The organism is Pseudonocardia sp. ICBG601 (assembly GCF_020496245.1).
This window is the reverse complement of the sequence record NZ_JAHLJA010000148.1, coordinates 3,220,990-3,336,332: the sequence shown is the minus strand read 5'-3', so window position 1 is coordinate 3,336,332 and position 115,343 is coordinate 3,220,990. Positions and strand designations below refer to the sequence as shown.

Here is a 115,343-nt window from a genome sequence, read left to right as displayed (position 1 = left end):
GGATGAGCCCCGTCCAGTCGGCGACGGTCGAGGCGTCGTTGAGCGTCCGCTCCCCCACGTCGCGCGGGTCCCCGATCATCCCGGTCGCCCCACCGGCGAGGATGACCGGACGGTGCCCGGCCTCCTGGAAGCGGCGCAGGGTCAGCATCGGGATCAGGTGCCCGGCGTGCAGGCTCGACGCGGTCGGGTCGAAGCCCGCATAGATCGACACCGGGTCGTCGGCGGCGAGCTCCTTCGCGAGCGCGTCGCGGTCGGTGCTCTGCGCGATCAGGCCGCGCCACTCCAGGTCGTCGAGGATGTCGGTACCCACGGTGCCCATCTTGGTCGGGCCGCCGCGGCCCGTGCACGCGGGTGCCTCAGGCGCTGCGACGACGGCGAGTCCCGGCCCGGTACGGGCTGACCGCCGGTGAGCCGTCGACCCAGTGGCGCCACGGCAGCTCGGCCGCCGCGGCGACGCCCACCCGGGGCCCGGTCCGGACGAGCTCGGGGGCGACCGGGTCACCGGCGCGCAGCCGTACCCGGGAGGCCGGGTCGGTGACGTCGGTCCCGTCGTCCTCACGGCGCAGCCCGAGGAGCGCGGCGAGGCGCGCGGGTCCGCGGGCCAGGTCCGCGTCGCGGCGGGCGGTGGGCCGGCGTTCCCGGGCCACCCCCGGGTCGGTGAGCAGCTCCCCGGCGCGCAGCAGCACCGCCCCCGGCTCGCCGTCGGACAGGCACGAGACGTTCGCGCAGAAGTGCATGCCGTAGACGAAGTAGACGTACAAGTGCCCGGGCGGGCCGAACATCACCGCGTTGCGCGGGGTCCGGCCGCGGTAGCAGTGCGACGCGGGGTCGTCACGGCCCCGGTAGGCCTCCACCTCGACCAGGCGCACCGCGACCGTGCCGTCGGGGGTGTCGGCCTCGAGGACGCAGCCGAGCAGGCGTCGTGCGGCGGGCAGGACGTCGACGGCCAGGGCGGACCGGTCCAGCAGACCGGCGGGGCCCGGCCGGTCGTCCCGGCCGGGCCCCGCCGTGTGGTCGTCCACCGTCAGCGGCGCGCGAGCGCCAGCTGCACGCAGGTCACGACACCGGCCATGGCCTTCTCGACCTCGTCGAGCGGGGGCAGGGTCGGGGCGAGACGGATGGTCGCGTCCTGCGGGTCCTTGCCGTAGGGGTGCGTCGCACCGGCCGGGGTCAGGACGACCCCCGCCTCCTTCGCCAGCCGCACGACCTCCGAGGCGAGGCCGTCCGGGACGGTCAGGCTCACGAAGTAGCCACCCCGGGGCTTGGTCCAGGACACGCCCTCCACGTCGGAGAACGCCTCGCTCAGCAGCCGGTCGACCGCGGCGAACTTCGGCGCGATCAGCTCGCGGTGCGCGGCCATGTGCGCCCGCAGCCCGGCGGCGTCCTTGAGGAACAGGGCGTGCCGCAGGTGGTTGACCTTGTCCGGGCCGATCGTCTTCTTCGACGCCAGCTTCAGCCACCAGTCGACGTTCGCCTGCGAGGCACCGAAGAACGCGACGCCCGCACCGGCGAGGGTGATCTTCGAGGTGGACCCGAAGACGAACGGGCGGTCCGCGTTGCCCGCCTCGGCGGCCAGGGTGAGGATGTCGGCGATCTCGACCTCCTCGGTGGTCAGGTGGTGCACCGCGTAGGCGTTGTCCCACATGATCCGGAAGTCCGGGGCGGCGGTCGGCATGGTCGCCAGCCGGCGCACGACCTCGTCGGAGTAGACGGCCCCGTCGGGGTTCGAGTACTTCGGCACGCACCAGATGCCCTTGATCGACGGGTCGTCGGCGACGAGCCGCTCGACCTCGTCCATGTCGGGGCCGTCCGCGGTCATCGGGACGGTGACGAGGTCGATCCCGAGCCGCTCGCACACGCCGTAGTGGCGGTCGTAGCCGGGGACCGGGGCGATGAACGCGACCCGGCCGGCGTCGACCCAGCGGGTCGGGGCGCCGGGCAGCGCGGTCAGCAGCGCGTGCACGAGCGTGTCGTGCATCAGCTCCAGGCTGGAGTTGTTCGACGCCACCAGCTGCCCGACCGGGACCTGCAGCGACGGCGCGAAGATCTCCCGCAGCTCGGGCAGCCCCTGGCCGCCGCCGTAGTTGCGGGTGTCGGTGCCGTCGGCCGCGCGGAACTGTCCCGCGCCCGGCAGGCCGAGCAGCTCGTGGGACAGGTCCAGCTGCTGCGCGGACGGCTTGCCCCGCGTCAGGTCGAGCTTCAGGCCGGCGGCCTTGAGCTCCTCGTAGGCTGCGGCAGGGTCGGTCATGCGGTTCCTCCGGTGAACTCTCGCGCTGCTGCGACCGCGGTACGCAGGTCGGTGAGCTGCTCGGCGACCCGGTCGCCGGCCGTCCCACCGCGCGCGTTCCGCGACGCGATGGAGCCTTCCACGGTCAGTACGTCGCGGACACTCGGGTCGAGTGCCGGGTGCACGGCGGCCAGCTCGGCGTCGGTCAGGTCCTCCAGCCCGACGCCGCGGGCCTCGGCGGCACGGACGCAGCCGCCCGCGGCCTCGTGCGCCACCCGGAACGGGACGCCCTGCCGGACGAGCCACTCGGCGACGTCGGTGGCGAGGGTGAACCCGGCCGGGGCCAGCTCGGCGAGCCGCCCGGTGTGGAAGGTCAGGGTGGCCACCATCCCGGCGACCGCGGGGAGCAGGAGCTCCAGCTGCGCGACCGAGTCGAACAGCGGCTCCTTGTCCTCCTGCAGGTCCCGGTTGTAGGCCAGCGGGAGCCCCTTGAGGGTGGTCATGAGCCCGGCGAGGTTGCCGACGAGCCGGCCGGACTTGCCGCGGGCCAGCTCGGCGACGTCGGGGTTCTTCTTCTGCGGCATGATCGAGCTGCCGGTGGAGAACGCGTCGTCGAGGGTGACGTAGCCGAACTCGGCCGTCGCCCAGAGGATGATCTCCTCCGACAGCCGCGACAGGTCGACCCCGATCATCGCGAGGACGAACGCGGCCTCGGCGGCGAAGTCCCGCGAGGCGGTCCCGTCGATCGAGTTGGCCGAGGACCCGGTGAAGCCGAGCTCGGCGGCGACGGCCTCCGGGTCGAGCCCGAGCGAGGACCCGGCGAGCGCGCCGGAGCCGTAGGGCGACCAGGCGCTGCGCCGGTCCCAGTCGGCGAGCCGGTCGACGTCGCGCAGCAGGGCCTGGGCGTGCGCGGCCAGCTGGTGGCCGAGCAGCACCGGCTGGGCGTGCTGCAGGTGGGTGCGGCCGGGCATCGGCGCGCCGGGGTGGGCCTGCGCCTGGGCGACGAGGGCGTCGACGACGTCGAGCACGCCGGAGCCGACCCGTCGCGTGGCGTCGCGCAGCCACATCCGGAACTGGGTGGCGACCTGGTCGTTGCGCGAGCGACCGGCCCGCAGCTTGCCGCCCAGGTCGGCGCCGGCCCGCTCGATGAGGCCGCGCTCCAATGCGGTGTGCACGTCCTCGTCGCCCGGGTCGGCGCCGAACGCCCCGGAGGCGACGTCGGCGGCGAGCTCGTCGAGTGCCTTGTGCATCCCCGACAGCTCCTCGTCGGTCAGCAGACCGGCGCGGTGCAGGACCCGGGCGTGCGCCTTCGAGCCGCGGATGTCGTAGGGGGCCAGTGCCCAGTCGAAGTGGGTGGACTTCGACAGCGCCGCGAGCGCGTCGGCCGGACCGGACGCGAACCGGCCACCCCACAGCGCTCCGCCACCGGCGGCCGCGCCCTCTCGGGGGTCCGCGTCGGTCATGTCGGGTCTCCTTCTCGTTCGTCGTGCGTCCCGGCGGCCGCGTGGGCCCTCCGGGGCAGGTCCTGCAGCCGTTCGGCCAGCTCCGCCCCGGTGAGGGGCTCGCGGGCGACGACGATGACCGTGTCGTCGCCGGCGATGGTGCCGACGACGTCGTGCAGTGCGGCCCGGTCGAGTGCGCTCGCGAGGTAGTGCGCCGCGCCCGGCGGGGTCCGCAGGACCGCCAGGTTCCCACTCGCGTCGGCGGACACGAGCAGCTCCCCCAGCAACCGGGCGAGCCGCCCGGTGCCGCCCTCGACCCCGCGCACGGGGCTGCCGTCCTCGGGGATGCGGTAGACGGGCTGCCCGCCGTCCGCGCCGCGGAGCTTCACCGCGCCCAGCTCGTCCAGGTCACGCGAGAGCGTGGCCTGGGTCGTCTCGATGCCGTGCCGCTCGTGGAGCAACCCGATGATCTCCACCTGGCTGCTCAGCTCGTAGTTCCAGACCACGTCGATGACGGCCGCCTGCCGGCTGGCCCGGCTCACCGGGTTCCTGCGGTCGCGGTCCCCCTCACCCATGCCGCAGGAGCCAGGTGAGCAGCGCCTTCTGCGCGTGCAACCGGTTCTCGGCCTCGTCCCAGACGGCGCTGGCGGCGCCGTCGAGGACCTCGTCGGTGATCTCGTCGCCCCGGTGGGCCGGCAGGCAGTGCAGCACGATCGCGTCGGGTGCGGCTCGCTCCAGCAGGGCGGCGTTGACCTGGTACGACCGGAACGGCGCGACCCGGTCCAGCCCGTCCTCCTCCTGGCCCATCGAGGTCCAGGTGTCGGTGACGACGACCTGGGCGCCCTCGACGGCGGCGACCGGGTCCGCGACGAGTGCCACCGAGCCCCCGGTCTGCTCGGCGCGGGCCTTCGCGTCGCGCAGCACGTCGTCGTCGGGGGTGAACCCGGCGGGCGCGGCGATCCGTACGTGCAGCCCGGCGGTGGCCCCGCCGAGCAGCAGCGAGTGGGCGATGTTGTTCGCGCCGTCGCCGAGGTAGGTCAGGGTGAGCCCGGCGAGGCGGCCGAACCGCTCCCGCACGGTCTGCAGGTCCGCCAGGATCTGGCACGGGTGGAACATGTCGGTCAGCGCGTTGACCACCGGAACGGTCGCCGCGGCGGCCATCTCCTCGATCCGCTCCTGGCCGCTGGTGCGCCACACGACCGCGTCGACGTAGCGCGACAGCACCCGGGAGGTGTCGGAGATGGTCTCGCCGCGCCCGAGCTGGCTGGTGGTGCCGTCGAGGATGATCGCGGTGCCGCCGAGCTGGGTGATCCCGGCCTCGAAGGACACCCGGGTGCGGGTGGAGGACTTGTCGAACACGACCCCCACCGCGCGCGGCCCGGCCAGCGGGCGCTCGGCGAACGGGTCGGCCTTGAGCCGGTCGGCGAGGTCGAGGACCTCGGCCTGCTCGGCCGGGGTCAGGTCGTCGTCGCGGAGCAGGTGGCGGACCATCAGTTCCCCTGCCCCTCGTGCTGGGCCGCGGCGGCGTCGAGGACCGCCGGGAAGGCCGTCAGGAACTCCTCCGCCTCGCCGTCGGTCAGGGTCAGGGCCGGGACCAGCCGGAGCCGGTCCGGGGTGGCGTTGTTGACCAGGATCCCGGCGTCGCGGGCGGCCGCGGCGGCCTGCGCGGCGACGGGCGCGGTCAGGCCGATGCCGATGTGCAGGCCGGCGCCGGAGACGTCGCCGACCAGGGGGTGGCCGAGACCCTCGATCCGGCTGCGGATCTCCTTGCCGAGCCGGTCGACGTGGCCGAGCAGCCCCTCGGCCGCGACCGTGTCGAGGACGGCGAGCGCCGCGGCGCACGACACCGGGTTGCCGCCGAAGGTGGTGCCGTGCTGGCCGGGCTCGAGCAGGGCTGCGGCGTCGCCGAACCCGATGCAGGCCCCGATCGGGAGTCCGCCGCCGAGGCCCTTGGCCAGGGTGACGACGTCGGGGACGATGCCGTGCGCCTGGTGGGCGAACCAGTACCCGGTGCGGCCGATCCCGGTCTGCACCTCGTCGAGGACGAGCAGTGCGCCGCGCTCGGCGGTGATCCGCCGGGCCTCGGCCAGGTACCCCTCGGGCGGCACGATCACGCCGGCCTCGCCGAGGATCGGCTCCAGGAACACCGCGGCGGTCCGCTCGGTGACGGCGGCGTCGAGTGCGGCGACGTCACCGAACGGGATGTGGGTGACCCCGGCGGGCATCGGCTCGAACGGGGCCCGCTTGGCGGGCTGCCCGGTCAGCGCGAGCGCGCCCATCGTGCGGCCGTGGAACGCGCCCTCGCAGGCGATGATCTCCGGCCGCCCGGTCCGGCGGGCGATCTTGAAGGCGGCCTCGTTGGCCTCGGTGCCGGAGTTGCAGAGCAGGGTGCGGGCGTCCTCGCGGCCGAGCAGGGCCTGCAGCCGCTCGGCGAGCTGCAGCGCGGGCTCGGTGATGAAGAAGTTCGAGGTGTGGCCCAGGGTGCGGACCTGCTCGGACACCGCCTCGACGACGGCCGGGTGCGCGTGGCCGAGCGCGTTGACCGCGATCCCGGAGTAGAGGTCGAGAAAGCGGCGCCCCTGCGCGTCCCACACCTGGGCGCCCTCGCCGCGGACCAGGGTCAGCGGCGGGGTGCCGTAGTTGTTCATCAGTGCGGCCTGCCACCGCTGCGCGTGCGTGGTCATGTCGTTCCCCCAGCTGTGGCGTCCGGCAGCACCATGGTGCCGACGCCCTCGTGCGTGAACACCTCGAGCAGGACCGAGTGCGGCACCCGCCCGTCGATCACGTGGGCCTGTCCGACGCCCGACCGCACGGCGCGCAGACAGGCCTCCATCTTCGGGGCCATGCCGCTCTCCAGGCGGGGCAGCATCGGCTCGAGCTGGTCCGCGGTCAGCGAGGTGATGATCGACTCCGGGTCGGGGTAGTTCGCGTAGAGCCCCTCGACGTCGGTGAGCACCACGAGCTTCGCGGCGTCCAGCGCGCCGGCGAGCGCCGCGGCGGCGCTGTCGGCGTTGATGTTGTGGACCTGGCCGTCGGCGTCCGGCGCGATCCCGGCGACGACCGGGATGCGGCCCGCGGCGATGATGTCCAGCACCGCGTCCGGGTTGACCTTCGTGACGTCACCGACCAGGCCGATGTCGACGGGCTCGCCGCCGACCAGCGCGGTGCGCTTCTCGGCCGTGAACAGGCCCGCGTCCTCCCCGGACAGACCGACGGCGAGCGGCCCGTGGGCGTTGATCAGCCCGACGAGCTCGCGCCCGACCTGGCCGAACAGCACCATCCGGACGATCTCCATCGTCTCCGGGGTGGTGACGCGCAGGCCTCCGCGGAACTCGCCGGGCATGCCGAGCCGCTTCAGCATCGCCGAGATCTGCGGCCCGCCGCCGTGCACGACGACCGGGTGAATGCCCGCGAGCCGCAGGAACACCATGTCCCGGGCGAAGGCCTGCTTCAGCTCCTCGTCGATCATGGCGTTGCCGCCGTACTTGACGACGACGATCCGGCCGTGGAAGCGCTGCAGCCAGGGCAGCGCCTCGGCGAGCACGCCGGCCTTCTCCCCCGCCCGCTTCAGCCGGGCCGGGGTCTCCGGGGACGGCGCGATCTGCGGCTGCGGCAGCGCGTCCGGGGCGACCGGCTCAGGAGGAGTAGGCACTGTTCTCCTCCACGTAGGCGTGCGACAGGTCGGTGGTCCGGATCTCGGCGGTGTGCCCCTCGGCCCCGCCGGACAGGCCCAGCTCGACCTCGATCAGCACGTCCTTCCCGGACAGGTCGCAGTCGGCCCGGTCCCCGGCGACGACGGCGCCCTTGCACAGCAGCACGCCGTTGATCGTGACGTCGAGGCGCTCGGAGTCGATCTCGGCGTCGGCGTACCCGGCGGAGGCGGCGACCCGGCCCCAGTTGGGGTCGGACCCGAACATCGCGGTCTTGACCAGGGAGTCGCGGGCGATCGTGCGGGCGACGGTGACCGCGTCGTCCTCGGAGGCGGCACCGGTGACCCGCACGGTGATCCGCTTGGTGACGCCCTCGGCGTCGGCCTGCATCTGCTCGGCGAGGTCGCGGCACACGCGGGTGAGCGCGGCGGTGAACACCGCCGGGTCGGCCTCGACGCCGGACGCGCCGGAGGCCAGCACCAGCACGGTGTCGTTGGTGGACATCGAGCCGTCGACGTCGAGCCGGTCGAAGCTGTAGCGGACCGCCTCGCGCAGCGCGGCGTCGAGCGTCGCCCGGTCGAGGACGGCGTCGGTGGTGAGCACGCTGAGCATGGTCGCCATCGACGGGGCGATCATCCCGGCGCCCTTGGTGGTGCCCCCGACGGTCCAGCCCGCCGGGTCGGTGACCGCGGACTCCTTCGGGACGGTGTCGGTCGTCATGATCGCGGCGGCGACGGCGGACCCGGCCTCGGGCCCGGACGCCAGCTCCGCGGCGGCCGACCGGACCCCGGCGAGCACGGTCTCCCGCGGGAGCTGCTCACCGATCAGGCCGGTGGAGCACACGGCGACGTCGATCGCGCCGCAGCCGACCACCTCGGCGACCTGCTCCGCGGTGGCGTGCGCGACCTGGAAGCCCTCGGCGCCGGTGCAGGCGTTCGCCCCGCCGGAGTTGAGGACGACCGCGCGCAGCGAGCCGGTGGTCAGCACCTGCTGGGACCACAGGACGGGGGCGGCCTTGACCTTGTTGCGGGTGAAGACCCCGGCGGCCTCGGTGCGCGGGCCGTCGTTGACGACGAGCGCCAGGTCGGCCTTGCCGGACTTCTTGATCCCGGCGGCGATCCCGGCGGCCCGGAAGCCCTGGGCTGCGGTCACGCTCACGGCGCCACTCCCGTCGTCGGCAGGCCGGTGGTCTCGGGCAGACCGATGGCCAGGTTCATGCACTGGACGGCGCCGCCCGCGGTGCCCTTGGTGAGGTTGTCGATCGCGGAGACGACGACCAGCCGGGCGGCGTCGACGTCGACGGTGACCTGCAGCGCGACCATGTTGGAGCCGAGGGTCTGCGCCGTGGTGGGCCACTGGCCCTCGGGCAGCAGCCGCACGAACGGCTCGTCGGCGTAGGCCTTCTCGTAGACCGCCCGGACCGCCTCGGCGTCGGTCGCCGGGTCGATCAGCGGGGCCGAGCAGGAGGCGAGGATGCCGCGCGGCAGCGGCGCGAGCACCGGGGTGAAGCTCACCGACACGGGCGAGCCGAGCGCGGTGGACAGGTTCTGCGCGATCTCCGGGGTGTGCCGGTGCACGCCGCCGACGCCGTACGCCGACAGCGACCCCATGACCTCCGCGCCCAGCAGGTGCGGCTTGAGCGACTTGCCCGCGCCGGAGGTGCCGGTGACCGCGGTGATCACGACCTCGGGGGCGACAAGGCCGGCGACCAGGGCCGGGACCAGCGCGAGGCTGGTGCCGGTCGGATAGCAGCCCGGCACCGCGACGCGACGGGTGCCGGTCAGCGCGGCCCGGGCGCCGGGCAGCTCGGGCAGCCCGTAGGGCCAGTGCCCGGCGTGCTCGCCGCCGTACCAGCGGTCCCAGGCGGCCGGGTCGGTGAGGCGGTGGTCCGCCCCGCAGTCCACGACGAGCGTGTCCGGCCCCAGCTGCGCCGCCAGCTCGGCGGACTTGCCGTGCGGCAGTGCGAGGAACACCGCGTCGTGTCCGGCGAGGTTCTCCGCCGTGCTCTCGCCCAGGACGCGGTCCGCGAGCGGGGTCAGGTGCGGCTGGTGCTCGCCCAGACGCGTCCCCGCGTTCCCGCCGGCCGTGAGGGCGCCGATCTCCACCTCGGGATGTGCGAGCAGCAGCCGGAGGAGCTCTCCCCCGGCGTAGCCACTGGCTCCCGCCACTGCGATGCGTACCACGTGGATGAGTATGCACGTCCCCGGAAAGCCATGCAATCGGGATTCACGATCGCGACCGGGCGGTGCGGAACCGGGCCCGGCGGCTGCGTGCGACGCCTAGTTTCCCGCGGGTGCGGCGACGGGTGACACGCGGGGTGGGGCCGGGCGCGGGCGCGCCCGCACGGGGACGGTCGGTGGCCGTCACGGCGGCGGTCGCGGCGGTGCTCGCGGGGCTGCTCGGCGGGTGCGCGTCGACCGTGTCGGGGACGCCGTGGCCGACCGGCCAGGGGCCCGCGCTGCCGTCGTCCGGGGCGGCACCGGTGGAGCCCACGCGACGGCCGCCGACGTCGTTCACGGTGCCCGGGCCGCTGTCGAGCGGGCCGCTCGCCGCCCCGACCACCGACGGCCGCCCGACCACGACGGTCCCGCCCGTCCCGGTGCCGCCCTCTTCCGGAACGCCGGTCCCGTCCGGTCCCCCCGACGGCGGGGCCGGTGCGGCGCGCACGGTGCCGCCGGTGCCGGTCGGGGACGGTGCGTCCCGCGTCCCGGACGGGCGGGCCCGGCCCGCCCCGGGAACGGCGCGCGCCACGGCCCGGCCCACCGCACCGGCCGCCCCGGCCCCGCTGACCTCGGACGTCGTGGCCGACGAGTGCCTGCTCGACCACGCCGCGCTGACCGGGCTGCTGGGCGGCCCGCCGGTCGCGCCCGCGACGAACGCCGTGGTCACCCGCACCGACGGCACCCGCACCCGGGCCTGTTTCGCGCTCGCCGACGGCGTGACGGTGTCGGTGAACGTGTACACGACGAACCGGGGCACGCCCGCCGGCTACGTCGCCGGCCCACGGCACGGCAGCACGGTGACCGGCCTCCCGGCGGGGACCTCCGCGGCGGTGCTCGACACCGTCGCCGGGCCGACCCTGCAGCTGGCCACCGCCCGGTACCTCGTGACGGTGGCGGTCGCGGGACGGACGCCGTCCCGCGACCAGTGGCGGGCCGCCGCGGTGGCCGCCGTCGCGGCGGCCCCGCGCTGAGCAGGCCGGGCCCGGCGCGGGCCCGCCACTGGCCGGGGGTCAGCGCAGCGCGGCTCCGTGCCGGGCCGTGGCCTCGGCGACCGCCGCGTCCCGCGCGGCGTTCGCCTCCTCGCTGGTCAGCGTGCGGTCCGCGGCGCGCAGCCGCAGCGAGAACGCCAGCGAGCGGCGGCCCTGTCCGACCTGGTCGCCGGTGTAGACGTCGAACAGCCGCACCGACTCCAGCAGCTCCCCCGCGCCCGCGGTGAGCGCGTCGGCGAGGTCCGCGGCCGGGACCGCCTCGTCGGCGACCAGCGCGACGTCCACCGCGACCGGCGGGAACGCCGACACCCGCGGCACGGGCAGGTTCTCCCGCAACGGGACCGCGTCGAGGTCGATCTCGGCCGCGGCGGTGCGGGCCGGCAGCCCCAGCGCCTCGACGACCTTGGGGTGCAGCTCCCCGGCGTACCCGACGACGGTGTCGGTGCCCGCGACGACGAGCTCCGCGCACCGGCCCGGGTGCCACGGCGCCCGCTCGGCGCGGCGCGCCCGCAGCTCCACACCGGCGGCGGCACCGGTCAGCCGGGCCGCCTCGACCGCGTCCTCCCAGGCCGCGGGACGACCCTTGCCCCACCAGCCGCGCGGCTCGCGGTTCCCGGCCAGGACGACCCCGACGTGCACGGGCTGGTCGGGCAGCGCGGCGCGCAGGGCGGCGTACTCGGCGTCGGACGGGCGGCCGGTGACGGCCGGGTCGGGCATCGCGGGGGTGGTCTCCCTCGGCTGCACGACCTGCGCGATCGCGTACAGCGCGAGGTCCTCCGCGCCACGGGAACGGTTGCGCACCAGCATGTCCAGCAGGCCGGGGAGCAGGGTCGTCGTGAGCCGGGACCGCTCGGCGTCGAGCGGGTTGGTGACGGCGACGGTGCGGCGGCGCTCGTCGTCGGCGGGCAGGCCCAGGTCGTCCCAGACGGCGTCGGAGACGAACGGGAACGGCAGCACCTCGACATGGCCGGCCTCGGCCAGCGCGCGGGACACCGCACGGCGGCGCTGCTGGGCGGCGAACAGGCCGCGTCCGGCCGGGGCGGTGGGCAGCACCGAGGGGATGGCGTCGTAGCCCTCCAGGCGCAGCACCTCCTCCACCAGGTCGGCGGCCATGGTGAGGTCCGGGCGCCAGGTCGGCGGGGTCGCGACGACGACCCCCTCGCCACCGGCACCGGTGTCCAGCGCGACGGCGCAGCCGACCTGGGTCAGGCGGCGCACGGTGGCCCCGCGCGGGTAGTCGACGCCGGCGACGCGGTCGGGCATCGACAGCGGCATCCGCACGCTCGCGACGGCGGGGACCCCGCCCTCGTCGGTGCGGCCGTCGGCGAGGGTCCCGCCGCCGAGCTCGACGAGCAGCTGCGCGGCGCGCTCGGCCGCGACCGGCGGCAGCGCCGGGTCCACGACCCGCTCGAACCGCTTGGACGCCTCGCTGGGCAGCTTGTGCCGGCGCGCGGCGCGCGCGATCACCGGCGGGGAGAAGTGCGCGGCCTCCAGCAGCACGTCGACCCGGGCTCCGTCGGCGAGGTCCTCCGGCGCGGGGATCTCGGTGGACGCGCCGCCCATGACACCGGCGAGCCCGATCGGGCCGGAGTCGTCGGTGATGAGCAGGTCGTCGGTGTCCAGCGCACGGGTGTGGCCGTCGAGGGTCTGCAGCTTCTCCCCCGTCGTCGCGCGGCGGACCTCGATGGCACCGGTCAGGCGGGTCGCGTCGTAGGCGTGCAGCGGCTGGCCGAGGTCGAGCATCACGAAGTTGGTGACGTCGACGATCAGCGAGATCGGCCGCATCCCGGCCGAGAGCAGCGCGCGCTGCATCCACCAGGGGCTGGGAGCGGCCGGGTCGACGCCGTCCACCCGGCGGGCGACGAACCGGGGGCAGGCGTCGGCGTCGGCGAGCCGCACCGGCCACGCGTCGCCGGTGGTGTCCGGGACGGCGACCCGGGTGACCGGGTCGGTGTAGTCGGCGTCGAGCGAGGTCGCGAGCTCGCGGGCGAGACCGCGGACGGCGAAGCAGTAACCCCGGTCCGGGGTGACGGCGAGCTCGACGACGGGCTCGGACAGGCCGAGGACGTCGAGGGCGTCGTCGCCGGGCTCGGCGGTGCCGGGCGGCAGCACGAGGATGCCGCCGCTCTCGGCGCCGAGGCCGAGCTCCTTCGCCGAGGCGATCATGCCGTCGGAGACCTTGCCGTAGGTCGTGCGCTGGGCGATCGCGAAGTCACCGGGCAGCACCGCACCCGGCTCGGTGACGACGACGAGGTCGCCGACCGCGAAGTTCCGGGCGCCGCACACCACGTAGCGGTGGCGCTGCCCCTCGAAGCCCACCCGGCAGTACCGGATCGGCTTCTTGAACTCGGTGAGCTCCTCGATCTCCTCGACCCGGGCGACCGTGACCGGCCCGGTGACCGCGGGGGCCGGGTGGATCTCCTCGACCTCCAGCCCGACGCGGACGAAGGCGTCGCCGATCGCCTCGGGACCGGCGGGCAGCGCCGCCGGGTCGATGTGCCGGGCGAGCCAGGACGCGGACACTCGCACTGCTCAGAACTCCTCGTGTGGAAGCGGGGTGGGCCGGGTCAGACGCCGAACGCGGTCGAGAAGCGCACGTCGCCCTCGACCATGTCCCGCATGTCCGGGATGCCGTTGCGGAACATCAGGGTCCGCTCGATGCCCATGCCGAACGCGAAACCGGAGTAGACGTCGGTGTCGACGCCGCAGGCGCGCAGGACGTTGGGGTTGACCATGCCGCAGCCGCCCCACTCGACCCAGCCGGGGCCGCCCTTCTTCTGCGGGAACCACAGGTCCACCTCGGCCGAGGGCTCGGTGAACGGGAAGTACGACGGCCGCATCCGGGTACCGGCCTCCGGGCCGAACACCGCGCGGGCGAACGCGTCGAGCGTCCCCTTGAGGTGGGCCATGGTCAGCCCGCGGTCGACGGCGAGGCCCTCGACCTGGTGGAACACCGGGGTGTGGGTGGCGTCGAGCTCGTCGGTGCGGAAGGTCCGGCCGGGGCAGGCCACGTAGACCGGCAGCTCGCGCTCCAGCAGCGACCGGACCTGCACCGGCGAGGTGTGCGTGCGCAGCACCGTGCCCGAGTCCTGCCCGCGCTCGGGGTCACCCAGGTAGAAGGTGTCCTGCATGGTGCGGGCCGGGTGGTCCTTGCCGAAGTTGAGCGCGTCGAAGTTCAGCCACGACGCCTCGACCTCGGGACCCTCGGCGACCTCCCAGCCCATCCCGACGAAGATGTCGGCGATCCGCTCGGACAGCTGCGTGATGGGGTGGCGCGCGCCGCGCGGGCGACGGTCCCAGGGCAGCGTGACGTCGACGGCCTCCTCGGCCAGCACCCGGGCGTCGCGCTCGACGAGCAGGACCTCGCGGCGCGCGTCGAAGGCGGCCTGGGCCTCCACGCGGGCGGCGTTGACCCGCTTGCCGGCGTCGGCGCGCTCGGGGCCGGGCAGCTGCCCCAGCGACCGGCGGGCCATCGGGATCGGGGCGCGGTCGCCGAGGTGCGCGGGCTTCGCCGCGGCCAGCGCGTCGAGGTCGCCCGCCTCGTCGAACGCCGTGCGGGCGGCCTCCACCGCGGCCTTCAGTGCATCCGGGTCGAGGGGGCTCGCCGTGTCGTTCTCACTCATGGTGCCCCCGATCGTAGAGGGCGGCCGCGAGCCGGTTTCAGTCGCGCGCCGGGGACAGCTGCGGGGCGACGCCGGCGCGGGCCCCGACCGTCGCGTACAGGCAGATCGCCGCGGCGGTGGCGAGGTTCAGCGACTCGGCCCGGCCGTGGATCGGGACGCGGACCCGGTGGTCCGCGGCGGCGTGCACCGCGGCCGACGGGCCGTGCGCCTCGCTGCCGAGGATCCAGGCGACGGGCCCGGCGAGGGTCGGGGTGACGGCGGGGTCATGGAGGTCGACCTCGCCGTGCCCGTCCGCGACGAGCGTGGTCAGCCCGGCCGCCCGGCACATCTCGACGACGGCGGGCGCGTCCCGGTCGCGGGCCAGCGGCAGGTGGAACACGCTGCCGGTGGAGGCCCGGACGGCCTTGCCGTTGTGCGGGTCGACGGTGTCCCCGGCCAGGAGGACCGCGTCGCAGCCCGCCGCGTCGGCGACCCGGATCACGGTGCCGACGTTGCCGGGGTCGGAGATGCCGTCGCAGACCGTCACGAAGCCGGGGACCCCGGCCAGCGCGGTGGCCACCGGGACGTCGAGCAGGTCGCAGACGGCGACGATCCCCTGCGGGGTGACCGTCTCGGACAGACCCGCGGCGGCCTTGTCCGTCACCGGGGACACCCGGGCGCCGGAACGCTCCGCGGCCTCGACCAGCTCGGGGTGGCGTTCGGCGGCGACGGCGGTGACGAACAGCTCGTGCACCGTCACGGCGGCGAGGGCCTCGCGGACGGCCTGGGCCCCCTCGACGAGGAAACGCCCGGCCCGATCGCGCCCCGCGCGTCGCAGCAGCTTGCGTGCCGCTGCGACGCGGGGAGTGCGTTCGGTACCGGGCGTGGAGTCCGCGGAGCGCTCGCCGGCGCCGCGCGACTCGATGTCGCCTCGGGTCACCTCAGGCCGCGGAGCCCTGCTCGGTGCCGACCGGCAGGTTCTCCTTCGCGACCGCGACGAGCGCGGCGAAGGCGGCCGGGTCGCTCACGGCGATCTCGGCGAGGTTCTTGCGGTCGACCTCGACACCGGCGGCCTTGAGGCCCTGGATGAACCGGTTGTAGGTCATGTCGTTGGCGCGGGCCGCGGCGTTGATGCGAGTGATCCACAGCTGCCGGAAGTCGCCCTTGCGCGCGCGACGGTCCCGGTAGGCGTAGTTCATCGAGTGGAGCATCTGCTCCTTGGCCTTGCGGTACAGCCGCGAGCGCTGCCCGCGGTAGCCGGCGGCCGACTCCAGCGTGGTGCGGCGCTTCTTCTGGGCGTTCACGGAGCGCTTCACGCGTGCCATGGGGTATCTCCTGGGGCTTCTCCGGCACTACCGCGATGGGGGTACGGCGTGCCGGGGTTCGTGAAAGGGGCGGAAGGTCAGTGACCGAGCAGCTTCTTGACGCGCTTCACATCGGCCTTGGCGAGCTCGACGGTGCCCGACAGGTCGCGCTTCTCCTTGCGCGACTTGACCTCGAGACGGTGCCGCAGCCCGGCCTGCTGGCGCATGAGCTTGCCGCCACCGGTGATGCGGACGCGCTTCGCGGTCCCCTTGTGCGTCTTGTTCTTCGGCATGACGTATCCGTTCGATGTCGGCCCCCGAGGTTCCGGGGGTCGGTGCGGGTACTGCGTGTCCCTCCCGTGCCCGGCTGCGGCCGGGCACGGGAGCGGGCTCACGCCTCGGCTTCGGCGGGGGCGTCGGCCGGGGCGTCGGAGCTGGCTGCGGCCGTCGTCTTGCGCGACGCCGGCTTCTTGGTCGGTGCCAGCACCATCGTCATGTTGCGGCCGTCCTGTTTCGGAGCGGCCTCGACGACGGCCATGTCACCGATGTCCTCGGCCAGGCGCTGGAGCAGGCGGTAGCCCAGCTCGGGACGCGACTGCTCGCGACCACGGAACATGATCGTGACCTTGACCTTGTTGCCGCCTTCGAGGAAGCGGATGACGTGACCGCGCTTCGTCTCGTAGTCGTGCTTGTCGATCTTCGGCCGGAGCTTCTGCTCCTTGATCACGGTGAGCTGCTGGTTGCGCCGGGACTCCCGGGCCTTCTGCGCGCTCTCGTACTTGAACTTTCCGTAGTCCATGAGCTTGCAGACCGGCGGGCGGGCCTGGCCGGCGACCTCGACGAGGTCGAGGTCGGCGTCCTGGGCCAGCTTGAGGGCGTCCTCGATACGCACGATCCCGACCTGCTCGCCGTTCGGGCCCACGAGGCGGACCTCGGGCACGCGGATGCGGTCGTTGATGCGGGGCTCTGTGCTGATGGGGTCTCCTGTGTGACTCGCTGTGTCGCTACTACCTGCTGCCGGCGACGACAAGCGAAGACCCGTTGATCGGCCCGCGACAGAATGCTGCCGCGAAGCCGGACCATGGACCCGGACACCGTTACGATCACGGCGCGGGTGGGAGCGGGGCTCCACTTGACGCCCGGAACACACGTGTCAACGCGATCCCGGGTGGTCGCATTCCCGAGGGTAACAGGCCGCCGGTGTGCCGGGAACGCGGGGTCCGGGCCGGGACCTGCGCGGACCCGGCCCGGGGCGGGGCTCAGCCCGCGCTGGTGGCCTTGGCCCGGCTGCGCCGTGCGGTCGTCGGCCGCCCCGCGCCCGCGGTGCCGTTGCCGTTCGACGACGAGGCCCGCCGCCGGACCGGCGTGACCGGGGTGTCGTCCGGGGTGACCAGGTCGCGCAGGAACCGGCCGGTGTGGCTGTCGGGGTGTGCCGCGATCTGCTCCGGCGTCCCCTGGGCCACCACGGTCCCGCCGCCCGAGCCGCCCTCCGGGCCCATGTCGATGACCCAGTCCGAGGTCTTGATGACGTCGAGGTTGTGCTCGATCACGATCACGGTGTTGCCCTTGTCCGCCAGCCCCTGGATGACGGCGAGGAGCTTGCGGATGTCCTCGAAGTGCAGGCCGGTGGTCGGCTCGTCGAGGATGTAGACGGTGCGGCCGTTGCTGCGCTTCTGCAGCTCGCTGGCGAGCTTGACGCGCTGGGCCTCACCGCCGGACAACGTCGGCGCGGGCTGGCCCAGCCGGACGTAGCCGAGGCCGACGTCGACCAGGGTCCGCAGGTAGCGGGCGATCGAGGTGATCGGCTCGAAGAACTCGGCGGCCTCCTCGATCGGCATGTCGAGGACGTCGGCGACGGTCTTGCCCTTGTAGTGGACCTCGAGGGTCTCCCGGTTGTACCGGGCCCCCTTGCAGACCTCACAGGGGACGTAGACGTCCGGCAGGAAGTTCATCTCGATCTTGATCGTGCCGTCGCCGGTGCACGCCTCGCAGCGGCCGCCCTTGACGTTGAAGGAGAAGCGGCCCTCGGCGTAGCCGCGGACCTTCGCCTCGGTGGTCGCGGCGAACAGCTTGCGGACCTTGTCCCACACGCCGGTGTAGGTCGCCGGGTTGGACCGCGGGGTCCGCCCGATCGGCGACTGGTCGACCCGGACGAGCTTGTCGAGCTCGTCGATGCCGTTGATCCGGGTGTGCCGGCCCGGTACCTGGCGGGCGCCGTTGAGCCGGTTCGCGAGCACCGTGGCGAGGATGTCGTTGATCAGCGTCGACTTGCCGGACCCGGACACCCCCGTGATCGACACCAGGCCGCCGAGCGGCACGTCGACGTCGATGCCGCGCAGGTTGTGCTCGCGGGCGCCGACGATGGTAAGCCTGCGGTCGTGGTCGAGCTCGCGGCGCTCGGGCAGCGGGATCGACTTGCGCCCGGACAGGTAGGCGCCGGTCAGCGAGGTGTCGTGCGACTCCAGGTCGGCGATGGTGCCGGAGTGCACGACGCGGCCGCCGTGCTCACCGGCGCCGGGGCCGATGTCGACCGCCCAGTCCGAGGCGCGGATGGTGTCCTCGTCGTGCTCGACGACGATCAGGGTGTTGCCCAGCTCCTTGAGCCGGGTCAGCGTGTCGATCAGGCGCCGGTTGTCGCGCTGGTGCAGCCCGATCGACGGCTCGTCGAGGACGTAGAGGACCCCGACCAGGCCGGAGCCGATCTGGGTGGCCAGCCGGATGCGCTGCGCCTCGCCGCCGGACAGCGTTCCCGCGGCGCGGTCCAGCGACAGGTAGTCCAGCCCGACGTCGAGCAGGAAGCCCAGCCGGGCCTGCACCTCCTTGAGCACCGCGCCGGCGATCATGGCCTGCCGGTCGTCGAGGACCATGCCGTTCAGGAACTGCGAGCACTCGGCGACCGACATGTTCGACACCTGCGCGATCGACCGCTCCCCCAGGTCGCGGTGCGGCAGGGTCACCGACAGCACCTCGGGGCGCAGCCGGGCGCCGTTGCAGGCGGGGCAGGGGATGTCGCGCATGTAGCCCTCGTAGCGCTCCCGCTGCGACTCGGACTCGGTCTGCTCCAGGCGACGCTCGAGGAACGGCATGACGCCCTCGAAGTTCGCGTAGTACGAGCGCTCGCGGCCGTAGCGGTTGCGGTAGCGCACGTGGACCTGGTCGTCACTGCCGTGCAGGACCGCCTTCTGAGCAGCGGCGGGCAGCTTGCGCCAGGGGGTGTCCATCCGGAACCCGACCGCGGTGGCCAGGCCGGACAGCAGCCGGCCGAAGTACTCCGCGTTGTGCCCGGACGACCAGGGCGCGATCGCGCCGTCGCCGAGGGACAGGTCCGGGTCGGGGACGACCAGCTCCGGGTCGACCTCCTTCTTGATGCCGATGCCGGAGCAGGCCGGGCAGGCGCCGTAGGGCGAGTTGAAGGAGAAGGTGCGGGGCTCGAGGTCGTCGACGGCGAGGGTGTGCCCGTTCGGGCAGGCCATCCTCTCGGAGAAGCGGCGCTCGCGCTGCGGGTCGTCGTCGGGCAGGTCCACGAAGTCCAGCACGACCAGGCCGTCGGCCAGCCGCAGCGCGGTCTCCACCGAGTCGGTGAGGCGCTGCTTGGCGGTCGCCTTCACCGAGAGCCGGTCGACGACGACGGAGATGTCGTGCTTCTCCTGCTTCTTCAGCTTCGGGGGGTCCGAGAGCTGGTGGACCGTGCCGTCGACGAGGACGCGGGAGTAGCCCTGGGCCTGCAGGTTCCCGAACAGGTCGACGAACTCGCCCTTGCGGGTGCGCACGACCGGCGCGAGCACCTGGAAGCGGCTGCCCTGCTCCATCTCCAGGACCTGGTCGACGATCTGCTGCGGGGTCTGCTTCTCGATCCGCTCGCCGCAGGTCGGGCAGTGCGGGATGCCGGCGCGGGCGTAGAGCAGCCGCAGGTAGTCGTGGATCTCGGTGATCGTGCCGACCGTCGACCGCGGGTTGCGGTTGGTCGACTTCTGGTCGATCGAGACCGCCGGGGACAGGCCCTCGATGAAGTCGACGTCGGGCTTGTCCATCTGCCCGAGGAACTGGCGCGCGTACGCCGAGAGGGACTCGACGTAGCGCCGCTGGCCCTCGGCGAAGATCGTGTCGAACGCGAGGCTGGACTTGCCGGAGCCGGACAGCCCGGTGAAGACGATCATGCTGTCGCGGGGCAGGTCGATGTCGATGCCCTGCAGGTTGTGTTCGCGCGCGCCACGCACGACCAGCTTCGGCCCTTCCGGGACCGGCGACGCGCCCGGGGACAGGGCGGTGCCGGCGTCGCGGCGGTCGGTGCTGTGGTCGCTCACGTTTCGCGCCTCCTGGGGTGGCGGTGCCGTCCGGGTGATACCCCGTCGTAGCGCCCGCAGGGCTGGGGGACATTCCGCGACCGGGCACCTGTGACCGGTGAGGTTCGTCCCCACGTCCGCCGTCGATGCTAGGTCGACCCACCGACAGCGAGCCCGTCGAGCGGGCCCCGCAGGCGGTCCGGCGCGGTGGATGTACACCGGGACGCGCCGGTCGGTCCGCAGCGCACGGTACTCGCACGTCCGTTCGATCCGTCAGCGGCCCCGTGGGTGCGACCGGCGGGTTCTCCCCACCGCGGGATGTCGGTGCGGGCCGCTACCCTCCCGCTCGTGGACGTCCTGGAGAACTACACCGGTCACACCGACCCGGGCGGCGCGGCCATCCGCCGCGACCTCGAGCGGCTGAGCATCAGCAAGGTCTCGGTCGGCGAGATGGACAACAACGCGTACCTGCTCGTGTGCAAGCAGAGCAACGAGGCGCTGCTGATCGACGCGGCGGCCGAGCCGACCCGCATCGCCGACCTCATCGGCGCCGCCGACGAGCGCCCGGACCTGCGCCACCTGGTCACCACCCACCGCCACGCCGACCACTGGCAGGCGCTCGGCGCGATCGCGGGCATGTTCGAGCCGCGGCTGATCGCCCACCCGCAGGACGCCCCGGAGCTGCCGGCCCCGATGGACGAGTTCGTCGAGCACGGCGACACGATCACCTTCGGCGAGATCGAGCTGGAGGTCATCCACCTGCGCGGGCACACGCCGGGCTCGCTGGCGCTGCTCTACCGCGGGGAGGACCGGCCGCACCTGTTCACCGGGGACAGCCTGTTCCCGGGCGGGCCGGGGAAGACCTGGTCGGCGGAGGACAACGCACAGCTCATCGGCGACCTCGAGGAGCGGGTGTTCGACCGGCTCGACGACGACACCTGGTTCTACCCGGGCCACGGGGACGACTCGACGCTCGGGGCGGAGCGGCCGAGCATCCCGGAGTGGCGCTCGCGGGGCTGGTGACCCTCAGCGCACCGCCGGGCCGCTGCGGGCGTAGCGGCCCGGCGTGACCCCGACCAGCCGCACGAACCGGCGGTGCAGGTGCGCCTGGTCGTGGAACCCCACCGCCGCGGCCGTCGCGGCCGGCGGGGTCCCGTCCAGCAACAGCGACCGCGCCCGTTCGACGCGGCGGGCGTCGAGGTAGCGGTGCGGCGGCAGCCCGAAGCGCCGCGAGAAGGTGCGGACCAGGTGGCCGGGGTGGGCGTGCAGCAGCCGCCCGGCCTCGGCGAGGGTCACCCCGTCGACCAGCCGGGCGTCGAGCAGGTCCCGCAGCCGGCCGGCCAGGTCGTCCGCCGGTGCCGGGCCGGGCCCGGCGGCCGGGTCCAGGTGAAGGGCGAGGCGTTCGGCGACGAGCGCGAGCCTGCTCTCGGCGTGCAACTCCTCCCCCGGCACCACCAGCGCGCGGTGCAGCTCGTCGAGCCTGCGGCGCAGGACGGGGTCGGCCACGCCCGGCCGGTCGACCGCGGGGCCGACCAGACCGCCCGTCCCGGACGCCCCCGGGTCGAGCGCGGCGGGGTCGAGGTAGAGGACCCGCTTGCGGAAGCCGGAGCCGCCCGCCGCGCGTCCGTCGTGCGCGACCCCGGGCGGCAACAGCGTCACCGGGGCCTCCTCGGTCCCGTGCGGACGGCGGTCCAGGTCGTAGCGGACGGCGCCGTCGTCGACGATCAGGACGGTCCACGTGGAGTGCGCGTGCAGCGGGTACCGGTGCCGGACGAAGCGGGCGTGCAGCACCTCGGCGATGCCCGGCACGCGCTGCGGCCGCCAGGCGGTGACGGCCTCGCCCGGCGCCCGCGGCCCGGCCCCGTTCATGTGAGGAACGTACAAGAGTGCGGGGGCCCGGCCGTCGAGGATCGACGACGTGACCATCTCCGCCCCGCTCCCCTCCTCCCCCGCACGCCCCGCCACCAAGATCGCCGTCGTGCTGCGTGACGACCTGCTCGGCTGGCAGGTCGCGAACGTGACCGCGTTCCTCGCCGCCGGGGTCGCGGCCGGTGTCCCCGAGCTGATCGGCGAGCCCTACGCCGACGCCGACGGCACCGCCTACCTGCCGACGCTCGGCCTGCCGGTGCTCGTGCGCGCCGGGGACGCGACGACGCTCGCGGCCTGCCGGGCCCGGGCGGTCGGCCGCGGGCTGCCGGTGGCGGTGTTCACCGCGGCGATGTTCTCCACCGGCAACGACCACGACAACCGTGCGGTGGTCGCCGCGGCCCGGGCCGAGGAGCTCGACCTGGTCGGGGTGGCGCTGCACGGGCCGCGCAACGCCGTCGACAAGATCCTCAAGGGGACGACGACCCATCCGTGACGGCCGGCGGGGCCAGCCCGGCGTCGTCGAACAGCTCCCGCCAGCGCGCCGCCGGGAGCCGGTCCAGCGGGCGGTCCGCGGACGCCCACGCCTCGGCGACGGCGCCGGGCAGCAGGTCCGCGCCGACCAGCCCGGCGTCGGTGAGTTCGGCGAGCAGCTGCGGCAGGCGGTGCCCGCCGACCCGGGCGACGGCGGCGTCCCAGTCGGCCCGGGTGAGCGGGCGGTCGCGGTCGAGCAGCGCGTTGACGGTGATCTCGTAGAGGGCCTGGCTCACGCGGTCAGGATGCCCCCTCAGCCCAGCTCCTCCAGCGCGAGTCCGGTGGAGCGCGGGCCGAGCAGGCCGACGTCGAGGCACAGCAGCACGATGAGCCCCGCCGCGCCGCCGAACACCGCGACCGGTCCGGCCGTGGCCAGCAGCGGGACGGCGATGAACGGGAGGAACGCCGACGTCGCCCGGGACAGCGAGTAGGCGATCCCGCCGGCGGTGGAGCGGATCGTCGTCGGGAAGATCTCGGCCTGGTAGATGTGGAACGCGTTGGAGAACACGTTGCTCACCGCGGTCAGCAGGAACCCGGAGCCGACGATCACCAGCGGTGTCGACCCGGCCGCGAACACGATGCCGAGCACGCCGATCGCGAGCGCCGAGGCGATGATCAGCCACTTCCGCTCGAACCGTTCGACCAGCGGGACCGAGGCGAGCGAGCCCAGCGGGTACCCGGCGAAGCTGAGCGCGGCGTAGCCGAGCGACTCGGTGATGTCGAAGCCCTTGGCCACCAGGACCAGCGGCGCGAGCGTGCCGAAACCGTAGTAGGCGACGGTCTGGAGCACCTGGAAGATCAGGAGCATCACCGTGCGGGTGCGGTAGACCCCGCTGAACGCGGTCCGCAGCACCGCCAGGGTCGAGCCGGCGCGCGGCTCCCCGGAGTCGGCCGTCGACACCTCCCCGTCGACCGGGGCGCCGGCCCGCCGGGCCACGTCCGCCGCGACGGCGGCGGCCTCCTCGCGCCGCCCGTGGGTGACCAGCCAGCGGGGGGACTCGGGCAGCACGCGGCGCAGCACCAGCACGAAGAACGCGCCCAGGCCCCCGGCGACGAGGAGCCAGCGCCAGCCGTCGACGCCCGCGATCGACTGCGCCGCGACGAGCCGGCCGCCGAGCAGCGCGGCCACCGGCACCCCGAGGAAGCCGACGGTGTACGCCCACGCCGTCCAGCGGCCGCGCACCCGCCGGGGCAGGAACTCCGCCAGGTAGGTGTCGACGAGCACCAGCTCGGCGCCCAGCCCGAGGCCGGCGAGGAAGCGCAGGACGAGGAACGTCTCCAGGTTCGGGGAGAACGCCGCCGCCACCGAGAACAGCGAGTAGGTCAGCAGGTTCAGCAGGAACACGGTGCGCCTGCCGAACCGGTCGGCCGCGATCGACAGCAGGACCGCGCCGACGAACATCCCGAGGAAGCCCGACGACACCACCGCCGCCTTGCCGATCGAGCCGAGCGCCCACTGGCGGGCCAGGATCGGGGCGAGCACGCCGCCGAGGAACACCTCGTACAGGTCGAAGAACGACCCGATCCCCACGAGGACGACGAGTCGCCGGTGCCATCCCGACAGCGGCAGCGACTCCAGCACCGCCGCGGGTCCGCTCGTGGCCGTCGTGGGCCGTGCCTCGGTCATCGCCGCCTCCCTCGCCGTCGTTGGCGTTGCTCACCATTGCACATCGCAACGATGTCGTGCGGTGACCGGTACGGGACGGGCGGCGTCCGGCAGGACCGCCGGGAGGGGCGCGACGGACGGTCGTCGTGCACGGACGGTCACCGTTACGAGGCGACCGGCCGCCGTTACTGCTCCGAACGGCCGCTGTCCGGGGGCGGTCGGCCCGCTTAGCGTCCCGGACCGATGAGCGCTCCCCACGCCGACGACCGCACCCCCGCGCGCCCGGAGGGCCGCCGCAACGGGCATCCGACGACGCTGCTGACCGGCGCCGCGCCCACCGACGGCGACCCGGCCCCCGGCACCGCCGCACCCGCGCCCGGCACGCCCGGCCCGGTCCCCGCCCCGCGCGCCGGGGACGGGACCGCCGACCCCGCCGGGACGCCGCCGGAGCCCGCACCGGAGCCCACCGAGCTGACCGGACCGGTGGACGTCCGGAACCGGCCGGGCCCGCGGACCCCGCCGATGCCCTGGCCCGCCGTGCCCGCCGAGGAGCGGCCGGTGGGCGGGGTCCCCGCAAAGCGGACCGGCCCCGGCGGGGCCGGGAGCGACCGGACCGGCGGAACCCCGGGCGGCGGTCGACCGGGCCAAGCCCCGTCCGCGGACCCGACCGGCGCCCCGGCCGGCAGCGGAGAGATGCCGGCCGTCGCACCACACGCGGCTCCCGGCGCCGGACCGCGGGCGGTGCCGGACACGGGCCCGAACCGCGGACGTGCCGCGGGCCCGGGCTCGGCACCGACCGCGGGGGCCTCGGCCGGACAGCACGCGGCGCCGGGCGGGTGGTCCGCCGCGCACCCCGGGGCCCGCCCGGTCGCCGGTCCGCACGCACCGTGGGCCGCGGTGCCGACGCCCGGCCGCGCCCCCTTCCCCACCGCGCCCTGGGCGGCACCGGTGCCGGGCGGTCCGGTCCGGGGCGGCCCGCGCGCCGCCGCGCCCGTGCCGGTCGTGTACCCGCCCGGCCACGCCGCGTCCGGGACCCCCGCCGGCCGCTGGGACGCCCTGCGCGACCGGCTGTCCGCGGCCCGGCTCCCCGACGGCGGGCTGCGTGGCGCCGTCCCGCACCGGGCCGCGGCGATCGCCGTGGCCGCGACGCTCGTGCTGGCCGCGGCGGTGGTCGTCGCCGCCTACGTGGGATCCGAGCGCACCGGCGACCCCGGCGCACCGCAGGGGTCCGGCACCGGTGCCGCACCGGTGGCGGCCCCGGCGGACCTGGTCGCGGGCACCACCGCGGCCGACCCGGCCGCGTTCGGGTCACCCGCGTCGTTCACCTCCCCGACCGGCAACATCTCCTGCCGCATCACCGGCGGCGCCGGGGACGGCGCCGTCCGCTGCGACGTCACCGCCCGCACCTGGTCGGCGGGTGACTGCCCGGACGCGGCGCTGGTCACCGGCGGGCCGGCGGGTGCCCGCACCGAGTGCGGCGGCGCGCCCGTCGGCTCCGGTGCGGCGGTGCTCGACTACGGCACCCACCTCACCGAGGGCGACGTCACCTGCGTGAGCTCCCGGACCGGCGTCGAGTGCCGCGACGCCCGTACCGGCGCCGGGTTCACCGCGGCCCGGGCGGCGTTCCGGCTCTACTGAGCCGCCCGCTAGCGTCACCGGCCGTGAGCACCGCCGACCCGTCCGTTGTCGTCGAGATCTTCACCGACGGTGCCTGCGTCCCGAACCCGGGACCGGGCGGGTGGGGTGCGGTGCTGCGGTACGGCAGCCACGAGCGCGAGCTGCACGGCGGCGAGCCGGAGCGCACGACGAACAACCGGATGGAGCTGACCGCCCCGATCCGCGCGCTGGACGCGCTGACCCGGCGCAGCGTCGTCCACCTGCACACCGACAGCACCTACGTGCGCAACGGCATCACCCAGTGGCTGCCGCGCTGGCAGGCCCGCGGCTGGCGGACCGCCGCCGGGGAGCCGGTCAAGAACGACGACCTGTGGCGCGAGCTCGACGCCGCCGTCCGCCGCCACGACGTCACCTGGTTCTGGGTGAAGGGGCACGCCGGGCACCCGGAGAACGAGCGCGCCGACCGGCTCGCCGCCCGCGGCTGCGAGGAGGCGGGCGGACGCGCGTCCGGGAAGCGGCCGTCCCGCACGCGGTGACGCCGGGGAGATAGCGTCGGCCGCGTGGCCGACTCGTTCCCCCGCCTGCACGCCCGCACCCGCCGCTTCACCCTCGGGGTCCCCCGCGGGTTCACCGTCGCCCCGGACGGGTCGCGGGCGGTGTTCCTGCGCAGCCGGTCCGGCACCGACCCGGTCACCTGCCTGTGGTCGGTCGACGCCGCGACCGGTGCCGAGCGGCTGCTCGTGGACCCGGCGTCGGTGCCCGGGCTGCCCGGCGAGGAGGACCTGCCCGCCGCGGAGCGGGCCCGGCGCGAGCGGGTCCGGGAGCAGGCTGGCGGCGTCGTCGGGTACACCACCGACGCCGCGGTCACCCGCGCCGTGTTCGCGCTGTCCGGGCGGCCGTTCACCGTCGCGCTGACCGGGGAGCCGGACGTGCGCCCGCTCGACGTCGGCGGGATCGAGGCCGTGGTGGACCCGCGGATCGACCCGAACGGGGCCCGGGTGGCCTTCGTCGCCGAGGGCGCGCTGCACCTGCACGACCTCACGACCGGCACGACGACGGCCGTGCTCACCCCCGACGGCGACGACGTCTCCTGGGGCCTTCCCGACTTCGCCGCGGCCGAGGAGATGGACCGCCACCGCGGGTTCTGGTGGTCCCCCGACGGCGGCGCGCTGCTCGTCGCCCGGGTCGACGAGTCGCCGGTCGCGCGCTGGCACATCGCCGACCCGGCGCACCCCGACCGCGTCCCGGCCACGGTCCGCTACCCCGCCGCCGGCACCCCGAACGCCCGGGTGGGGCTGGTCGTCGTCGCGCTCGACGGCAGCCGCACCCCCGTGACCTGGGACGACGAGACCTACGAGTACCTCGCCACCGCGGGCTGGGACGCACACGGCCCGCTGCTGTCGGTCCAGCCGCGCGACCAGCGCGAGGTCCGCACCCTGGCCGTCGACCCCGCGACCGGGGAGACCACCACGCTGCACTCCCAGACCGACCCGGTGTGGGTGGAGAACGTGCCGGGCGTCCCGGCGCGCACCGCGTCCGGGGCCCTGGTGCGCGCCGAGGACTCCGGCGGGGCGCGCCGGCTCGTCGTCGGCGACACCTACCTGACCGGCCCGGAGCTGCAGGTGCGCGGGGTCGTCGGCATCGACGGCGAGACCGTCCTGTTCCGCGCCTCGACGGAGCCGACCTCGGTGGCCGTCTGGTCGGTGACCCCGGGGTCCGAGCCGGTCGCGGTGACGCCGACGACCGGGGTGCACGCCGTCGCCGCGGCGGGGGGCACCACCGTGCGCGTGTCCCAGGACCTCGCGACGGCGCCGCACGCCGTGCTCGTCACCGCCGCCGGGGCCGAGCACCCGGTCGCCGGGCACGCCGTCGACCCCGGATTCGACCCGGCCCCGGTGCTGCACTCCTTCGGTGAGCGGGAGCTGCGCACCGCGGTGTTCCTGCCGTCCGGCCACGTGCCCGGGACCCCGCTGCCGGTGCTGCTCGACCCCTACGGCGGCCCGCACTCCCAGCGGGTGCTGCAGGCCCGCAACGCGCACCTGACCAGCCGCTGGTTCGCCGAGCAGGGTTTCGCCGTGCTGGTCACCGACGGTCGTGGCTCCCCCGGCCGCGGCCCGGAGTTCGACCGCGCGATCCACGGCGACCTGGCGGGCCCGGTGCTGGAGGACCAGGTCGCGGCCCTGCACGCGGCCGCGGAGGCCTACCCCGACCTGGACCTGGGGCGGGTCGGGATCCGCGGCTGGTCGTTCGGCGGGTACCTGTCCGCGCTGGCGGTGCTGCGCCGGCCCGACGTCTTCCACGCGGGCATCGCCGGCGCGCCGGTCACCGACTGGACGCTCTACGACACCCACTACACCGAGCGCTACCTCGGGATGCCGGGCGGCGAGCCCTACACCCGCTCGTCGATCATCGACGACGCCGCGACCCCGCCGACCGCGGACCGGCCGCACCGCCCGCTGATGGTCGTGCACGGTCTCGCCGACGACAACGTCGTCGCCGCGCACACCCTGCGGCTATCCTCGGCGCTGCTCGCGGCCGGGCGTGCCCACCAGGTGCTGCCGCTGTCCGGCGTCACCCACATGACGCCGCAGGAGGTCGTCGCCGAGAACCTGCTGCTCCTGCAGGTCGGGTTCCTCCGGGACGCGCTCGGCGCCTGAGCGCGAACACGTGTTTCACCGATTCCGACGATCACCGGCGCCGGCCGGACCTGATCTCCGGACACCGCGTCGTCGCAGGTGAGGGCGCCACGCGTCCGTCCGTGACCGGACGCGCGGCGGTCCCCGGTGCCCGCGACGGGACTCCGGGCCCGCTTGCGACCCCGCTCACACTGTGGCTCCCTGGGCCGGAGGGACACCTCCGCCGGACCCGGTCACGGGCGACCGGCGGGCGTGGGCGACGACGCCGTGGGGAGCAGCATGACGATGTCCGACCAGGCCACGCGGTCCCTGTGGATCTGCGAGCCGTGCGGCTTCGTCTACGACCCGGAGGAGGGCGACCCGGACGGCGGCATCGAGCCGGGCACCCCCTTCGAGGACATCCCCGACGATTGGATGTGCCCGATCTGCGGCGCCGCCAAGTCGGACTTCCGCCCGTTGGAGCCGGGAGAACAGTTCCCGGGGTGAGGACACCGAGACCATGGTCATGATCGCCGGATACGACCATTTCGTCCAGCTGGCCGAGTCGCTGCAGTGGGACGAGACCGACCTCGACCTGGGCCCGGACCGCGACGCGTGGACCCGGCTCGCGCCGGACGAGGCGGCGACCGTGCGCGGGCTGGTCGCCGGCTTCTGCATCGCCGAGGCCTCGGTCGCCGGGCAGCTCGGCTCGTACCAGGCGGCGGCGCTCGACGACACCATGCAGGCCGCGTTCCGCGCCCAGGCCCGCGACGAGGCGCGGCACGCCCGGTTCTTCGACCTGGTCGCCGCGCAGGTGCTGGGCGTCCCCGGCGACACCCCGGCCGACCGGCTGGACGTGCTGCGACGCGAGGTGAGCTCCGAGCTCGTCGACCTGTTCGAGCACCGGCTGCCGGCGACCGCCCGCGGGCTCGCCGAGGACCACACCGGACTGACCGGGGCGGTCGGGCTCTACCACATGGTCATCGAGGGTGTGGTGCTGCTGGCCGGGCAGCACGCGATGCTCCAGACCCTGGACCGGCTGTCCGTCCCGCTGCCGGGCGTGCACCGCGGGACCGAGCTGGTCCTGCGCGACGAGCGCTGGCACATCGGCTTCGGCTCGCGGGTCGTGCAGAGCGCCGAGCTGGGCGGCGAGGAGGCCGACGCGCTGCTCGAACAGGGCGAGACCGCGTCGAAGGTCTGGGGCGGGCTCATCACCCCCGAGGCCATCGCGCTCGCGGTGAAGCAGCACCGCCGTCGGCTGAAGGCGGCGGGCATCAAGTTCTGGTGACACCCCCACGCCGGTCGTCGCCCTTTCGGGAAACATGTGTTTCATTCCTCCGGGCCGGCCGCGTGACCTGCACGGAATGGGCGCGGACGGTTCCGCGGGCGAGGACCGCGGGTGTCCACACCGGAGCCCGCGGCGCCGTCCCGGGTGCGGCGCCGCACGTCACGGCGGGGACGGCCGCCCCGGCCCCCGCGACGGTGCTTGTCGCCGCACCGACGTCACCGATCTCCGGCGGCCACGATTTCCGGGGCGCCCGCCCGCATTTTCCCAGCATTTTCCCGACGCCCCACGGGGCGGTCCGCAGATTGTTCCCACTGTTTCCGGGCAATCGATTCCGGGCCGCGAGGCCGACACCGCGTAGCCGGTCCTGACCTGCGGGAAGATCGTCCGAGCCGAGCCCGTGACGCTCGTCGGAGATCATTCCGCATTCGAACTCGCGCGTTCATGATCGTCGGCGCAGAATCGGATGGACGCGCGGGGTTGACGCTTACCACCGTGCGATGTGAAGGTGATCACGTACCCACCGACGAATTGCGCTCGGGAGGAAAGTGTCAATGACGACCACCGACAACGAACGCGCCGAACAGCTGGAAGCCGCAGGTCTCGGCGGGCAGAACCGGCTCGCACTCGGCCGGCTGCTCGGCAGCGGGACCATCGGCTACGCCGAGGAGGGACCCGACGGCGTACTCCGCGCGACGATCCGGATCCCCGAGGACGAGATCTGCTACGAGCCCGGGGTCCTCATCCTCCCGCACGGCGGCGACATCGAGCTGACGCTCATCAACGACGACAAGAACACCCACTGCGCGGTGCTGCCCAGCAACGGCGACCCGAAGTTCATCTGGCTGGTGAACCACTCCAAGGGCACCGCCAAGATCAACCTCGACGGGCCGGGAACGTACTACTACGGCTCCGCGAGCGGCAACGACGAGGGCCGCGGTCTCACCGGGTCGATCGTCATCGGGGGCGAGGTACCCGACCACGCCAAGCTCGACCGTCCCCCGCAGCCGCGACCGTAGGAAGGATCCCGAGATGACCGACTACGTCGACGCGGGTGAAGCGATCCCGCACGTGCAGCTGACCAACGTCCGGGGCGAGGCCCCGGCCACGTCCACCGTGGACTACGACCGCATCCGCGGCGCACGCTCCGAGCCGCAGAACTGGCTGACCTACTACGGCACCTACGACGGACAGCGCTACAGCGAGCTCGACCAGATCAACAAGGACTCGATCCGCCGGTTGTCCCCCGCCTGGGTCTTCCAGGCCGGGGCCGTCGGCATGCAGTCCGGTGCGTCCACCTACTCGTTCGAGGCGTCACCGATCATCATCGAGGGCGTCATGTACGTCTCCGGTCCCGACGGCCGCGCCTGGGCGATCGACGCGAAGACCGGCGAGGAGCTGTGGCGGTACAAGCACGCCTCGCCCTACGACGTGTCGCTGTGCTGCGGCAACGTCAACCGCGGCCTCGCCGTCGGGCACGGCAAGGTGTACATGTACACCCTCAACGCGCACATCGTCGCGCTCGACGCGACGACCGGGAAGATGGTGTGGGACACCGTCAACGGTGACGTACGCGCCGGGGAGAGCGGCTCGGTCGCGCCGCTGATCGTCAAGGACCTGGTGATCGTCGGCAGCGCCGGCGGGGAGTTCGGCGTCCGCGGCCACCTCGACGCGTTCGACGCGGAGACCGGTGAGCGGCGCTGGCGCTGCTACACCGTCCCGAAGCCGGGCGAGCCCGGCTCGGAGACCTGGCCCGACGACGGCGAGGCCTGGCAGCGCGGCGGCGCGAACTGCTGGGTGACGCCCACCTACGACCCGGAGCTGGAGCTGCTGTTCCAGGGCACCGGCAACCCGGCGCCGGACTTCGACGGCGACATCCGCCCCGGCGACAACCTCTACACCGACTCGACGATCGCGGTGGACGTCAACACCGGCGAGATCAAGTGGCACTACCAGTTCACCCCGCACGACCTGTGGGACTACGACTCCACGATGGAGAACGTCCTGTTCGACGCGCCGGACGGGCGCAAGCTGCTCGCCCACGCGGACAAGAACGGCTACTTCTTCGTGCTCGACCGGACCAACGGCGAGCTCGTGCGGGTGTTCCCGTTCGTCGACCGGATCACCTGGGGCGAGATCACGCCCGACGGCAAGGTGACGCCGAAGATCTACCCCGACGAGGAGGGCGTCCCGGTGCACTTCTGGCCGGGCCCGGCGGGTGGCAAGGAATGGACACACATGTCCTACAACCCGCAGACCGGGTTGATGTACGTGCCCGTCCAGGAGGTCGGGGCGACCGCCACCCGGCGTCGCCGTGAGTTCAAGGAGTCCATCCCCTACTGGGGCGCCGGCGTCGCCGTCGACATCGAGGACTTCTACGGGTTCGTCGCCGCGATCGACCCGCTCACCGGCGAGGAGAAGTGGCGCTGGAACAACGAGTACCCGATGTGCGCCTCGACGCTGACCACCGCGGGCGGCCTGGTCTTCCAGGGCACCCCGACCGGTGAGTTCGTCGCGCTCGACGCCTCGACCGGGGAGAAGCTCTGGTCGTTCCAGTGCGGCAGCGGGCACCACTCCAGCCCGACCACCTTCGAGGTCGACGGCAGGCAGTTCATCGCCGTGCCGACCGGGTGGGGCGGCTGGGTCGAGGGGTTCCTGCCGGGCCTGCTCGGTGCGGCCGCGGGCGACGCGTTGTTCTGCTTCGCGTTGCCCGAGCAGTAGATCCGGCCGACCCCGGGGACCCGAGACGCTGTGAGAAGGGAGGTGATCGCATGGAGTCGACCACCGAGTGGGAGGCGCCGGAGTTCGAGGAGATCGGCTGCGCGCCCGAGGTGACGATGTACATCGCCCGGACCGAGGCGTGAGGTGACCGACGGCCGGGGGCGCGCGAGCAGCGCGCCCCCGGCCGTCGCCGTGCAACGAGGGGGTGCCATGAGGATCCGGGTCCTCGGATCGGCGGCGGGCGGCGGCTTCCCGCAGTGGAACTGCGGCTGTCCGGGCTGCCGGGCGGTGCGCGACGGGTCGCGACCGGCGACACCGCGCACCCAGTCCTCGATCGCCGTCTCCCCCGACGGGCGGCGGTGGTGGCTGGTCAACGCCTCCCCCGACGTCCGCACCCAGCTCGCCGACGCACCCGCGCTGCACCCGACCGGCGACCGGACGACCCCGCTGCAGGGCGTGCTGCTCACCGACGCCGAGATCGACCACACCCTGGGGCTGGTGCTGCTGCGCGAGGGCCGCGGGGTGTCGCTGCACGCGACCGCGGCGACCGAGCGGACCCTGCGCGAGGGATCCGGGCTGCTGCCCACCCTGGAGCGGTTCTGCCCGGTGACCTGGGCCGAGGTCGTCCCCGGCACCGCCCACGACCTGGGTGGGCTCACCTACCGCGCGTTCGACGCGCCCACCGGCAAGCACGACCGGTTCGGCACCGCCGAGGGCCTGCCCGGCCGCGTCGTCGGGTACCGGTTCACCGACACCGCGTCCGGCCGGTACGCGGTGTACCTGCCCGGCGTGCAGGAGCTGACCCCCGCCGTGCAGGACGAGATCGACGGCGCCGACCTGCTGCTCGTCGACGGCACGACCTGGCACGACGACGAGCTGGTGCGGCTCGGGCTGGCCCGCAAGACCGCGCACGACATGGGACACCTGCACGTCGGCGGCCGCGGTGGCAGCCTGGAGGTGCTCACCGCCCTCGGTGTGCCCCGGATCGTCTACGTGCACGTCAACAACACCAACCCCGTCCTGCTGGAGGACTCCGCCGAACGCGCCGCGGTCGAGGCCGCCGGGGTCGTCGTCGGGTTCGACGGACTGGAACTGGAGGTCTGACATGACCGCTCCGGACACCGCGCTGGTGCGACGGCTGCGGGCGCACGCCGCGCAGTACCACTCGGCGCACCCGTTCCACGTCCGCATGAACGACGGCACCCTCACCCCGGACCAGATCCGCGGCTGGGTCGCGAACCGGTTCGCCTACCAGGAGGCCATCCCGGTCAAGGACGCGGCCATCCTGTCGAACTGCCCCGACGTCGGGGTACGCAGGCGGTGGATCCGCCGGATCCTTGATCATGACGGGGTCCACGACGGGCAGGAACCGGGCAGCGGGAACTCCGGACAGGGGGGCATCGAGGCGTGGCTGCGGCTCGGCGAGGCGTGCGGGCTGAGCCGGTCGGAGATCACCGACCACCGGCACGTCCAGCCCGGGGTGCGGTTCGCCGTCGACGCCTACGTCGGCTTCGCCCGCACGAGGCCGTGGGTCGAGGCAGTCGCGTCGTCGCTGACCGAGCTGTTCGCCCCGGACCTGATGGCCGAGCGGCTGGCGGCGTTCGAGAAGTACTACACCTGGATCGACCCGGACGGGCTCCAGTACTTCCGCAACCGGCTGTTCCAGGCCCCGCGGGACTCCGAGCACGCACTGGAGGTCGTCGTCGCGCACTGCCGCACCCCCGCCGAGCAGGACGCCGCCGAGGCCGCGCTGTCGTTCAAGTGCGACGTGCTCTGGGCGATCATGGATGCGATCGACCATGCCTACGCGTGACGGGTCGACCGCCGCCGGCGCCGCGCGGGTCCCGGCGCCGCGACGCGGTGAGCGGGCCGCCCGCACACCCGCGGTCACCGGGAACTCCCGGCCCCGGCTGGGCCGGCACGTGCGGATGCGACCGGACCGCCCGACCGGCGGCTGGGTGCTGCTCGGGCCGGAGACCGTCGTCGTGCTGAACCGGACCGGGCACGCGGTGCTGCGCCTGTGCGACGGCGAGCGCACCGTCGACGACATCGTCGCCGCGCTGGTCGCGGACTTCGACGAGGCCGACGCGCTGGTCGTCGGCGACCAGGTGCGCGACTACCTGGCCCGGCTCGTCGCCCGGAACCTGGTGGCGCTCGGATGAGCGCCCCGCGCCCGTTCGGGCTGCTCGCCGAGCTCACCTACCGCTGCCCGCTGGCGTGCGCCTACTGCTCGAACCCGATCGAGCTGGCCCACTACGACGACGAGCTGTCCACCGCCGACTGGCAGCGCGTGTTCGGCGAGGCCGCCGCCATGGGCGTGCTGCAGTGCCACCTGTCCGGCGGGGAGCCGCTGCTGCGCCGGGACCTGCCCGAGCTGGTCCGCACCGCCTGCGACCTGGGCATGTACACCAACCTCGTGACCAGCGCGATCGGGCTGTCCCGGCCGCGGGCCGAGGCGCTGCGCGCGGCCGGGCTGGACCACGTGCAGGTCAGCGTGCAGGCCGACGAGCCCGCCACCTCCGACCGGATCGCCGGGATCCGCTCGTTCGACAAGAAGCTGGAGGCGTGCCGGCTGGTCCGTGAGCTGGGCTGGCCGCTGACGGTGAACGTGGTGCTGCACCGGCATAACATCGAGCGGATCGGCGCGATCGTCGACCTCGTGGAGCGCCTCGGCGCCGACCGGGTGGAGCTCGCCAACACCCAGTACTACGGCTGGGCCTGGCGCAACCGGTCGTCGCTGCTCCCGACCCGCGAGCAGCTCGACCGGGCCGAGGGGGTCGTCACCGCCGCCCGGGCACGCCTCGCCGGGTCGATGGAGGTCGTGCACGTGCTGCCCGACTACTACTCCCGCTACCCCAAGCCGTGCATGGGCGGCTGGGCGCAGCGCCAGCTCACCGTCGCCCCGAACGGCGACGCGCTGCCCTGCCCCGCCGCCCAGACCCTGCCGCTGCCGCGGGCCTCGGTCCGCGACACCGGCCTGGACGAGATCTGGACCTCGGCGCCGCTGTTCACCGCCTACCGCGGCGAGGACTGGATGCAGGAGCCGTGCCGGACCTGCGACCGTCGCGAGGTCGACCTGGGCGGGTGCCGCTGCCAGGCGTTCCAGCTCACCGGCGACGCCGCGGCCACCGACCCGGTGTGCCACCTGTCGCCCGAGCACGGGCTCGTCGAGGACGTGGTGTCCGAGGCGAACCGGCCGGCGCGGGTGGACCTGGAGCTGGCGCCCCGGCCGCACCGCTGAGGCCGGAGCGGCAGCGGGCCGCGCCGGGTCAGCGCAGGTGCGTGGCGTCCCAGAAGCGGTAGGGCCGGTCCGAGGGGTCGACGACCGCGTCGTCGACCTCCGGTCCGGCGGCGATCAGCCGGCGCAGGTAGTCCCCCACGCCGGTCCCGACCACGCGGCGCTCGTCCTCGTCCGGACCGGCGACGACGATCTGCCCGACGGCGCCACCGGGCTCCGGGACGGTGTCGACGACCAGGGCGTTCCCGCCGCCGTCGACGGCCAGCGGCCACCAGCCCGCGTCCCAGTAGTGGGCCAGCACCGGGTCGCCGGGGCGCACGGTCACGTGGTCGTGCCCCATGTCGGCGACGACGTCGAGCCAGCCGCGGTACTCCCGCGTCGCCTCGGCCAGGGGCACGAAGCGGTAGGTCGCGGGGAACAGGCTCGTCGCGACCTCCGGGTGCGGGCCGGGGGCGCGCGGGTGGTCGGCCAGCTGGCCGTCGGCGAGCGCGTAGAGCGCCCGCAGCGCGGCCGGGAACTCCCGGCCGAACACCGCCTCGGCCTCGGCCACCGCGCCGGGCTCCGCGGGCGCGCGGAGGTTGGACGAGGCCGGGATCCCGGCCCGTTCCAGCACGTCGAGCCAGCGGGGCCAGTCGGTCGCGACGCCGTCGTCGGGAGCGCCGCCGGAGAGGTCACGGTCACCGGTCACGGTGTGCAGCCTGCCACGACGGGCGGGCCCGGGACGCACCCGCCGGTGGGTTCTGGCAGGGTCGTCGCGCACCCCCGGCCCGCCCCCGCGGGCCGTCCCCGTCCGTGAGGAGCACGTCCGTGTCCGCACCGCAGAAGCCCGCCGTCGAGATCGTCGACGGCCCGCTGCCCACCGACCTCGTGACCGAGGACCTGACCGTCGGCGACGGCCCGGAGGCCAAGCCCGGTGACACCGTCGCCGTGCACTACGTCGGGGTCTCGCAGTCCACCGGCCGCGAGTTCGACAACTCCTACGACCGCGGCCAGCCGCTGCAGTTCGGCCTCGGCGCCGGCCAGGTCATCTCCGGCTGGGACAACGGCGTCGCCGGGATGAAGGTCGGCGGCCGCCGCCGGCTCGTGATCCCGCCGCACCTGGGCTACGGCGCCCGCGGCGCGGGCGGCGTCATCGCCCCGAACGAGACCCTGATCTTCGTCTGCGACCTGGTGGGCGTGCGCTGACCGCGCTCCTGCTGATCTCCGACACCCACCACCCGAGCCGCGGGGCCGCCCACTCCGGTGGGCTCCCCGGGCCGGTGTGGGAGGCCGTCGACGCGGCCGACGTCGTCGTGCACGCCGGTGACTGGTGCTCGGTGGAGCTGCTCGACCGGGTCGAGGGCCGCGCGGCCCGGCTGCTCGCCTGCTGGGGCAACAACGACGGCGACGAGCTGCGCGCCCGGCTGCCGGAGACGGCCCGGGCGACCCTCGACGGGGTCCGGGTCGCGGTGACCCACGAGACCGGCCCGAAGCAGGGCCGCGAACGCCGGGCGCTCGCCGCGCACCCCGGCACCGACCTGCTGGTGTTCGGGCACTCGCACATCCCGTGGGACTCCGCGGCGGACGGGCTGCGTCTGCTCAACCCGGGGTCGCCGACCGACCGGCGCCGGATGCCGACCCACACCTGGATGACGCTGACCCTGCACGACGGCCGGATCGACGACGTCGTGCTGCACCACCTCTGACGCCGGTCAGCCGTCGTCGTCATCGTCGTCGGGCTGCTGTTGCTGCTGGCCCGGCGCCTGGTCCTGCGGGGCCGGGGCGGCCGGGGCCTGCCGGTCGTCGTCGTCCACCCGGGTGGCCGACGGCGGGCCGCCCGCCGGGGCGTCGTCGTCGTCGCGGGCGCCCTCGCCCGTGCCGAACACGAGCACCAGGCCGACCAGCGCGGCCACGACGACGAGCGCCGCGGCCATCCGGTCCTTCGTGAGCATCGGGTCTCCCTGCGGGTGCTCAGTCGTCGACGGGGACGCCGCCGAAGACGGTCAGGCTGATGACGAAGTAGGCGACGTAGAGCGCGAGCAGCACCACGCCGTGCCAGCGGCGGATCCGCCCGGTGCCCAGGAACACCGCGGAGAGCACGGTGAGCCCGAGCAGCACCGGCAGGTGCCAGACCAGGGCCGTCGGGTCGACCACGATCGCCCCGCCGACCAGCAGGATCACGCCGAGCTTGCCGGTCACCGAGAACACGACGCTGCCGAGCACGTTCGCGACGGCGATCTCGGGCGCGCCGCGCCGGGCCGGCTCGACGGTGATCAGGATGTCCTCGAGGGACAGCGCGAGCGTCGCGATGGTGACCCCGAAGACCGTCCCGCTGATCGCCCAGGTCTCGAGGATGCCCTCGGTGCCCTGCCCGGCGATGAGCGCGCCGACGACCAGCCCGATCAGCGCGATGACGGCGAACAGGATGGTCCGCCCGGGCGGCTGGGCGCGGGCCTTGAGGAAGCCGTCGTCGACGCGCAGGTCCTCGGGCAGCCGGAACCCGGGGCTGCCGGCCGCCGCGTCGGTCCGCGGCGGGCCGCTCGGCGCGACCGTCGCCGTCGTGCTCCCGCCCGCGGCGACCCCGGCCTTCTCCAGCTGCTCGTAGACCTCGGCGTTGCGCCAGACGGGCCGCCGGGCGGAGTACTCGCGGTAGGCGATCCAGCCGACGAAGGCGACGAACAGCAGGATCAGCACGACGCCGGTCCCGGCGGTGAGCAGCCCGCCGAGCGCGAGCAGGAACATCACCACCGGGGCGGCGACGTAGAGCGCGAGGTAGTCGCGCGGGACCTCGACCCGGGTCGGCGCGATGATCGCGGCGAGCGCGAGCACGATGCCGGTCAGCGCGATCGTGGTGCCGATGACGGTGCCGAGCGCGACGTCGCTGAGATCCTCCATGTTCAGCACGACCCCGAACGCGAGGTCGTCGAACTCGATCCCGGTGAAGACGACGGCGATCAGGAACAGCGAGATCGCCCAGCGACTCGCCACCCCGACCAGATAGCCGATGAGCTTCTCCGCGCTGTAGACCAGCACGGCGACGCCCAGGACGAACTCGATCACCGGGATCATGCGTCAGCCCCTCGCTACGACGCCAGGATCACCCGATAGTGAACTGGACCACGTGACGAAGCAACACTTGACAATCACCGGGCTGGACGTTTCGCCTGGTCACAGGCGCGGCGCGCCGGGCGGGGCGGATCCGACACGGCCCCCGCCCCGGTGTCCGATGCGGATCCGAGGAGCCGGGGCTCAGTCGCGCGGGGGCGCGCTCACCCGGTGGTCGGCCTGCTCGTCCTGGGCCTCGATCTGCGCGGCCTCTTCCTTGGTGCGGGCCAGCGGCGGCGCGGTGATCCCGCTGCCCTGCTCGGCCAGCTCCGGCTTCATCCGGACCGCGATGAGGCTGACGATCGTGGTGAGCGCGAGGACGCCGACGATGACGCCGAGCGAGAGTCCGATCCCGACCTCGGGGACCGGGACCGGCTGCCCGCCGTTGATGAAAGGCAGCTCGTTCTCGTGCAGGGCGTGCAGAGCGAGCTTGACGCCGATGAAGGCGAGCAGCACCGCGAGGCCGTAGGAGAGGAAGACCAGCTTGTTGAGCAGCCCGCCGAGCAGGAAGTAGAGCTGGCGCAGCCCCATCAGCGCGAACGCGTTCGCGGTGAAGACGAGGTAGGGCTCCTGGGTGAGGCCGAAGATCGCCGGGATCGAGTCCAGGGCGAACATGATGTCGGTGACACCGATGGCGATCATCACGATCAGCATCGGGGTCAGCCAGCGCTTGCCGTCGATCTTCACGGTGGTCTTGGCGCCGTGGTAGTCGTCGGTGACCGGGAAGGCCTTGCGGACCCACTGCAGGACCCGGCCCTCCTTCCACTCCTCGTCGTCGCCGCCGGCGGCCTGCTTGACCAGCGAGACGGCGGTGTAGATGAGGAACGCGGCGAAGAGGAAGAACACCCAGCTGAAGCGGTCGATGACCGCCGCGCCCGCGGCGATGAAGATGCTCCGCATGATCAGCGCGATCACGATGCCGACCAGCAGCACCCGGTGCTGGTGGAGGACCGGCACCTTGAACGCGGACATGATGATGAGGAAGACGAACAGGTTGTCGACCGACAACGAGTACTCGGTCAGGTAGCCGGCGAAGAACTCGCCGGCGTAGGTGCCCCCGGAGAAGAACCAGACCCCGCAGCCGAACGCGACGGCCAGCGCCACGTAGAAGACGACCCAGCGGGTGACCTCGCCCAGGGTCACGGCGTGCGGCTTGTGGTCGTTGAGCCACAGGTCCGCGCCGATCACCAGCACGAATCCGACGATGGTGACCAACCAGACCCACAGGGGTACGTTCACGGAGTTCCTCCAGACCAGGGCAGCAAGAGACAGCCCGAGGTCTCTCCCGCCACGGCAGCCCGTTCCTGCGGCTGCCGAGCGTGGCCGGTGGTGCCGGGTCCGCTCGCGAACCACGCTCGCGACGACACCGTGCTGACGACACCACCGCGGTAGGGATACTCCCCTGCGGTAGGTGAAGTGTCCTCCCCGGTCCGTTGCATGGCGAGTCGGGGTGACCCAGGGCACCCGGTCGGGGCCGGAAGTCGTCCGTTGTGTCCGGTTCAGCGGAGCGCGCGACGGCTGAGCCGGACCATGTCGATCTCCTCGCCGAGGTCGGTGATCGCATGCACGACGAGACGGGAGTCGGTGCCGCCGGAACCGGGGACCACCGAGCAGCGCAGGTAGGCGTAGCCGAGGTAGCGCGTCCGCGACCAGGTGACGGTCTCGGCCTGCTTCTGGTCGTCGGGACCGGCCAGGAAGCTCGTGACCGGCGCCTGCCCGGTCTCGTGGCCGCGGAAGCTGTCGGTCTCGCCGGGCTGCCAGCGGTAGCGGGGCCGTCCGCCGGAGCCGACGCAGACGTAGGTGGTGCCGTCGGTCTCCGGGTGGACGGTGGAGCGGTCCGGCGCCGGGCGGGTGGGGCGGCCGTCGCGGATGGGGTCGGTGCGCTCGTACTGGTGGTTGTGGCCCTGCACGCACAGGTCGACCCGGTAGCGGTCGCACAGCGGCGCCAGCGCCCGTCGCACCCCGGCGTCGGAGGCGTGCGAGCCCGAGGTGGCGAACGCGCAGTGGTGGAAGAACAGCACGATCCACTCGATGTCCGGGTCGGCGCGCCAGCCGGCCAGGGTCCGCTCCAGCCAGGTCAGCTGGGTGCCGCCGGAGTAGCCGGCGTTGGTCGGGATCTCGGTGGAGAGGTCGTTGGCGTCCACGCTGACGACCCCGACGGTGCCGTGGGTGAACGCGTACACCGAGGGGCAGCCGCGGGGGCCGGTCCCGGGCAGCGCGAGCCGGGCGGCGTGACCGGCGTAGCCGTGCGCGGGGCCGTCGGCCCGGTTCAGGTCGTAGAGCGCCTCCATGTCGTGGTTGCCGGTGGCGAACATCCACGGGGTCGACGCAGCCGAGCGTTCGATCGCGGCGAAGTAGGTGCTCCAGACGGTGGGGTCGAAGCTGTCGTGGGCCTCGTCGTCCTGCGGGGCGCCGTTGCGGACGGGCCTGCCGGCGCCGGAGGGGTCGGCGTAGCAGATGTCGCCGGCGAGCAGGTGGAACGCGGGTGCCTCCGCGGCGACGAGCGCGGTCAGCGCCTCCGCGGGCGCCGGGCTGCGGTGGGTGTCGTCGGGCTTGTAGTGGTTCGGCTCCCCACCGGTGCTCACGCCCTGGTCGGCGAAGGCGGTGAAGGTGAACCGGTGCCGGGTGCCGCGGGGTGCGGCCGTGCGGAAGGTGCTGGTGGCGGTGGTCGTCGTGGTGCCGCCGGGGCCCTCGATGCGGAACCGGTAGACGTAGCGGCTGCCGGGGGCGAGGCCGTCGGCGCGGGCGTGGGCGAACCACTGGCGGGTGCCGCGGATGCCGCCGTCGGCCTGCGGGACCAGGCTCTCCAGCGGGCGGACCTGCACCGGGAGGGTGAGCCCGAACCCGGAGTCGGTGCCGACGTCGACGACCATCCGGCCGGGCGGCGGGGCCGCGGTCAGCTCCCCGGAGAACGACATCGAGCGGGCCGGGTCGGGCCCGTAGGCCAGGTGCCGTCCGACGACGGTGACCGGCGCGGGTGCGGCGGCCGCGGCCACCCCGCGCGCCCAGGGCGACCCGGACGCCGCGAGCGTCGCCAGGACGCCGGCGCCGCCGCGCAGCGCGGTGCGCCGGCTGACGGGGTGGCGTCGCAGGAACGCGGCGAGCCAGTCCTGCTGGTCGGCGATCGTCATGTCGACGGCGAGTGCCCGCGGGACACCGACGCCGGGGGTCTCTCCGGTGGGGTTCACACTCACACCCGGTGACGGTGCCGGGCCGCGGCTTCCGGTCGGCGTTGCACGGCGGAACGTCAGGTGAACGCCCGGCGTCACCCGGGGGTCGCGCGCCGTTGGTGCGGCTTTCATCCCGGGTGCCCGGTTCCCGGGGCCGGTGCCGCTTCCCGCGCCGGAACGGTGCCGGGCCGCGGGCGTGGCGGGACGCACCCGCCACCCGGCGACGCGGTCGCGGCGATCTGCGTAGTTTCGATGACGTGCACGTGCTCCCCCGGACCCGGTGGGTCCGTACCCCGATCGTGGCGGCGACGGTCGCCGCCCTGGTGCTGGCGTTCGCCCCGGCCGCGTCGGCCGCACCCGGCGTCCCGGTCGCCGCGCCGGCGCCCGCCGCGGCGGCGGCCGACGACGGCGGCGCGATCGCCGTGACCGAGGAGAAGGTCGCCGTCCCGGCCGGCCCCGGGCAGCCGGGCACGATCGACCTGGACACCTCGCTCTACATCCCCGCCTCGGCGACCGCGGCCTCCCCCGCACCCGCGGTGCTGGTGGCGCACGGCTTCGGCGGCAGCAAGGCCTCGGTCGACTCCGACGCCCGCGAGCTCGCCGCCCGCGGCTACGTGGTGCAGACCTGGACCGCGCGCGGTTTCGGCGCCTCCGGTGGCTCGATCGGGCTGGACGACCCCGACCGCGAGGTCGCCGACGCGTCGCGGCTGGTGGACCGCCTCGCCGCACGCGCCGACGTGCAGCGCGACGCCGACGGCGACCCCCGCGTCGGGGTGACCGGCGGGTCCTACGGCGGTGGCCTCGCCCTGCTGCTGGCCGGGTACGACCGGCGGATCGACGCGATCGCGCCGGTGATCACCTGGAACGACCTGGGCCAGGCGCTGTTCCCGAACAACGCCGTCCCGGCCGGTGCGACGCCGCCGGGCACGCCCGCGGCCGGTGCGGGCGCCGGCGACGGGGTGTTCAAGAGCGGCTGGGCCGGGGTGTTCTTCGGCTCCGGTGGCCGGGTGCCCGCGGGCGGGGACTCCCCGGCGGGGGCCGCCGCCGGCTCCTCCGGGGGCCTCGGCGGCTCCGGTTCCGGCGGCGGGGGCGGGTTCGGCTCGTCCTCGGGCGGCTCGTCCTCCTCCTCCTCCTCCTCCTCCGACGGCACCGGCACCGGAACCGGAACCGGAACCGGAACCGCGGGCGCGTCCGGGCCGGACGGCGCCGGCGGCGCCGCGGGACCGGGCACCGCGGCCGGTCCGGAAGGCGCCACCGCGCCCGGCGCGGCCACCGGCCGGACGCCGGACGCGTCGCGGCCGGCGTCGGACCCGATCTGCGGACGCTTCGCCCGCGACGTCTGCGCCGCCTACGGCGAGGCCGCCCGCACCGGCCGCGTCTCCCCGGAGCTGGCCGAGCTGCTCCGCCGCTCCTCCCCCGCGACCGTCACCGACCGGATCACCGCGCCGACGCTGCTGGTCCAGGGCGAGCAGGACACCCTGTTCGGCCTCGACCAGGCCGACGCGAACGCCCGCCAGATCGCCGCGAACGGCACCCCGGTGTCGGTGCTGTGGTTCGCGGGCGGCCACGACGGCGGCGGCCCCGACTCCGAGGTCCGCGCCCGCATCGCCGACTGGTTCGACCAGCACCTGCGGGGCCTGCCCGCGGCGCAGGGCACCACCGGCGGCCTCGCCGAGGCCCCCTTCGCCTACCAGGTCCGCAGCACCGTCCGCACCCGTGGCGACACCCCCACCGGCCGGACCGTCCTCGCCGACGCCTACCCCGGCCTGACCGCGGGCTCCGGCCCCGCCCCGACGACCGCACTGCCCCTCGAGGGCGGCGAGCAGACCGTCGTCCACCCGCCGGGCGGGAACCCCTCGGCGCTCACGTCGCTGCCCGGCCTCGGCTCGGCGCTCGGGTCGCTGGGCTCGCTCGGCGGCCTGTCCGGCCTGACGACACCGGGCCAGTCCGCCCGGTTCCTCACCGCACCCGTCGCCGACGCGATGCAGCCCTCCGGGGCGCCGCGGGTGACGGTGCGCGTCGCGCGGGTCGCCGGGCAACCCGCCCCGGACACCGCGGTGCTGTTCGCGTCGCTCACCACGCTCACCCCCGACGGTCGCAGCACGCTGCTGGGCAACGCCGTCGCACCGCTGCGGATCGCCGTCCCCGCCGACGGCTCCCCCGCCGAGGCGACGGTGACGCTGCCCGGAGTCGTCGCACCGGTGCAGGCGGGCAGCCGCCTGCTGGTGCAGCTGTCGACGACCGACCAGGGCTACGACTCCGGCGCCGACCCGGCCGTGTGGCGGGTCGGGCTCGCCGGGGACACCGCGCTGTCGGTGCCCCAGGTCCCCGGCCGCACCGAGTCGGCGGGGACCGTTCCGCTGTGGCCGGTGCTCGGGATCGCCGCGGTGCTGGCCGCGGCGCTCCTGGTGTGGCTGGTGGCGCGGCTGCGGTCGCGCCGGACCGAGCCCTCCGACGACGACGTGCCCGACGACGCTCCGCCGCTGGTCGTCGGCGGGCTGGCCAAGACCTACCGCAACGGGTTCGCCGCGGTGTCCGACGTGTCGTTCACCGTGCCGCGCGGCGCGGTGCTCGGCCTGCTCGGCCCGAACGGCGCCGGCAAGACGACCGTCCTGCGCATGCTCATGGGCCTGATCGCGCCCACCGCCGGGACGATGACGGCGTTCGGCCGCCCCATCCGCCCCGGCGCGGCGGTGCTGTCCCGGATCGGCGCGTTCGTCGAGGGCCCGGGGTTCCTGCCGCACCTGTCGGGCGCGGAGAACCTGCGGCTCTACTGGGAGGCCACCGGCCGCCCGCCGGAGCAGGCGCGGATGGAGGAGACGCTGGAGATCGCCGGGCTCGGCGACTCGGTGCACCGCCGCGTCGGCACCTACTCCCAGGGCATGCGGCAGCGCCTCGCGATCGCGCAGGCGATGCTGGGCCTGCCCGAGCTGCTCATCCTCGACGAGCCCACCAACGGGCTCGACCCGCCCCAGATCCACGCGATGCGCGAGCTGCTGCGCCGCTACGCCGCGGGCGGCCGGACCGTGCTCGTGTCCAGCCACCTGCTGTCGGAGGTGGAGCAGACCTGCTCGGAGGTCGTGGTCATGCACCGCGGCACGGTCGTCGCCGCGGGGACGGTCGCCGAGCTGATGGCGGCCGGGGGCGGCTCGTCGTTCACCGTGGACGACACCGGCCGGGCCGAGGCCGTGCTGGCCGCCCTCGACGGCGTCACCGACGTCGTCACCGGGGACCAGCCGGGCGTCGTGCACGCCCACCTCGACGGCACCGCCCGCGCCGACGCCGTCGCCGCGCTGGTGTCCGGCGGGGTCGCGGTCAGCGCGGCCGGGCCGCGCGGACGGCTGGAGGACGCGTTCCTGGAACTGGTGGGCCCCGAGGGGCGCGACGTCGGAGGTACCTCGTGAGTGACGACCGTCAGCTCTCGACCCGCCGCGGGCACGTCGGCGACCTCGTGACCGGCCGGGCCGCGCCGCCCGCCGTCCCGGGACGGACGATGCCGCTGCGCACCGAGCTGGTCCGCCAGCTCCAGCGCCGTCGCACCCAGGTCGCGTTCGCGCTGGTCGTGGCGATGCCGATCATCCTGTGGGCCGCGTTCTCCCTCGGCGACGACGAGCCCGGCGCCCGTGGCCCGAGCCTGGTCGACCTGGCGTCGGGCAGCGCCGCGAACTTCGCGGTGTTCACGCTGTTCGCCTCGGCGAGCTTCCTGCTGGTGGTGCTGGTCGCGCTGTTCTTCGGGGACACGGTGGCCTCGGAGGCGTCGTGGTCGTCGCTGCGCTACCTGCTGGCCGTCCCGGTGCCGCGGGCGCGGCTGCTGCGGCAGAAGGCCGTCGTCGCGGGGGTGCTGTCGATGGCGGCGCTGCTGCTGCTCCCGGTCGCGTCGCTGGTGGTGGGGGCGATCGCCTACGGCACCGGGGACCTGGTCTCGCCGATCGGGGAGTCGCTGCCGTTCTGGAGCGCGGCCGGGCGGGTGATGCTCGGCGCGCTGTACGTGACCGTGCAGCTGAGCTGGGTGGCCGGTCTGGCGCTGCTGCTGTCGGTGAGCACCGACGCCCCGCTGGGCGCGGTCGGCGGCGCGGTGATGGCCTCGATCGTCTCCCAGATCATCGACCAGATCGAAGACCTGGGGATCATCCGGGACTTCCTCCCGACCCACTACGGCGACGCCTGGTCGGCGCTGCTGGCGACCGACGTCGACTGGTCGGACATGACCTACGGGACGTTCTCCGCGGTCTGCTACGCCACCGCGTTCCTGGGGCTCGCGGCGTGGCGGTTCCGCACCAAGGACATCACCAGCTGACCGCGGTGCCGGGCCACCCGCGCGGCCCGGCACCCCGGTGGGCCCTCAGACCATGACCACCCCGCCGTCGATCATGACGGCCTGGCCGGTCATGTAGTCGGAGTCCGGGCCGGCGAGGTAGGAGACGAAGGCGGCGACGTCGTCGGCGGTCTGCACCCGGCCCAGCGGGATCCCGGCCGCGTACTGCTTCAGCGTCTCGCCCTTCCCCGCGCCGCTGCGGGCGCCCATCTGCTCGTCGATCAGGTCCCACATGTCGGTGCCGACGATCCCCGGGCAGTACGCGTTCACGGTGATCCGGTGCGGCGCCAGCTCCTTGGCCGCGGCCTGGGTGAGGGCGCGGACGGCGAACTTGGTCGCCGAGTAGTGCCCGAGGAGGTCGAAGCCCTGGTGCCCGGCGATCGACGCGGCACTGACGATCTTGCCGCCGGTCCCCCGGTCGATCATCACGCGGGCGGCGGCCTGCAGGCAGTAGACGACGCCGAACACGTTGACGTCGAAGATGGTGCGCAGGTCGTCGGGGGTCACCTCGAGCAGCGGCTTGACCTGCGCGATACCGGCGTTCGCGACCATCACGTCCAGACCGCCGAGCTCCTCGGCGACCTGGCCGACCATCGCGGTGACCGCGTCGGGGTCGGTGACGTCGGCCGGGTAGGCCACCGCGGTCCCGCCGGCCGCGCGGATCTCCTCGGCGACGGCGGTGGCGCCGTGGGCGTCCCGGTCGTTGATGGCGACGGCGTGCCCGTCGCGTGACAGGCGCAGGGCGATGCCCCGCCCGATCCCGCGTCCGGCTCCGGTGACCACGGCGACACCCATGTCGGCCTCCCAGTTCGCTCGCGCGGGCCGCCGGGGGCGGCGTCCCTGCCGCGGCGGGACGTTCCCGCGGACCCCAGTCCAGCCGGTGACGCGGGTCACGGACAGCGTTGCAGGCGGGTTGCAGCGGCGGGGGCGCTCAGTCGCGGCGCAGGGCGGCCACGCCCGGCGCGGTCGACTCGCGCACGACTCGGCTGCCCGCCAGCCCCGTCAGGTCCAGCTCGACCTCGGGGGCGATCCGGTAGGGGCGGGCCAGCAGGATCCCGCCCAGGTTCCGGCGCAGCCGCGACATCTCGGCGCGGACGGTGACCAGGTGCGCCCGGTCGCCGTAGAGCCCCTGGGACAGCGTGGCCGCGTCCAGCCCGCTCGCCCCGGCCCGGGCGAGCAGCACCAGGACCTCGGCGTGCCGGGTCGACAACGGGTGCACCCAGCGGGTCGTGCCCTCGATGACGGCCTGCGGCGGACGGCCGTCCAGGTCCAGGCGCAGCCGCATCCGCCTGCTCCCGCCGGATGCCGGGCGCAGCAGCCAGCCGCCGGGCACCGGCTCGGGCAGGCACGGCCCCAGCCCGTGCACGGCGATCAGGCGCTCCGGCACCGGTGCGGCGACCCGTTCGACGCCGGGTAACCCGGACGCGGCGGCGACCCAGCCGTGGTCGTCGACGACCAGGCCCGGCCCGGTGTCGCCGGCGAGCATCGGGGCGCCGATGGTGCGCAGCGCGTCGAGGCGGGCCTCGTGGCGCTGCCACAGCCCGGCCTCGGCGAGCCGCACCGCGGTGTCGACGAGCGCGACGGTCGTCGGGTGGATGGTCTCGGCGGGCCCGGACAGGTCGACGACGCCGAGCAGCTCACCGCTGCGCGGGTCGTGCACGGGGGCCGCGGTGCAGGTCCAGCCGTGGTGGCTGCGCACGAAGTGCTCGGCGGAGAAGATCTGCACCGGCCCGCCCTCGGCGAGCGCGGTCCCGATCGCGTTGGTGCCGACCGACTGCTCGGACCACTCCGCGCCCTCGGTGAACCCGAGCGCGTCGGCGCGGCGGCGGACGGCGGTCGAGCCCTCCCGCCACAGCAGGACCCCGTCGGCGTCGCAGACGACCATCACGTGCCGGGCGTCCTCGGCGACCGAGGTCAGCGCGGCCCGCAGCGCGGGCAGCACCGGGACCAGCGGTGACGTCGCGCGGCGCTGCTCGACGACGGCGGCGTCCAGCGGGCCGGGCGGCTCACCGGCGTCGGGGTCCACGCCCTGGGCCCGGACCCGGTCCCAGGAGCGGGTGACCAGCCGGCGTCCGCGCGCCGTGTCGTCGGGGCGGGCGTCGCCGGACAGCACCGCGTCGTGCAGCCGGGACAGCATGCGGGCGTGCCGACCGAGGTCGGTCCCCGGGCGGACGGCGCACACGCCTGCCCGGTTCCGGTCGTCGTCGACTGGCTCCACCGGCACCTCCGGCTCCCACAGTAGGCGGGTGTCCGTGACGCGCGCCATAGTCGCGGGCGGTCGTGCCCGGGCGGGCCCCGCCGGAGGGTCAGGAGCCGACGCGGTGCCGTTCGGGGTGCGGGGCCCGCGGACCGCCGGGACGGCCCGGGCCCCGGGTGACGTACCAGCAGCCCAGTCCGAGGGTCAGCGCGGCGGGGATGACGTAGCTGGCCCCGAGGAACTGCTCCCAGAGGCTCCACTTCATCTCGACGCCCCACACGTTGGGCATCCAGCGGAACGGCGCGATGTAGAAGATCGCGGCGATCACCGCGCCGACCGCGGCCCACCCGGCGCTGCGGTACCGCAGGGCGTGCGCACCGATCCCGATCAGCGCGGGCACGACCCACACCCAGTGGTGCGACCAGGCGGTCGGGGTCGCCATCAGCACGACGGCGGCCGTCGCCGACATCGCGATCACCGGCTCGGAGCGGCGGATGACCGGCACGGCCAGCGCCAGCAGGACGGCGACGATGCCCAGCCACAGGATGTGGAACCAGGGGTCGGGGACCTCCTGGCGGGCGAGCACGGCCTGCACGGTCTCGTTCGAGAAGAACGTCGAGCCGCTCACCCCGGCCGCCGGTCCCCCGACGAACCAGTACCGCACCGAGGAGTCGAGGTCGACCACGAACCCGAGACCGGTCGCGAGGATGCCGGTGACGACGGCGACGCCCGCCGCCTTCCAGTCCCGCCGCACCAGGAAGTACAGGACGAACCCGCCCGGGGTCAGCTTGATCGCCGCGGCCAGGCCGAGCAGCAGCCCGCGCGGCCACCAGGTCCGCGGGGCGAGCAGGTCGACCAGCACGAGCAGCATCAGCACGAGGTTGATCTGGCCGAAGGCGAAGGTCTGCGCGACCGGCTCCATGAGCAGCACCGCGGCCAGCACCGGCACGCCCAGCACGAACGGGGCCCGCAGCCCGCCCGCGGGCCACGCGACCCGGATGGTCAGCGCGATGCAGACCGCCAGCGACAGCACCGACGCGACGAACTGGGCGGTGAACGCGACGGCGTAGGGCACCACGGTCAGCGGCACCATCGTGATGGCGGCGAAGGTCGGGTAGATGAAGGGCAGCTCGGGCCCGTGCAGGGGCAGCGGGAGCCGCCCGTACATGTCCCCGCCGTCCAGCCAGACCTGCACGCCGATCCGGTAGACGTCGAGGTCGAGCGCGTAGTCGCGCAGCCGGACCCAGGACCAGTACAGCGCCGCGGCCAGCAGCGGCACGGTGACCACGAGCGTCCAGGGCGTGAGCGCCGCCGTCCGCAGCCGTCCGACGAGGACCGGGGCGGCCCCGCCGCGAGCGGCGGGCACGTCGGGGTCGTGCGGGGTGCGGGTGACGGTCACGCGGGCTCCTCCGTGTGCGGCCGGGCCGGACGGGTACGGGCCGCGCGACGGGCGGAGCCCGGCGGCCGCTTGGGGACGACGGTGGACCACGGTAGCGGGGCGCGACCCCGCGCCCCGCCGCGGGACCCGCCTACGACACCCCGGCCGCGTCCATCCCCCGCAGCTCCTTCTTGAGGTCGGCGATCTCGTCGCGGAGCCGGGCCGCCAGCTCGAACTGGAGGTCCCGTGCGGCGGTGAGCATCTGGTCGTTCATCTGCTGGATGAGGTCGGCCAGCTCGGCACGCGGCATGCCCGCCGTGTCCTTCGCCGCCACCCCGGAGCTGCCGGCCGGGGCGGGGGCGCGCCCCTTCTCCCCCGCGGCCCGCTTGCCGCGCGAGGCGTTGCGGCCCGACCCGCCGACCGGGACGGCCTCGGTGTCCTCGGCCTCGCGGTAGACCTGGTCGAGGATGTCGGCGATCCGCTTGCGCAGCGGCTGCGGGTCGATGCCGCGCTCGGTGTTGTAGGCGACCTGCTTGGCGCGGCGGCGGTCGGTCTCGTCGATCGCGTACTGCATCGAGTCGGTGATCCGGTCGGCGTACATGTGCACCTGGCCGGAGACGTTGCGCGCCGCGCGGCCGATGGTCTGGATCAGCGAGGTGCCGGACCGGAGGAAGCCCTCCTTGTCTGCGTCGAGGATCGCCACCAGCGACACCTCGGGCAGGTCGAGGCCCTCACGGAGCAGGTTGATGCCGACCAGCACGTCGTACTCGCCGGACCGCAGCTGGCGCAGCAGCTCCACCCGGCGCAGGGTGTCGACCTCGGAGTGCAGGTACCGGACCTTGATCCCGAGCTCGAGCAGGTAGTCGGTGAGATCCTCGGCCATCTTCTTGGTCAGCGTGGTGACCAGGACCCGCTCGTCCTTGTCGGTCCGCTCCCGGATCTCGGCGACCAGGTCGTCGATCTGGCCCTTGGTCGGCTTCACGACGACCTCGGGGTCGACCAGGCCGGTGGGGCGGATGACCTGCTCGACGAACTCGCCGCCGGTGCGGTTGAGCTCGTAGGGACCCGGGGTCGCGGACAGGTAGACGGTCTGGCCGATCCGGTCCGCGAACTCCTCCCAGGTCAGCGGCCGGTTGTCGACCGCGGAGGGGAGGCGGAAGCCGTACTCGACGAGGTTGCGCTTGCGGGACATGTCGCCCTCGTACATGCCGCCGATCTGCGGCACGGTCACGTGCGACTCGTCGATGACCAGCAGGAAGTCGTCCGGGAAGTAGTCGATCAGGGTGGCCGGTGCCGTGCCGGCGCCGCGGCCGTCGATGTGGCGCGAGTAGTTCTCGATGCCCGAGCAGAACCCGACCTGGCGGATCATCTCGATGTCGTACTGGGTCCGCATCCGCAGCCGCTGGGCCTCCAGCAGCTTGCCCTGGTTCTCCAGCTGCGCGAGGCGCTCCTCCAGCTCGGCCTCGATGGCGCGCACGGCGCGCTCCATCGCCTCCGGGCCCGCGACGTAGTGCGTCGCCGGGAAGACCTTGATCTCGTCGACCTGCTCGACCTCCTCCCCCGTCAGCGGGTTGAGGTAGTAGAGCGCCTCGATCTCGTCGCCGAAGAACTCGATCCGCAGCGCCAGCTCCTGGTAGGCGGGGATGATCTCGACGGTGTCACCGCGGACCCGGAACGTGCCGCGGGTGAAGGACATGTCGTTGCGGGTGTACTGCACGTCGACCAGCAGCCGCAGCAGCCGGTCCCGTTCGACCTCCTCGCCGACCCGCAGCGAGACGGACCGGTCGAGGTAGGACTGCGGGGTACCGAGGCCGTAGATGCACGACACCGAGGCGACCACGACGACGTCGCGCCGGGACAGCAGGTTCATCGTCGCCGAGTGCCGCAGCCGCTCGACGTCGTCGTTGATCGAGCTGTCCTTCTCGATGTAGGTGTCGGTCTGCGCGATGTAGGCCTCGGGCTGGTAGTAGTCGTAGTACGAGACGAAGTACTCGACCGCGTTGTTCGGGAGCATCTCCCGCAGCTCGTTCGCCAGCTGCGCGGCCAGGGTCTTGTTCGGTGCCATCACCAGCGTCGGACGCTGCTGCTGCTCGATCAGCCACGCGGTGGTGGCCGACTTGCCGGTACCGGTGGCGCCCAGCAGGACGACGTCCTCCTCGCCGGCACGCAGCCGCCGGTCCAGCTCGGCGATCGCGGTCGGCTGGTCACCGGCCGGGACGTGCTCGCTGACCACGCGGAACGGGGCCGTGCTGCGCTCGACCGCACCCACCGGGCGGTGCTCGGAGTGCGCGCGCGGGGTGTCCGTCGGGGTGGTGCCCGCGTCCGGGTGTGCAGCGTCCTCCCGGGCACGGGAGTCCGCCGCGCTGCCCGGGACCTCGGTCGCGAATGCCATGACACCAGGGTACGAGCGACCCCCGACACTTTCCCGCCGTGCGCCCCCGCCGGGACGGCCGGACCGGCAGGATGGGCGACCGTGCACCCGCCCAAGACGCAGACCTTCGACCCCGAGCGGGGCGTCCAGGTCGACACCAAGGGGACCCACCGCGAGATCGCCACGCTGCGCGAGGAGACCTGGGGGCTGTACCTGTCCCGGCCCGTCGTCGCCCGGCCGAACGCCTGGTGGATCGAGACCTGGGTGCTCCCGGAGCTGGGCGTGTGCCTGTCGGACTGGCGGTGGCGGCCGGGGCACGAACGCGACCAGGACGTGTACGTCGACGTCGCCGCGATCACCCGCGAGGGCAGGCGGCTGCACATGACCGACCTCTACCTGGACCTCGTGGTCCGCCGCGGCCGCGGGACCGACGTCATCGACGTCGACGAGTTCGTCGCCGCCGTGGCACAGGGGCTGGTCGGGACCGACCTGGCCGAGTACGCCCTGGAGCGGTCGCACGCCGTGCTCGACGGGCTGGTCCGCCACGACCACGACCACGTGGCCTGGCTGGCGTCCCTGGGGATCGACCTGGGGCCGCGGGACCGGCCGGAGGACGCTCCGGACTGACCGGCGCCACCGACCCGCGACGGCGGCCGGTCCGCGCGGCGCGTCCGGGGCACCGACCGGCCGTGGCGGGTGGGTCGGGGCACCGGCCGGCCGTGGCGGGGCCGGCCCGGGTGGGTCAGAGCGCGGAGGACTGCGCCGGGCCGAGGCCGACGGCGCTGGTCGAGGTCTCCGGCGTCGTGGTCCCGGTGGTGGTCGTCGGGTCGGGCGAGGTGGTGGTCGGCGCGGCCGAGTTCGTCGTCGTCGGGACCGGGGAGGTCGTCGTCGGCTCCGGGGTGCCCTCGTCGGTCGGCTTGGGCGTCGAGGTCGGCGGAGTCGTCGTGACCGGCGGAGGCGTGGTCGTCACCGGCGGCTTCGTCGTGGTCGGCGGCGGAGGCGTCGTCGGCTCGGGCGAGCCCTCGTCGGTCGGCTGCGGCTGCGTCGTGTGCGGCGGCGGGGTCGGCTGACCGCCACCGGTGGGCGGCGGCGGGAGCACGGGCGCGCCGGGGGTGCCGGGCGCGGGGGCCGGACCGGGCGCGGGCGCGGCGTGCGAGCCGCCACCACCGGGCAGCGCGCCACCGTGGGTCGCCGCGACGGTCGGGTCGAACGCCGGCGGGAGGCTGCCGTCACCGGTGGCCGCACCGCCCGTGTCACCGGCCTCGACCGGCTCGGGGGTGGGGCCGCTCTCCTGCGGCGCGGCGATGGCGAAGGGCGGCCCGACGAAGCTCCCGTCGGGCGCGGCCGCGGTCGCGACGGCGGTGATCCCGCCCAGCGACCCGACGGTGAGCACCGCCGCGGCCGCGGCCGAGGTGGCCCGGCGCGCACCGGCGGCGCGGGAGATCACGTCGTCGACGGCCGGCAGCGGCACCGCCGCGGCCAGGACGTCGTCGAGCCGGTGGAACTCCCGGTCGATGTCGGCGAACCCGTTCATACCCGTCCCCCCTCGGTGGCGGGTGGGTACCCGCCACGCAGGTCGTACTGCGGCGCCCCGTGACCCGGCGGCGGTCCCCCGACCGCGCCACCCGCCGGTCCGATGATCTCCTCCAGCACCTCGGCCATGCCCTCGGTCACGACCTCGCGACCGCGGACGAGCCGGCGCCGCACCTCGTGCTCGGTGACCCGCTCGAGCTCGGCGACCGCGCCGGTCGACAGGCCGGCCATGTGGTGCAGCACCACGGCCCGGCGGTCGACGGGTGCGAGCCGCCCGAGTGCCTCCAGGAGCGCCCCGGTGCGCGGGTCGGTCTCCTCCGGCGACGGCCTGCGACGGCGGCGCAGGATCCGCCCCCGCATCGACGTGCGGATCGCGACCCGCCGGACCCAGCCGACGGCCGCGTCCTCGTGGTCCGGGCCCGCGGGCTCGGCGCGCAGCGCGGCCCAGCGCCGCCAGGCACGCGAGTAGGCGTCCTGCACCGCGTCGTGCGCGTCGTGCGGGTTGAGCGTGATCGCGTAGAGCTGCGCGACCAGGCGCGGGTAGTGCGTCTCGAGGTGTGCGCCGAAGTCCGCACGGAGCTCACCGTGCGGGAGCGTGCGGTGCTGCTGGACGACGGCGCCGCTGATCGGCGGGGCCTCGTACTCGGCGCCGGTCCACGCGTCGTGGTCGATCGCGCCCTGCTCGGCCGGCTCCGGCGCACCGCCGTACTCGTCCGTGTGGGGGAACGCGGGCGCGCGCTCGGGCTCGGCGAACTCGCCGTCCGCCCCGAAACGCTGGGCCACTGTGCTCAACCCCGTGTCCTCTCGTCGCCGTCACCGGACCCTCCGGTCCGGTGCCGATCACCCCGGTGACCGGCCCGATCGACGGGTACCCGCAGGTACCGCGGCCGATCCGGGCAGGAGCACCCTCTGCCCCGCCTGATCGACCAACGAGCGTGCGGCGTTACAGAAACGGGTCCGGCGCGACCCGATCGTCACGTTCCGCGTGATCTGCGTCCCGACATGCTCAGCCGTTCGGGTCGGATCGCCACTCGGCCGTGTACGCACGGTAGTGACGCGGGTCCGGGTCGTCGGCGTGCCGTTCCGCCGCTGCACGCTTGTGCGCGGCGTAGCCGGCACGGGCGGTCGCGTCGGCGCGCAGCCGGTCCCGCAGCTCGACCGCGTGCCGCCAGGCGGGCGAGCCGTGCACCCGCACGGCCACCACCGCGGCCCGCCCCGGGTCGGCCGAGCGGTGCACCCGCACCGTGCCCGTGGTCTCCTCCGGGGCGGCGGCGTCGACCGGGAACCCGGCCGCGACCAGGGCATCGGTGACCGTGCCGGCGTCGGCGGGCGACTCCACCGCGAGCTGCAGGTCGAGCACGTCGCGGGCCGGGAGCCCCGGGACGGCCGTCGACCCGACGTGGTCCACCCCGCGGCCGGGACCGCCCGCGGCGACCGCGACGCGCTCGGCGAGCCGGTGGGCCTGCGCCGCCCAGTCCGGGTCGTGTTCGACGAGCCGGGGCGGCCCGTCCGCGGCCGGGCGGCCCGTGCGCAGGTTCTCCTCGAACCCGGCGAGCCGCCCGTCCCACAGCGCGTCCACCCGGCGACGGGTGTCGTCCGGGTCCCCCGAGTTGTCCAGCCAGACGTCGGCGACGGCGCGGCGCTGCTCGTCGGTGGCCTGGGCGGCGATCCGGGCCCGGGCGTCCTGCTCGCTCATCCCGCGCGCGGACACCAGCCGCCGGACCCGCTCCTCGGCGTCCACCCCGACCACCACGACCAGCGGGAACGCCGGGGCCATGCCGCCCTCGACGAGCAGCGGGATGTCCTGCACGACGATCGCGTCCGCCGGGGCGGCGGCGATGAGCTCGTCGGACCGGGCCCGCACCAGCGGGTGCACGATGCCGTCGAGGGTGCGCCGTGCCCCGGCGTCGGAGAAGACCACGGCGGCGAGGGCAGGCCGGTCGAGCCGGCCGTCGGCGTCGAGGACGTCCCGGCCGAAGGCCTCGACGATCGCCGCCAGCCCCGCGGTGCCCGGTTCGACGACCTCGCGGGCGATCACGTCGGAGTCGACCAGCACCGCCCCGCGTTCGACCAGTCGTGTCGCGACCGTCGACTTGCCCGCACCGATTCCGCCGGTCAGCCCTGTCCGCAGCACGTGATCACCGTAGCGGGCCGTGCCGGGTCGCCCCGGCCGCGCTCAGGTGGTGCCGCGTGCGTTGCCCGCGACACCGGTGCCGGCCTGCGGGGCGGGCGCCGCCGGCGGTGCGGCGGGCGTCGGCCGCGCGGACGGCGGCTGCGTCGGCGTCAGCGCCGGGATGATGCGCTGGGCCAGGTCGGGCAGGGTCTCGGCCGCGGACCGGGTCTGCCCGGGGGCGGCCACCGGCAGGATGAACGTCAGCGTGTCGACGCCGTAGACCAGGGCCAGGGTGGTCTCGTCCGGCCGCTCGACGAGGACGCCGGGGACCGAGCCCACGGTGATGTCGCGCGAGGCGGTGGCCGAGCCGCGCTCGGCGTTGGTGTTGAGCTGCCACTGCCGGGTCGCGGACGCGGTGTCGCCGTAGCGGCCGATGTTGAGCTGGAACAGCACCGGGCCGGAGTTGCGCGCCCCGCCGAAGGCCTGGGCCTGGCCGCCCGCGCGGTAGGTGCAGGCGGTGCGCTCGGTGCGGTTGACCGACGCCTCGGGGACGCCGCGGACCGACTGGACCGACACCGACCCCAGGACCTGCCCGAACAGCGCTCCGGCCTGCTCGGGGTCCATCAGCTGCACGCAGTCGGTGGGCAGCGCGATCGGGATCGGTCCCCGCCCGGCCTGGGCGGCGCCGGACTGCTCGGCCGGGAACGTCGGGACCGCGATCCCGGTGTCCCCGGACGCCGTGCCGCATCCGGCGAGGACCGCGGTGAGCAGGACGCCCGCGAGTGCGGACCGTCCGCGGCGCAGAAACGTGCGGTCGTGGGACAGGGACTCGCCGGAACGCGTCCGGCGGACGGTACGGCCGGCCATGCACCCAATCTAGGCCGACCCGAAGATCGACTCCGGACCGGTGCGCGCGCCGTGACCAACCGCAGCCGAACCGTGATCTGCACCTGGCGTGTCCGCTCTGACACGCCGAGCGACGTGAACGGGCGTCGACCGGGCCACGTAGGGCCCCCGGAAACGGGCCGGGCCCCGGTGACCGTGACGGTCACCGGGGCCCGGTGTGGTGCTGTCGCCGGTCCGCGCGGGACCGGCCGGGGGCTGTCAGGCCCCGCCGGAGAGCTTCTCGCGCAGTGCGGCGAGCTGCTCGTCGCTGGCGAGCGAGCCACCCGACTCGGCCTGGCCACCGCCACCGCCGGTCGAACGGTCGTCGTCACCGCCGGAGGAGTAGTTCGCCGGCGCGATGTCGTCGCCGCCCTCCGCCTCGGCCTCGGCGGCCTTGCGGATCTGCGCCATGTGCTGGTCGTAGCGGGCCTGCGCCTCGGCGTACTGCTTCTCCCAGGCCGCGCGGGCCTCGTCGAAGCCTTCCTTCCAGTCGCCGGAGTCGACGTCGAAGCCCTCGGGGTAGATGTAGTTCCCCTGGTCGTCGTACTCGGCGGCCATGCCGTAGCGGGTCGGGTCGAACTCGGTGTCGACCGTCATGCCCTCGTTGGCCTGCTTCAGCGACAGCGAGATGCGACGGCGGTCGAGGTCGATGTCGATGACCTTGACCATCGCGTCGTCGCCGACCTGGACGACCTGCTCCGGGATCTCGACGTGGCGCTCGGCCAGCTCGGAGATGTGGACCAGGCCCTCGATGCCCTCCTCGACGCGGACGAACGCGCCGAACGGGACGAGCTTGGTGACCTTGCCCGGCACGATCTGGCCGATCGCGTGGGTCCGGGCGTACAGGCGCCACGGGTCCTCCTGGGTCGCCTTCAGCGACAGGGAGACGCGCTCGCGGTCCAGGTCGACGTCGAGGACCTCGACGGTGACCTCCTGGCCGACCTCGACGACCTCGCTCGGGTGGTCGATGTGCTTCCAGGACAGCTCGGAGACGTGCACCAGGCCGTCGACCCCGCCCAGGTCGACGAACGCACCGAAGTTGACCACCGAGGAGACGACGCCCTTGCGGACCTGACCGCGCTGCAGCTGGTTGAGGAACTCGCTGCGGACCTCGGACTGGGTCTGCTCGAGCCAGGCGCGGCGGGACAGGACCACGTTGTTGCGGTTCTTGTCCAGCTCGATGATCTTGGCCTCGATCTTGCGGCCGACGTACGGCTGCAGGTCGCGCACGCGGCGCATCTCGACCAGCGAGGCCGGGAGGAAGCCGCGGAGCCCGATGTCCAGGATCAGGCCGCCCTTGACGACCTCGATGACGGTGCCCTCGACCGGCTCGTCGGCCTCCTTGAGCGCCTCGATCGTGCCCCAGGCGCGCTCGTACTGCGCGCGCTTCTTGGACAGGATCAGCCGACCCTCCTTGTCCTCCTTCTGGAGGACGAGGGCCTCGACGAACTCGCCGACCTCGACGACCTCGGCGGGGTCGACGTCGTGCTTGATCGACAGCTCGCGCGAGGGGATGACGCCCTCGGTCTTGTAGCCGATGTCGAGCAGGACCTCGTCACGGTCGACCTTGACGATGGTGCCCTCGACGATGTCGCCATCGTTGAAGTACTTGATCGTCTGGTCGATGGCGGCGAGGAAGTCCTCCTCCGACCCGATGTCGTTGATAGCGACCTGCGGCGTGGTCGGGGCGGCGGTGGTGTCGGTGGACATGTAGTGAGGTGCTCCGATGGATTTCTCTGGCATGGTCGGCCCGGTCGGCTCTGCTGCAGCAGCGCGCCCCGGTTCTGGTACGTGTAGCTGTGACGTTGTAACAGTCACCCTCTGGCGTCGATTCCCGTGGTCGGGAACATCGGTGCACGGACACCCGCGAGACCGGCGCTGGAGTGGCGCCGCGCGGTCGGCCGACACGTTGACCACGGTGCGGGAAGAATGCTACGCGGCCCGCAAACCCCCCGGCAATGCGGGTCCGCCATCCGCGGGAGCGCATGCGCTTGCGACGATCGGGTGGTCATGAGCAGCCGCGACGAGTACTTCTCCGCCGAGGACGCCGTGGGCACCACGGGTGTCGCCCGGCGCCGCGTCGGCAGCGCCGAGTCCGAGGCGGCCGGGCGCCGCTGGTGGGACGCCGACGCCGACGACTACCTGGCCGAGCACGGCTCCGACATCGGCGACGAGGCGTTCGTCTGGTGCCCGGAGAACCTGCACGAGGACGAGGCGGGCCTGCTCGGCCCGCCCGCGGACCTGGCCGGGAAGCGGGTGCTGGAGGTGGGTGCCGGCTCCGCCCCGTGCAGCCGGTGGCTGGCCCGCCGCGGGACGCACCCGGTCGCGCTCGACGTCTCCGGCGGGATGCTGCGCCACGCGGCCCGGCTGAACGACGCGCTCGGGCTGCCGGTGCCGCTCGTGCAGGCCGGCGCCGAGCACCTGCCGTTCGCCGACGCCACGTTCGACCACGCCTGCTCGGCGTTCGGGGCGATCCCCTTCGTCGCCGACCCGGGTCGGGTCATGCGCGAGGTGCACCGGGTGCTGCGGCCCGGCGGGCGCTGGGTGTTCGCGGTGAACCACCCGATGCGCTGGGTCTTCCCCGACGACCCCGGCGAGCAGGGGCTCACCGTCGTCCAGTCCTACTTCGACCGGACCCCGTACCTGGAGGTCGACGGCGACGGCCGGGCCACCTACGTCGAGCACCACCGCACGCTCGGCGACCGGGTGCGCGACGTCGTCGCCGCCGGCCTGGTGCTCGACGACCTGGTCGAGCCGGAGTGGCCGGAGGGCCACGAGCGGGTGTGGGGGCAGTGGTCGCCGCTGCGCGGCGCGCTGTTCCCCGGCACCGCGATCCTCGTGACCCACCGGCCGGGCTGAGCCGTCAGACCTCGAGGACCGCGCCGGTCTCCAGGTCGTAGCGGGCACCGATGATCGTGAGGTGGTTGTTGCAGACCGCCCCCGACAGCGACGGGTCGGACGTCAGCTGCGCGACGACCCGGCGGACGTTGGCGTCGACCGCGCCGGCCACGGCGCCCTCGCCCTCCCCCTCGCACACCGGGACGATGTCGCCGACCAGCGCGCCCAGCGTCGCCGGCGCCGGCGCGGGCTGCCCGGCGGCGACCGACACGGCCGCCTTCACCGCGCCGCACTGGGAGTGGCCGAGCACCACCAGCAGCGGGATGCCCAGCGCCCCGGCGCCGAAGGCCAGCGTGCCCAGCACGGCGTCGTCGACGACCTGGCCCGCGGTCCGGACGACGAACAGGTCCCCCAGGCCCAGGTCGAACACGAGCTCGGCGGGCACCCGGGAGTCCGAGCAGGACAGGATCATCGCGGCCGGGGTCTGCCCCGCCACGGCGGCGGCGCGCTCCTCGGCGGACCGGCGCGGGTCCTCGCGCTCGTCGCGCTGCCAGCGGCCGTTGCCCTCCACCATCATCTGCCACGCCTGGGCCGCGGTCGGCCTGCTGTCGTTCGCCATAGGGTCTCCCTCGGTCGGCTTCTCACCGACCAAGATCGGCGAACGGGTCCGCGCGGGCAAGCATGCACGCCGCCGCACCCCTCCCGTGTGACGAGACCCGCACGGCCGGCGGCTCAGAGCGTCTCGAGCCACTCCACCCGGCCGGTGGCCAGGTCGTAGCGGGCACCGGCGACGGCCGGGGCGCCCGGGCCCGCCGCGGCCAGGTCGGGGTCGCGGCGCAGGGCGGCGACCGTGCGCCGCACGTGCGTGTCGACCCCGGCGGCTATCCGCTCGGCCCGGGTCCCGGTGGCGGTCAGCGACGGCCGCAGCGCCGCCACCAGCTGCGCCAGGTGCCCCGGCGCCCGCTCGCCGCTGTCCACCGCGTCGACGGCGGCCGCCACCGCACCGCACGAGGAGTGCCCCAGCACGACGACGAGCGGCACCCCCAGCTCGCCGCGGCCGAACTCGATGCTGCCGCGGACGGCGTCGTCGAGCACCTCGCCCGCCGTGCGCACGGTCAGCAGGTCGCCCAGCCCCTGGTCGAACACCAGCTCGGGCGGGACCCGGGAGTCGACGCAGCTCAGCACGGTCGCGAACGGGTGCTGCCCGCCCACCAGCGAGGTCCGGACCTCGGCGCCCTCGTGCGGGTGGGCGGGGTGGACCTCCTGCCAGCGCCGGTTGCCCTCGCGCAGCCGGACCAGTGCCCCCGCCGCGTCCGGCGGGCCCGGATCCGCCCGCGGGGCCGCCGTGGCGGCCGTGGTGGCAGCAGTGGCGGCCTCCGTCGTCCCCCGCGTACAGGCCCCGGCGCCGAACAGCGCCACCCCGGCACCGACCGCGCCCCGCAGCACCGCGCGCCGCCCCGTCGTCCCCACCCGGCCACCTCGGATCGCCCGTTCGTTGCCAACGCTCACCATTCCGGTACGAAACGTTAGATCCGGTCGAACGGGCGGGCAAGAGCGATGTGGACCACGTGGCACGACGTCGTCCCGGGCCACGGCGCGTCGTAGGGTCGTCGGGTGCCGATCACCCCCGACCAGCTGCCGGAGCTGAGCTCCGAGCACGCCGACGAGCAGCTCACCGACCGGATGGGCATCGAGATCCTCAAGGCCGACCTCGACGAGGTCGTCGGCCGGATGCCGGTCGCGGGCAACCGCCAGCCCTACGGGCTGCTGCACGGCGGCGCCAGCGGCGTCCTCGCCGAGACCCTCGGGTCGACCCTGTCCGCGATGCACGCGCTCCCCGAGCGGTTCCCGGTCGGGCTGGAGCTGGCCTGCACCCACCACCGTTCGGCCACGTCGGGCTGGGTCACCGGGACCGCGCGGCCGATCCACGTCGGGCGGTCCACCTCGACCACCGAGATCGTCCTCGTCGACGACGACGGCCGCCGCGTCTGCACCGCGAAGCTGACCTGCCTGCACCGCGACACGCGTCCGCCCGTCGACGGGGCGACACCCCGGCCGCGGTAACGATTCCGGGCGCGCGGTCGAATCAATTCCTTCTGAGCTCCGCCTTCCATTGTCACGCTTCGGTTAAGAGCGTGACGGAACCGCTTTTCCGGCACGCAACCCGAGGGCTAGCTTTCCGACCGACCTCGCCCGACGGGCGCAGGCGTACGGAGACCGGCTCTTTTCGGGGGGAGCGGTCGAGCAGGAGGGTCGACGTGTTCGGATCACGACTCAAGGGAGCCGGCAGGCGAGGGCGCACCATCGCCGTCGCAGGCGGCGTCGCACTCGCACTCACGCTGTCGGGCTGCGCCGCCGGGCAGGGTGGCGGCCAGCAGGGCGGTGGTGGCGAGCAGCAGGGCAACCGCCCGGACATTCCCGCCGTGAGCACGCTCCCGGTTCCGGCGAACGCCGCGAACCCGGCGGGCAACGGCCAGGCGCAGTGCGCCGCGACCACCACCCTCGCCTACGCCGGTGCGCTGACCGGCAGCAACGCGCAGCTGGGCGTCAACATCGTCAACGGCGTGCAGCTGGCGATCGACCAGCACAACAAGGCGAACCCGAACTGCCAGGTGCAGCTCAAGCGGTTCGACACCGAGGGCACCCCGGACAAGGCGCCGGGCATCGTCACCCAGGTCGCGAGCGAGCAGCCGATCGTCGGCGTCATCGGCCTGCCGTTCTCCGGTGAGTCCAAGGCGACCGGCGGCATCTTCGAGCAGGCCGGCCTGGTCCACCTCACGCCGTCGGCGACCAACCCGGCGCTGACCAAGAACGGCTGGACCACGTTCTTCCGGGCGCTGGCCAACGACAACGTGCAGGGACCGGCCGCGGCGAAGTTCATGGCCGGCAAGCTGGGCGCCAAGAAGGTCTGCGTCATCCAGGACGACTCCGACTACGGCGTCGGCCTGGCCGCGGCGACCAACCAGGCCCTGCAGGCCACCGGCATCGACGCCAGCTGCCAGGACAAGGTCACCACCGGCCAGAAGGACTTCGCGGCCGTCGTCTCGAAGATCGTCTCGGCGCAGCCGCAGGCGGTGTTCTACTCCGGCTACTACGCCGAGGGCGCCCCGCTGGACCAGCAGCTGTCCAACCGCGGCTTCACCGGCGTGTTCCTCGGCCCGGACGGCGTCAAGGACGACCAGTTCATCCAGCTCGCGGGCGACGCGTCCAACAACGCGTTCTTCACCTGTCCCTGCACCCCGGGTGAGCTGATCCCGGAGTTCGCCGACGCCTACAAGACCGTCAGCAACGGCGCCGCGCCCGGCACCTACTCGCTGGAGGGCTACGACTCGGCCACCATCCTGCTGAAGGCGATCGACTCCGGGGCGACCGACCGTGCCGCGGTGAAGAACTACGTCAAGAACTACGACGGCGCCGGCCTGTCCAAGCAGTTCAAGTGGGACTCCACCGGCGAGCTCGCCACCACGGCCGTCTACGGCTACAAGGTGGAGAACGGCAAGATCGTCTACGTGGGAGAGATCGGCAACTGAGCCGGCCCCGACCGGCCGCGGGCCTCGGCCGGACACGCAGTTCCGACCGTGCCCGCCCGCCCCGCCGTCGTCGCCACCGCGACGACCGGGGCGGGCGGGCACGCCCACGCACGTGAGGAACCCCCGTGCTCCTGACCTCCATCGGACCGGTGCTCGCCCAGGGCCCGGACTGGATCAGCTTCGACGTCGGCGCCCTCGCCGACCAGTTCTGGGCCAACACCGTCGACGGCCTGGCCTACGGCGCGATCTACGCGCTCATCGCCATGGGCTACACGATGGTCTACGGCGTCCTGCAACTGATCAACTTCGCGCACTCCGAGGTGTTCATCGTCGGGGCCTACGCCCTGTTCTTCACCCTCGCCGCGCTCGGCTTCGGCCCGTCCTCCCCCGACCTCTCACCGGTCGCCCTGGTCGCGGACCTGATACTCGCGATGCTGGTCGCGATGGTCGCGGCGGGGATCGTGGCGGTGCTGCTCGAACGCATCGCCTACCGGCCGCTACGACGGCGGAACGCGCCCCGGCTCGCGTTCCTCATCACCGCCATCGGCGCGTCCTTCGCGCTGCAGTACCTGATCTTCGCCTGGCGCGGGCCCAACCCGGAGCCCGCACTGATCATGTTCCGGCCCGAGGTCGTCTTCACGATCTTCGGCGCACCGGTGGACAGCCAGCAGATCACCATCTTCGTCGCCGCGATCGCGCTGATGATCATCGTGGACCAGTTCGTGAACCGGACCCGGCTCGGACGCGGCCTGCGCGCCGTCGCCCAGGACCCGGACACCGCGACGCTGATGGGGGTCAACCGCGAGCGCGTCATCGTCCTGACCTTCCTCATCGGCGGCATCCTGGCCGGCGCGGCCGCGCTGTTCTACGTCATGAAGGTGCCCGCGGGCGTCCAGTACAACGGCGGCTTCATCCTCGGCATCAAGGCCTTCGCCGCCGCGGTGCTCGGCGGGATCGGCAACATCCGCGGCGCGCTGCTCGGCGGGCTGCTGCTCGGGGTGATCGGCAACTACGGCCAGACCCTGCTCGGCAACGCGCAGTGGACCGACGTCGTCGCCTTCGTCGTCCTGGTCGGGATCCTCATGATCCGGCCGACCGGCATCCTCGGCGAGTCGCTGGGGAGGGCCCGGGTATGACGACCTCGACCACTCCCCCGGCCGCCCCGGCGCGCACGTCCGGCCTGCGCGGGCTGCGTGACCGCTGGAACGACCTGCCCCGCTGGCAGCAGTGGCTGTGGCTGCTCCCGGTCGTCGCGCTGATCTACGCGCTGCCGGTGCTCAACCCGCCGCTGATCACCACCGAGCCGGGCACCAACTTCCCCATCGCGCTGTTCGACGCCGCCCGCTTCGCGCTGCTGGCGATCGGGCTGAACGTCGTCGTCGGCCAGGCGGGCCTGCTCGACCTGGGCTACGTCGGCTTCTTCGCCGTCGGCGCCTACGTCGCCGCGCTGTTCACCAGCCCCGACTCGGTCGTCTGGCACATCCCGTACCTGTGGACGCTGCCGCTGGCCATGATCGTCACGATGCTCGCGGGCCTGCTGCTCGGCGGACCGACGCTGCGGCTGCGCGGGGACTACCTCGCGATCGTCACCCTCGGGTTCGGGGAGATCATCCGGCTGCTGGCGACGATCGTCGGCCCGCTCAAGGGCCAGGTCGGCTTCCAGGGCGTCGGACGCCCGCCGGGGACCGACTCCGCGGGCCAGCCGCTGTTCTCCAACTCCAACGGCACCAGCTGGTACTGGCTGGTCGTCACGATCACCATCGTGATCCTGGTGCTGGTCGGGAACCTGGAGCGCAGCCGGGTCGGCCGCGCGTGGATCGCGATCCGCGAGGACGAGGACGCCGCGCAGATCATGGGCGTCCCCACCGTGCAGTTCAAGCTGTGGGCCTTCGTCATCGGCGCGGCCATCGGCGGTCTGTCCGGGGCGCTGTTCGCGGGCCAGGTCGGCTTCGTGAACAACCAGAAGTTCGACGTCCCCACCTCGGTGCTGTTCCTCGCCGCGGTGGTGCTCGGCGGGTCCGGCAACAAGGTCGGCGCCGTGGTCGGCGCGTTCATCGTGTCCTACATCCCGAACCGGTTCGTCGAGCTGGCGGGCTACAAGTACCTGATCTTCGGAGTGGCGCTCATCGTGCTCATGGCGTTCCGGCCGCAGGGCCTGCTCGGTGCCCGGCAGCGGCTGCTCACCTACGGCCGCGAGGCCTACCGGCGCCTCGTTGGACGGCCCGACCAGGTCGCCGCCGACGACCCCATGACCGCGGGCACCGCGAGCTCGGGGCCCGTCCGGTGAGCGCCCCCGACCAGGAACCGGTCGAGGGCGGCATCGTCGCCGAGGTCGCCCGGATGACGCCCGAGGAGCGGGCCGAGCACGAGGCGGCGGTCGCCGAGGTCGTCGCCCCGGACCGGGACATCGCCGTCGACGTCGGGGACACGCTGCTGTCGATGGAGGACGTGGGGATGCGCTTCGGCGGCCTCGTCGCCCTCGACGGCGTCTCCTTCGACATCCGGCGCGGCGAGATCCTCGGGCTGATCGGCCCGAACGGCGCGGGCAAGACCACCTGCTTCAACGCCCTCACCGGGGTCTACCGGCCCACCTCGGGCCGGGTGCTGCTGGAGGGCGCCCCGCTCGGGCGTCGCCAGCGGTTCCAGATCACCCGCCTCGGCATCGCCCGCACCTTCCAGAACATCCGTCTCTTCGGCGAGATGACGGCGCTGGAGAACGTCGTCGTCGGCACCGACGCCCGGCACCGGACCAGCGTGCTGGGCGCGCTCGTCCGCTCCCCGCGCCACCTGCGCGAGGAGCGGGAGGCGATCGAGAAGGCGATGGCCCTGCTGGAGTTCGTCGGCATCGCCGACCGCGCCGCGGAGAAGGCCCGCAACCTGCCCTACGGCTACCAGCGACGCCTGGAGATCGCCCGCGCGCTCGCCACCGAGCCGAAGCTGCTCTGTCTGGACGAGCCGGCCGCCGGCTTCAACCCGGCGGAGAAGGACGACCTGATGGGGCTCATCCGCACCATCCGCGACGACGGGTACACCGTCCTGCTCATCGAGCACGACATGCGGCTGGTCATGGGCGTGACCGACCGCATCGTGGTGCTCGAGTTCGGCCGCAAGATCGCCGAGGGGCTGCCCGCCGAGATCCGGGAGAACCCGGCCGTGATCGCCGCCTACCTGGGGGTTCCCGACGATGGCTCTGCTTGAGATGACCGGGGTGGGTGCGCACTACGGGCGCATCCAGGCCCTGCACGAGATCTCGCTGACCGTGAACGAGGGCGAGGTGGTGACCCTGATCGGCGCGAACGGCGCCGGGAAGACCACCACCATGCGCGTCGTGTCCGGGCTGCGCCCGCTCTCGTCGGGCTCGATCACCTTCGACGGCGACGACATCAGCACCCTGCGCGCCGACCTGCGGGTGGTCCGCGGGATCAGCCAGGCACCCGAGGGCCGCGGGATCTTCCCGGGCATGACGGTCCTGGAGAACCTGGACATGGGCGCCTACACGCGCAGGGACCGCAAGGAGCTGCCCGCGGAGCTCGACCGGATCTTCGAGCTCTTCCCGCGGCTCGCCGAGCGCCGCTCCCAGGTCGGCGGGACCCTGTCCGGTGGCGAGCAGCAGATGCTCGCGATCGGCCGGGCGCTGATGGCCAAGCCGCGGCTGCTGCTGCTCGACGAGCCCTCGATGGGCCTGGCCCCGCAGTTCATCGCGCAGATCTTCCGGATCGTCTCCGAGATCAACCGGCAGGGCGTGACCGTGCTGCTGGTCGAGCAGAACGCCCAGCAGGCGCTGTCCCGCGCCCACCGGGCCTACGTGCTGGAGTCCGGGCGGATCGTCCGGTCGGGCACCGGGGCCGACCTGCTGGCCGACCCCGCGATCAAGGACGCCTACCTCGGCGTCGCCTGACCGCCGCCGTGACGACGAGGGGCCCCGCCGGTACCGGCGGGGCCCCTCGTCGTGGTCGCGGGTGGTCGTCGGTCAGGACGACTTCGCCGGGGCGAGCCCCTCGACGACGGCCTCGGCCACCGCCTTCATCGTGGTGCGGCGGTCCATCGCGGTCCGCTGGATCCAGCGGAACGCCTCCGGCTCGGACATCTTCTGCGCGGTCATGAGCAGGCCCTTGGCCCGGTCGACGACCTTGCGGGTCTCGAACCGCTCGTTGAGCGAGGCGACCTCGTCCTCGAGCGCCTTCTTCTCGGCGAACCGGGAGACGGCGAGCTCGATGGCCGGGACCAGCTCGTGCCGGGCGAACGGCTTGACCAGGTAGGCCATGGCGCCGGCGTCGCGGGCGCGCTCGATCAGCTCGCGCTGGCTGAACGCGGTCAGCATGACGACCGGCGCGATCTTCTCCTCGACGATGGTCGACGCCGCCTCGATGCCGTCCTTCTTGGGCATCTTGACGTCCATGATCACCAGGTCGGGCTTCAGCTCGCGGGCCTGGGTGATGGCGGCCTCGCCGTCACCGGCCTCACCGGCGATGCGGTAGCCCTCCTCAGAGAGCATCTCGGCCAGGTCCATGCGGATCAGCGCCTCGTCCTCGACGACCAGCACCCGCCACCCGGGCTGCGGGCCGTCCTCGGCCGGCGTCTCTGCGGGAACGTTGTCGGTCACCGGAGAACTCCTTCATCGGTCAGTGGGGTGTCCGGAGCGCCCAGGCTACCGGCGGTACGGGTGCACAGCCGAACCACTTCGGCCTTTCGTGTGCGGAAACACGCTCCGTCGACCGCATTACCCGTCCGATCGGACAGGGGCGGCGGCGCTCACGCCGTCAGGCCGATCGCCGCGTCCAGCGCGGCGACGGCGTCACCTCGCGCGACCGACGGCGAGGTCGCGCGGCGCCCGCCGGTGCGCGATCCCCGTCCGGTCCGGGGCCGCCTCGGCGAGCCGCACGATGTCATCGGGGGTGGCGCCGAGGAACCGGCGCGGATCGGCGTACCCGCGCACGGAACCGTCGGGCCGGCGGGACCGGACACGGTTCGTGGTGCGACAGCCGTCGGAAGGGAACATTCCGCGCAGGAAACGGTCGGGGTGGGCGTCGACGATGTCGCGCTGCCAGTGCTCGAGCCGGATCCGGCGGGCGTGTCCGACCAGGTTCCCCGGAGGAGACCTGCAGGCCAGGAGGTGGAAGCACCCCGGGACGCGGGGCCCGGAGCCCTGGGCCGACACGTCGGTCGGATCGGAGAATGGTGCCCCCGGTGGGATTCGAACCCACACTGTACGGTGTTTGAGACCGCTTTCTCTGCCAGTTGGAATACGAGGGCGAAAGCAATTCAGTGCATTCTGTTGTGAACCGATCCTAGCGGGTTCCGGGCAACCCGCGGCAGCCGACCCGCCTCACACCGGCCAGCTCAGGAACCGGCTGCGCGGCGGCCCGTCCCCGAGCACGTGCAGCACCCCGCCCGGTGCCGGGACGGGGTCGCTCCCCCCGGTCCCGGGCACGTCCGGCCAGCGCAGGGCGGGCGCCACCGACGGCGCGACGACGAGCGGGTGCCCGGCGACCGTCGTCGCCAGCGGGGTGTGGACGTGCCCGCACACCACCAGCGTCGGGTCGCGGCGCGCGGCGAGCAGGGCCTCGAACACACCGGCCTCGAGCAGCCGCATCCCGTCGAGGACCGGGTGCCCGACCGCGACCGGCGGGTGGTGCAGGGCGACCAGCAGCGGCGCGGGGTCCCGGACGGCCTCGGCGAGCAGGGCGACCGCGGCGTCGGACAGCGCACCGTGCGGTGCCCCGGGGACCAGGGTGTCGAGCAGCGCGACGGTGGTCCCGCCGGTGCGGTGCAGCCGGTCGCCCACCGGGCCGACGGCGTCGGCCATCACGGCGCGGTCGTCGTGGTTGCCGGGCACGTGCAGCGCGCCGAGGCCGTCGAGCAGCCGTGCGGCGGAGGCGTAGGCCTCGGGGGCGCCGTCGTCGGCGAGGTCGCCGGTGACGAGCACGACGTCCGGCGCCGGGTCCAGCGCCCGGACCCCCGCGACGGCGCGGGCGGCCCGGCCGTCGGTGTCCGGGCGGCCGAGGTGCAGGTCCGAGAGCTGGACGACGGTGGTCACCCCGGGGTCCGCTCCAGCAGGGCGGCCGCCTCCATGTGGTGGGTCATCGGGAACGCGTCGAACGCCCGCAGCGCGGCGGTGCGGTACCCGGCGGCGGCGAACAGGGACAGGTCGCGGGCCAGCGCGGCCGGGTCGCAGGCGATGTGCACGATCCGCTGCGGGGCGCGGGCGGCGAGGTCGCGCACCGCGGCCTTCCCGAGCCCGGCCCGCGGCGGGTCGGTGACCACGACGTCGGGGTCGGGGCCGAGCCGGCTGATCTCGCGCTCGGCGCGGCCGCGGACGAACTGGACCTGCGGCAGGTCGGCGAGCGCGGAGGCGCCGTCGGCGACCGCGGACGTGGCGGACTCGACGACCAGCACCGTCCCCGACTCCCCCACCTGGTCGGCGAGGACCGAGCCGAGCAGCCCGACGCCGCCGTAGAGGTCCCAGGCGACGCCACCGGTGGGGGCGTCGGCCCAGTCGCGCACGACGGACGCGAGGGTGTTCGGCAGCGCCGGGTGGACCTGCCAGAACGTGCCGGCCGACAGCTCCCAGGTGCGGTCCGCGGCGTGCACGGTCGCGCCGGAGCCGACCCGGGCGGCGCCGTCGCCGACGACGGTGACGTCGAGCTCGGAGTCGGGCCGGAAGCGGCGCTCCAGCACCGGCGGTAGCGCGCCGGCCGGGACGAGCGGGCAGTCGCCGATCTCGCACACGTCGTGGCTGCGGTGGGCGCGCAGGCCGGGGACGCCGTCGTCGTCGACGGCCAGCCGCACCCGGGTGCGCCAGCCGAGCGGACCGCCGGGGAGCTCCTCGACCTCGACGGCGGCGAGGTCGGCGGTGGCGACGACCGCGGCGCCGGCGCCGAGACGCTCCAGCTGCTCGCGCAGGACGGTCGTCTTCAGGGCGCGCTGGGTGGCGTGGTCGGTGTGCTGGAAGTCACAGCCGCCGCAGCCACCGGGCCCGGCCCACGGGCAGGCGGGCTCGACCCGGTCCGGGGACGCCTCCAGCACGGCGACGGCGTCGGCGCGGCAGAACGCCCCGCCCGGGTCGTCGGTGACCACCGCGCGGACCAGCTCACCGGGCAGTGCGTGCCGGACGAACACGACCCGGCCACCGTCCCCGTCGCGGGCCACGCAGTGGCCGCCGTGCGCGACGGGGCCGACCCGCAGCTCCAGCATGCGGTCGGTCCAGTCGGTCGCCGTGTCGGCGTTCACCGGTTCTCCTTCTTCGTCACCCGGGGTGCGGACGGGGTGCCGCCACCCGTCCCGACGCCCGCGCCGTCGCGGCGTTCGCCGGGCAGCTGCTCCATGCCCGGGTAGCCGCGGCGGGACGCCCCCGGCGCCTGCAGCGGCGACAGCGCCCGCGTGCGCGACGACGACGGCAGCTGCCACGGCACGCTGGTCACCATCACCCCCGGCTGGAACAGCAGCCTCGACTTGAGCCGCAGCGCGCTCTGGTTGTGCAGCACCTGCTCCCACCAGTGCCCGACGACGTACTCCGGGATGTAGACGGTGACGACGTTGCGCGGGGAGTCGCTGCGGATGCGCTTGACGTAGTCCAGCACGGGCCGGGTGATCTCCCGGTAGGGCGACTCGACGACTTTCAGCGGGACCGGCAGGTTCCGCTTGTGCCACTGCTCGACGAGCTTCTTGGTGTCGGAGTCGTCGACGTTGACCGTGACGGCCTCGAGGATGTCCGGGCGGGTCGCTCGGGCGTAGGCCAGCGCCCGCAGGGTCGGCTTGTGCAGCGTCGAGACCAGGACGACGGCGTGGTTGCGCGAGGGCAGCACGTCGTCGGACTCGTCGGCGACGAGTGCGGCCGCGACCCGGTCGTAGTGCAGCTGGATCAGCCGCATGAGCACGAAGAACCCGGCCATCGCGACGATCGCGATCCAGGCGCCGAGGGTGAACTTGGTGATCAGCACCGTGATCAGCACGACGCCGGTCATGCAGGCGCCGAACCCGTTGATCGACTGCGCGCGGCGCATCCGGCGGCGTTCGGACGCCGAGGGGTCCAGCGCGAGCTCCCGGTTCCAGTGCCGGACCATCCCGGCCTGGGACAGCGTGAACGACACGAACACGCCGACGGTGTAGAGCGGGATGAGCCGGGTGACCTCGGCCTGGAAGCCGACGACCAGCAGGATCGCGAACAGCGCGAGCGCGACGATGCCGTTGGAGAACGCGAGCCGGTCGCCGCGGGTGTGCAGCTGGCGGGGCAGGTAGCGGTCCTGGGAGAGGATCGAGCCGAGCACCGGGAAGCCGTTGAACGCGGTGTTCGCGGCGAGGACCAGGATCAGCGCCGTCATGACGATGACGAAGAAGTAGCCCGGCGGGAAGTTGTCGAACACGGCGTCGGCGAGCTGGGCGATCATGGTGTGCTGCTCGTAGCCGGGCGGGGCGTCGGGGAACTGGCGCGCCGGGTCCTCGGCGATCTGGACGTGGGTGAGCTGGGCCAGGGCGATCAGCCCCATGAACAGCGACACCGACATCGCGCCGAGCAGCAGCAGCGTCGACGCCGCGTTCTTCGACTTGGGCTTGCGGAAGGCGGGCACGCCGTTGGAGATGGCCTCGACGCCGGTCAGCGCGGCCGCGCCCTGGGTGAAGCTGCGCAGCACGAGCAGCACGAGCGCCAGGCCGGTGAACGCGTCGCCCTCGGCGACCAGGTGCAGGTCCGCGCTCTCCGCCCGGACGGAGTCGCCGAGGATCAGCACCCGGGTCAGACCCCAGATGATCATCGTCGCGACGCCGATGACGAAGGCGTACACCGGGATCGCGAAGGCGGTGCCGGACTCGCGGATGCCGCGCAGGTTGATCGCGGTGAGCACGGCGATGGCCGACACCGCGAACAGCACCTTGTGCTCGGCGACGAACGGCACCAGCGCACCGATGTTCGCCGCGGCCGCGGAGATCGAGACGGCGACCGTGAGGGTGTAGTCGACCAGCAGGGCGCTGGCGACGGTCAGCCCGGCGTTCTTGCCGAGGTTCACCGTCGCGACCTCGTAGTCACCCCCGCCGGAGGGATAGGCGTGGACGTTCTGCCGGTAGCTGGCGACGACCGTCAGCAGGACGACGACGACGGCGAGACCGATCCACGGCGACATCGCGTAGGAGGCGACCCCGGCGACCGACAGGGTCAGGAAGATCTCCTCGGGGGCGTAGGCGACCGACGACATGGCGTCGGAGGCGAACACGGGGAGGGCGATCCGCTTCGGGAGCAGGGTGCTGGTCAGGCGGTCGCTGCGCTGCGGTCGTCCGACCACGAGCCGCTTGAGAGCGACGGCGAGCTTGGACACGGGGCGCAGCCTATGCCCCCGCTCCGTTGCGCTTCGCGATAGCGTTCACTCCGCGTCGTCGGCGTCCCCGTCGCCGTCCGTACAGAAGGAACGAATCGTACATCCCGGGCTCCCCACCCGGCGGAAGGACCCCTGACGCCATGCACGTCGTGATCATGGGATGTGGCCGCGTCGGCGCGTCCCTGGCCTCGGGCCTGGAGCGGCTCGGCCACGAGGTCGCGGTGATCGACCGCGACCCGCAGGCGTTCCGCAGGCTCGGCCCGGACTTCCGCGGGCGCCAGGTCGTCGGTTTCGGCTTCCACCGCAGCGTCCTCGACGAGGCCGGGCTGGAGTCCGCCGACGCGTTCGCCGCCGTCTCCTCCGGGGACAACTCCAACATCATCGCCGCCCGGGTGGCGCGCGAGAGCTACGGCGTCGGCAAGGTCGTCGCCCGGATCTACGACGCCAAGCGCGCCGCGGTGTACGAGCGTCTGGGCATCCCGACGGTCGCGACCGTCCCGTGGACGACCGACCGGCTGCTGCGCATGCTGCTGCCCGACGGCGTCGCCACCGCCTGGCGCGAGCCCACCGGCACCGTGGCCGTCCTGCCGCTGCCGCTGCACGAGGACTGGGTGGGACGCCCGATCCGCGACCTGGAGCGGGCGACGAGCTCGCGGGTCGCGTTCATCGTGCGGTTCGGCACCGGGGTGCTGCCGACCAAGGACACCACCGTGCAGCACGAGGACACCGTCTACGTGGCGGCGGTCTCGGGCACGGTCAGCGACGTGACGGCGGCCGCCGCGGCGCCGCCCGAGGAGGACTGATGCGGGTCGCGATCGCGGGGGCGGGCGCCGTCGGGCGGTCCATCGCGCTGGAGCTGGTCGAGTCCGACCACCGGGTCATGCTGATCGAGCGCGAGCTGAACCACATCGACCCCAACTCCGTCCCCGAGGCCGAGTGGGTGCACGCCGACGCCTGCGAGCTGTCCTCGCTGGAGGACGCCGGCATCGAGGGCTGCGACGTCGTGATCGCCGCGACCGGCGACGACAAGGTCAACCTGGTGGTCTCGCTGCTGGCGAAGACCGAGTTCGGGGTCCGCCGGGTGGTGGCCCGGGTGAACGACCCGCGCAACGAGTGGCTGTTCGGGGAGAACTGGGGCGTCGACGTCGCGGTGTCGACGCCGCGGCTGCTGGCGGCGCTGGTCGAGGAGGCCGTCGCCGTGGGTGACCTGGTGCGGCTGCTGACGCTGCGCCAGGGGCAGGCGAACCTCGTCGAGGTGACGCTGCCCGAGGACACGCCGCTGGCCGGGCGGCCGGTGCGGGTGCTGGAGCTGCCGACGGACTCGGCGCTGGTGACGATCCTGCGCGGCGGCCGGGTGATCGTGCCCCAGCCCGACGACGCCCTGGAGGGCGGCGACGAGCTGCTGTTCGTGGCGACGACGGCGGTCGAGGAGGACATCCGCGCCGCCCTCATGTGACCCCGCCCGGGACCGGCGCGCGGGTGTCCCGCGCGCCGGTGCGGGTCAGGCGGTCGCGGTGCGGGCGCGCTCGGCGCGGCGCACGATGAGGATCGTGGCCAGGATCGCGACCCCGGTGAGCGGGTAGCCCATCGCGAGCCGCGCGACGCCCAGCCAGGTCTCGGAGTCGGCCAGGTACAGCCCGCCCTGCACGAGGACCTTCGCGAGGAAGGTCGTCGCCCACACCGCGGTGGCCCAGCCGTAGGCGCGGACCAGGTGGGGGTCCCGGCGCCACTCGGTGCCGTGGCCGTTGATGCCGTGCCAGATCACCCCGGCCAGCGGCCAGCGGGCGATGATCGAGACCAGCGCGACGATCCCGAGGGCGCCGCTGTAGAGCAGACCGGGCAGGTAGAAGCCGCGGGCCTCGCCGGTCCGGCTGGCCACGAGCGCGCACACCCCGACGCCGAGCAGGCCGGAGATCGCCGGCATCACCGGGTCGCGCCGGACCAGGCGCCAGACCAGCACCAGCACCCCGGCCCCGATCGCGGCGTACAGCGCGGTCCGCAGGTCGCCGAGGATGTTGGCGACGACGAACACCACGACCGGGATGGTCGAGGCGACGATCCCGGTGACCCCGCCCATCTGCTCGAGCAGGGTGGGGGTCGGAGCCTCGCCGCCCGCGTCCGTGGCCGGTGGCGCCTCGGGCCCGGACCGGTCCGGTTCGGGCCCGGCGGCGTGCGCCGGTGCCGTCACCGGCCGGCCGAGGGGCGCGGTCCGGTCCTGCGGGTCCACGTCGGGGACTCGCGGGATCCGGGTGGTCGGGGCGTCGTGGTGGTGGTCGTTCAAGCCGGTCCGATCCGTCGGCTCAGGAGCAGGCCGCGAGGGTCCCGCGGGTCACTGCGCCTGGCAGATCTCGTAGTACGGGTTGTAGAGCACCTTGCGACCGTCGCGGACCGAGATCCGGCCACGGACCCGCATGGTGCGCCCGGCCTCGATACCGGGGATGCTGCGCCGGCCCATCCAGACCAGGGTGACGCCGTCGGTGCCGTCGAACAGCTCGGCCTTCAGCGTGGCGTCGGCGCTCTGCGGACAGAGGTCGACGCTGCGGATCCGGCCGAGCATCGTGACCTCCTCGCCGCAGGCGCAGTCGCGGGCCGGGCGTGCCCCGGTCTCCTCGACGTCCTCGGCGAGATCGCGCGCGTCGAGCTCGTCGACGTCGCTGGTGAGTTTGCGGAGCATCCGGCGGAACGCTCCGCCATCCGTGCTGCCCATGTCTCTCCTCGGCCCGCATCCGGTACCGGCCCGGGGTCACCGGACCCTCCGGTGACCCGCACTCGCGTGGCGACCCGACAGGGTGTCGTGGTGGCGCCGAGAGCGTAACGCGCGGACGCTCCGGTTTGTGCCCGTGGCGGCCCTGACCTCCCGGTCGCCGCCCCGCCGACCGGTTCCCGGGCCGCGCCCGGTGGTCGGCGGGCGGGCGCGGGCCGGGCGTACCGGACACCCGCGCCCACCGCGCTCCCGCTCAGTCCCGGCGGTGCCGTCCGAGGTCGCGGGGACCGGTGCCGCCCGCGCGCCGACCGGACGACCACTGGCCGGTGAGCCCGGACCCGCCCGCGGCGCGGCCGGCGTCGAGTGCGCCGGGGACGTCGTCGGTGTCGTCGTCCGCGGTGCCGGTGCGGGCCGGGTCCGCGTCCGCGGGGTCCTCGGCGGCGCGGGCCGCGGCCCGTCCGGCGGCGGCCCGGCTGGCCCGGTAGTCGGCCAGGCCGGTGACGCCGCCGTGCCCGTTGGTGCGGTCGGCACCCGGACCGTCGGCGTCGGGTCCGCGGTCGGCCGACGCGCTGCGGAGCAGGTCCTGCAGGGCGCTGCGTGCCTCGTCGGCCGAGGTGGGGCCGCCTCCGTGCCAGGGGCGGCCCGCGTCGCCCGCGGCCCGGAACAGGTCGTCCCCGCCCGGGCCCGGTGCGGCCCGGCCGTTCGTGCCCGGCTCGGCCCGGCCCGGTTCCGACCGGCCCGGTTCCGCCGGGTCGTCCGTTCCCCGGCCGGACGGGCCCGGCGCTGCGGGGCCCGGCAGTGCGGGGTTGGCCGACGCGGGGTTCGGCGCCGCGGGGCCGGGCGATGCAGGGCCGGGCGATGCGGGCGCCGGGTCGGCGCGGTGTCCGGCACCGGTCCCCCGGCCCTCGTCGGCGTCCGCGCCGAGCGGCGCGGAACCGGCGAGCGCGGAACCGGCGGGCGCGGGACCCGCGGTGCCGCTCCCGGAGGCGGGGGCGGCGTCGGGTTCGCGGCGGCGTCCACCGCCCGCGGGGGCGTCGAGGGCGACGGCGGCGAGCAGGTCGGCCACCGAGGTGCCCGCCCCCGCGCCGTGCCGGCCGGAGCGGCGGCTGGCGGCGATCTCGGCGGACAGCCAGCCGTCGTCGTCCGGGGTGGGGTCGGCGGGTGCCGTGTGGCCGGGCGCGTCCGCGGTGGGGCGGGCGCCGCGCCGGCGACGGGTGGGCGCGGGTGCGGTGGGCTCCGGCGGGGCCGGGAGCCGGTCGAGCGTGGCCTCCATCAGCGGCACGTCCGACAGCGGGATGTCCTCGATGGCCCCGGTGGGCTGCGCCGCCGGTGCGGGCGTGGCGGCCGGGGTGTCCCGGGTGCGCCCGGCGAGCAGGTCCGCGGCATCGACGCGGGTGGCGTCGGCGGCGCGGTCGCGCCGGGAGCGGCGGCCCGCCCCACCGGTGCCCGGTGCGGTCCCGCCCGCGACACCGCCGGCGGTGGTCGCACTGCCGAGCGTCTCGCGCCCGTCCGCGGCGTCACCGTCCACGGGGCCGGTACCGGCCCCGATGCCGGTGCCGCCGCCGAGGGCCGGGCCGCCACCGGGAGCCGTGCCGGGGTCGAGAGCCGTACGGCCGTCGAGAGCGGTGCCGGACAGGGAGGCGCCGTCGTCGAGGGCGGAGGCCGGGACGGGGGTGCCGGTGTCCAGGATGTCGCCGGCCGACGCGCCCCGGCCGAAACCGGTGAGCGGGGTCGCGGACCGGTCGTCCTCGGCGCCCGCGAGCAGGTCGGCGACCGACAGCGCGGTCACCGCCGGGTCCCGGCGGGCCGGGGGCTCCACCGGCTCGGGCTCGGGGGCCCGGACCGGGGCGGCCGCGGACGGCGCCGGGTCCGGTGCGTGCAGCGGCGCCGGGGCGTGGATCGACTCGCGGCCGGGCAGCGGGCGCGCGCCGGTGTCGGTCCCGGGCCGGACCGGGCCGGCCGCGGGCGCGACGCCACCCGCGGTCGGGATCGCGCCGGTCGGGGTCGCGCTGCCGGGGATGCCCCCGGCCGGTGTGGCACCGGCCGGGGCGCCGCCGAGCCGGTTCGCGCCGGTCCGGTCGGGCCGGACCGGACGTCCGCGACGGCGGCCGGGCCGCGCCTCGGACCCGGGGGTGACCAGCGGGCCGCCGGTCAGCGCGGTGCGCTCGGCGGGCGACTCGTCGGCGCGGACGGCGGGGGTGAGCTCCGTGCGCTCCGCGGGCACCTCTGCCGGGGCCGCCGCGGCGGGGCGGCGGACCTGCGGCAGCGCGCGGGTGCGCGGGTCGGCGTCCTCGACCGACGGGCGGGGCCCCACCGGCCCCGCGGGGGGCTGCGTGGCCGGGGCCGCGGAGGCGGCGGCGGGCGCGGTGCGGCGCGGACGTGCCGGCCGGGCGGGCTCGACCGGCGTCGCCGGTTCCGCGGAGGCGGCGGCCGGCACCGGGCGGGCGCCGGTCGCCGGGCCGGACGGCACCGGGGTCGCGCCGGTGGTGCCCGACGGCACCGGGGTCGACCCCGTCGCGCCGGTGGGGGCCGGGACGGAGACGGTGATGCTGGGCTTCTGGGGCGCGACCTCGGGCTGCTGCTCGCGCAGGTGCTCGGGCAGCTCCAGCGGCAGGACCGTCCGCGGCGGGTACGGCGACTTCCCGCGGACGACGATGATCCCCCGCAGCACGCGGCGGAGCTCCACGTCGAGGGCCTCGACGGTCTCCAGCGACGCCGTCGCCACGCCGTAGACCATCCAGCGCGGGCCGTCGCAGCCGACGAACACCGAGGCGGCGTTCTCGGTGCGGGCGTGGAGCTCGCGGCCCCAGTCGCCGCGGGCGTTGCGCACCCGGGCGCCGCCCTTGCGCAGGGACTGCTCGATCTCCGCGGACAGGTCCGCCCACAGACCGGACGACCGCGGCGCGGCGAGCGCGCTCACCGCGATCCGGCCCTCGGCGAGCAGTAGGTGCACGGCCTGGGGGCGCTCGGCACCCGCGGGCTCCAGCTTCAGCTCGGCGCCGTAGGGCACCGGGACCTGCAGGGCACCGAGGTCGACGCGGGCGAGCGCGTCGGTCATCGACGGGTCGAGCTCCTCGACGTCGGCCGGGCCCAGCGGGCGGCCGCCGCTGCCGGGCGGCGGGACCGAGAGCGGGGCGTCGCCGACGCCGTACTCGTCCTCGTCGTACTCGTCCTCGTCGTCGACGTCGTCGTCGTAGTCGTCGTCGAGGTCGTCGGAGGGCGGCGCGGACGGGCGCCGGCCCCAGGACGGGTCGTCGGGGTCACCGCCGTCGAAGCCCTGCGGGGTGCGGTCGCGGGCGTAGGCGAGCTCGTCGTCCTCGACCCGGTGCGACAGCAGCGGCGGCTCCTCCTCGTCCCAGCGGCCGTCCGGGGCGACCCGGTCGTCGTGCGCGGCGGGGGCGGGGGCGGGCAGGCGCCCGGAGGCGCCGGTGGCCGGGGGACGGCCGGTGGTGTCGCGGCCGACCGCGCGCACCGCCGTCGTCGCCGCGGCGGGGCCGTCGGGGGCGGGGACGGCAGCGGTCCGCGGGCCGGCCGGGCGGCCGTTCGCCGGTACCGGGCGGGGGCCGGCGGCGGGCACGGAGCCGTTGCGCCCCGGCGCGGGCGGCCTGCCGTTCGGCGCACCGGGTCCGGAGCCGTTGCGCGGGGCCGCGCCGTTCACCGGCGGCGCCCCGCGACGGGCGTCCTGCTCGGCGTAGTGGTCGGCGTAGTCGTCGAAGTCGTCGATGTCGGAGTCGCCGTAGCCGGGATAGCCCGGATAGGCACCCGTCCCGGTGTCCTCGACCCCGTCCTCGGGACGGATGTCGAACATCCGACCGCGTGCGCGTCCCGGCATCTACTGGTCCCCTCCCCCGGCGACGAGCGCGGCGTTCCCGCCGGTCGAGCCGTGACCGGCGGCGCCGCGTACCGACGCGGGCAGCGCGGTGACCTCCACGAACCGGGCCGTCTCGACCCGCTGCACCACCAGCTGCGCGATGCGGTCCCCCCGGTGAAGCTCCACCGGCGTGTCCGGGTCGGTGTTGACCAGGCACACCTTGATCTCGCCGCGGTACCCGGCGTCCACGGTGCCGGGTGCGTTGACGATCGACAGCCCGCAGCGGGCCGCGAGACCGGACCGCGGGTGCACGAACCCGGCGTAGCCCTCGGGCAGCGCGATCGCCACCCCGGTCCCGACGAGCGCCCGGCGCCCGGGCTGGAGGACCACGTCGGTGGTCGTCACGAGGTCGGCCCCGGCGTCCCCGGGCCGCGCGTACGCGGGGTGGGGGACGTCGGGGTCGAGCCGCGTCAGCAGGACGTCGACGGACGCTGCTGCCGGCGGCTGGTCCGGGGGAGCGGGCACGGAACCGGGCACGGCGGGCGACGCTACCCTGGGCCCCGTGAGCGAACGGGTTCCGGAGACCGACTCTGCGACGGCTGGCCCTGCTGCGTTCGACGAGCGGTTGTCCGTCCCGGTGTGGTGGTACCTGCTCGCCGTCGGGCTCGGTGTCCTGATGGGCGCGCAGATCCACATGGGCTACCCCGGCCTGCGGGCGTGGCTGGGCTACCTGACGATGGTGCCGCTGTGCGTCGGCGTCCTGTGGTGGATGGGCCGCAGCCGCACCACGGTCCGCGGCGGCGTGCTGATCTCGAACGGCCGGGAGCTGCCGCTGTCCGCGGCCGGGGTCACCGACACCGTCGCGCGCGCCGACAAGCAGCAGGCGATGGGCCCCGACCTCGACCCGCAGGCCTACGTGCTGCACCGGGCGTGGGTGGGGCCGCTGGTGCGGGTCCAGGCGACCGGCCGTGACGAGCCCTACTGGGTGCTCAGCACACGCCGTCCCGACGCGCTGCGGGCGGCGATCGCCGCGCAGGCGCCGCACCCCCAGCAGAGCTGACCCGGGATGTACGACGGGCCCCGGCGGAACTCCGCCGGGGCCCGTCGTGGTCCTCCCGTCGTGCGGGCCCTGTCAGGCCGCACAGTCGCGGCAGAGGAACTGTCCGCCCGAGGTGCTGGCGAGCCGGCTCCGGTGGTGCACCAGGAAGCAGCTCGCACAGGTGAACTCGTCCGCCTGCTTCGGCAGGACGTTCACCGTCAGTTCCTCGCCCGACAGGTCCGCGCCCGGGAGCTCGTAGCTCTCCGCGGTGTCGGTCTCCTCGACGTCGACGACCGCGGACTGCGCCTCGTTGCGGCGCTGCTTGAGCTCGTCGAGCGAGTCCTCGGCCATCTCGTCGGCCTCATTGCGACGTGGGGCGTCGTAGTCGGTCGCCATCAGGTCTCACCCTTGCCTTACGTCCGTGCTGCTCGATTCGGCCCTCGAGCAGCGGTACTTCGCATCGGTTGGTCGTCGCGTGCCGCTGAGGAACGTCGCGGGGACCGGGTTTGTGCCCGGCTCCGGGAGTGACGCCGGTCTCACCGGGCCCGGTGACCCGGGTGGCTCGTCCGTCGTGTGTCCTGTCGCGGCCGGTCCGTCACCGGCGGCGGGGAGGGTAGCCCAGCGTCCGCCGGGCGTCGCAGCGAGTCCCCCGATCATGCCGGGTGTCGCCCGGGCGCCACCGCCGCCGGGCGCACTAGTGTCGCCCGGTGTGACGACGAGCGCCCGCACGCCCACGCCCGGTGCCGACCCCGCCACCGTCGGCGCGTGGCTGTCCACGGCCCTCGGCGACGAACGGTGGCGCGAGGCGCAGCTCACCTCGATCGGCGCCGGGCGGTCCAACCTGACCTACCGGGTCTCCTCCCCCGCCGGCGCGGTCGTGCTGCGTCGTCCGCCGGTCGGCGAGGTCGCCGCGACCGCCCACGACATGGGCCGCGAGCAGCGCGTGATCTCCGCGCTCGGGCCGAGCGCCGTGCCCGTCCCCGCGGTGCTGGCCGCCGACGACGGCGACGTGCTCGGCGCCCCCTGCTTCGTGATGGAGCTCGTCGACGGCGTCGTGCCGCTCGACGACCTGCCGGAGGGCTGGGCGTCCACCGAGGCGGAGCGCCGCGCCGCGGGCGACGCACTCGTGGACGTCCTCGCCGCGCTGCACGCCGTCGACCCGGCCGCGGCGGGGCTGGGTGACTTCGGCCGTCCGGACGGCTTCATGGAGCGCCAGATCCGGCGCTGGGGCAAGCAGTGGGCCACCGCCCGCGACGGCGACGACCCGGTCCCCGTCGACGCCGACGAGGAGGCCGAGCTCACCCGGCTGTCCGAGCGGCTGGCCGCCGACGTCCCCGCCGCGCAGCGGCACACCGTCGTGCACGGTGACTACCGGCTCGACAACTGCGTGTTCGACGCCGAGGACCCCGGCCGCATCCGCGCGGTGCTGGACTGGGAGATGTCCACCCTCGGCGACCCGCTGGCCGACCTCGGGCTGCTGCTCGTCTACTGGAAGCAGGACGGCGACGACGCCGTCTGGTCCGCGGCCCAGCCGCTGCCGAGCCCGACCGGCCTGCCCGGCTTCCCGACGCGGCGCGAGCTCGTCGAGGGCTACACCGCGCGCACCGGCCTCGACGCCGGTCCGCTGCCCTGGTACGTCGGGTTCGGCGCGTTCAAGCTGGCCGTCGTGCTCGCCGGGATCCTGGCCCGGGTCCGGGCCGGGTCGGTGCCCGAGGAGATGGCCGAGGGCCTCGACGGGTCGGTCGGCCCGCTCGTCGCGCTGGGGCACCACGTCCTGGACGGAGGGTCGTTCTGATGCTTTCCACCCGTACCCGCGGCGACCGCCCCTACGAGCGGCGCCGGACCCGCCCCATCCTGGTCACCACCGCGCTGCTGGCCGTGCTGGCCGTGGCCACGTGGGCGGTCGTGCTGGGCACCGCCTCCGACGGCTCGGCGTCGACGAACTGCCCGGCGCCGTCGTCGGGGACCCTGGCCGGCTCGAAGGTCGACCGCACGGAGCTGGAGTCGGCCGCCCCGACCGCGCCGGACGACGTCCGGTTCCAGGTCCGCAACGCCGGCGGGCAGCGCGGCCAGGCCAACCTCGTGTCGGCCGAGCTGAAGGACCTGCAGTTCGGCGAGGCCGGTACACCGGGCAACGACACCGTGTTCCCCGACGGGGACCTGGACTGCATCGGGCAGCTGCGGTTCGGACCGGACGGTGCGGCGTCCGCGTCGACGCTGGCGCTCGCGCTGCCGTGCGTCGAGCTGATCCGCGACGACCGGCAGGGCGCGGTGGTCGACGTCGTCGTCGGGTCGGCGTTCACCGACGTCGCACCGGGCCGCGCGGCCCGCGACGTGCTGGACCAGCTGTCCGCGCCGGGTACCGAGGGCGGTCCGCGGGCGGACCCGGGCCTGCTGGCCCAGGCCCGCGCCGCGACCTGCTGAGCCGCGGCCGTCCGGACGGCTCAGACGGTGTCGGCGCCGCTGCGGCGGGCCAGCGCGGCCAGCGCGGCGGCGACCCCGGGCGCGGCGGCGAGGGTGACGTCGGCGCCGAGGGCGTCGCCGTCGACGGGACCGCGGACGCCGGGGCTGCCCGCGACGTGCACGACGGCACCGGCCTCGGTCGCGATCAGCGCGCCGGCCGCCCAGTCCCACCAGTTGCAGCCGTGCTCGAGGTAGCCGTCGAGCCAGCCGGCCGCGACCGCGCACAGGTCCAGCGACGCCGCGCCGGCCCGGCGCACGTCGCGGACCTCGGGGAGCATCGCCGCGACCATCCGGGCCTGGCGGGCCCGCCGCTCGGCGCGGTAGGCGAACCCGGTGCCGACCAGGGACTGGCCCAGCTCGGTGGTCGCCGCGGCGCGCAGCGGGCGCCCGTCGAGGGTCGCGCCGAGACCGCGCCCGGCCGACCAGAGCCGCCCGGAGGCGGGCTCGGACACCGCACCGGCGACGCCCTCCCCGTCGAGGACGGCGGCGATCGAGATCCCGTACCAGGGCAGCCCGTAGAGGTAGTTCACGGTGCCGTCGATCGGGTCGACCACCCAGCGCGCGGCGGCGGCGTCGCCCGCACCCTCCTCCCCGTACACCGGCTCGCCGGGGCGCAGCTGCGCGAGCCGGTCCCGGACGAAGCGCTCCACCGAGGCGTCGGAGGCGGTGACGACGTCGGTCGGCGAGGACTTCGTCGTGACGCCGTCGTCGTGCGGTGCGGGCAGGCCGCGCAGGTGCTCCGCGGCCTCGGCCGCGACCTGCTCGGCGACGGCGCGCAGGGTGGCGGGATCGCTGCTCTCGTGCGGGCTCACCACCCCATCCGACCACGTGCGGAGCCACCCGGACGCGCGGGGCGGCGTGAGGTGCGTCCCCCCGGCCGGTACGCAGTTACAATGGAACGCGTACCCCGTCTCCGGGACGCGCGGCGACCACCATCGACGCCGGCGACCGAGGCGGTGGCAGGACAGGACATCCCGGCCGTCGTGGCCTCGTCTCCCCCGACGAGCGCGCCGCGACCGGGCCGCGTAACGACTCCAGCGCACGTAGCGAGAGGGCCCAGGTGGCAGCCGCAGACTCCGCAGCACGCAGCGACTCGACCGTCGAACCGACGTCGGGTACCGCATCCCGCAGCCGCCGTACTTCCGGCACCACGAGCACCGCGTCGGCGACGACCGGCACCGCCAAGAAGCCGGCCGCGCGCACCCGCAAGCCCGCCGCGGCGGGTGGCACGGCGACCAAGGCCGCGCCGAAGACCGGCCCGCGCAAGGCCGCTCCGAAGAAGGCCTCCACCAAGAAGGCCGACGGCGACGAGCCGGACGCCGACGGCGACGAGGTCGTCCTCGAGGACGGCGAGATCGACGCTTCGGACATCGAGGCCGACCTCGCCGAGGCCGCGAAGGAGGAGAACGCCGACGAGTCGTCCGACGACGACGACGACGACGACTCCGACGACGAGACCAACACCGGCAAGAACCGGGTGGCACCGACCACCCGGGCGTCGCAGCAGAAGTCGGCGGACTTCGTCTGGGACGAGGAGGAGTCCGAGGCCCTGCGCCAGGCGCGCAAGGACGCCGAGCTCACCGCCTCGGCCGACTCGGTCCGCGCGTACCTGAAGCAGATCGGCAAGGTCGCGCTCCTCAACGCCGAGGAGGAGGTCGAGCTCGCGAAGCGCATCGAGGCCGGCCTCTACGGCGCCGAGCGCATCCGCAAGGTCTTCGAGTCCAACGAGAAGCTGTCCCCGCAGCTGCGGCGCGACCTGCGCTGGATCGTGCGGGACGGCGAGCGCGCCAAGAACCACCTGCTCGAGGCGAACCTCCGGCTCGTGGTCTCGCTGGCCAAGCGCTACACCGGCCGCGGCATGGCGTTCCTGGACCTGATCCAGGAGGGCAACCTCGGCCTCATCCGTGCGGTCGAGAAGTTCGACTACACCAAGGGCTACAAGTTCTCGACCTACGCCACGTGGTGGATCCGGCAGGCCATCACCCGCGCGATGGCCGACCAGGCCCGCACCATCCGCATCCCGGTGCACATGGTGGAGGTCATCAACAAGCTCGGCCGCATACAGCGTGAGCTGCTCCAGGATCTCGGGCGCGAGCCCACTCCCGAGGAGCTCGCCAAGGAAATGGACATCACCCCGGAGAAGGTGCTGGAGATCCAGCAGTACGCCCGGGAACCCATCTCCCTGGACCAGACCATCGGCGACGAGGGCGACTCGCAGCTCGGTGACTTCATCGAGGACTCCGAGGCCGTCGTCGCGGTCGACGCGGTGAGCTTCACCCTGCTGCAGGACCAGCTGCAGTCGGTGCTGGCGACGCTGTCCGAGCGCGAGGCGGGCGTCGTCCGGCTGCGCTTCGGTCTCACCGACGGCCAGCCGCGCACCCTCGACGAGATCGGCCAGGTCTACGGCGTGACCCGCGAGCGGATCCGCCAGATCGAGTCGAAGACGATGTCGAAGCTGCGGCACCCGTCGCGGTCCCAGGTGCTGCGCGACTACCTGGACTGAGCACCGCCCGTCGCACGACGAGGGCCCCGCCGGACGATCCGGCGGGGCCCTCGTCGTCCGCGGTCAGAACAGGTCCGGCGTCGCGGGTGCGACGTCGTCGAGGAACGCGGTGACGGCCGGTACGAGGGTCGCCGACTCCCCCACCAGCCCGATGTGCGAGGTCGCGGGCAGCACCACCAGGCGCGCGCGGGGGACCTCCTGCAGCATCCCCGTCGCCGCGGCCCGTTCGTCACCGCCGCCGAGCAGGCGGAACATCTCCACCGCGTGCTCGGGGCGCACGCCGTCGGCGTCCCCGACGATCACCATCGACCGGGCCGTGATCGCACGCATCCGGTCGTCGGGGATCTCCTGGTCGCAGGCGTTGAGGACCTTCACCTTCTCCACCCAGGCCGCGAACGCGACGGGGTCCGGCGTGTGTTCCAGGAACGCCGTCTCGACGGGCGAGCCGGCCAGTGTCGTCGCGTCCATCCCCGTGATCGCGGAGTGCACGGCGGGGTACCAGCCGTCGCGGCGGAACGTCGAGGCCATCACGACGAGCTTGCCGACGAGGTCCGGATGCCGGATCGCGAGCTGCAGCGCCACGCCGCCGCCCTGCGAGTAGCCCATCACGTCCGCCCGGTCGACGCCCAGGCCGCGGAGCAACGCCGCGGCGTCGTCGGCGAACTGCTCGTAGGACAGCGCACGGGGCGCGTCCGGTGTCCGGCCCTGGCCCTGCATGTCGGCGACGACCACGGTGCGGTGCTCGGCGAGCCCGGCCGCCCACGCCCCCATCGAGCCGGCGGACATGAACGCGCCCGGCAGCAGGAGCAGCGGTGGCGAGGTCCCGAACTCGCCGTACACCTCGTGGTACAGGTCCAGCCCGTCGACCGGGAGGTGTCCGCTCGAGGTCGGCGACGGGGTGGTGGTGGCTGCTCCGGTCATGGTGTCTCCCGCGGTGGGTCGAGGGTCCGTCCCCCTACCGACCGCGCCGCGGCGCCGGACTCATCGGCCCGGGTCACCGGCGCAGCAGCCGCGCGATGCCGGGGGCGACGTCGCGGTGCGTGCGGACGCGGGCGAGGCGCCCCCGGCCACGGCGCGCGAGGTCGCGGCCCAGCGGTTCGTCGTGCTCGCCGTCGACCTCCAGGAGCACGTGCAGCTCCCCGAAGCGCCGGGCGACGGTGCGCGGGTCCGGTCCCGCGTTGTGCACCGCGTCGCTGAGCAGCAGCGCGATCCGGCGCCGGGCCGGTGACCGGGCCAGCTCGGCGTGCGCCACCGACAGCCCGAACCCGACGTCGGTGAGCCCGCGGGCCGGGATCCGCTGCAGCCGGTCCAGCAGCCGGGCCGGGTCCACCGGCCCACCGAGTGCGGCGAGCACCGCGGCGTCGGACCAGAACGCGACGACGGCGAGCCGGTCCCCCGCCCCGGCCAGGTCCGCCGACAGCGCCGCGACCGTCGCCGCGGCGATCCGGACCTTCTCCCCGCGCATCGACCCCGACACGTCGACGGCGAGCACCACGTCACGCGGGGTGCCGGTGCGCTCGCGCACCACGATGTCGGTGTCCTCGGGGACCGGGCGCTCGGTGAGGACCTCCAGCGTGCGGTCCAGGTCGATGTCGTCGGACCGGTACCGGTAGGGCACCGGTGCCGGGCTGCCGCGGCCCCGCTCCGCCCGCGCGTCCCGGGGTCTGCGCAGCGACAGCCGCCGGGCGATGCGCCGCGCCATGGCGCCCACCTCGGGGTCGGCCGGGCGGTCCTCCAGCAGCTCGTCCAGGGCGCGGCGGCGGGACCGGCGCGACGTGGTCGTCACCCCCTGTCCCCCGGCCGGCCCGGTCACGGTGCCGTCGCGGTCGTCGACGGCCCGCTCGACCACCACCGGAGCCCCGGTGCCGCCGAACAGGGTCGGCGCCCCGGTCAGCTGCTTGGGCCTGCGCCGCAGGGGCGTCCGCTCCCCCGGTGCGGTCAGCTCGACGGCGTTGTCGACGTCGATGCGGTGCGGTCCCGGCGCGGCACGCCGGGCCGCGAGAAAAAACGGTCCTCCCAGATGCGGATGATCACCTCCTCCGGGGTGCCGTCGAACGCGTCGTCGACGGCGATCCGCGCGGACAGCGCCAGCAGCGCGGCGTCGAGCACGATGCGCGGGTGGTCGCCGTCGTGGCTGCCGAGCGCCCGCAGCTCGACGGCGATCGCGGTGAGGTCGATGGCGCCGCGCACGCTGGCCCCGCGCCGCAGGTCGGGGTGGCCGCGGGTGGCCCGGGTGAGCGCGACGGCGTCGGCGACCAGCCCGTCGTCGTCGACGCCGGTGCGGGCGCGCACGATCTGCGCCTCCTCGGTCTCGTCCTGGTAGCCGACGACCAGCCGGCACCAGCGGTCGTAGACCGAGTCGGAGATGCGGGCGGTGCCGACGTCGTCGAACGGGTTCATCGACGCCAGCACCCGGAACGTCGGCCGGGCGGTGACGGTGCCGACCCGGGGCACGGTGAGCTCCCGCTCGGCCATCGCGGCGAGCAGCACGTTGAGGGTGTCCTCGGGGGCCCGGTTGAGCTCCTCGATGTAGAGGAACCCGCCGTCCTGCATGGCGGAGACCAGCGGGCCGGCCACGAAGTTGTCGCTGCTGTAGTCCTCGCGCAGCACCCGGGCCGGGTTGTGGTGGCCGACCAGCCGGGCCGGGGTCAGCTCGGCGTTGCCCTCGACGAGCACGAACGGCACGCCCCAGAGCGCGGTGATCGCGCGGAGCATCGTCGACTTCGAGACGCCGGGCGGCCCCTCCAGCATCACGTCGCGGCCCGCGGTCACCGCCGCGAGCACGAGGTCGAGCTCGCGGCGGCGGCCGACGACCGCCCGCGCGACGGCGGCGCGGCGGTCGCTCACTTCTGCAGGAACCCGGCGTCGACGGGCAGCATCGTCCCGGTCACGTAGCGCCCCTCGTCGGAGGCGAGGTAGACGATCGCGTTCGAGATGTCGACCGGCTCGACCATCTCGACCGGCAGCATGTTCTGCAGGTTCGCCCCGAACGACGGGTCGGCGGCGATGATCCCGCCGATGTAGTCGTTGGTGACCATGGGGGTGTTCACGCCGGTGGGGTGGACGGTGTTGACCCGGATCGAGTGCGGCGCCAGCTCGGTCGCGAGGTTGCGCATGAGCCCGACGACGCCGTGCTTGGCCGCGACGTAGTGCCCGGTGCGGCTCATCCCCTTCACCCCGGCCGTGGAGCTGGTCAGCACGATCGCGCCGCCGTTGCCCGCGGCGATCATGGCCGGGACGGCGGCGCGGACGGTCTTCCAGACCCCGGTGAGGTTGACCCCGATCATCTCGTCCCACTCGTCGTCGGTGAGTGACCAGGTGTTGTCGGCGAACCCGGCGATGCCGGCGTTGCCGCACACGACGTCGAGGCGGCCGAACTCGGCCACGCCCTCGTCGACGACGGCCTGCACCGCCGCGGTGTCGCGGACGTCGGCCTCCCGGGCGACGACGCGGCGGTCGCACTCCTCGACCAGCCGCACGGTCTCCTCCAGGTCCTCCCGGGTGGACAGGGCGTAGTGCACCGTGTCCAGCGGGCGGCAGCGGTCGAACGCGATGACGTCGGCGCCCTCCTGGGCCAGGCGGACCGCGTGCGACCGGCCCTGGCCACGTGCCGCCCCGGAGACCAGCGCGACCTTCCCCTGCAGTCGTCCCGTCATGGCGTCCTCCTCAGGCCGCGTTGCCGGTGTTCATCCCCGCGGCCACGGCGACGGTCTCCCCGGTGATGTACCGGGCGTCGTCGGAGGCGAGGAAGAGCATGGTGTTCGAGATGTCGGAGACCTCGACCCAGGGCACGGGCACGGTGTTCATCGACTGGAACGCCGGGGCCGCGTCGTCGCGGGTGGGGTGCGGGGTGTCGGGCAGGAACAGCTCGTAGGCCGCCGCGTTCTGGATCATGTCGGTGTCCACCGAGGTCGGGCAGACGGCGTTGACGGTGATCCCGTTGCCGCCGACCTCGATGGCGGTCGACTTGACCAGGCCGATCACGCCCCACTTGGCCGCGACGTAGTGGGCGATGTTGCCCATGCCGACCTTGCCCGCCATCGACGAGGTCGCGACGATTCGCCCGTACCCCTGCTCGATCATCGTCGGGAGCACCGCGCGGAACGCGTGGTAGACCCCGGTGAGGTTGACCGCGATCATCTGCTGCCACATGTCCTCGGACATCTCGGCGACCGTGCCGAAGGAGAAGATCCCGGCGTTGGCGAGCAGCACGTCGATGCGGCCCAGCTCGGCGCGGGCCCGCTCGGCGAACTGCTCCACCTGCACGCGGTCGCGCACGTCGGCCCGGACCGCGACGCAGCGCCGGTCCAGCTCCTCGACCAGCTCGACCGTCCGGTCGAGGTCGGTCTGCGCGCTCATCGCGTAGGGCACCGTGTCCAGCTGGTCGGCGATGTCGCAGATCGCGATGTCGGCGCCCTCCCGGGCGAACGCCAGCGCGTGCGACCGGCCCTGCCCTCGGGCCCCTCCGGTCACCAGGACCACCTTGCCGTCGAACCGTCCCATCGCTCCTCCTCGTCGAGAACCGTGCGTCCGTGTCGTGCGTGTGTCGTTCAGCGGGCCAGTGCTCCCCCGTCGACGGCCAGGCAGTGGCCGGTGACGTGCCGGGCGCTGTCGCCCAGCAGCCAGAGCAGTGCGCCGGTGATCTCGTCGGGCGCGATCACCTCGGCGACGAGCTGGTCGTGCAGCCAGCGCTTGTGCACCTGGTCCGGGGCGAGCCCGAGCTCGTCGGCGAGCCCGGTGAGCATCGGGGAGTCCACCGCCCCGGGCAGGATCGCGTTGACGGTGACGCCGGAGCCGGCGAGCTCGATGGCCATCGCCCTGGTCAGCCCGACGACGCCGTGCTTGGCCGCCACGTAGTGCGCGAACTCGGGGACGGCGCGCATCCCGCCGGTCGAGGCGATGTTGACGATGCGGCCGCGCCCGGACCGGCGGACGTGGGGGGCGGCGGCCCGGGCGACCTGCCAGGTCCCGGTGAGGTTGACCCCGACGACGACGTCCCACTCGGCGTCGGTGAGCTCCCAGAAGGGGGCGCTGGTGACGACGCCGGCGTTGTTGACCACGATGTCGAGCCGCCCGTGGGCCCCGACGAGCGCGGCGACCGCCGCCCGAACGGCCGCCGGGTCGCGGACGTCGGCGACCAGCGGCAGCGCCCGCCCGCCGGCGTCGGTGACGGCGGTGACCACCTCGGCCAGCTGCTCCTCGGTGGCGAGCGGGTAGGCGGGGACGGCGAGGTCCCGGCACACGTCGAGCACCCCGACCACCGCCCCGGCCGCGGCGAGGGCGAGGCAGTGCTCCCGGCCCTGCCCGCGGGCACCGCCGGTGACGAGCGCGACCTGCCCGGCCAGATCCGTCACCACCGTGGCCTCCCCGAACCGTGCGGAACCGTCCGGAACCGCACGGTTCCGCCGGGCGTCGTCGTCGACAGACACGGTCTGTGAGGTGTAACACCACGGGTGGGAACCGGACGAATCGTTCCCGGACGGTTCCCGGGGGATCGGGGGGACGCATGCACACGGGTCGTTGGTTCTCGGTCGGCGAGGCCTGCCGGATCCTGGGGGTGAGCCGCACGACGCTGCTCGCCGCGGAGGGCGCGGCGCTGCTGGTCCCGTCCCGCACGCCGGGCGGTCACCGGCGCTACTCCGCCGAGCAGCTGGAGCGCTATCTGGGCGTCGCAGTCCCGGACGTCCCGCAGCCGGACCCGGCGCCACCGGAGCCGGGTGCGGTCGACGCGACGTCGGCGGCGGTGGTGCGCGACGCGGTGCGCCCGCTCGCCCGCACCCTGGACGCCGAGTGCGCCGGGGTGTACCTGCTCGACGGCCGGCGCTGGCAGCTGGCCGGCACCGCGGGGGTGCCCCGGTGGCTGGTGGAGCGGCTCTCGGCCGGTACCCCGCCGCCGGAGGTGCGGGCGGTCCTGCACGCGGCCGGGCCGCGGCTGTTCGTGCCGGCCGAGACCGGCTTCCCCGACGGCCGCTCCGCGGGACACGGCATCGCGGTCCGGGTGCGGGCGCCGGACCGCGAACGCGGTGTGCTGTTCCTGGTGTCGCGGCCGGGGCGGTCCCCGCTGCCCGCCGAGCTCGACGTCGTCGAGGCGGCGGCCGACGTGCTGGGTCTGCTCGTCGCCCAGCTCGACCAGAACGCGGTGCTGCGGGGCCGGCTGCGGAGCATCGCCGCACTGTGCCCGCCCGCGGCCGCGCCGGCGCCCGCGCGGGGCGCCGGCTGAGGCCGTCAGCCGCTCTTGGACAGCTGCCCGCGCACCGCGCCGGTCCGGTACTGCTCGGTGTGGGTGTCGACGAACCAGGCGGCCGGGTTGGCCTCCAGGTCCGTGACCGTGAACCCGGTGCCGGTGTCGACGCCGCCGACGATCACGCCGGTGGTGAACGGCCCCTGCAGGCAGCCCTTGCTGGTCATCGGGCCGCCGGGCGGGCCCTGCGGGTCCGGGAAGACCATCCGCGGGTTGCCGGACTCGTTCGGCTGCCCCTCCTGCAGGTGCGTGGCGGTCCGCGCGGGGCTGCTGAACGGCGGGGTGACCCCGGTCATCCGGATGTCGTAACAGACGATGTTCTGCTGGCTGTTCAGGCGCAGGGTGAACGTCCCGCTCGCGCCCTGCTGGCCGGGCACCGGTGCGCCGTCGTCGGCGCGGACCGCGTCCGGGGTCAGGGTCGCGGTGAGCGTGCTGGTGAACGTGGGGGGCTCCGGTACGGGTGCGTCCTCCGCCAGCGCCGGTGATGCGGTGAGTGCCAGTGCCGCCACCGCGCAGAGCGCGCCCCCGGCCCACCTGGTCGACCACGGTCCCATCGGTTCCCCCTCGTGCTCCACGCGTCGCTGCGGGGCAAGCATGCGGACACCGGGGCCCGGCCGCGCCCCCTCGCGGCGTTGTCGACCGCTTCGGGTGGGGCACGACCCGAGCCGGTTTCGACCGGGCGATCGGGGGCAGGGCCGCCGAAAACCGGGCGATTCTGTCAGGGGTCGCGGTTACCGTCGATCACCGACGGCGCCCGGAGATCCCGTAGCGCGGTCTCGTCGGGGGTGTCGAGGGTGCGCGCGCTGTCCTGGCGTCGGCTGGGTGGACCGGTGTCGGTCGTGGCGGTGGGCGCCGCGGTGGTGGCCGCGGTGGCGGAGGCGACGGCGGCGACCGTGGTGGGGGCGGTGGTGAGCGGGCCGACGGCCACCCTGGTCGCCGTGCTGGCCGCGCTGCTGCTGGGCGCCGCACTGCTGGACACCCTGGGCCGCGTCCTGTTCTCCGGGGTCGTCGGGCGCGCGGAGGGCAGGCTGCGGTCGGACCTCGTGGGGTCCGCGCTGGCGCAGCCGCTGCCCGCACTGGAGGACCAGGCGGTCGGTGAGCTCCTCGACCGGGTCGACGACGACTGCCGCCAGCTCGCCCAGCTCATCCGGCGGATCGGCTGGGAGACCGGCCGCTCGCTGCTGCGCTCGGTCGTCGCGTGGATCGTGGCCGGGCTGGTGTTCTGGCCGGCGTTCATCGTGTTCCCGCTGGTCGCCGCCGTGATCGTGCTGGTGGCGCGGCCGTTGACGCCGCAGATCGCGCGGGCCAAGGTCGCCGAGGAGACGGCCTGGTCGGACCACGCGGCGCAGCTGGAGGAGGCGGTCGCCGGGCAGGACGACGTGCGCACCTCGCTGGGCCAGCCGCACGTGGTGGCCGGGTTCGCCCGCCGGGCGGCGACCGTCGTCGCGCGCACCCACGAGGTGTGCCGGATCGCGACCCGGCTCGGGCTGCGGACGGGCACCGTCGCGCACGCGCTGCTCGGGGCGCTCGCGCTCGGCGGGGTGTGGCTGGTCGCCGGCGACCCGGGCGGGATCGCCGCGCTGGTCACGCTGTGGCTGCTGGTCACCGCGTTCGTCGGGCAGATCGACGCGGTCGTCGACCGGATGCCCGACATCCAGGCCGGTCTGGGCGCGCTCACCCGGGTGTCGTCGCTGCTGGAGACCGAGCGGGAGCCCGAGGGCGGCCGTCCGCTGCCGCCGGGGCCCGCGTCGGTGGAGCTGCGCGGGCTGACCGCCGGGTACGCCGACGGGTTCCGCCTGGGCGGGATCGACCTGACCGTGCCGGCCGGGACGACGTGCGCGCTGCTCGGCCGTACCGGCTCGGGGAAGTCGACGGTCACCAAGGTGCTCTCGCGCGCCGTGGAGCCGCCGCGCGGGCAGGTGTTCCTGGCCGGGGTCGACGTGCGCGACCTGGACCTGGACGGGCTGCGCCGCGGGGTCGGCGTGGTCACCCAGCGCACCGAGATCCTGGCGGCGACGCTCGCGGAGAACGTCACGCTGTTCGACCCCGCGGTCCCGCGCAGCGCGGTCGAGGCCGCGACGGCCGCGCTGGGTCTCGACGAGTGGGTCGAGGCCCTGCCCGACGGCCTGGACACCCGCCTCGGCACCGGCGGGATCGCGCTGTCCTCCGGCGAGGAGCAGCTGGTGGCGTTCGCCCGGCTGCTGGTGCGCGACGTCGCCGTCGTCGTGCTGGACGAGGCCACCGCGCGGATGGACCCGCGCACCGAGGAGCGGGTGACCCGGGCGTCGCGGGCGCTGCTCGCGGGCCGCACCGGGATCGTCGTGGCGCACCGGCTCTCGACGATCCGCCGCGCCGACGCCGTCGCGGTGCTGTCCGACGGCCGCCTGGTCCAGCACGGCGAGCGTGAGCAGCTGGCCTCGGAACCCGGCCGCTACGCCGACCTGCTCGCCGCCGACCGGTCCCTGCCCTCCGGCACCCCGGGAACCACCGGAGCGGCCGGCACCGGGCGCACGGCGCCGCAGCGCGACGGTGCGGTGGCCCTCGCCGAGCCGGAGTCACCGCTGCTGCACCGGGCGGTCCGGCGCGCGGTGCCGCCCGCGGACCCGGTGCCCGCTCCCCCGTTGTGGCGGGTCGTGCTGCGGCTGGCGCTGGCCCACCCGCGCTGGGGGCTGGCCGGCGGGTCGATGTTCACCCTCGCCACCCTGGGCTCGGCCACCGGTGTGCTCACCGGCTGGCTGTGGGGGCTCGTCGTCGCGGGGCTGGAGGGCGGCGGCACGCCATGGGGGCCCGCCGTCGCGCTGACGGTGGTGCTGATGCTGTTCCCGGTGTGGATCGCCGTCGCGTTCCGCACCTACCCGCGCTGGTGGTCGGCGACGACGCTGCGGCTGCGGCTCGGGGTGCTGCGCGGGCAGACCATGCAGCGGCGTGGTCCGCGCTCCCCCGCGGGCGAGGTCGTGGCGCGGGCGCTGGACTCGGACCGGATGATCCTCTACGTGGACCGCTGGGTCGACGTCACCAACTCGGTGATCGTCGTCGTGGTGGCCGGGCTGGTGGCGGCCGACGTGCGCGCGGCCGCCGTCATCGGCGGGTTCCTGCTGGTCTGCGCGGGCGTCGCGGCGATCGGGGCGCCGTTCGCGGGACGCTCCGGGCGGATCGCGGCGGACGCCCGGGCCCGGTTCGGCACCGCGCTGGGATCGGTCCTGGAGTCGGTGCGCACGGTGAAGCTCGCCGCCGCGACCGGAGCGCTGCGGGCCCACCTCGCCGCCGTCGACGGTGACCGGGTCCGGGCCACGGTCCGTGAGTACCGGGTGCGCACCCTGCTCGACGGTGTCCCCGGTGTGCTGCTGCAGGGCGCGGTGGTGCTCACCTGGTCGCTGTACCTGGCCGGGACCTGGCCGCTGGCGACGGCGCTGCTGGTGTCGACCACGCTGAACGGGGCCGGGTTCCTCGGGCAGGTGTGCGCGGCCGCGGTCACCGAGGCCCCGATCGCGCGGCGCTGGCTGCGTGCCGTCGCCCCGTTCGCGGGTCCGGCGGACCTGACCCGGCTGCCGCCGGGGGTCGACCTGGCCACCGGGGCCGCGCCGGCCCCGGAGCCGGTGGAGCGCGAGCCGCTGCAGCGGCTGAGCCTGGAGAAGGTCGCCGCCGTGCACGACGACGGCACCGTCGGCGTCGAGGGTGTGGACCTCGACATCGACGCGGGCTCGCTGGTGCTGGTCACCGGCCAGGTGGGGTCGGGCAAGTCCAGCCTGCTCGCGGGCCTGGCCGGGCTGGTCGGGCACGAGGGCGTCATCCGCTGGAACGGGCGCGCGGTCGAGGATCCGCAGACGTTCCTGCGTCCCGGGCAGGTCGCCTACGTCGGGCAGGTCCCCCGGGTGCTCTCGGGCACGTTCGGCGACAACATCGCCCTCGGGCACGACCGGCCGGTGCAGGACGCGGTCGGCGACGCCCGCCTCGACCGGGACGTGGCCGCGGCGGGCGGGCCGGACGCCGTCGTCGGGCACCGGGGCATCCGGCTGTCCGGCGGGCAGGTGCAGCGGGTCGCGATGGCCCGGGCGCTGGCGACCGGCGCCGAGCTCATCGTCGCCGACGACGTGTCGTCCGCGCTGGACGTCCGCACCGAGATCGAGCTGTGGGCGGCGCTGCGCCGCCGCGGCAGCACCGTGGTCGGCGCGAGCACGAAGCGGGCGGCGCTGGCCCGGGCGGACCGGGTGGTCGTGCTGGACCGCGGGCGGGTCGCCGACGAGGGCACCTGGGACGAGCTGTCGGTGCGCTGGTCGCACCTGGCGGGCTGAGCCCGGCACCGCTGGTCCGGTCTGCTCAGCCGGGCGGGAGCGGGTGCCGGGCGAGGAACGTCAGCACCTCGTCGGTCGCGCGCCGCTCCAGGAAGTAGGCGTGCCGGGCCCCGGGCAGCACGACGAGCTCGGCGCCGGGGATGCGCCGGGCGAGGCGGAACCCGTTGTCGGGCGGGGTGAGCTCGTCGTCGCCGCCGTGCAGCACCAGGGTCGGGGCGGTGATCGTGGCGACCGCGTCCCACGCGTCGTGCCGGGCGCTCGCGCGGCGGTGGCCCGCCCGCGCCGCCGGACTCATGGTGTCGTCGCCGAGGACGGGCAGCGGGTCCGGGATCTGCGGGCCGGCCATGAGGCGGCGCAGCTCGCCGTCGTGGGTCGCCGGGTCGGCCAGGCGGCGCGGCACCTCCGGGTCGGGGGCGACGGTGCCGGGTCCGCCCGCGGTGGTGCAGCCGAGCACCAGCGCGCCGACCCGGTCGGGGTGGTCGGCGGCCACCCACTGCGCGACCCGGCCGCCCATCGACGTCCCGTAGACGTGGGCGCGAGCGATCCCGGCCGCGTCGAGGACGGCGACGACGTCGCGGGCGAAGCGGCGGGTGCTCCAGTCGTGGTCGGCCGCGTCGTCGCTGGTCCCGGTGCCGGCGGTGTCGACGGCGACGGTGCGGTACCCGGCGAGGCCCTCGCGCACGGTGCTCCACCAGTGCCGCGCGTTGGCCTGCCCGGCCAGCAGGACCAGCGGCTCGCCACTCCCCCGGACGTCGAACCCGATCCCGGTCCCGTCCGGTGCGACGGCCCGCACGCTCACCGGGACGCCCGCGGCTCGGGCCGGCCGACGCCCGGGGTGTGGCCGCGCATGTTCCGCAGCCACCGGGCGTGGTCGTCGCGCGAGCGGGACAGGGTCATCGGCGTCGCGATCCCGTGGAACGTGTACGGGCTGAACAGGTGCGCCATGCCATGGACCACCCCGGGCGGCTGTGGATCACCGCGGCTCAGCCGCAGTGGTTCTCGTGCCCGGTGTGCGCGGCGTGCTCGACCTGCAGGGTGGAGTGGTCGAGCCCGAACCGCTCGCGCAGCACGTGCCCGGCACGGTCGAGCACCGAGGAGTCCCCGCAGTGCGCGGAGACCTCCTCGTCGACGACGACGTGCGCCGACATCGCGGGGGTGCGGTCGTTGATCGCCCACACGTGCAGGTCGTGGACGTCGGCGACGCCCTCGACGGCCAGCAGCGCCGCCTTGACGTCCTGGGCGTCGATGCCCTTGGGCGCGCCCTCCAGCAGGACGTGTGCGGCCTCGCGCAGCAGCGACACCGCGCGCGGGAGGATCAGCGCGACGATGAACAGCGAGGCGATGGTGTCGGCGTAGGGCCAGCCGGTCGTCATCAGCACGACGGCGGCGGCGAGCACACCGACCGAGCCGAGCGCGTCGCCGAGGACGTGCAGCATGGCCCCGCGCATGTTCATGTTGCCGCGGTCGCCGCCGGCCAGGACGGCGAGCGACACCAGGTTCCCGAGCAGGCCGAGCACACCGATGACCAGCAGCGGCAGGCCCGGGATCTCGGCCGGCTCGAACAGCCGCTGCACCGCCTCCACCCCGACCCACACCACGACCGCGACGAGGGTGAGCGCGTTCAGGGCGGCGACGAGCACCTCGGCCCGGCCCATCCCGTAGGTCCGCGACGTCGTCGCCGGGCGGGCGGCGAGCACGCTGGCGATGAGGGCGGCGACCAGCGCACCCGCGTCGGTCAGCAGGTGCCCGAGGTCGGCGAGCAGCGCCAGCGAGCCGGTGTACACCGCACCCGCCGCACCGAGCACCGCCGTGACCAGCGTGACGCCCAGCGCCGTCGCCAGCCGGCGGCGGTCGGTGCCCGCCCCGGCGTGCCCGTGCCCCGAGCCGCCTCCGTGACCGTGTCCGTGACCCATGCCGGTCACCATACATGCACGTATTCGCATACGAGAACCCGCGACGGGTGGTGGGTCAGGAGACGGACAGCACGTCCCCGGCGACGTCGCGGCACACCGTCCAGCCGTACTCGACGCCCCGCTCGGCGGGGTAGGTGGTGAGCACCGCGAGGGCCCGGTCCTCCCAGGCCAGGACGCAGTGCACGTTCCACCCGTCGGCACCGTGCAGGGTCCAGCCGTTCTTCTCCGCGACGACCCCGGGCAGCGCGGGGCGGACGCCGGAACGGCCGTCGGGGGTGACGGCGTCGAGGTCGGCGAGCAGGGCGTCCCCACCCGGCCACTCCGGCGCGCGGTCGCGCACGCAGGCCAGGATCCGGGCCGCGTCGAGCGCGGTGACCCGGGTGTAGGACCACCACCCCGGCCGCGACGTCGACACCTCCACCCCGCACTCCGGCTCCAGCCGCGCGGTGCTCGCGTCCCCGCCGAGGGCGCGGTAGAGCCGTTCGGCGGCGTCGTCGTCGGAGGCGCGCACGGCGGCGGAGATGTCAGCACGCAGGGTGTCCGGCACCGGCCGGCCCGCCTGTGCGGCGGCGCGCAGGGTGTCCGCCGCCAGCCACGCCTTGATCGTGGACTCGGCCTCGGAGCGGCCGGTCGCGGCGTCGGCCGAGCCGGTCCACCGGCCGTCGTCGGTGTCGAGCAGCGCCCAGGACAGGGTGAGGCCGTCCTCGCCCTCCCGGTCGACGAGCAGCGAGCCGGGGGCGAGGTCGAGCGGGTCGGCGACGGCGGAGCCGGTCATCGCCGCGAGCAGCTCGCGCAGGGTGCCCGGCCCGGGAGCGCCGCCACCGTCGTCGCCGTCCTCGTCGGGGTCCGCCGGGGCGCTCTGGTGGTGCGCGGGGCGCGCCACCGGGCCGGCGGAGGTGACACCGGCCCCCCACAGCGCGGGCACCGCGACCGCCACCGCGACGGCCACGGCGGTCACCACGCGGGCGCGGGAGAACCGTCGACGGCGTGGCGCTGGTCCGGACACGGCCCCTCCGGTCGGGGACGGCCGGACGGCCGTCCCGCCTTCGATGGTGCACCACCGAACTCCGATCCGGACAGGGAGGACGGAGGGTTCACACAGGATTTTCAGGATGCTGCGCGCGCCCCGCCCGGCACCGCACCCCGTCGCCGACATACCGTGCCGCAACGATCGATCGACCGACGACGAGTGGGGGTGGCGGAGTGGGCTGGACGCGCACGATGCCGGTGGAACGGATCCTGGCCCGGAGCAGATCCGGTGACGGGTCCGAGGACGGCGGCGGCGACGGGCAGGGCACGCCGCTCAAGCGCACGCTCAAGGCCCGTGACCTGGTCGGGTTCGGTGTCGGCATCATCATCGGTACCGGAATCTTCACCCTGGCCGGGGTCGAGGCCCAGCAGCACGCGGGGCCCGCGGTCACGCTGTCGTTCCTGATCGGCGCGGTCGTCGCCGGGCTCGCCGCCGTCTGCTACGCCGAACTGGCCTCCTCGGTCCCGACGGCGGGCTCGGCCTACACCTACGCCTTCGCCACCCTCGGCGAGGTCTTCGCCTGGATCATCGGCTGGGACCTGCTGCTGGAGTTCGGCCTCGGCCTCGCCGTCGTCTCGCGCAGCTGGTCGGGCTACCTGGCGTCGCTGTTCGGGCTGCCGACGGCGTGGTTCGGGGAGGACGCGACGGTCAACGTCGGCGCGGTGCTGATCATCGCGGTGCTGACCGTCGTCGCGGTCGCGGGCATCCAGCAGTCGGCGCGGCTGACGAACCTGCTGGTCCTGGTGAAGCTCGCGGTCTGCGTGCTGATCCTGGCCGTGGGCGTGTTCTACATCGACCCGGCCAACCTGCAGCCGTTCATCCCGCCGGCGCAGGCGCCCGAGGGCGGCGGCTCGGTGTTCACCCAGCCGATCATCTCCGGGGTGTTCGGGCTCGCGCCGACCGTGTTCGGCGTCGGCGGCATGCTCACCGCGGCCGCGGTGGTCTTCTTCGCCTACACCGGGTTCGAGGCGCTGGCCAACCTCGGTGAGGAGGCGAAGCGTCCCAACCGCGACCTGAAGATCGGTCTGCTCGGCGCGCTCGCCATCTGCGCGGTGCTCTACGTGGGCGTCTCGATCGTGCTCACCGGGATGGTCCCCTACACCGAGATCGACACCGGCGCCCCGCTGGCGTCGGCGTTCGCCGGCGTCGGGCTGCCGTGGGTGGGCGCGCTGATCGCGCTCGGCGCGGTCACCGGGCTGACCTCGGTGATGATGGTGGAGCTCGTGACGATCGGCCGGATCGGCTTCGCGATGGGTCGCGACGGTCTGCTGCCGAAGGCCATCGGCACCGCGCACCCGAAGTGGGGCACCCCGCACCGCATGACGATCATCGGTGGTGTCGTCTGCGCGGTGATCGCGGCGTTCACCCCGATCACCGCACTGGCCGACATGGTGTCGATCGGCGCGCTCTCGGCGATGATCATCGTGGCGATCGCGGTGCCGGTGCTGCGCCGGACCCGCCCCGACCTCGACCGGCCGTTCAAGGTGCCGTTCTCTCCGGTGGTGCCGGCGATCACCGCGATCGCGTGCCTCTACCTGATGCTGAACCTGAACCTGGACACGTGGATCCGGTTCGTCGGCTGGCTGCTGCTCGGCCTGGTGGTCTACGCCGTCTACGGGCGCAAGCACTCCTTCCTCGCGCGCGAGGAGCGGGAGGGCTCCGGGGCCGGGCGGGACCGGGACTGAGCCGGCCCCGCCGGGCCACGGGTCAGCGCTGCAGGGCCTCGCGGGGGGTGATCTCCCCGCGGGCCAGCGCCCGGCGGACCCGGCGGGCCGCGGTCAGCCTGCGGCGGACCTGACGGACCGGCTCGACCTGCGTCGCACGGTGCAGACGCTCGTTGAGCCGGCCCTGGTCCTGCCGGCGGTCGAGCAGCGACCAGGAGAAGGCCAGCGCGTCGTCGGCACCCTCGAGGCGCTCGGGGACGGTCTCGAACCACTCCATGCTCGCCCGGGCCATCCGCTGGATGGGCGCCATCGCGGCGCGGCGACGCGCGTCGTACCCGGCGAGGGCGGCCTCGACGTCGTCGGTGCCGCGGGTGCCGCGCGGGTAGAGCTCCTCGGCCAGCGCGATCGAGTCGGCGACGGCGAGCACGGTGCCCGAGCCGATGGCGAAGTGCGTGGTGTGGGCCGCGTCGCCGGCGAGGACGACGTTGCCGTCGCGCCAGGACATGTTCCGGACCTCGCGGAACTGCAGCCACGGCGAGGACCCCATGCCGGGCGGGGCGATCAGCGAGTGCCCGTCGAGCGAGCGGGCGAAGACGCCCTCGAGCATCCGCATGGCCTCGTCGGGCGCCATCGTGTCCAGCCCCAGGCCCGTCCAGGTCTCCGGCGTGCACTCCACGATGCAGGTGCTCACGCAGTCCGCCGCGGGGTAGGCGTGGAACCAGATCCAGCCGGCGTGGGTCTTCTCGAACGCGAAGGTGAACGGGCGGAACGGCTTGCTCGTGCCGAACCAGACGTAGCGGTTGGAGCCGTGGGCGACCCGCGTGCCGAAGACGTCGGCCCGGGCGGCGCGGATCGCGGACCCGACCCCGTCGGCGGCGACGACGACGTCCGCGTCGGCGGTCAGCGGGTCGTTCGCGGTGTCACCGTCCGCGGCGACGGCCGTGTCGAACATCAGCTTCACGCCGACCTGGCGGGCCCGCTCTGCCAGCACCTCCAGCAGCCGCGCGCGGCCGATGGAGTAGCCGTAGCGGCCACCGAGATGCACCGGACGCCCGGAGACCTCCACGACCTGGGAGTCCCACACGTGCGCCGCGGCCCGCACCTTCTCGGCGCCGAGGGGGTCGGTGCGGAAGAGCTCGTCGAGGATGTCCTCACCGAGCGTGACCGCGAAGCCGGAGGCCGTGCCGGGCGCGTTGCGCTCCGCGAGGACGATCTCGTCCTGCCCGCCCGACCGGAGCCGGGCCAGGATCGAGAAGTACAGACCGGCCGGTCCACCACCGACGACCACGATCTTCACACCGGACCTCCATCGGATGTCATCGATCTGGGACGCAACGACCCTACGAACGTGGCGGACCTGTGTGGACACCGGGTCCGGCCACGATCGGTGACGGTGCGCATGCCGTCGGCGAGCGGTTTCGCGGCGGAACTCAGCTCTGCCGACCGCGCAGGGCCGACCGCCGGACGCGGCGGGCGGTGGTCAGACCGCGCCGCACCTGACGCAGCGCGGGCACCTGGGTGGCGCGGTGCAGGGTGCGGTGGATGCGGCCCATGTCGCCCCGGCGGTCGGTGAGCGACCAGGCGAACTCGACGGGGTCGGTGACCTGCTCGAGCTGGCGTCCGGCCTGCTCGAACCACTGCATGTTGCGGCGGGCGGCGTCCTGGATCGGGCCGATCTCCGCGCGCCGGCGGGCGTCGTAGGCCGACAGTGCGGCGCCGCGGCCGTTCGGGCAGGTCAGGTCGGCCGCGGCCGTCTGGCCCGCGACGCCGTAGAGGGCGTCGACCAGACCCATCGAGTCCTGCATGGCCAGCACGGTGCCCGAGCCGATCCCGAAGTGCGTGGTGTGCGCGGCGTCGCCGGCCAGCACGAGGTCGCCGTCGCGCCAGGTCCGGTTGCGGACCTCGCGGAAGCGCAGCCAGGGCTTGTCCCCGAGCCCGCCGAGGGGCTCGATGAGCCGGCGCCCGGCCAGCGTGCGGTGGAAGACCGACTCGACGAGCCGGACGGCCTCGGCCCCGGACATGTGGTCCAGGCCCAGCGCCTCCCAGGTGTCGGGCTCGCACTCGACGATGCAGGTGCTGACCCCGTTCGACGACGGGTAGAGGTGGATCCACATCCAGCCCGCGTCGGTCGGCTGGAAGTCCCAGACGAAGGTGTCGGAGTCGCTGTCGGCGCCGAGCCAGACGTAGGGGTTCGTCCCCTCGTCGACGGTGGTGCCGAAGTGCTCGGCGCGCGCGGTGCGGATCCGGCTGCCGACGCCGTCGGAGGCGACGACCAGGTCGGCGTCGAGGTCCGCACGGTCGACCGGGGAGCCGTACTCGATCTTCACGCCCAGCTGCTCGGCCCGGCGCGCCAGCACGTCGAGCAGGTCGACGCGGGCGATCGCGTAGCCGTACTTGCCGCCGACGTGCACCGGGCGGTGGTCGGCGACCCGGATCTCCTGGGCGTTCCACAGCCGCGACGCGCGACGCAGGGCCTCACCGCCCTCGGGGTCGTTGCGGAACGCGTCGTCGAGCATGTCCTCGCCGTAGGTGACGGCGAACCCGTGGGTCCGCCCCGCCTCGTTGCGTTCGTGCACGACGACCTCGTCGCGTCCACCGGACCGGAGCCTGGCGAGGACCGCCAGGTACAGACCGGCCGGCCCACCTCCTGCGCAGGCGATACGCACGCAGACCCCCTTCGGTTCATCAGGTCACCGGAAGAAATGAACCGTAGCGCAGGGGTTGCGGAGCGCGACGGGGTGTGTATGTCCGCGGTGTCCGACCCGGCCGGTGACGGGCCGTCCGGCGCCCCTCCCCCGGGCACCCGGGTGGTCGACCCCTGGTTAGCGTGGTGGTGTGCACGCACTCAGCGGGACCTGCCGCGCCGCCGTCCGGTGGTGCGCGCGATGAGCGTCGGGGAGATGGTCGCCGGCCGGGTCCGCTCGGTCCGCCGCGAGATGGGCAACCCGCTCTACCGCAACGCGTACGCCCTGATGCTCAACACCGTCGTCAACTCCGGCTTCGGGTTGCTCTACTGGGTCTTCGCCGCGCGCGTGTTCAGCACCGAGGACGTCGGCCGTGGCAACGCCATGGTCAACCTGATGATGCTGATCTCGGTCCTGACCTCGCTGAACTTCGGTCAGGCCCTCATCCGCTTCCTCCCGACGGCCGGACGCGACTCGCGGTCGCTGGTGCGGCTCGCGTACGGGATCAGCGCCGCGATGGCCGTCGTCGGCTCGGCCGCGGTCATGACCTACTGCCACTTCGCCTACGCCCCCGGGGACCCGCTGCACGTCTCCCCCGGCTTCGCCGCGTGGTTCGTGGTCTCGACCGCCGCGTGGTCCCTCTTCAACCTGCAGGACCAGGTCCTCACCGGGCTGCGCTCGGCGATGTGGGTGGTGCTGGAGAACGGCGTCTACGGCGTCGTGAAGCTCGGGCTGCTCGTGGTCGTCGCGTTCACCTCGGTGTCCGACGGCGTGTTCACCTCCTGGAGCGCACCGGTCATCGCCCTGCTGGTGCCGTTCACCCTCCTGATCTCCCGGCGGCTGCTCCCCCGGCACACCGCCGAGACCGCGGACCGCGACGACGCGGGCGCCCCGGACCGCGCCACGCTCGCCCGCTACATGGGCGGCGACTACCTGGGCCAGGTGTTCAACCAGGCCATGTCGTCGTTCCTGCCGGTGCTGGTGGTCATGACGATCAGCCAGGCGGCCAGTGCCTACCTGCTGCCGGCCCAGACGGTCTTCCTCGCCATGAGCATGCTGTCGATGGCGATCACCTCGGCACTGGTCGTGGAGGGCTCCCGGAACCCGGCGCACGCGCACGTGTTCGCCCGGGCGGTGCTGCGGCGGATCTGCCTGCTGGTGTGGCCCGCGTCGCTGGTCATCGCGCTGGCCGCGCCGCTGCTGCTGTGGTTCTACGGGCCGCAGTACGTCGAGAACTCCACGACGCTGCTGCAGCTGCTGATGGCCTCGATGTTCCCGCGCGTGATCGTGACGATGTGGATGACGAAGTCCCGTCTCGCGAACCGCACCTTCCCCCTGGCCGTTCAGCAGCTCGTGCACTGCGCGATCGTCCTCGGCGGGATCCCGCTGTTCGCCCCGATGCTCGGGGTCGACGCCGTCGGCTGGATGTGGCTCGCGGGTGAGCTGGTCCTGGCGATCGTCTTCCTGCCGTCGGTGGTGCGCTGGCTGCGCCAGCCGGTCCCGCCGCACCCGTCCGGCGACGGCGGCGTCACCACCCCGGACGGCACGGATCCCCTCGACCGGGACGACGACACCCGGCCCATCGGTGGGCCGGAGGCGCGGACCCACGAGTTCCCCCGCGTCCGCGACTGACCCGCGGTACAGCGGGCTCCGGCGCGCCCTGGCTCAGGGGGCTCGGGCTCGGAGCCGCGGGGCTCCGGAGGTCCCGGCTCGGATCCACTGAGCTCCGGACTTCCGGAGGCTCCGGTCCACCGAGCTCCGGGGGCTCCAAGCCACCCGAGCTTCCCGCTTCCGGGACTCCGAACCACCCGCGCTTCCAGCTTTCGGGACTCCGTTCCACTGAGCTCCGGGCTTCCTGGGCTTCGACCAGCGAACTCCGGGCTTCCGGGCGGCAGACCGGCCCACGGTCCGCCGGCCACCCGGGGCAACGGCCACCAGCTTCTTCTGCTCGCGGGCGACCACAGCCGCGAGGCCGGGCCGCGCCGCAGCACGGCACGCCGGTTCCCGGGCACGCACCTGTCCCCGGCCCGGCGGTCCTGTCGCACCCCTCGCGAGGTCGTCGCACCCGCCGCGTGGGGTGCGACGACCTCGTCAGCGGTGCGGCAGGCCGGGCGAGGGCGACCTCGCCGGCTGCAGCGATGCGGCCGGGCCCCCGCCGGACGGCCCGGGTCGTCCGCACCCCGCGGAATCGCACGCCGCCCGACGAGGGCGGTCCTCACCCACGCGCCGAGGAGCGCCCCGCCGGGCGACGTGCGCGACAGACCTGTCGATCGGTACGTGAGCGCTGTCCGACCAGGCGTCGGCAACGCTCAGGTACTGATCGATCGGCGCGGGCGCCGTCGTCGCACGCTCTCCACGGCTCACATCCCGGCTCCGCCTCGACGACGGCCACGACAGCACCTCGGGGACCGGAGCAGGGGGCACACCCCTTCATGGGCAGCCACACCTGTTGCAGAGGGTGTGACTGCCCGCGAAGGGGTGTGGAGGTGCGGCGACCCGCGACGACGCACGGCGACCGTCGCGTGGGGTGCCGCGGCCGGCGGCGGGTCGCCACGGGGTCGTCGGGGCTCGGCGCGGCGGACAGGTGGGCGGGCGTGGGGCGGACGGGTGGGGCGGACGGGTGGGGCGGAGGGTGTGCAGCGGCGAGGGCGGGGCAGGACGAGGGGCTGCGCGAGAACCCGGTGAGTGCGGGCGTCCGGTGTGCAGGAGCCCGGTGAGTGCGCGAGCCCGGTGAGTGGACGAGCCCGGTGACCGGACCAGCCGGGTGCATGCACGAGACCGGTCCGTGCACGCCCGGTGGGTGCGCGGACTCGGCGCATGGGTGGAGCCGGATGGGTGCGCGCCCGGTGAAACGCACAGGCCGGGGAGCAAGCGAGGCCCGACCGGTGCACGCCCGGCGGGTGCACGAGCCCGGACGCACGCGGAGCCCGGTGGGTGCACGGGCCCTCCGAGGTGCACCGCCCCGGGGAAACGCGCGAAGGCTCCGGTGGAGGCGACGTCCGGGGCCCGTACGAGAGCCCGGGTGGACCCGAGAGCCCGGTCAGGAGCGCTGGATGAACTTCTCCGGGATCGGGGTCCCGTTGCGCCACAGGTTCCCCAGCGCCCGGTCGAAGGCGCGGGGCCGCAGCCGGACGAGCCCGCCGCCCGGGTTGTGGGTGATCTCGCCGAAGTAGACGTGGCCGTCGACGTCGTAGAGGTCGACGCGGGCGAAGGTGAAGTCCTTGCCCAGCGCGCGGGCGATCTCCAGCATCCGCTCGTAGGACGCGGGCTTCTCCGGCAGCGCGTCGGCCTGGGAGAAGCGCCCGGAGATCCGGAACGGCACCCAGTCCGGGTGCAGCATCGTCGAGGTGTGGGCGACGAAGCGGTCCTGGTCGATGACGACCATCGCGGGCTCGCCGTGGAAGACGAAGAACTTGTAGTCGGCGGGCGGCTTGGTGCCGTCGCCGATCATCTCCTCGACGACGGCGCGCGGGGTGAGCCCCTCGTAGGGGCGCTCGCGCCAGCCGTGGGTGAAGAAGTCGGTGCGCAGCCAGCGGGCGACCGTCGAGCGGATCTTCGCGTGATCAGCGGCGGCCGGGTGGCGCACCAGGATCGTCATGTCGCAGCCGTGGGTGCCCTTGACGACGTAGGGACCCGCGGGGGCCTCCAGGTCGAGGTCCTCGGGCCGCTCGACCACCTGGATGAGCGGGATGAGGTGCTCGGCCCCGATCCGCTCGGCGACGTGCTCCCGGACGGCGTACTTGTCCGCGGTGACGTGCACCAGCTCGGGCTGGTCGTCGAGGTTCTTCTTCGCGAGCAGCTGGGACCAGGTCCGCGGCCGCCGGAACGTCGTCAGCTCCCCCTGGAACAGGGCGTGGTGGGCCATCGCGAAGGCGCGGTGCGGCAGGAACCGGAGCCGTCGGGACAGCATCACCCGTGCGTCGAACGACATTCTCCGGACGATAGCGACCCTCTCCCACCACCCGGCGCACCGGCCCCGGACCGGGTGGCCCGGCCGCACCGGGCAACCCCGGATGCCGCACGGACGTCACCAACAGTGCGCACGCTCGTTGCCATTCGCGAGGAATGCCCGCAGCAGGGCCTCGGTCGAGGGCGTGCCGAATGCTCTGCGTCACCCCTTACGGTGAATGCGGGGCCGACGGCGCCGAAGACGGGCGCACCCCGGAAGGAGCACCGACTGTGCCGATCGTGCGGAACCCCCACGTTCTCGTCACTGTGATCACGCCGGCCTACAACGTCGGTCCGTGGATCGGTGAGGCCATCGACTCGGTGCTCGCGCAGACCGAGTCCCGGTTCGAGTACCTCGTCGTCGACGACGGGTCGACCGACGACACCGCCGACGTCGTCCGCTCGCGCGCCGAGCGCGACCCGCGGGTGCGGCTGATCCAGGTGGAGAACGGCGGCTCGGGCGCGGCGCGCAACCGCGCGCTGGCCGAGAGCGCCGCCCCCTTCGTCGCGTTCCTCGACGGTGACGACCGCTGGCACCCCGAGTTCCTCTCGCACATGCTCGAGACCATGCACACCGCCCCGCCCGGGGTCGGGATGGCGTACTGCCACACCCGCGTGATGCTGGAGTCCGGGCAGGTCGTGGCGCTGCGCTGGCAGCCGTCGGGCCGGGTCGACATCGACAAGCAGCTGGTGGAGAACAACCCGCCGCACAACGGCAGCTCGCTGATGATCCGCCGGGCCTGCTTCGACCAGGTCGGCGGCTTCGACTGCTCGCTGCCCTCCGCGGTGGACTTCGAGATGTGGCTGCGGATCGCCGCCGGCTCGAACTACCCGCTGATGTGGGGCACCCGCCGCTGGCTGCTCGACATGCGCCTGATGCGCACCGGGTCGATCAGCTCCAACCGGCAGCGCCGGTTCGAGTGCCTGGACAAGGTCATCGCCGACTACGCCCCCCGGATGGGCCGCCAGCACCCGGGCATGGCCTACGTCCGGCCCGCGGTGTTCGCCTACCGCGACGGGCTGGACGACTTCGGCGACCGGTGGGCGCTGCTCGCCCGCGAGGCCGGCGCGAAGGAGCTCGCGAAGGACTCCTGGGGCCGGTCGCTGCTGGCGTGGAGCAGCGCGGGCCGCGAGCGTCGCGCGCAGCTGCGCAACGTCCGCGACACCGCCCGCAACGGTGCCTACAAGGGCATGTCCGGGGCGCTGCGCACCGCGGTGAAGATCAACTCGCTGCGGGGATGATCCCGGCGCGCGGCGGGTATCCCCCGGCGTGCGACTGACCAGGGCGATCCCGTACCGCGGCGGCCTCACCCGCCGTCGTCGGGGACGGGGGTTCAGCTACCACGACGCGACCGGCGCCGCCGTCGCCGCGCCGGTGCGGGCCCGGATCGAGGAGCTGGTGATTCCGCCCGCCTGGCGGGACGTGTGGATCTCCGAGCGGGAACGCGACCACATCCAGGCCGTCGGCTACGACGACGCGGGCCGCCGCCAGTACGTCTACCACCCGCGCTGGCACGCCGACCGCGACACCGAGAAGCACGACCGCGTGCTCGAGCTCGCCCGCAGGCTGCCCCGCTTCCGTGAGCGCGTGCAGCGCGCCCTCGACGGCCGCGGGACCGGTCGCGACCGGGTGCTCTGCGGGGCGATGCGCATCCTCGACCTCGGGGTGTTCCGCACCGGCGGCGAGCAGTACGCCGAGGAGAACGGCACCTTCGGGCTGTCGACGCTGCGCCGCGAGCACGTCCGGCTGCGCGGTGGCGGCTGCGAGTTCTCCTACACCGCCAAGGGCGGCATCCACCGGCGCGTCCGGATCCGCGACGACGGCCTGGTCCGCCTGGTGCAGGCGCTGCGCCGGGCCCGTCCGGACGGCGACCGCTTCCTCGTCCACCGCGACGGGCGGCGCTGGCGCGAGATCCGCTCCGACGACGTCAACGACCACTTCCGCTCGCTCACCGACGCCGCGCACACCGCGAAGGACCTGCGGACCTGGAACGCCACCGTCGTCGCCGCGGTCGCGTTCGCCGAGCACGGCTCCGCCGGGGGCGCCGAGCTGTCCGCGACCGCGCTGAAGCGGGCCGAGGCCGCCGCGATGCGCCAGGTCGCCCGGGCGCTGGGCAACACCCCGGCCGTCGCCCGCAGCAGCTACGTCGACCCGCGCGTGGTGCGGGCCTTCGAGGAGGGCCACACGGTCGCGGCCGGGCTGCGCCGCATCCCGCGCGGCGCCGACGAGCACCGCAGCCGGGTCGCCGTCGAACGGGCGGTGCTGCGGCTGCTGGAACGCCACACCTGACCCCGCGGCCCGCCGGTGCCCGGCCGGTCCCGCATGATGGGCCCGTGGTGGCAGTCGAGGCGGGCCGGACGGAACGACGGGCCCGGGCGGCGGTGGCCCTGGTCTTCCTCACCAACGGCCTGGTCTACGCCAACCTGCTGCCCCGCTTCCCGCAGATCAAGGCCGACCTCGGCCTGTCCAACACCCAGCTCGGGCTCGCGGTGGCCGCGATGCCGTTCGCGGCGCTGCTGGCCGGGCTGACCGCGGGCCCGCTCATCGCCCGGTTCACCTCGGCGAAGGTGGCCTCGTTCGGGATGGCGGTGATCGCGCTCGGCGTCGTGCTGGTGGGGTTCGCGCCGTCCTGGGCGCTGTTCGCCACGGCGATGCTGCTGGTCGGGGCGTCCGACGCCGTCGTCGACGTCGCGCAGAACGCGCACGGGCTGCGGGTGCAGCGCCGCTACGGCCGGTCGATCCTCAACGGGTTCCACGCGCTCTGGTCGGTCGGGGCGGTCGCGGGCGGTCTGATGGGCTCGGCCGCCGCCGGGATCGGGCTGGCGCTGCCGGTGCACCTGGGGGTGTCGTCGCTGCTGTCGGTGGTGATCGCGGTCGCGGTGTACCCGCTGCTGCTGCGCGGCGCCGACGGCGACGACCGCCCGGCCCCCGACGCGGCCGACGGTGCACCGCCGCGGCGGCCCTGGACCGGGCTCGGCCCCCGCACCGTGGCGCTGCTCGCCGTGTTCGGGCTGGTCGCGATCTCCGGCACCCTGGTCGAGGACTCCGGCGCGACCTGGGCGGCGGTGTACCTGCAGGGGCTCGGGGCCGGTGCTGCCGTCGCCGGGCTCGGGTTCGTGGCGCTGCAGGGCTGCCAGTTCGTCGGCAGGCTGATCGGTGACCGGATGGTCGACCGGTTCGGCCAGCGCGCGGTGGCCCGCGCCGGCGGCGGGCTGGTGCTCGCCGGGATGGGGCTCGCGCTGGCGTTCCCGACGGTGCCCGGGACCGTCGCCGGGTTCGGTCTCGCCGGGTTCGGGGTGGCGACGCTCGTCCCGGCCGCGATGACCGCCGCCGACCACCTGCCGGGGCTGGCGCCGGGGACCGGGCTGACGATCGTCACCTGGCTGATGCGGGTGGGGTTCCTGGTGTCGCCGCCGGTGGTCGGGCTGGTCGCCGACGCGACGTCGCTGCGGGTCGGGCTGCTGGTCGTCCCGGTGGCCGGGCTGGTCGTGGTGCTCGTCGCGGGGGTGCTCTCCCCCCGTCGCACCCGGGCCTGAACGCCGGCCGACCGGACCACTCGTGCGTCTCGACACGAATCGGACGACCCCTTAGCGTCAGGGCGCATGTCCTCCACCGTCCCGCCGGCGTCGCCGGGACCCGCACTCCGGTCCTCCCGGAAGGTCGCCACCGCCAGCCTGGTCGGCACCACCATCGAGTGGTACGACTTCTTCATCTTCGGCACGGCCGCGGCCCTGGTGTTCAACCAGGTGTTCTTCCCGTCGGTCGACCCCGTCACCGGCACCCTGTCCGCGTTCGGCGCGTTCGCCGTCGGGTTCATCGCCCGCCCGCTCGGCGGGGCGGTGTTCGCGCACTTCGGCGACCGGGTCGGCCGGAAACCGATGCTCGTCTACTCGCTGCTCCTGATGGGCGCGGCGACCGTCGGGATGGGCCTGCTGCCCGGCTACGACACGCTCGGCGTCTGGGCTCCGGTCCTGCTGGTGACGCTGCGGTTCCTGCAGGGGTTCGGCGTCGGCGGCGAGTGGGGCGGTGCGGCGCTGATGGCCGTCGAGCACGCCCCGTCGCACCGGCGCGGGTTCTACGGCAGCTGGCCGCAGGTCGGTGTGCCGCTCGGCCTGGTGCTGGGGACGGCGACGTTCGCGGTGCTTTCCGCGACGCTCACCGACGAGCAGTTCCTGGCGTGGGGCTGGCGGGTGCCGTTCCTCGCCAGCATCGCGCTGATCGGGGTCGGGATGTGGATCCGGCTCGGCGTCCACGAGTCGCCGGTGTTCCGGAAGGCGATGGACGAGAAGGCCGCGAACCGGATGCCGGTGCTGGAGGCGCTGCGCACCTATCCGAAGGAGATCCTGCTCGCCGCCGGGTCGTTCCTCGCGACGAACTCGACGTTCTACGTCTCCTCGGTCTGGCTGGTCACCTACGCGACGCAGTCCCTGTCCTACGACCGCACGACGATCCTCGCGGCGAACTCGGTGCTGTCGCTGTCGGACATCCCGCTGATCATGGCGTTCGGGCTGCTGTCGGACCGGATCGGGCGGCGTCCGATGTTCGTCGGCGGGATGGCGCTGCTCGCGGTGTTCGCGGTGCCGTACTTCTGGCTCGTGTCGACCGGCAGCATCTGGCTGTTCCTGCTGGGCGGGCTGGTCGTGCAGGTGGCGCGCTCGGCGGTGTACGGGCCGCAGTCGGCGTTCTTCGCCGAGCAGTTCTCCACCAGCATGCGGTACTCGGGGGCGTCGCTGGCCTACCAGATCGCGTCGATCCTGGGCGGCCTCGCGCCGCTGCTGTGCACCGCGCTCGTCGCGCTGACCGGGTCGCTCTACGCCGTCGCCGGCTACGTCGTCGGGATCGCGCTGGTGTCGATGGTCTGCTCGTGGCTGATGACCGAGACGCTCCGGTCCGGGCTGCGCGACGACGCCGGCGTCGTCGCCCGGACCTGACCCCTACCGTCCGCCGGTCGCGGTCACCGGCGTGCCCCGTCCGCGGGTGCGCCGGGCCGCGACCAGGTCGGTGATCCCGAGCACGAGGGCCAGCGCCACCAGCCCGACGGTGATCAGCAGGCCGTGCGAGATGGCGTCCGCCCAGTCCCCGCCGGACGCGGTGAGCCTGCCGAAGAACACCGCGCCGACCGCGGACAGCCCGATTGCCGTCCCGATCCGCTGCCCGGTCTGCAGCACCCCGCCCGCGGTGCCGCCGGAGGTGTGCGGGATCTCCGACAGCGCGAGGGTCTGGTTCGGTGCGATCACCAGCCCGCCGCCCGCCCCGGCGAGCAGCAGCGGCCCGGCGATCGCGAGCCCGGTCCACGGGCTGTGCGCGGTCGCGGCCAGGACGAGGTCGGTGACGCCGAGCCCGACCATCACCGTCGCCAGCCCGACGACGATCATCGGCTGCCCGAACCGGGCCACCAGGCGCCCGCTGAGCGCGGAGGTGACCGCGGACCCGAGCGCGAACGCCGTGAGCGTGAGGCCGGTCTGCAGCGGGGTGTAGCCCAGCCCGTTCTGCAGGTAGAGGGTGAGCACGAAGAAGATCGAGGTGAACCCGGCGAAGTAGATCGAGCCGAGCGTGGTGCCGACGGCGTAGCTGCGGGTCCGCAGCAGCGCGAAGTCGATCAGCGGGTGGCCGTGGACGCGCTTGGCCCGCCGCTCCCAGGCCACGAACGCCACCAGTGCCGCGACCGAGACCGCGACCAACCACCACGGCGCCGACGCCGGGTCCCGCTCGGCGAGCACCAGCGGCAGCATCAGCGCGACGACGGCGACGCCGAGCAGCACCGAGCCGCCCAGGTCCAGCGGGCGCCGCTCCCCCGTGGTCACGGTGTCGGCGGGCAGCAGCCGGAACGCCGCGACCAGCGCCGCGACGCCGATCGGGATGTTGACGAAGAAGACCCAGCGCCAGCCGTCGGCGTCGCCGGCCCAGGCCAGCAGCAGCCCGCCGAGCAGCGGGCCGACCGCGGTGGAGATCCCGACGACGGCGCCGAACATGCCGAACGCGGAGCCCCGCTCCGGGCCGCGGAACAGGTCCTGGATGAACCCGACGACCTGCGGGGACAGCAGCCCGGCCGCGACGCCCTGCACCAGCCGGACCGCGACGAGCACCTCCGGGTTCGGCGCGAACCCGGCGACCGCGCTGGTCAGGGTGAACAGGGCGAGGCCGGTGACGAACATGCGACGGCGGCCGCGGTCGTCGCCGAGACGGCCGGCGGCGACCAGGACGAGACCGAAGGTGAGCGCGTAGCCGGACACGATCCACGACAGCTGCGCGGCCGAGGCCCGCAGACCGGCCTGCATGGCCGGCAGCGCGACGTTGACGATGCTGACGTCGAGCAGGCTCATGAACCCGGCGACCAGGCAGACCGACAGCGCCCGCCAGCGTCGCGGGTCGGGGGTGTACGCCTCGGGCGCGGTGCGGTCGTCGCTCACAGTCCCTCATTCCGCGTCCTGGCGCTGCGGGCCGCAACTCGAACCCGGGTCCTGCGGGCACGCGTCACATCGTGTGGACTCACCGACCATGTGGACCGTAGAGATCGGGAACCGGTCGTGAGGGGCGCCGAGGCGCTGGTCGGGTCGCTCACCGCGGCCGGTGTCGACGTGTGCTTCATGAACCCGGGGACCTCGGAGATGCACTTCGTGCAGGCGCTCGACGCGGTGCCGGAGATGCGCGGGGTGCTGGCCCTGTTCGAGGGCGTCGCGACCGGCGCCGCCGACGCCTACGCGCGCATCGCCGGGAAGCCGGCGGCGGTGCTGCTGCACCTCGGGCCGGGGCTGGGCAACGGGCTGGCGAACCTGCACAACGCGCGCCGGGCCGGGACGCCGCTGCTGTGCGTGGTCGGCGGGCACGCGACCGACCACGTCCGCTTCGACGCGCCGCTGGAGTCCGACATCACCGCGGTGGCGCGGACCGTGTCCGGGTGGGTGCACACCAGCGGCGACGTGCGCGACGTCGCCGCCGACGCGATGCGCGCCCTCGCCGCGACCGGCGAGCGCGGCGGGCAGGTCGCGACGCTGGTGCTGCCGGCCGACGTGTCCTGGTCGGAGGGGGCGTCGCCCGCCCCGCCGCTGCCGGTCGCCGGGCCGTTCCCGCCGGACCCCTCGCGGGTCGCCGCGGCCGCCGACGCCGTCCGCGCGCCCGGCGCGACGCTGCTGCTGGGCGGGCCCGCACTGAGCGCGGCGGGCGTCGACGCCGCCGGGCGGATCGCCGCGGCCACCGGGGCCCGGCTGCTGGTCGAGACCTTCCCCCGGTGCTGGGAGACCGGCGCCGGCCGGACCCGCATCGACAAGCTCGCCTACTTCGCCGAGCAGGCGATCGAGCAGCTGGACGGCACGTCGTCGCTGGTGCTGGCCGGGGCGCGGTCGCCGGTGTCGTTCTTCGGCTACCCGGGCGTGCCCGGGGACCTGGTGCCCGAGGGTGCCGCCGTGGTGGGGCTCGCCGACCCGGCGACCGACGCGACGGCCGCGCTGGAGGCCCTCGCCGACGTCGTCGCCGGCGACGCGGCTCCCGCGCTCGCCCCGCACGAGGCGCCGGAGCCCGCGCCGGGCGCGCTCGACGTGCGGGGGCTGTGCGCCGCCGTCGCCGCGACGCTGCCGCAGGACGCGATCGTGGTCGACGAGGCGCTGACGGCGGCGGCGTCGCTGGCGATGTCGTTGCAGACCGCGCCGCGGCACACCCAGATCGCGCTGACCGGCGGTGCGATCGGGATGGGGCTGCCCGCCGCGGTGGGTGCCGCGGTCGCCGCGCCGGACCGTCCGGTGGTGGCGGTGCAGGCCGACGGCAGCGCGCTCTACACCGCCCAGGCGCTGTGGACGATGGCCCGCGAACGGCTCGACGTCACCGTCGTGCTGATCAACAACGCGGCGTACTCGATCCTGCGGGTCGAGCTGGCCCGCACCGGGGCCGGGGAGGCGGCGCACTCCGGGCGGGCGGGCCGGATGCTGGACCTGTCCGACCCGACGCCGGACTTCACCGCACTGGCGACCGGGCTCGGGGTGCCCGCCGAGCGGGTCACCACCACCGAGGGACTGCTCGACGCGCTGCGGCGGGCGCAGGCCGAGCCGGGCCCGCACCTGGTCGAGGCGATCGTCCCCGCCCTGGGCTGAGCCCCGGCGGGCGTGGCCGGGCTCGCTCCTGCGACCCGGTCCGGCGGCACGACCCGCGCAGCCGGACGCCGCACAGGTTCCGGATGCGCCGCACAGGGAGGAACCCGTGCGGCGCACCGCGTACCTGTGCGGCGCTGCCGGAACCTGTGCGACGCGGTCGGCACCGTTGCGGCGCGACCGGAACGCACGCGGCACGGCGCCGAACCCGCGCGGCACGGCCGGAGCCGTGCGGCGCGGGTTCGGGGGCGCTAGAGGGACAGCAGGCGGTCGAAGAACTCGCGGTAGCGGGTGAGCGCCTGGCGCAGGTCCTCGGTCGAGGCGTCGTCGCGGGAGAACTGGGCCTCCAGGTCGTCGCGCTGACGACGGAACAGCGACTCCATCTCGTCGAGGATCTCCCCCACCAGCGCGTTCGCCCCGTGGACGGCGCGGCGGGGCTCGTCGACGAACTCGCCCTTCAGCGTCGACCAGCGGTCCTGGTACTCGCGGGCCCGGTCGGCCGGGAGCAGCGACGAGCCGCCGGTGGCGGGGTCGGTCGCCGCCGGGTCGGCCCCCGGTCCGGTCGCGCCGCCCCGCGGGTCACCGGGGTCGCGCAGGTCGTCGTGCCCGCGGTCCGGTGTCGCGTCGTGGTGACGGCCGCCGGTCGCGCCGTCCTCCCGGACGGGTGCGCCACGGGTGGTCGCCGCGGCGGCCACGCCGGCCGCGGTCCCGCCTGCGGCCGGGGTGGTCCCGGCGCCGCCCGCGGAGCCGGGCGCCGCGTCGCGGGGCGGTGCGCCGGTCCCCGGTGCGCCGGTCCCGACACCGCCGCCGGGCGGGACCCCGCCCGCGTCGGCCGGTCCCCGGACGCCCGCCGCCGCGGGGTCGCCGAGGGTGTCGCGTCGTCCGGCCGGGCCGGCGTCGCGGGGGTCGGCACCCGGTGCGCCCGGGCCGCCGTGGGGGTCGCCGCCGGGCAGGTGCCCGCCGCGGGGATCGGCACCGCGCGGGTCGCCACCCGGCAGGTCGCCCGCGCGCGGGTCGCCGGTCCGTGGGGCGCCACCGGCGAGGTC

At 74.6% G+C, this 115,343-nt stretch carries 104 protein-coding genes, 1 tRNA gene and 1 pseudogene (2 of these 106 only partly in view); 42 read left to right on the top strand and 64 right to left on the bottom strand.

Annotation, left to right across the window (positions count from 1 at the left end):
* The 10 genes in view from tyrS to argC are tightly spaced (at most 46 nt apart) and all read right to left on the bottom strand, a layout consistent with a single transcriptional unit that may run on beyond the window.
* On the bottom strand, positions 1-310 hold the 5' portion of the coding sequence (tyrS, locus tag KPL57_RS45275; protein ID WP_226356511.1) for a tyrosine--tRNA ligase. Its footprint begins 965 nt before the window's first position; the window shows 310 of its 1,275 coding nt (coding positions 1-310); it begins with the start codon at positions 308-310; its stop codon lies beyond the left edge, outside the window.
* Between the two features lie 46 nt (positions 311-356).
* Positions 357-1,022, bottom strand: coding sequence for a DNA-3-methyladenine glycosylase (locus KPL57_RS45270; RefSeq protein ID WP_374203849.1), 666 nt, complete (start codon positions 1,020-1,022; stop codon positions 357-359).
* A gap of 2 nt (positions 1,023-1,024) precedes the next feature.
* Positions 1,025-2,248, bottom strand: coding sequence for an aminotransferase class I/II-fold pyridoxal phosphate-dependent enzyme (locus KPL57_RS45265; protein ID WP_226356510.1), 1,224 nt, complete (start codon positions 2,246-2,248; stop codon positions 1,025-1,027).
* Positions 2,245-3,690, bottom strand: coding sequence for an argininosuccinate lyase (gene argH, locus KPL57_RS45260; protein ID WP_226356509.1), 1,446 nt, complete (start codon positions 3,688-3,690; stop codon positions 2,245-2,247). The genes KPL57_RS45265 and argH overlap by 4 nt, the downstream gene beginning before the upstream one ends.
* Positions 3,687-4,244, bottom strand: a complete 558-nt coding sequence (locus tag KPL57_RS45255) for an arginine repressor (RefSeq protein WP_226356508.1) — start codon at positions 4,242-4,244, stop codon at positions 3,687-3,689. The genes argH and KPL57_RS45255 overlap by 4 nt, the downstream gene beginning before the upstream one ends.
* On the bottom strand, positions 4,237-5,160 hold the full coding sequence (argF, locus tag KPL57_RS45250; protein WP_226356507.1) for an ornithine carbamoyltransferase: 924 nt from the start codon (positions 5,158-5,160) through the stop codon (positions 4,237-4,239). Before argF ends, KPL57_RS45255 begins: the two co-directional genes overlap by 8 nt.
* A complete protein-coding gene (locus tag KPL57_RS45245; RefSeq protein ID WP_226356506.1) occupies positions 5,160-6,353 on the bottom strand; it encodes an acetylornithine transaminase in 1,194 nt (397 codons plus the stop codon). The genes argF and KPL57_RS45245 overlap by 1 nt, the downstream gene beginning before the upstream one ends.
* Entirely contained in the window at positions 6,350-7,270 is a 921-nt protein-coding gene (gene argB, locus KPL57_RS45240; protein ID WP_224387912.1) for an acetylglutamate kinase, read from the bottom strand. Before argB ends, KPL57_RS45245 begins: the two co-directional genes overlap by 4 nt.
* A gap of 34 nt (positions 7,271-7,304) precedes the next feature.
* Entirely contained in the window at positions 7,305-8,477 is a 1,173-nt protein-coding gene (gene argJ / locus KPL57_RS45235) for a bifunctional glutamate N-acetyltransferase/amino-acid acetyltransferase ArgJ (RefSeq protein ID WP_226356505.1), read from the bottom strand.
* A complete protein-coding gene (argC, locus tag KPL57_RS45230; RefSeq protein WP_226356723.1) occupies positions 8,474-9,508 on the bottom strand; it encodes an N-acetyl-gamma-glutamyl-phosphate reductase in 1,035 nt (344 codons plus the stop codon). Before argC ends, argJ begins: the two co-directional genes overlap by 4 nt.
* Positions 9,509-9,675: 167 nt before the next feature.
* Here argC and KPL57_RS45225 point away from each other — a divergent pair, with 167 nt between their 5' ends.
* The gene (locus tag KPL57_RS45225; protein ID WP_226356504.1) at positions 9,676-10,512 is read left to right on the top strand and encodes a hypothetical protein; all 837 of its coding nucleotides are present in this window, start codon (positions 9,676-9,678) and stop codon (positions 10,510-10,512) included.
* 39 nt (positions 10,513-10,551) lie between these two features.
* On the opposite strand, the gene pheT is transcribed toward KPL57_RS45225, so the two are convergent.
* The 7 genes from pheT to uvrA all read right to left on the bottom strand — a co-directional run bounded on the left by pheT (position 10,552) and on the right by uvrA (position 19,698).
* Complete coding sequence (pheT, locus tag KPL57_RS45220) at positions 10,552-13,059, bottom strand: phenylalanine--tRNA ligase subunit beta (protein ID WP_226356503.1); 2,508 nt, start codon at positions 13,057-13,059, stop codon at positions 10,552-10,554.
* 38 nt (positions 13,060-13,097) lie between these two features.
* Entirely contained in the window at positions 13,098-14,153 is a 1,056-nt protein-coding gene (gene pheS / locus KPL57_RS45215) for a phenylalanine--tRNA ligase subunit alpha (protein ID WP_226356502.1), read from the bottom strand.
* A gap of 37 nt (positions 14,154-14,190) precedes the next feature.
* Positions 14,191-15,057 (bottom strand): RNA methyltransferase, encoded by an 867-nt coding sequence (locus KPL57_RS45210; RefSeq protein ID WP_179762788.1) that lies wholly within the window; start codon positions 15,055-15,057, stop codon positions 14,191-14,193.
* Positions 15,058-15,073: 16 nt separating this feature from the next.
* On the bottom strand, positions 15,074-15,457 hold the full coding sequence (gene rplT, locus KPL57_RS45205; protein ID WP_020623392.1) for a 50S ribosomal protein L20: 384 nt from the start codon (positions 15,455-15,457) through the stop codon (positions 15,074-15,076).
* A gap of 77 nt (positions 15,458-15,534) precedes the next feature.
* Positions 15,535-15,729 carry a 50S ribosomal protein L35 gene (gene rpmI, locus KPL57_RS45200; protein WP_020623393.1) on the bottom strand — a complete coding sequence of 65 codons (195 nt, stop codon included), beginning with the start codon at positions 15,727-15,729 and terminating at the stop codon, positions 15,535-15,537.
* Between the two features lie 98 nt (positions 15,730-15,827).
* Positions 15,828-16,466, bottom strand: a complete 639-nt coding sequence (gene infC / locus KPL57_RS45195) for a translation initiation factor IF-3 (protein ID WP_062402817.1) — start codon at positions 16,464-16,466, stop codon at positions 15,828-15,830.
* 229 nt (positions 16,467-16,695) lie between these two features.
* Positions 16,696-19,698 carry an excinuclease ABC subunit UvrA gene (uvrA, locus tag KPL57_RS45190; RefSeq protein WP_226356722.1) on the bottom strand — a complete coding sequence of 1,001 codons (3,003 nt, stop codon included), beginning with the start codon at positions 19,696-19,698 and terminating at the stop codon, positions 16,696-16,698.
* A 369-nt stretch (positions 19,699-20,067) separates the two neighbouring features.
* On the opposite strand from uvrA, the gene KPL57_RS45185 reads away from it, so the two are divergent.
* A complete protein-coding gene (locus KPL57_RS45185; protein ID WP_062404714.1) occupies positions 20,068-20,742 on the top strand; it encodes an MBL fold metallo-hydrolase in 675 nt (224 codons plus the stop codon).
* A gap of 3 nt (positions 20,743-20,745) precedes the next feature.
* Here the strand turns inward: KPL57_RS45185 and KPL57_RS45180 are convergent, their stop codons facing one another.
* A complete protein-coding gene (locus KPL57_RS45180) occupies positions 20,746-21,588 on the bottom strand; it encodes an AraC family transcriptional regulator (RefSeq protein ID WP_226356501.1) in 843 nt (280 codons plus the stop codon).
* A gap of 49 nt (positions 21,589-21,637) precedes the next feature.
* Here KPL57_RS45180 and KPL57_RS45175 point away from each other — a divergent pair, with 49 nt between their 5' ends.
* A complete protein-coding gene (locus KPL57_RS45175; RefSeq protein ID WP_226356500.1) occupies positions 21,638-22,081 on the top strand; it encodes a DUF2000 domain-containing protein in 444 nt (147 codons plus the stop codon).
* On the opposite strand, the gene KPL57_RS45170 is transcribed toward KPL57_RS45175, so the two are convergent.
* The gene (locus tag KPL57_RS45170) at positions 22,056-22,355 is read right to left on the bottom strand and encodes a hypothetical protein (RefSeq protein ID WP_226356499.1); all 300 of its coding nucleotides are present in this window, start codon (positions 22,353-22,355) and stop codon (positions 22,056-22,058) included. The genes KPL57_RS45175 and KPL57_RS45170 overlap by 26 nt on opposite strands.
* 17 nt (positions 22,356-22,372) lie before the next feature.
* Positions 22,373-23,746, bottom strand: a complete 1,374-nt coding sequence (locus KPL57_RS45165; protein WP_226356498.1) for an MFS transporter — start codon at positions 23,744-23,746, stop codon at positions 22,373-22,375.
* A 222-nt stretch (positions 23,747-23,968) separates the two neighbouring features.
* Here KPL57_RS45165 and KPL57_RS45160 point away from each other — a divergent pair, with 222 nt between their 5' ends.
* From KPL57_RS45160 to pqqE, 12 genes are all read left to right on the top strand, one after another.
* Positions 23,969-25,363: a hypothetical protein gene (locus tag KPL57_RS45160; RefSeq protein ID WP_226356497.1), complete on the top strand. Its 1,395-nt coding sequence runs from the start codon at positions 23,969-23,971 to the stop codon at positions 25,361-25,363.
* Positions 25,364-25,386: 23 nt separating this feature from the next.
* Complete coding sequence (gene rnhA / locus KPL57_RS45155; protein WP_226356496.1) at positions 25,387-25,878, top strand: ribonuclease HI; 492 nt, start codon at positions 25,387-25,389, stop codon at positions 25,876-25,878.
* Positions 25,879-25,902: 24 nt separating this feature from the next.
* Positions 25,903-27,999 carry a prolyl oligopeptidase family serine peptidase gene (locus KPL57_RS45150; protein ID WP_226356495.1) on the top strand — a complete coding sequence of 699 codons (2,097 nt, stop codon included), beginning with the start codon at positions 25,903-25,905 and terminating at the stop codon, positions 27,997-27,999.
* A gap of 258 nt (positions 28,000-28,257) precedes the next feature.
* Positions 28,258-28,464: a rubredoxin gene (rd, locus tag KPL57_RS45145; RefSeq protein ID WP_337829806.1), complete on the top strand. Its 207-nt coding sequence runs from the start codon at positions 28,258-28,260 to the stop codon at positions 28,462-28,464.
* 19 nt (positions 28,465-28,483) lie between these two features.
* Positions 28,484-29,245 carry a ribonucleotide-diphosphate reductase subunit beta gene (locus tag KPL57_RS45140; RefSeq protein WP_226356494.1) on the top strand — a complete coding sequence of 254 codons (762 nt, stop codon included), beginning with the start codon at positions 28,484-28,486 and terminating at the stop codon, positions 29,243-29,245.
* 551 nt (positions 29,246-29,796) lie between these two features.
* Positions 29,797-30,261: an MSMEG_3727 family PQQ-associated protein gene (locus tag KPL57_RS45135; RefSeq protein ID WP_226356493.1), complete on the top strand. Its 465-nt coding sequence runs from the start codon at positions 29,797-29,799 to the stop codon at positions 30,259-30,261.
* Positions 30,262-30,274: 13 nt separating this feature from the next.
* Positions 30,275-31,963 (top strand): PQQ-dependent dehydrogenase, methanol/ethanol family, encoded by a 1,689-nt coding sequence (locus tag KPL57_RS45130; protein WP_226356492.1) that lies wholly within the window; start codon positions 30,275-30,277, stop codon positions 31,961-31,963.
* Positions 31,964-32,013: 50 nt separating this feature from the next.
* Positions 32,014-32,106: a pyrroloquinoline quinone precursor peptide PqqA gene (gene pqqA / locus KPL57_RS45125; protein WP_060712366.1), complete on the top strand. Its 93-nt coding sequence runs from the start codon at positions 32,014-32,016 to the stop codon at positions 32,104-32,106.
* 67 nt (positions 32,107-32,173) lie between these two features.
* Complete coding sequence (gene pqqB, locus KPL57_RS45120) at positions 32,174-33,067, top strand: pyrroloquinoline quinone biosynthesis protein PqqB (protein WP_226356491.1); 894 nt, start codon at positions 32,174-32,176, stop codon at positions 33,065-33,067.
* Between the two features lies 1 nt (position 33,068).
* Positions 33,069-33,776, top strand: a complete 708-nt coding sequence (pqqC, locus tag KPL57_RS45115) for a pyrroloquinoline-quinone synthase PqqC (protein ID WP_226356490.1) — start codon at positions 33,069-33,071, stop codon at positions 33,774-33,776.
* Positions 33,763-34,125 (top strand): pyrroloquinoline quinone biosynthesis peptide chaperone PqqD, encoded by a 363-nt coding sequence (pqqD, locus tag KPL57_RS45110; protein WP_226356489.1) that lies wholly within the window; start codon positions 33,763-33,765, stop codon positions 34,123-34,125. Before pqqC ends, pqqD begins: the two co-directional genes overlap by 14 nt.
* Positions 34,122-35,204 (top strand): pyrroloquinoline quinone biosynthesis protein PqqE, encoded by a 1,083-nt coding sequence (gene pqqE / locus KPL57_RS45105; RefSeq protein WP_226356488.1) that lies wholly within the window; start codon positions 34,122-34,124, stop codon positions 35,202-35,204. The genes pqqD and pqqE overlap by 4 nt, the downstream gene beginning before the upstream one ends.
* Positions 35,205-35,232: 28 nt before the next feature.
* Here pqqE and KPL57_RS45100 read toward each other — a convergent pair whose 3' ends face one another.
* Positions 35,233-35,889 (bottom strand): SMI1/KNR4 family protein, encoded by a 657-nt coding sequence (locus KPL57_RS45100; protein ID WP_226356487.1) that lies wholly within the window; start codon positions 35,887-35,889, stop codon positions 35,233-35,235.
* A 119-nt stretch (positions 35,890-36,008) separates the two neighbouring features.
* On the opposite strand from KPL57_RS45100, the gene KPL57_RS45095 reads away from it, so the two are divergent.
* Together KPL57_RS45095 and KPL57_RS45090 are read left to right on the top strand one after the other, a co-directional pair.
* Complete coding sequence (locus KPL57_RS45095; protein WP_226356486.1) at positions 36,009-36,386, top strand: FKBP-type peptidyl-prolyl cis-trans isomerase; 378 nt, start codon at positions 36,009-36,011, stop codon at positions 36,384-36,386.
* A complete protein-coding gene (locus KPL57_RS45090) occupies positions 36,383-36,886 on the top strand; it encodes a metallophosphoesterase (RefSeq protein WP_226356720.1) in 504 nt (167 codons plus the stop codon). The genes KPL57_RS45095 and KPL57_RS45090 overlap by 4 nt, the downstream gene beginning before the upstream one ends.
* A 6-nt stretch (positions 36,887-36,892) precedes the next feature.
* Here KPL57_RS45090 and KPL57_RS45085 read toward each other — a convergent pair whose 3' ends face one another.
* The 4 genes from KPL57_RS45085 to KPL57_RS45070 all read right to left on the bottom strand — a co-directional run bounded on the left by KPL57_RS45085 (position 36,893) and on the right by KPL57_RS45070 (position 41,473).
* Positions 36,893-37,132 (bottom strand): hypothetical protein, encoded by a 240-nt coding sequence (locus tag KPL57_RS45085; protein WP_226356485.1) that lies wholly within the window; start codon positions 37,130-37,132, stop codon positions 36,893-36,895.
* A 19-nt stretch (positions 37,133-37,151) separates the two neighbouring features.
* Positions 37,152-38,249 (bottom strand): sodium:calcium antiporter, encoded by a 1,098-nt coding sequence (locus KPL57_RS45080; RefSeq protein WP_226356484.1) that lies wholly within the window; start codon positions 38,247-38,249, stop codon positions 37,152-37,154.
* Positions 38,250-38,429: 180 nt separating this feature from the next.
* Positions 38,430-39,524 (bottom strand): TerC family protein, encoded by a 1,095-nt coding sequence (locus KPL57_RS45075; RefSeq protein WP_226356483.1) that lies wholly within the window; start codon positions 39,522-39,524, stop codon positions 38,430-38,432.
* A 260-nt stretch (positions 39,525-39,784) separates the two neighbouring features.
* Complete coding sequence (locus KPL57_RS45070) at positions 39,785-41,473, bottom strand: metallophosphoesterase (protein WP_226356482.1); 1,689 nt, start codon at positions 41,471-41,473, stop codon at positions 39,785-39,787.
* Between the two features lie 239 nt (positions 41,474-41,712).
* Here KPL57_RS45070 and KPL57_RS45065 point away from each other — a divergent pair, with 239 nt between their 5' ends.
* Together KPL57_RS45065 and KPL57_RS45060 are read left to right on the top strand one after the other, a co-directional pair.
* On the top strand, positions 41,713-44,859 hold the full coding sequence (locus tag KPL57_RS45065) for an alpha/beta fold hydrolase (protein ID WP_226356481.1): 3,147 nt from the start codon (positions 41,713-41,715) through the stop codon (positions 44,857-44,859).
* Positions 44,856-45,752 (top strand): ABC transporter permease, encoded by an 897-nt coding sequence (locus tag KPL57_RS45060; protein ID WP_226356480.1) that lies wholly within the window; start codon positions 44,856-44,858, stop codon positions 45,750-45,752. Before KPL57_RS45065 ends, KPL57_RS45060 begins: the two co-directional genes overlap by 4 nt.
* Positions 45,753-45,797: 45 nt before the next feature.
* Here KPL57_RS45060 and KPL57_RS45055 read toward each other — a convergent pair whose 3' ends face one another.
* The 4 genes from KPL57_RS45055 to uvrB form a co-directional block, all read right to left on the bottom strand.
* The gene (locus tag KPL57_RS45055; protein ID WP_226356479.1) at positions 45,798-46,565 is read right to left on the bottom strand and encodes an acetoin reductase; all 768 of its coding nucleotides are present in this window, start codon (positions 46,563-46,565) and stop codon (positions 45,798-45,800) included.
* Positions 46,566-46,701: 136 nt separating this feature from the next.
* Entirely contained in the window at positions 46,702-47,907 is a 1,206-nt protein-coding gene (locus tag KPL57_RS45050) for a GAF domain-containing protein (protein WP_255655657.1), read from the bottom strand.
* A 169-nt stretch (positions 47,908-48,076) separates the two neighbouring features.
* A complete protein-coding gene (locus KPL57_RS45045; protein WP_226356477.1) occupies positions 48,077-49,366 on the bottom strand; it encodes a glycosyltransferase 87 family protein in 1,290 nt (429 codons plus the stop codon).
* A 130-nt stretch (positions 49,367-49,496) separates the two neighbouring features.
* Positions 49,497-51,737 carry an excinuclease ABC subunit UvrB gene (gene uvrB, locus KPL57_RS45040; RefSeq protein WP_226356476.1) on the bottom strand — a complete coding sequence of 747 codons (2,241 nt, stop codon included), beginning with the start codon at positions 51,735-51,737 and terminating at the stop codon, positions 49,497-49,499.
* A gap of 81 nt (positions 51,738-51,818) precedes the next feature.
* Between uvrB and KPL57_RS45035 the strand changes: the two genes are divergently transcribed.
* Entirely contained in the window at positions 51,819-52,343 is a 525-nt protein-coding gene (locus tag KPL57_RS45035; protein WP_226356475.1) for a DUF402 domain-containing protein, read from the top strand.
* 115 nt (positions 52,344-52,458) lie between these two features.
* Here KPL57_RS45035 and KPL57_RS45030 read toward each other — a convergent pair whose 3' ends face one another.
* The 5 genes from KPL57_RS45030 to rpsA form a co-directional block, all read right to left on the bottom strand.
* Positions 52,459-53,250 carry a hypothetical protein gene (locus KPL57_RS45030; RefSeq protein ID WP_226356474.1) on the bottom strand — a complete coding sequence of 264 codons (792 nt, stop codon included), beginning with the start codon at positions 53,248-53,250 and terminating at the stop codon, positions 52,459-52,461.
* Positions 53,247-54,032 (bottom strand): RNA polymerase sigma factor, encoded by a 786-nt coding sequence (locus tag KPL57_RS45025; protein WP_226356719.1) that lies wholly within the window; start codon positions 54,030-54,032, stop codon positions 53,247-53,249. Before KPL57_RS45025 ends, KPL57_RS45030 begins: the two co-directional genes overlap by 4 nt.
* A gap of 223 nt (positions 54,033-54,255) precedes the next feature.
* Positions 54,256-55,383, bottom strand: coding sequence for a dephospho-CoA kinase (gene coaE, locus KPL57_RS45020; RefSeq protein ID WP_226356473.1), 1,128 nt, complete (start codon positions 55,381-55,383; stop codon positions 54,256-54,258).
* A gap of 42 nt (positions 55,384-55,425) precedes the next feature.
* Complete coding sequence (locus tag KPL57_RS45015) at positions 55,426-56,229, bottom strand: hypothetical protein (protein WP_226356472.1); 804 nt, start codon at positions 56,227-56,229, stop codon at positions 55,426-55,428.
* A gap of 237 nt (positions 56,230-56,466) precedes the next feature.
* A complete protein-coding gene (rpsA, locus tag KPL57_RS45010) occupies positions 56,467-57,957 on the bottom strand; it encodes a 30S ribosomal protein S1 (RefSeq protein WP_208826920.1) in 1,491 nt (496 codons plus the stop codon).
* A 300-nt stretch (positions 57,958-58,257) separates the two neighbouring features.
* On the opposite strand from rpsA, the gene KPL57_RS45005 reads away from it, so the two are divergent.
* On the top strand, positions 58,258-59,106 hold the full coding sequence (locus KPL57_RS45005) for a class I SAM-dependent methyltransferase (RefSeq protein WP_226356471.1): 849 nt from the start codon (positions 58,258-58,260) through the stop codon (positions 59,104-59,106).
* Positions 59,107-59,110: 4 nt separating this feature from the next.
* Here the strand turns inward: KPL57_RS45005 and KPL57_RS45000 are convergent, their stop codons facing one another.
* Positions 59,111-59,704, bottom strand: coding sequence for a carbonic anhydrase (locus tag KPL57_RS45000; protein ID WP_226356470.1), 594 nt, complete (start codon positions 59,702-59,704; stop codon positions 59,111-59,113).
* Positions 59,705-59,817: 113 nt separating this feature from the next.
* Entirely contained in the window at positions 59,818-60,555 is a 738-nt protein-coding gene (locus tag KPL57_RS44995) for a carbonic anhydrase (RefSeq protein ID WP_226356469.1), read from the bottom strand.
* Between the two features lie 144 nt (positions 60,556-60,699).
* On the opposite strand from KPL57_RS44995, the gene KPL57_RS44990 reads away from it, so the two are divergent.
* The 6 genes from KPL57_RS44990 to KPL57_RS44965 all read left to right on the top strand — a co-directional run bounded on the left by KPL57_RS44990 (position 60,700) and on the right by KPL57_RS44965 (position 66,513).
* A complete protein-coding gene (locus tag KPL57_RS44990; RefSeq protein ID WP_226356468.1) occupies positions 60,700-61,149 on the top strand; it encodes a PaaI family thioesterase in 450 nt (149 codons plus the stop codon).
* 239 nt (positions 61,150-61,388) lie between these two features.
* Positions 61,389-62,615, top strand: coding sequence for a branched-chain amino acid ABC transporter substrate-binding protein (locus KPL57_RS44985; protein ID WP_374203873.1), 1,227 nt, complete (start codon positions 61,389-61,391; stop codon positions 62,613-62,615).
* Between the two features lie 125 nt (positions 62,616-62,740).
* Complete coding sequence (locus KPL57_RS44980; protein WP_178375070.1) at positions 62,741-63,751, top strand: branched-chain amino acid ABC transporter permease; 1,011 nt, start codon at positions 62,741-62,743, stop codon at positions 63,749-63,751.
* Positions 63,748-64,902, top strand: coding sequence for a branched-chain amino acid ABC transporter permease (locus tag KPL57_RS44975; RefSeq protein ID WP_178375071.1), 1,155 nt, complete (start codon positions 63,748-63,750; stop codon positions 64,900-64,902). Before KPL57_RS44980 ends, KPL57_RS44975 begins: the two co-directional genes overlap by 4 nt.
* Positions 64,899-65,813 (top strand): ABC transporter ATP-binding protein, encoded by a 915-nt coding sequence (locus KPL57_RS44970; protein ID WP_226356466.1) that lies wholly within the window; start codon positions 64,899-64,901, stop codon positions 65,811-65,813. Before KPL57_RS44975 ends, KPL57_RS44970 begins: the two co-directional genes overlap by 4 nt.
* Positions 65,800-66,513 carry an ABC transporter ATP-binding protein gene (locus tag KPL57_RS44965; RefSeq protein WP_178375072.1) on the top strand — a complete coding sequence of 238 codons (714 nt, stop codon included), beginning with the start codon at positions 65,800-65,802 and terminating at the stop codon, positions 66,511-66,513. The genes KPL57_RS44970 and KPL57_RS44965 overlap by 14 nt, the downstream gene beginning before the upstream one ends.
* A 72-nt stretch (positions 66,514-66,585) precedes the next feature.
* On the opposite strand, the gene KPL57_RS44960 is transcribed toward KPL57_RS44965, so the two are convergent.
* The 6 genes from KPL57_RS44960 to KPL57_RS44935 form a co-directional block, all read right to left on the bottom strand.
* The gene (locus KPL57_RS44960) at positions 66,586-67,218 is read right to left on the bottom strand and encodes an ANTAR domain-containing response regulator (RefSeq protein WP_062402721.1); all 633 of its coding nucleotides are present in this window, start codon (positions 67,216-67,218) and stop codon (positions 66,586-66,588) included.
* Positions 67,219-67,410: 192 nt separating this feature from the next.
* Entirely contained in the window at positions 67,411-67,773 is a 363-nt protein-coding gene (locus KPL57_RS44955) for a hypothetical protein (protein ID WP_226356465.1), read from the bottom strand.
* Between the two features lie 18 nt (positions 67,774-67,791).
* Positions 67,792-67,868 (bottom strand) — tRNA-Leu (locus tag KPL57_RS44950).
* A gap of 73 nt (positions 67,869-67,941) precedes the next feature.
* Positions 67,942-68,652, bottom strand: a complete 711-nt coding sequence (locus KPL57_RS44945; RefSeq protein ID WP_226356464.1) for a metallophosphoesterase — start codon at positions 68,650-68,652, stop codon at positions 67,942-67,944.
* Positions 68,649-69,809 carry a class I SAM-dependent RNA methyltransferase gene (locus KPL57_RS44940; RefSeq protein ID WP_226356718.1) on the bottom strand — a complete coding sequence of 387 codons (1,161 nt, stop codon included), beginning with the start codon at positions 69,807-69,809 and terminating at the stop codon, positions 68,649-68,651. The genes KPL57_RS44945 and KPL57_RS44940 overlap by 4 nt, the downstream gene beginning before the upstream one ends.
* Before the next feature lie 32 nt (positions 69,810-69,841).
* Positions 69,842-71,923, bottom strand: coding sequence for an APC family permease (locus KPL57_RS44935; RefSeq protein WP_226356463.1), 2,082 nt, complete (start codon positions 71,921-71,923; stop codon positions 69,842-69,844).
* 140 nt (positions 71,924-72,063) lie between these two features.
* Between KPL57_RS44935 and KPL57_RS44930 the strand changes: the two genes are divergently transcribed.
* A complete protein-coding gene (locus KPL57_RS44930; RefSeq protein WP_226356462.1) occupies positions 72,064-72,726 on the top strand; it encodes a TrkA family potassium uptake protein in 663 nt (220 codons plus the stop codon).
* Complete coding sequence (locus tag KPL57_RS44925; protein WP_226356461.1) at positions 72,726-73,379, top strand: TrkA family potassium uptake protein; 654 nt, start codon at positions 72,726-72,728, stop codon at positions 73,377-73,379. Before KPL57_RS44930 ends, KPL57_RS44925 begins: the two co-directional genes overlap by 1 nt.
* A 45-nt stretch (positions 73,380-73,424) precedes the next feature.
* On the opposite strand, the gene KPL57_RS44920 is transcribed toward KPL57_RS44925, so the two are convergent.
* The 4 genes from KPL57_RS44920 to dut form a co-directional block, all read right to left on the bottom strand.
* Positions 73,425-74,204 (bottom strand): DUF3159 domain-containing protein, encoded by a 780-nt coding sequence (locus KPL57_RS44920; protein WP_226356460.1) that lies wholly within the window; start codon positions 74,202-74,204, stop codon positions 73,425-73,427.
* 48 nt (positions 74,205-74,252) lie between these two features.
* A complete protein-coding gene (locus KPL57_RS44915) occupies positions 74,253-74,630 on the bottom strand; it encodes an OB-fold nucleic acid binding domain-containing protein (RefSeq protein ID WP_020622832.1) in 378 nt (125 codons plus the stop codon).
* Between the two features lie 250 nt (positions 74,631-74,880).
* Positions 74,881-78,459 (bottom strand): DUF3710 domain-containing protein, encoded by a 3,579-nt coding sequence (locus KPL57_RS44910; protein WP_226356459.1) that lies wholly within the window; start codon positions 78,457-78,459, stop codon positions 74,881-74,883.
* Entirely contained in the window at positions 78,460-78,975 is a 516-nt protein-coding gene (gene dut, locus KPL57_RS44905; protein ID WP_226356458.1) for a dUTP diphosphatase, read from the bottom strand.
* A 25-nt stretch (positions 78,976-79,000) separates the two neighbouring features.
* Here dut and KPL57_RS44900 point away from each other — a divergent pair, with 25 nt between their 5' ends.
* Complete coding sequence (locus KPL57_RS44900) at positions 79,001-79,498, top strand: DUF3093 domain-containing protein (RefSeq protein ID WP_226356457.1); 498 nt, start codon at positions 79,001-79,003, stop codon at positions 79,496-79,498.
* A gap of 72 nt (positions 79,499-79,570) precedes the next feature.
* On the opposite strand, the gene KPL57_RS44895 is transcribed toward KPL57_RS44900, so the two are convergent.
* Positions 79,571-79,873 carry a DUF4193 domain-containing protein gene (locus KPL57_RS44895; protein WP_010223990.1) on the bottom strand — a complete coding sequence of 101 codons (303 nt, stop codon included), beginning with the start codon at positions 79,871-79,873 and terminating at the stop codon, positions 79,571-79,573.
* A 313-nt stretch (positions 79,874-80,186) separates the two neighbouring features.
* Here KPL57_RS44895 and KPL57_RS44890 point away from each other — a divergent pair, with 313 nt between their 5' ends.
* Positions 80,187-81,272 carry a phosphotransferase family protein gene (locus KPL57_RS44890; protein WP_226356456.1) on the top strand — a complete coding sequence of 362 codons (1,086 nt, stop codon included), beginning with the start codon at positions 80,187-80,189 and terminating at the stop codon, positions 81,270-81,272.
* A complete protein-coding gene (gene cei, locus KPL57_RS44885) occupies positions 81,272-81,901 on the top strand; it encodes an envelope integrity protein Cei (protein ID WP_226356455.1) in 630 nt (209 codons plus the stop codon). Before KPL57_RS44890 ends, cei begins: the two co-directional genes overlap by 1 nt.
* Positions 81,902-81,921: 20 nt before the next feature.
* On the opposite strand, the gene KPL57_RS44880 is transcribed toward cei, so the two are convergent.
* Positions 81,922-82,752 carry an inositol monophosphatase family protein gene (locus tag KPL57_RS44880; protein ID WP_226356454.1) on the bottom strand — a complete coding sequence of 277 codons (831 nt, stop codon included), beginning with the start codon at positions 82,750-82,752 and terminating at the stop codon, positions 81,922-81,924.
* A gap of 230 nt (positions 82,753-82,982) precedes the next feature.
* Between KPL57_RS44880 and KPL57_RS44875 the strand changes: the two are divergent.
* Positions 82,983-84,443, top strand: a pseudogene (locus tag KPL57_RS44875) (RNA polymerase sigma factor); the annotation flags it as partial.
* Positions 84,444-84,506: 63 nt separating this feature from the next.
* Here the strand turns inward: KPL57_RS44875 and KPL57_RS44870 are convergent.
* The 6 genes from KPL57_RS44870 to KPL57_RS44845 all read right to left on the bottom strand — a co-directional run bounded on the left by KPL57_RS44870 (position 84,507) and on the right by KPL57_RS44845 (position 89,800).
* Entirely contained in the window at positions 84,507-85,364 is an 858-nt protein-coding gene (locus KPL57_RS44870; protein ID WP_226356452.1) for an alpha/beta fold hydrolase, read from the bottom strand.
* Between the two features lie 73 nt (positions 85,365-85,437).
* Positions 85,438-86,295, bottom strand: coding sequence for a VWA domain-containing protein (locus tag KPL57_RS44865; protein ID WP_226356451.1), 858 nt, complete (start codon positions 86,293-86,295; stop codon positions 85,438-85,440).
* Positions 86,296-86,381: 86 nt separating this feature from the next.
* On the bottom strand, positions 86,382-87,290 hold the full coding sequence (locus tag KPL57_RS44860; protein ID WP_226356450.1) for a MoxR family ATPase: 909 nt from the start codon (positions 87,288-87,290) through the stop codon (positions 86,382-86,384).
* Positions 87,287-88,099, bottom strand: coding sequence for a mycofactocin-coupled SDR family oxidoreductase (locus KPL57_RS44855; RefSeq protein ID WP_226356449.1), 813 nt, complete (start codon positions 88,097-88,099; stop codon positions 87,287-87,289). Before KPL57_RS44855 ends, KPL57_RS44860 begins: the two co-directional genes overlap by 4 nt.
* Positions 88,100-88,109: 10 nt before the next feature.
* Complete coding sequence (locus KPL57_RS44850; RefSeq protein WP_226356448.1) at positions 88,110-88,946, bottom strand: mycofactocin-coupled SDR family oxidoreductase; 837 nt, start codon at positions 88,944-88,946, stop codon at positions 88,110-88,112.
* A gap of 47 nt (positions 88,947-88,993) precedes the next feature.
* A complete protein-coding gene (locus tag KPL57_RS44845; RefSeq protein ID WP_226356447.1) occupies positions 88,994-89,800 on the bottom strand; it encodes an SDR family oxidoreductase in 807 nt (268 codons plus the stop codon).
* A 149-nt stretch (positions 89,801-89,949) separates the two neighbouring features.
* Between KPL57_RS44845 and KPL57_RS44840 the strand changes: the two genes are divergently transcribed.
* A complete protein-coding gene (locus KPL57_RS44840; protein ID WP_226356446.1) occupies positions 89,950-90,663 on the top strand; it encodes a helix-turn-helix domain-containing protein in 714 nt (237 codons plus the stop codon).
* Between the two features lie 5 nt (positions 90,664-90,668).
* On the opposite strand, the gene KPL57_RS44835 is transcribed toward KPL57_RS44840, so the two are convergent.
* Positions 90,669-91,238: a CHRD domain-containing protein gene (locus tag KPL57_RS44835; RefSeq protein WP_226356445.1), complete on the bottom strand. Its 570-nt coding sequence runs from the start codon at positions 91,236-91,238 to the stop codon at positions 90,669-90,671.
* Positions 91,239-91,478: 240 nt separating this feature from the next.
* Here KPL57_RS44835 and KPL57_RS44830 point away from each other — a divergent pair, with 240 nt between their 5' ends.
* A complete protein-coding gene (locus KPL57_RS44830) occupies positions 91,479-94,976 on the top strand; it encodes an ABC transporter ATP-binding protein (RefSeq protein WP_226356444.1) in 3,498 nt (1,165 codons plus the stop codon).
* Positions 94,977-95,001: 25 nt separating this feature from the next.
* Here the strand turns inward: KPL57_RS44830 and KPL57_RS44825 are convergent, their stop codons facing one another.
* Genes KPL57_RS44825 through KPL57_RS44810 form a run of 4 tightly spaced genes read right to left on the bottom strand, consistent with a single transcriptional unit; the run spans position 95,002 to position 97,895 of the window.
* Positions 95,002-95,775, bottom strand: a complete 774-nt coding sequence (locus tag KPL57_RS44825) for an alpha/beta fold hydrolase (RefSeq protein WP_226356443.1) — start codon at positions 95,773-95,775, stop codon at positions 95,002-95,004.
* The gene (locus KPL57_RS44820) at positions 95,772-95,921 is read right to left on the bottom strand and encodes a hypothetical protein (RefSeq protein ID WP_226356442.1); all 150 of its coding nucleotides are present in this window, start codon (positions 95,919-95,921) and stop codon (positions 95,772-95,774) included. Before KPL57_RS44820 ends, KPL57_RS44825 begins: the two co-directional genes overlap by 4 nt.
* 38 nt (positions 95,922-95,959) lie before the next feature.
* Entirely contained in the window at positions 95,960-96,889 is a 930-nt protein-coding gene (locus KPL57_RS44815) for a cation diffusion facilitator family transporter (RefSeq protein WP_226356441.1), read from the bottom strand.
* Positions 96,890-96,944: 55 nt separating this feature from the next.
* Positions 96,945-97,895 carry a hypothetical protein gene (locus KPL57_RS44810; RefSeq protein WP_226356440.1) on the bottom strand — a complete coding sequence of 317 codons (951 nt, stop codon included), beginning with the start codon at positions 97,893-97,895 and terminating at the stop codon, positions 96,945-96,947.
* A 215-nt stretch (positions 97,896-98,110) separates the two neighbouring features.
* Between KPL57_RS44810 and KPL57_RS44805 the strand changes: the two genes are divergently transcribed.
* Positions 98,111-99,604 (top strand): amino acid permease, encoded by a 1,494-nt coding sequence (locus KPL57_RS44805; protein ID WP_264199377.1) that lies wholly within the window; start codon positions 98,111-98,113, stop codon positions 99,602-99,604.
* A 22-nt stretch (positions 99,605-99,626) separates the two neighbouring features.
* Here the strand turns inward: KPL57_RS44805 and KPL57_RS44800 are convergent, their stop codons facing one another.
* Both KPL57_RS44800 and KPL57_RS44795 read right to left on the bottom strand, forming a co-directional pair.
* A complete protein-coding gene (locus KPL57_RS44800; RefSeq protein WP_226356438.1) occupies positions 99,627-100,880 on the bottom strand; it encodes an FAD-dependent monooxygenase in 1,254 nt (417 codons plus the stop codon).
* A 133-nt stretch (positions 100,881-101,013) separates the two neighbouring features.
* A complete protein-coding gene (locus KPL57_RS44795; protein WP_226356437.1) occupies positions 101,014-102,249 on the bottom strand; it encodes an FAD-dependent monooxygenase in 1,236 nt (411 codons plus the stop codon).
* A gap of 219 nt (positions 102,250-102,468) precedes the next feature.
* Between KPL57_RS44795 and KPL57_RS44790 the strand changes: the two genes are divergently transcribed.
* Positions 102,469-103,899: a lipopolysaccharide biosynthesis protein gene (locus tag KPL57_RS44790; protein ID WP_226356436.1), complete on the top strand. Its 1,431-nt coding sequence runs from the start codon at positions 102,469-102,471 to the stop codon at positions 103,897-103,899.
* Between the two features lie 1,408 nt (positions 103,900-105,307).
* Here KPL57_RS44790 and KPL57_RS44785 read toward each other — a convergent pair.
* Positions 105,308-106,198 carry an ATP-grasp fold amidoligase family protein gene (locus KPL57_RS44785; protein WP_226356435.1) on the bottom strand — a complete coding sequence of 297 codons (891 nt, stop codon included), beginning with the start codon at positions 106,196-106,198 and terminating at the stop codon, positions 105,308-105,310.
* Between the two features lie 284 nt (positions 106,199-106,482).
* On the opposite strand from KPL57_RS44785, the gene KPL57_RS44780 reads away from it, so the two are divergent.
* From KPL57_RS44780 to KPL57_RS44765, 4 genes are all read left to right on the top strand, one after another.
* Positions 106,483-107,457 (top strand): glycosyltransferase family A protein, encoded by a 975-nt coding sequence (locus tag KPL57_RS44780; RefSeq protein ID WP_308253098.1) that lies wholly within the window; start codon positions 106,483-106,485, stop codon positions 107,455-107,457.
* A 28-nt stretch (positions 107,458-107,485) separates the two neighbouring features.
* Positions 107,486-108,505 (top strand): DNA topoisomerase IB, encoded by a 1,020-nt coding sequence (locus KPL57_RS44775; RefSeq protein WP_226356433.1) that lies wholly within the window; start codon positions 107,486-107,488, stop codon positions 108,503-108,505.
* Positions 108,506-108,549: 44 nt separating this feature from the next.
* Entirely contained in the window at positions 108,550-109,752 is a 1,203-nt protein-coding gene (locus KPL57_RS44770) for an MFS transporter (RefSeq protein ID WP_226356432.1), read from the top strand.
* Positions 109,753-109,818: 66 nt separating this feature from the next.
* A complete protein-coding gene (locus KPL57_RS44765; RefSeq protein ID WP_226356431.1) occupies positions 109,819-111,147 on the top strand; it encodes an MFS transporter in 1,329 nt (442 codons plus the stop codon).
* A 3-nt stretch (positions 111,148-111,150) separates the two neighbouring features.
* On the opposite strand, the gene KPL57_RS44760 is transcribed toward KPL57_RS44765, so the two are convergent.
* Positions 111,151-112,626 carry an MFS transporter gene (locus KPL57_RS44760; RefSeq protein WP_226356430.1) on the bottom strand — a complete coding sequence of 492 codons (1,476 nt, stop codon included), beginning with the start codon at positions 112,624-112,626 and terminating at the stop codon, positions 111,151-111,153.
* 117 nt (positions 112,627-112,743) lie between these two features.
* On the opposite strand from KPL57_RS44760, the gene KPL57_RS44755 reads away from it, so the two are divergent.
* On the top strand, positions 112,744-114,300 hold the full coding sequence (locus KPL57_RS44755) for an acetolactate synthase large subunit (RefSeq protein ID WP_226356429.1): 1,557 nt from the start codon (positions 112,744-112,746) through the stop codon (positions 114,298-114,300).
* Positions 114,301-114,548: 248 nt separating this feature from the next.
* On the opposite strand, the gene KPL57_RS44750 is transcribed toward KPL57_RS44755, so the two are convergent.
* Positions 114,549-115,343, bottom strand: the 3' portion of a protein-coding gene (locus KPL57_RS44750; RefSeq protein WP_226356428.1) for a hypothetical protein. Its footprint extends 558 nt past the window's final position; only the last 795 of its 1,353 coding nucleotides appear in the window; the start codon falls outside the window, past its right edge; the stop codon is at positions 114,549-114,551.

Coding starts and splice junctions, on each gene's coding strand:
- KPL57_RS45265 (WP_226356510.1), bottom strand. CDS start 2,248: ATGACCGACCCTGCCGCAGCCTACGAGGAGCTCAAGGCCGCCGGCCTG.
- argH (WP_226356509.1), bottom strand. CDS start 3,690: ATGACCGACGCGGACCCCCGAGAGGGCGCGGCCGCCGGTGGCGGAGCG.
- KPL57_RS45255 (WP_226356508.1), bottom strand. CDS start 4,244: ATGGGTGAGGGGGACCGCGACCGCAGGAACCCGGTGAGCCGGGCCAGC.
- argF (WP_226356507.1), bottom strand. CDS start 5,160: ATGGTCCGCCACCTGCTCCGCGACGACGACCTGACCCCGGCCGAGCAG.
- KPL57_RS45245 (WP_226356506.1), bottom strand. CDS start 6,353: ATGACCACGCACGCGCAGCGGTGGCAGGCCGCACTGATGAACAACTAC.
- pheS (WP_226356502.1), bottom strand. CDS start 14,153: ATGAGTGAGAACGACACGGCGAGCCCCCTCGACCCGGATGCACTGAAG.
- rplT (WP_020623392.1), bottom strand. CDS start 15,457: ATGGCACGCGTGAAGCGCTCCGTGAACGCCCAGAAGAAGCGCCGCACC.
- rpmI (WP_020623393.1), bottom strand. CDS start 15,729: ATGCCGAAGAACAAGACGCACAAGGGGACCGCGAAGCGCGTCCGCATC.
- KPL57_RS45180 (WP_226356501.1), bottom strand. CDS start 21,588: ATGAACGGGGCCGGGCCGCGGGCGCCGGGCGAGGCCGTCACCGCCTGG.
- KPL57_RS45165 (WP_226356498.1), bottom strand. CDS start 23,746: ATGACCGAGGCACGGCCCACGACGGCCACGAGCGGACCCGCGGCGGTG.
- KPL57_RS45160 (WP_226356497.1), top strand. CDS start 23,969: ATGAGCGCTCCCCACGCCGACGACCGCACCCCCGCGCGCCCGGAGGGC.
- rd (WP_337829806.1), top strand. CDS start 28,258: ATGACGATGTCCGACCAGGCCACGCGGTCCCTGTGGATCTGCGAGCCG.
- KPL57_RS45140 (WP_226356494.1), top strand. CDS start 28,484: ATGATCGCCGGATACGACCATTTCGTCCAGCTGGCCGAGTCGCTGCAG.
- KPL57_RS45135 (WP_226356493.1), top strand. CDS start 29,797: ATGACGACCACCGACAACGAACGCGCCGAACAGCTGGAAGCCGCAGGT.
- KPL57_RS45130 (WP_226356492.1), top strand. CDS start 30,275: ATGACCGACTACGTCGACGCGGGTGAAGCGATCCCGCACGTGCAGCTG.
- pqqA (WP_060712366.1), top strand. CDS start 32,014: ATGGAGTCGACCACCGAGTGGGAGGCGCCGGAGTTCGAGGAGATCGGC.
- pqqB (WP_226356491.1), top strand. CDS start 32,174: ATGAGGATCCGGGTCCTCGGATCGGCGGCGGGCGGCGGCTTCCCGCAG.
- pqqC (WP_226356490.1), top strand. CDS start 33,069: ATGACCGCTCCGGACACCGCGCTGGTGCGACGGCTGCGGGCGCACGCC.
- pqqD (WP_226356489.1), top strand. CDS start 33,763: ATGCCTACGCGTGACGGGTCGACCGCCGCCGGCGCCGCGCGGGTCCCG.
- pqqE (WP_226356488.1), top strand. CDS start 34,122: ATGAGCGCCCCGCGCCCGTTCGGGCTGCTCGCCGAGCTCACCTACCGC.
- KPL57_RS45085 (WP_226356485.1), bottom strand. CDS start 37,132: ATGCTCACGAAGGACCGGATGGCCGCGGCGCTCGTCGTCGTGGCCGCG.
- KPL57_RS45080 (WP_226356484.1), bottom strand. CDS start 38,249: ATGATCCCGGTGATCGAGTTCGTCCTGGGCGTCGCCGTGCTGGTCTAC.
- KPL57_RS45055 (WP_226356479.1), bottom strand. CDS start 46,565: ATGGGTGTCGCCGTGGTCACCGGAGCCGGACGCGGGATCGGGCGGGGC.
- KPL57_RS45050 (WP_255655657.1), bottom strand. CDS start 47,907: ATGCTGTCCCGGCTGCACGACGCGGTGCTGTCCGGCGACGCCCGCCCC.
- uvrB (WP_226356476.1), bottom strand. CDS start 51,737: ATGGCATTCGCGACCGAGGTCCCGGGCAGCGCGGCGGACTCCCGTGCC.
- KPL57_RS45030 (WP_226356474.1), bottom strand. CDS start 53,250: ATGAACGGGTTCGCCGACATCGACCGGGAGTTCCACCGGCTCGACGAC.
- KPL57_RS45015 (WP_226356472.1), bottom strand. CDS start 56,229: ATGGCCGGCCGTACCGTCCGCCGGACGCGTTCCGGCGAGTCCCTGTCC.
- rpsA (WP_208826920.1), bottom strand. CDS start 57,957: ATGTCCACCGACACCACCGCCGCCCCGACCACGCCGCAGGTCGCTATC.
- KPL57_RS45005 (WP_226356471.1), top strand. CDS start 58,258: ATGAGCAGCCGCGACGAGTACTTCTCCGCCGAGGACGCCGTGGGCACC.
- KPL57_RS45000 (WP_226356470.1), bottom strand. CDS start 59,704: ATGGCGAACGACAGCAGGCCGACCGCGGCCCAGGCGTGGCAGATGATG.
- KPL57_RS44975 (WP_178375071.1), top strand. CDS start 63,748: ATGACGACCTCGACCACTCCCCCGGCCGCCCCGGCGCGCACGTCCGGC.
- KPL57_RS44965 (WP_178375072.1), top strand. CDS start 65,800: ATGGCTCTGCTTGAGATGACCGGGGTGGGTGCGCACTACGGGCGCATC.
- KPL57_RS44940 (WP_226356718.1), bottom strand. CDS start 69,809: ATGCTGGAGCTGCGGGTCGGCCCCGTCGCGCACGGCGGCCACTGCGTG.
- KPL57_RS44930 (WP_226356462.1), top strand. CDS start 72,064: ATGCACGTCGTGATCATGGGATGTGGCCGCGTCGGCGCGTCCCTGGCC.
- KPL57_RS44925 (WP_226356461.1), top strand. CDS start 72,726: ATGCGGGTCGCGATCGCGGGGGCGGGCGCCGTCGGGCGGTCCATCGCG.
- KPL57_RS44915 (WP_020622832.1), bottom strand. CDS start 74,630: ATGGGCAGCACGGATGGCGGAGCGTTCCGCCGGATGCTCCGCAAACTC.
- KPL57_RS44910 (WP_226356459.1), bottom strand. CDS start 78,459: ATGCCGGGACGCGCACGCGGTCGGATGTTCGACATCCGTCCCGAGGAC.
- KPL57_RS44895 (WP_010223990.1), bottom strand. CDS start 79,873: ATGGCGACCGACTACGACGCCCCACGTCGCAATGAGGCCGACGAGATG.
- cei (WP_226356455.1), top strand. CDS start 81,272: ATGCTTTCCACCCGTACCCGCGGCGACCGCCCCTACGAGCGGCGCCGG.
- KPL57_RS44870 (WP_226356452.1), bottom strand. CDS start 85,364: ATGACCGGAGCAGCCACCACCACCCCGTCGCCGACCTCGAGCGGACAC.
- KPL57_RS44855 (WP_226356449.1), bottom strand. CDS start 88,099: ATGACGGGACGACTGCAGGGGAAGGTCGCGCTGGTCTCCGGGGCGGCA.
- KPL57_RS44850 (WP_226356448.1), bottom strand. CDS start 88,946: ATGGGACGGTTCGACGGCAAGGTGGTCCTGGTGACCGGAGGGGCCCGA.
- KPL57_RS44840 (WP_226356446.1), top strand. CDS start 89,950: ATGCACACGGGTCGTTGGTTCTCGGTCGGCGAGGCCTGCCGGATCCTG.
- KPL57_RS44835 (WP_226356445.1), bottom strand. CDS start 91,238: ATGGGACCGTGGTCGACCAGGTGGGCCGGGGGCGCGCTCTGCGCGGTG.
- KPL57_RS44820 (WP_226356442.1), bottom strand. CDS start 95,921: ATGGCGCACCTGTTCAGCCCGTACACGTTCCACGGGATCGCGACGCCG.
- KPL57_RS44815 (WP_226356441.1), bottom strand. CDS start 96,889: ATGGGTCACGGACACGGTCACGGAGGCGGCTCGGGGCACGGGCACGCC.
- KPL57_RS44805 (WP_264199377.1), top strand. CDS start 98,111: ATGCCGGTGGAACGGATCCTGGCCCGGAGCAGATCCGGTGACGGGTCC.
- KPL57_RS44790 (WP_226356436.1), top strand. CDS start 102,469: ATGAGCGTCGGGGAGATGGTCGCCGGCCGGGTCCGCTCGGTCCGCCGC.
- KPL57_RS44785 (WP_226356435.1), bottom strand. CDS start 106,198: ATGTCGTTCGACGCACGGGTGATGCTGTCCCGACGGCTCCGGTTCCTG.
- KPL57_RS44765 (WP_226356431.1), top strand. CDS start 109,819: ATGTCCTCCACCGTCCCGCCGGCGTCGCCGGGACCCGCACTCCGGTCC.